Here is a 115343-nt window from a genome sequence, read left to right as displayed (position 1 = left end):
TGGGTCAATTAATCCGTCCGCAGCAGCAGATATTTTAGGTGGTAAAACTCAGGCATTTCAATTATATACAAATGCAAGAGATAAGGTTTCTATTCAGGGGGTAAGTGCCGGGCTTTCTTATTTATTTCCTGAGAGCTACCGATTGAATACCAATATAACCTGGATTGATTTCAATCTGATGGATGCAAATCCAAGTAATATTCCGGCATTTAATACACCAACCTGGAAAACTAATGTAGTGTTGAGCAATTCGAAATTGACTGATAAATTAGGCTTTAGTATAGCATGGCACTGGCAAAGTGCTTTTGATTGGTACGGTACATTTACTTCTAATTTCCCGGGTCGAATCAATGCTTATAGTTTATTAGATGCACAGGTAAGTTATAAAGTGCCAGTTATCAGATCTATTATCAAGGTTGGCGCATCAAATCTGACTAATCAGTACATTGTACAAGCTTACGGCTCTCCTGCTGTTGGTGGTTTGTACTATGTAAGTTTGAACTTTGATGAATTATTACGATAGTTAACGAAAAACAGGCATTAATTATGCTGTGACTAATTTTGCCTGTTATACTCTAATAGCTTGAAAATGAAGACTTAATAAATAGTAATAATTGGCCTTTAAATTTTTTATAAAGTAAAAACATTTAGATTTTTGTATAACTAAACTCAGTAATAAAAAGAGGAGTTGGAGTTTATAAAAACACTATATAAATTAAAGAGTATGAGTACAAGTAATTCACTATTCATTAATCCTTTTTCTTCAAAACTTGCTTTTGAAGAAAAACTTTTCTTCTGGTTGCGCATGGGTGTATTGGGGTGCTTTGTTGGACATGGTTTCTGGGGCATCGTTTTGAAGAAAGGTTGGTTACCATTTTTTAAAGTTTTCTTTATAAACGAACCAATTGCCTACAATTTTATGCCCTTGATTGGTGCAATGGATATCCTGATAGGGCTTACTGTATTTTTTTACCCTAACCGAGTTCTCTTATTATGGGCATCTTTCTGGACAGTCTTTACGGCCTTGTTGCGCCCGTCAGCCAGTATGGGGATGTCAGAGTTTTTTGAGCGTGCTGGTAATTTCGGGGTGCCGATTCTTTTCTTACTGTTATATGGATTTCCGGTTGTAGGCGAAAAATGGTGGTCTAAACTAAAACCACTTGCTACGCTTTCACTCCAACAAGCTTATCTGGTCGAATGGATACCCCGATTAAGCCTGTTTAGTCTATTAGCAGGCCATGGCGGTTTGGCTGTATTTATGAACCATCCGGGTTTAATTAAAAACATGACTGGAATCGGGTTGCCGATGACTGGCTCAAACTTACAGATTTTTGGTATGTTCGAGATTGTATTGGCTTTTCTTGTCTTGCTCAGACCTCGTATTCCGGGCTTATTGATATTTATATGCTTATACAAATTAGGATTTGAGTTGCTTTTCCCGATTGTAGGAACTGCCAGAGATATTTTTGAAACAATTGAGCGCATGGGTGACTATGTCCTACCTATGATTCTTTTTGAATATTATCGCTCTAAGTATCACAGTCAATTCAGGCATCAAGCTATAGTTTCAAAAACCCGATAAACTTTTAATAAACCTAAACAATGACCTTAATCACGGAGAATAACTTAAAACAGGAAGTGCTTTCATCCAATATCAGAATACTGGCATTTATTCTGTGCCTGATTAGTTATGCTTTTGGGGGGACTGTTTCCACTTTAATGTCGGTTTATTTGCCCGTAGCTATACCTGAGCTATTGGATGAGAAAATTTCAGAAGCACGCTTAGGAGAGGAGGGTGCATATATCAGTGCAATCTCATTATATGGTTGGATGATTGGTGGTATTTTGTTTGGGGTGGTAAGCGATAAAATCGGTCGTAAAAAAGTATTGGTATTAGTAACAGGATTATATGGATTAGCCACTTTGCTGACTGTATTTGTCACTAACTGGTATATATTGTTAGCTTGTCGGTTTTTTACGGGTATGGGTGTGGGCGGTGTATTGCTGGTAACAACGGTTTATATTTCTGAAATTTGGATTGAGAAAACACGCCCTGTCTTTGTGGGTATCCTGGCAATTGCCTTTCCATTAGGCATAGTAGCATCTGGTGGATTAAGCAAACTATTCTCAGAATGGCATAATGCTTTCTGGATTGGGTTGATACCAGCAGCCATAGCCATTTTGATAGCAGTATTATTACCGGAATCTCCTAAATGGCAAAACCTTAAAAATGTTGAGCAGACATCATCAGGTAGTTTGTTTGATAATTCCTATAGGCCGAACCTGATCAAAGGCTCTATAATATTTGGTGCTGTATTAATTGGCCTTTGGGGGATATTTTCGTGGCTACCTACTTGGGTGCAAACCTTACTGCCTGCCGGCCAAACCGGACAAAATGAAAGGGGTAATACAATGATGTTATTAGGCTTGGGAGGTATTGCCGGAGGAATTTTATCAGGATTTCTGATTCAGACATTAGGCAACCGAAAAACCCTTATGCTGACATTTATCAGTCTGATAGTAGCAAGCTGTCTGTTATTTTTAACGAATAAAACATTCACCCCGGTTATCTATGTCGAAACCGCTTTACTGACGCTGTGTTTCGGAATTAGTCAAGGATCATTGTCAAGCTATATACCTGAGCTTTTTCCTACAATTATCAGAGCAACAGCAACAGGTTTCTGCTTTAATGTCGGCCGTTTCTTTACTGCTACGGCAGTGTTTTTTGTAGGTGCATTAGTAACTGTTTTTGGTGGCTTTGGAAACGCCTTACTTGCATTTTCGAGTACTTTTATTGTGGCTTTTATCATGGCCTGTTTTAGCAAAGAAAAGGAAGCAAACCTAATTAATTCATAATTCAAAAAAGAATTTCAATGGCTTATATCAAATTGCCTGACAATGCGGCAGGAATGAGAGGATTGATGGCTTTTCGCCCACATCTTGCACCGCATTTAGGCGCATTTACAGAAGGAATTCTATGTATTGAAGATGGACTGACGAAAGCCGAACGCGAGATTATAGGTACTTTAGTATCTAAACTGAATGATTGCCAATTATGTGAAGGAGTACACGGAGCAGTGGCGGCCTGTTATTTAGATGATAACGAAGTACTAATAGAACAAATTAAAGAAGATTATAAAAAGGCACCGATTTCTGATAAACTGAAAGCTTTATTAAATATTGCTACAAGTGTACAAAAAGGCGGCAAATATGTTTCAGAAAGCCAGATACAAAGAGCCAGAGATTTAGGGGCAACAGATATAGAAATACATGATACGGTGATTATAGCAGCAACGTTCTGTTTTTTTAATCGCTATTTAGATGGTTTGGGAATTGACCCCATACAAGATTCAGAAATTTTTCGCCAAAGAGGCAGAATGATTGCAAAGGGCTTGGGTTACGCACCCAAAAAGTAAAACAAATAAAGAGTTTAAAAAAATATGTTATGGCATACATCAAATTACCAGAAGAAGAACTTCTGCCAGGCATCAGAGGATTAATGGCTTTTCGTCCTGAGACGGCTCGCCCATTGAATGCTTTGGCAGACATATTATTGAGAGATGAGAGTACTGGACTTTCGAGAGGTGAGCGAGAAACCATAGCTACTTATGTTTCTTACCTGAATGATTGCTGGTTTTGTCAGAGTGTGCATGGAGCTGCCGCACAATGTTATTTAGACGATGATGGTGCATTGATTGATCAAATCAAGAAAAATTACGAAGAAGCACCAGTTTCAAAAAAGCTTAAGACCTTATTAGCTATTGCTGCAAATGTACAAAAAGGTGGCAAAAATGTAACAACCGAACAAATAGATGCCGCAAGAAACGAGGGGGCGAATGATAAAGAAATCCATGATACTGTATTGATTGCCGCAGCCTTTTGTATGTTCAATCGTTATGTAGATGGTTTAGGTACATGGGCACCTGCTGATCCTAAGGCATATATAGCCAGAGGTATCCGTATTTCAGAAGAAGGTTATGCCAATTTTGATGCTATGAAAAGCATCGGTAAATAAGATATTGAATCTTAGTTTTGATTTAATCATAGGTTGACTATTATACTCTGTGCATCATTTGATGCGCAGAGTTTCTGACAAATAATTACGAGGATTAATCAAAACAAGGATTCTTACAAGAAATTAATATATGTTTTGTTTTTAGTTAAAAAATTCACAGACTCTGCATATCTGATAGATGTGCAGAGTTTATTTGAAAAATAAAGGTTTTTTATTGAATTTGATAAATTTTCAGTATTTACTGTGAAAAAAATAGCGTCAATAGGTCTTTTATTACTTCTGCTCTACAATATGTTTGGGCTGACAATAACTATGCTGTTTTTTGAGACTAATTACCGAACAAATTCTAATGTGATTTTTGATGATAAATGGAAAATTATTAAAATTCCGACAACTTCAAAAGATGTGCATTACAGGAATGGACATAAGGAAGGGCTGATACGTAGCGGAAATGATTTTTATAATATTATGCACGAGTATCAGGAGAATGATACATTATATGTAATTCTGAAGTCGAATCAGAATGCGCAGGAGCGTTTTGCCGAATTGGCATCAATGGTACAAGGTATGACTGCGCCTGATTCTGATATATCTCGCAGCCCATTAGGGAAACTCATAAAACTGTTAGGTGATTTACAGAAAGTTTATGTTTCTGATTCATTGCAATTGGCTTTAACTGAACCCATTGTCGAAATATATGACCCCTCTTTTTATACAGAACCAACCCAATCAGACTATCAGGTAATACACCTGTTACATTCGCCTCCGCCTGAATTAACCTGATTTTATATAACTATTCCTTGGTATAATGTCCTCCTTGGAGAATGTTATACCTATTCTCTTATAGTATAATCAGTAATTAATTTAAGCAATACAGGACAACCTTGTATTACTTTCAAAGAATATTTTTATGAAGTCAATACAATTACTATGCGTACTCATGGTATGCACTACACATATATTTGCCCAGCGAACAGATTCTGTAAAAGTAAAAGAATTAGAAGAAATAAATATTTTAGAGCAGCGATACAAAAATACAATTGAGCGATTGCCTCTCACACAAGGTACTTATCTTTTTGGAGGGAAAAAAAGCGAAGTAATTAATTTATTAGGTGCAGATGCTAATATTGCAGAAAAAACGCCTCGTCAGATATTTGCCAAAGTACCTGGTGTATTTGTTTATGATATGGATGGTACAGGCAATCAAACCAATATTTCAACTCGTGGGCTTGACCCGCACCGTGGCTGGGAGTTTAATATACGTGCTGATGGTATTCTTACTAATTCAGATATGTATGCCTATCCGGCAAGTCATTTTAGCTTACCTATGGAAGCTATTCAGACCATTCAGTTAGTACGCGGTACAGGTTCCTTGCAATATGGAGCTCAATTTGGAGGTATGCTGAACTATATTGCCAAACAACCTGATACAACAAAGGCTTTTAATTTTGAGACCATTAATTCCATAGGTTCTTTTGGTTTAGTTAGTACTTATAATGGAATAAGCGGGAAAATCGGTAAGCTCCAGTATTACGGGTATTACTCAAGGCGCCATTCTGATGGATACCGCACTAATTCAGAAAGTGATTATAGCGGGGAAGCACTTGGGTTAATTTATCAGGTTTCATCAAAGATTAAATTGAAAGCGGATTTCAAACACTCAAAATATCTGTACCAAATACCAGGGCCGTTGACAGATAGTATGTTTTATGCAAATCCCCGAATGTCAACCCGTGCACGTAATTATTTTAACCCTACTATCTATGTACCATCTTTCACAGCAGATTTCCGTTTAAGTGCACGTACTCGTGCTTCCTTTATAGCATCTGCTGTATTAGGCGACAGAAACAGTGTAACATTTGACAAACCCGCCAACATTGTGGATGCAATTGATCCTACTACCCTGCAATATGCAAATCGTCAGGTTGATATAGATCATTTTAACAGTTATACAGTTGAAGCACGTCTGTTACACAATTATGAGTTAGGTAAAGTTTCATCCATCTTAGTAACAGGAGTACAGTTAATGAACAATGATCTGAACCGCCAGCAATTAGGGAAAGGTACTACGGGATCAGATTTTGATATTTCCAAAACCGGCGATTGGGTGAGAGATATGCACCTGAAAACTAAGAATTTTGCAATCTTTGCCGAAAACCGTTTTGCAATTACTTCTAAATTTTCAGTTACACCAGGTATTAGAGTAGAATTAGGCGAGTCTGATTTGAGTGGTAAGATTGCTTATTATGATGCCAACCAGCTGCCAACCACTATTACGCATAAATTTCCTCTTTTAGGATTGAATGCTAATTACCAGTTGAGCCAATCGCAGAATATCTATGCAGGTTTTGCGCAGGCCTATCGACCGGTAGTATTTAAAGATATTATCCCGTCGGCCACATACGAGAAGATAGATAAAAATCTGAAAGATGCGTATGGTTATAATGCCGAAATAGGTTATAAAGGCAATACAGAGCATTGGAAATGGGATATAAGTGCCTTTCAGATTCAGTATAACAACCGTATGGGTATGACCTACGGTACGGAAACCGATGGGGATTTTTATTATTTACGCACTAATATTGGCAATTCACATATCAATGGCTTGGAGATATTTGTTCAGTATGATACCCGATTTTCGCCAAAATCCACATTTTCAGTCTTTACTTCTACTGCTTATATGGATGCCAGATATGAGGATGCTTCCATAAGAGCAGGAGATAAAAATGTGAGCGTAAAGGGTAACAAGGTAGAAAGTACCCCAGACTGGATAAGCCGCAACGGAATAACATTCCGTTATACGAAACTAAGTGTTACGGCTCTTTACAGCTATACTGCCAATAGTTATGCTGATGCACTGAACACTGTAAAACCATCTGCCACAGGCGCAGTGGGTTTAGTACCATCGTATGGATTGTTGGATATCAATGCTACATACCGGTTAACCCAAAGTATGATGGTAAAACTGAATATCAATAATCTGACTAACGAACAATACTTTACCAAAAGACCAGCTTTTTATCCTGGCCCTGCCGTATGGTCATCAGACGGTAGAAGTGTGAATGTTTCATTCGCTTTTAAAATATAAACAAATTAAAAAGGCCCTTGCAGAAGAGGCCTTTTACCTGAAATATCTGAATACAATGACTCCTACATTTAAAAAACGTTTGTTCTGGATAGGTGCTGTTTGCCTTATCTTACCAGCCTTATTAGAGGCCTATCTTTTGATGCCCTTTCCTGGTAGTCAGGATTTAGAAGCAATCAAGCTTACCTATTATCTTGAGAAGCTCATTCCTGCTTCACGAATTATAGGCTTATTGCTATTGGCTATTCCTGCGTGGTCATTTATTACTCAAGGCAGCAACAAACAGAAGGGATTAGTAGGAATCATTGTATTGGTAGCCATAGTACTTTATTACTTTACCGATGTTTCGTACAGAGCAGAGGTAATGTTTAAAGAACCTGAAAAGATTCAGTTCGCAACCCAAAAAGATAGTAAAGTGCCAGATAGTTTAGTAGTGATGACTGTTGTAAATGGTAGTATAGCCAAAGCGTATCCGATTAAGTTCGTAGGTTATCATCATAAAATACAGGATAATGTGGGTGATACACCCGTATTGATTACTTATTGTACCATGTGTCGCACGGGTTTGGTTTTTAGTCCAATTGTAGATGGTAAGAAACAGATTTTCCGTTTGGTAGGGGCAAGGCACTATAATGCCGTAATAGAAGATTCTGATACCAAATCCTGGTGGTATCAGGCTACTGGAGATGCAGCAGTAGGCGCACAGGAAGGAAAGAAATTAGATATTATTCCATCAGAACAAATGACTTTGAAAGCCTTTTTTGCTCAATACCCTGATGGTCTGGTATTTCAGCCTGATAATACTTTTAGTGAAGAATATGATGAATTGAAAACCTATGACCGTCGTCAGAAAATGGATGAAGATTCTCTGACGAATCCTAACAAATTCTGGGACAAAAGCTGGATCTTAGGTGTAACTATTGAAAATAAAAATAAAGCTTATGCATGGAGGTCATTACCACCAGTACTTAATGATAAAATAGGAAATACATCATTCGTAATTGTATTAGAAGATGACAGACATTCCTTCCATGTTTTTAATAGGGAGATTGATGGCAAAATCTTAAACTTTGTTTCAGAAACTTCAGGATTTAAGGATAAAGAAACTTATAGTATATGGAATGATAGGGGCGAATGTATAGAAGGAGCATTAAAAGGGAAGAAATTAGCAAAAATACAAGCATATCAAGAGTATCTTCGAGCATGGAAGCAATTCCACAAACCTACCGAAATCTGGGATTATGATAATTTAAAGTCAAGATAATTAATAAATGCTATGAATTTTTTAAAGATTGCTTCTTGAAAATTCATAGCATTTATGTTTATTCGTGCCATATTCAAAATTCTATAAAATGGGATATTTTATTGCGCCTAATGCCAGTGTGATGGGCGATGTAACACTTGGCGAAGATGTTTCTGTCTGGTATTCGGCAGTGATTCGGGCTGATGTTGAAAAAATTGTGATTGGTAACCGCACCAATATTCAGGATGGGGCTATCCTGCACGCAGATTTTGGTGAGCCCACTCTCATCGGCGAAAGCGTAACTGTGGGCCATGGTGCTATTGTGCATGGTGCAACAGTGGGCGATTATTCGTTGATAGGCATGAGGGCAACTATTCTTAACAGAGCTAAAATCGGCAAATATTGTATTATAGGCGCTAATGCACTGGTAACCGAAGGTACAGAAATTCCTGATTATTCGATGGCAGTGGGTACACCTGCCAGGGTGATTAAAACATTACCACCGGAAATAGCTGAAAAATTAGCCATTAGTGCAGCTCACTATGTAGAAATGTCGCATGAACACCAGTCTGGTAAGTTCCCTTTAAAGGCTAACCAATAAATTTCTGTCAATCTATAGTTTTCTCAAAATATAATCAAATAACAAAACCTTGCCTTTTCTTTTGGCAAGGTTTTTGATTTTAATCTGAATAGATTTTTAGGTCAGGATAAAAGAAAACTTTATGGGGAATCTATACGCAGTATTCTTACTAAAACGCGTAAAGGTAACTTTATACGCCATTACTTGCATATTTACTGTTTACCTCACTTCTTGCAAAGATAAACCTGGCAAAGAAGTAATTGCTCCTGCTGTTGAATCAAAAAAAACAAATACATACGATGCCAGCCTTGCTATCAACTGGACGAATCTGCAATTGCGTTTGATTAAATCAACACCTGGGTATGCAGCCCCTGTTGCAGCGCGTAGTCTGGCTTATACCAGCCTTGCCTTTTATGAAAGTGTAGTATATGGACTGGAGGGTTATCAGTCGTTGGCAGGGAAAATCTCAGGCTTAACAAAATTACCTGTACCAGATTCAACCAAAGAATATAACTGGGGCATAGCAGCCAATGCCGCCATCTCAACCTTGGTAAAAGAATTATATACTACAACCAACGATGATAATAAAGCTTCAATAGACTCTTTACGGCGGGTTTCTGAAACAGCACTGAAAACAGGTGTAACCAATCAGGAATTAATAGAACGCTCAATTAACTTCGGGGCTGATATTGCCAAAGCTATCTGGGATTACTCTAAAACCGATGGTGGTAATGAGGGCTGGAATAATAATTTTCCGACTTCCTATAAAGTGCCAGTGGCAATTGGATCATGGGAACCTGTAAGTAATCAGAAAATACCTTTATTACCTTATTGGGGTAAAAACCGTAATTTTTCATCGCTTAATAATACCGTAGTGCCATCAGATCCTATCGCTTTTTCATTTAAAGAAAATTCAATAATGTATAATGCAGCTAAAGAAGTATATACAGTAGCTAAAACTTTAACTGATGACCAAAAGGAAATAGCTCACTTCTGGACAGATGCAAGTATTACACCGGGAGGGCATAGTTTCAGTATTGCTAACATTGTTCTCAAAAAAGAAAAATCTAAACTCGATAAAGCAGCTGAGGTATATATTAAATTAGGTCTGACAATAAATGATGCCTTTGTTGCTTGTTGGAAATCGAAATATAATTATAACCTGATGGCACCCATTACTTATATCAAACAGGCTATTTCACCAACTTGGTCTCCCTATATTGCTACTCAGCCAGTTCCGTCTTATACGTCTGATAACGCAACAAGTTCGGGTGCAAGTGCGGAGATATTAACATCTGTTTTTGGAGACAATTATGCTTTCACAGATAATACCTATCAGGGAAGCTTACCAAACCGAACGTTCAAATCATTTGAAGAATATGCAAACGAAGCCACTATTGCCCAATTATTTGGTGGAGTTCAGTATAGGATGGCAAATGAGAACGGGCAAAAGAATGGCAAAGAGATTGCAAAGAATATATTAAAGCTTAATTTTAAAAAATAACCTGAGGAGTAAAAAAGATTTTTAGTACACGATAGAATCCCTTTGTTTAAAACCAGGCTCACTTTCTTGACTTGTCAGGGGAGTGAGTTTTTTTGTTTTTTTACTGACTCTGGTGTTGCGCCAAATTATATTCACTGTTATATATGTAATTTAATTGGCTTTAAAGTATTGATTGTCAGTTTGTTAAATAATTCTCTAAAGCCACTTGCAACTTTTTATATATAATTTTGTTATGTTAATATTAAACAAAAAAGCATTTTACGTAAAAAGAAAAATTCTCGCAGATTTAGTTTAAAAGTGTTGCTGACAACCTTTCAGACGACTTTTAAACTTTGAGACTAAATCCCTGAAATTTCATAGATTTTGGTATTTGTATAAAGTACTCAAAAGCATTTAAATCAAAAAAATAATGAGTTCTAAACGAGTTGCGGTGTTCAGAAAAGAACATTTCAATGCTGCTCATCGTCTCAACAATCCGAACTGGTCGGAGGAGAAAAATGAACGCGTGTATGGAAAGTGTAATAATTACAATTTCCATGGTCATAACTATGATCTTGTAGTTCAGGTAATTGGCAAAATTGACCCTGAATCAGGTTATGTTATGGATATGAAGCTATTAAGTGATTTAATAAAAGAAGAAATTCTGGACAAGTTTGACCACAAAAACCTAAACCTTGATACCGAAGAATTCAAAGATATTAATCCATCAGCTGAAAATATTGCTATTGTAATTTATGAGAAATTGAGGGCAAAACTGCCGGATTATTTAGACCTTAGAATCAGATTATATGAAACCGAACGAAACTTTGTTGAATACCCTGTTATTTGAAGAAGATACCAAAGTTGCCCTTACAGCTGAAGAAATAGGTGATGACCACATAAGTACTTCTGTAGACACCCCTATGCGTGCCGATGCCTTTGACATGAACGATGATGAGAAAATAGCGCAGATTGAATACTATTTCCGCCAGATAATGGATACGCTCGGATTAGATTTAAGGGATGATTCTTTGAAAGGTACACCAAACCGTGTAGCCAAAATGTATGTAAAAGAGATTTTCAGCGGGCTTAATCCAGAGAATAAACCAAAAGTCACACTTTTTGATAATAGGTATCAGTACAACGAGATGTTGGTTGAAAAAGACATTTCATTCTACTCCAATTGCGAACACCATTTCGTACCGATTTTCGGCAAAGCGCATGTGGCCTATATTGCCAATGGTAAAGTAATTGGCTTATCGAAACTGAATAGAATAGTACAATATTTTTCCAAAAGACCTCAGGTACAGGAACGCCTGACAATGCAGATTGCGAAAGAATTACAGAGAGTATTAGGTACAGAAGATGTGGCTGTTGTAATGGATGCCAAACACTTATGCGTGGCTTCTCGCGGTGTGCAGGATGACACTTCTACAACCATTACAAGTTTCTATGGTGGCAAATTTCAGCAGGAAGCTACCAAGGCGGAGTTTTTGAAGTATATAGGGTAAAGAACTGGGGTTTAGTTAAGATTTAACACTAATAGTGGAAAATTGCAACGAAACGACTAAGATCGTATTCAGTCCAGCCTGAACCAAATTATAGCGATACAACCATCCGAAGTTTCAACGACCAGCCCCACTTGGAGCAATTGTTAGTGGGTCGTTGTTTTTTGTTTGTCATTAACATATTCTAAAATGTCACCCGGCTGGCAATCTAATACATTACAAATTGTCTCTAATGTGCTAAATCTAATTGCCTTCGCTTTTCCTGTCTTTAAAATAGAAAGGTTCGATAAAGTCAGCCCAATTTTTTCAGAAAGCTCATTCAGTGACATCTTCCTCTTTGCCATCATTACGTCTAAATTTACAATGATTGCCATACTTTATACAGTTAAATCATTTTCGTTTTGAATGTCTACTCCTTTTTTGAAAATTGTAGCAATAATATAAATTACAGCTCCCATTAAAATAAAGGCTTGACTGTCTCCCCAGAATTGGTTTAAGCTGTCGGTAACAAAACCGTGATGCATTAAATTTTTAGTTAACTCTCTGGCAATGTGACTTAACAGGCCAATTGAAAGGGTATAATAACTAACTTGTGAAATTTGTCTCGCAACAAAAGTGTTAAATGGTTTTGATAAATCCATTGTATGCATAAGTCTGATAACTATGTAAAATAGGTGCGCTTTTAAAATTGAAATGGTTAGAACAAAGCCATAGATGCCGAAAAAAGCTAATCTACTGTCTCTATACATTGCAGTTAAATCCAACTTTTGATAAAGATTCGGGATAAATTCAGGCTTATACAGACTGAAAAAGAAATTTACTATTAAGCCCCCTGCCTCAATAGACAGGCCGATAAAAATGATCCAGGCCACAATATATAAGCCCCAGAATACGAAGTTGTTTGTTTTTGACATAATTGTTAAAATTAAATTTGATATGCCAAAGGTAATAAAATTTTATTGATAAACAATAAATATATGTTTATATTCAATAAATATTTTTTAACATTACAAATAGTCAAAATAGGTCGCTGAGTGAGCGATATTTGTATTTGAGCGTATAAGTCCGATTAGGTTGGGTATTTTATTGTGGAGTATGTTTTATTGTATGAATGACTGATTAATTAAGAACACTCATTTATACTCTAAAACATTTATATACATTTGTATCAAGAACTTGTCTCATTATAGAAAAGGATTTTTATTATACCTCTTCCCCCTGCAATTGTTTTTCATACAATTCTTTATAAGCACCGTCTTTTTTCAAGAGCTCTTCATGGGTGCCTTGTTCAATTACTACACCCTCATCCAACATCAGGATTTTATCTGCTAATTTCGCAGAGGAAACGCGGTGAGAGATAATAATCGAGGTTCGGTTCTGCATAATTCTTTCCAGATTATTCAGAATGATATTTTCGGTATTTGTATCAACGGCTGAAAGACAGTCGTCTAAAACTAAGATTTTGGGCTCTCGGGCAATGGCACGGGCAATAGATAAACGTTGTTTTTGTCCACCAGAAAGGGTAATACCTCGCTCGCCTAACTTTGTATCAAACTTATCAGGGAAATCCATTATGTTTTTATACAAATCAGCATCTTTAACCGCTTTTCTTATACGCTCGTCGGTAATGTCCGGCGAGCCGAATTTAGCATTATTCAGGATCGTATCTGAGAATAAGAATACCTCTTGTGGCACATAACCCATCTGGCTTCTTACATATTGAATATTATAATCTTTAATTGAAATGCCATCAATCATGATTTCGCCTTCGGTTGCATCATACATTCTCACAATCAGGTTGGCAATGGTACTTTTACCTGAGCCTGTCGTACCCAATATTGCCACAGATTCGCCAGCTTTAATATCCAGGTTAAAATCTTTTAAGGCCTGAATACCCGAATCAGGGTATGTAAAATTCACATTCCTGAAAGTGATACTCCCTTCAATCTCTTTAGTCAGATTTTTTTCAGAGACAATATCCGTTTTAGTAAGTAAAAACTCATTGATCCGTTGCTGTGAAGCCGCCGCTCTCTGAATCTGGCTGGATGTCCAGCCCAAAGCGGTCAGAGGCCATGTAAGCATAAATACATACATGATAAACTCAGTAATATTACCAGGGGTCAGTCTGCCTGCAATAATCTCCTGTCCACCTATATAAACGCATAAGACTGTACTCAATCCAATTAATAAGGCGATGGTCGGAGTAAAGAGCGCATCAAAACGGGTAAGAGACAATGATTTCGCTTTATATACATTGCTTTCTTTTCTGAAACGTTTTACAGAATCATCTTCACGCGCAAATGCTTTCAGAACTCTGATACCCGAAAAAGCTTCCTGAACAAAAGTAGACAACTTTGAGAGACTTCGTTGAATTTCTTCTGACCGTTTGTTGACAGACGTACTTACAAAAAAGATGCTGGCTGATAGCAAAGGCATAGGTAGTAAAACCCACCATGTAAGGCGCGTATTTACTGAAAACATATAACTCAACACCAAGATTACCAGAACTGCCATGTTCATCAGATACATAATAGAAGGGCCAATATACATTCTGACTTTGCTTACATCTTCCGAAATGCGAGCCATAAGATCACCTGTATTATTCTTTCTGTAAAAACTTAAAGGAAGTGTCTGGTAATGGGCATAGATTTCGTTTTTAAGGTCATACTCAATATGTCGTGACATCACAATCAATGTCTGGCGGACAGCAAAAAGGAAGATGCCTTTCAGAATTGCCATTAATAAAATCAACAACCCATAAATACTGATACTTGTCGTAAAGACATCATACATGCTTTTTTGTATCTCAGTATTGGCAAAAAGGAAATACACATCAATGGTTTCCTTCACCAGATCGAGTGCATGACGAACAACCTGCGCCGGAATAACACCAAAAAGATTAGAAATAATAGTGAAAATCGTACCCAATATCAGATACCATTTGTATTTAAACAGAAACTTGTTGAGATAGGCTAAATGTTTCACAAAAAATTATATTCCGTTGGTTTGAGTCGGTTCAGAAGCCGTTCTGAACTGACTATAAAAACCTAACAGTATTTTACTGAAAATTGTTGCATCAAATTCAGGGTATATGATTTTAATTTCCTGATGGGGTAGGGGCATTATTATTGATAATAATTTTGGGGCGGTTCTCATAGCCATTCGTTGGCAGTGAAGAAGAAAGAATACTGAATGGTGCAATGGCCTGCGGAAAGTTTCGGATTAAATCTGATAAATTGATATAGATTGTTTCGCCCTGGCTGAATTGTTCGGTATGGGTATCAATCCATGTTTTCAGTTCTCCTAAAGCATCAAGCGAATTACTATAATAAGGAGTGTCTTTATCCGCAACAAAAATAATAGCCCGGGTATTGTTCAGATAAGCAGCTTTTGAATATTCAAGCATTTTTTGTTTTACCATGGCTGGGTCTGTAATACCTCCCATATGAACAACATCCATTTCATTAATTTCTGTCTCTATTTCACCACTAAAATTAGACCTTACAATATCACCATCCCACATATGCAACCCTCCAAAACTCATAGTTGCTGTATTGGTTTTTAATACATCTGCATAAGTATTAATATCAGGTACATCAAGGGTTTTACGGGCAGCCCCTAATTGGTCAGCAACCGATCCTGATTCAAAACAAAACTTAATATCATTGCTTTTTGCCTTAACAATACTTTTGCACATTAATAAAAAGTTTTTCATTTGTTTATAATTGAATCGATACCAGTCTTCAAATACAACCGTATTGTACATGGCCGCTATATTTCCTGCATTCATATACTGTATATTATTAACTCCCACTTTAGGAGGTTCAATAAGGTTCATATCACTATAATTAGTATTATAAGCTGAATTTACCTCTGCCAGACCATTATACCGTTCATTTACCAGCCAATATCTGAAAGCATTTACATTATCGGTAGAATAATCATATTCGCAAGGGTGAGGGCTAATAAAGTTTTCGCCATCCCAACCATTTTCAAAGTTAAATCCGGTCTCAAATTGTGCTGAACTAACTACTGAAACCCAGTAAAGTTTTTGTCCTAAAATCGGATAATACCTGTCCATTATCTTTTGTACAAAACCTTTCATTTTGGCTATGGCTGTCAGAGAAGAAAATGAACCATGTCCCGAACCATAACCCACCCGTGCCGGATTATTAAACTGGTCTTGCACAATCTCTCCAAATAAGTTGAACAAGGCATTCTCAAAGTTATCATAGGGCAATTGCGATGGGTCAAACTCATTTCTGTCCTGAAAGTAATACCGGGTGTCATCATAATCTACACTAACCCTGAACACCACAAAGTCATAGATATTATTAGCATGTTTAATGATTTTGTCATACAAAGACCAGTATTCATTTAAAATTTCGGGGTTAGTCTCGTCAAACTGTGAACGGGTCTTAAAAACATCATCAAGCCTGAGAGTTACTTCAAAGAGCCGTGCGCCTCTTTGTGCAAACTCTGTCATTTCAGCAATGGTCTTGTCCGCCGTAGGGCGATTGATATGTAGTTTCTGATATCCTAACTTAAAGTCACGATCCTGATGATTGGCTACTACATTATTACAACCTTTAATTTCAGCAATGAAATTACCTGAATTAGAAACATAAAAGCCCGGATTCAATATAACGCTTCTTCCGGCACTGTAAGTTACTTTGGCACTGTCGCTGATTTTATTATTCGCTACAATTTCACCGTGGGTACCGTCAGTTTCTTTAATAATTATGCCTGTGGTATAGTTATCTTTTGGATTTGTAAGCGATAAAGAATTCTGGCAGAGTAAAATATTTGCTACCCCAGTAACACTCCCGGGTCCGCAATAATTAGACACAGAAGTTAAAGAATAGGTAGTATTCTGAGATGGCGTAACTGTTATTGTTTCATGAGGGTTGTTCAATTTTAATGTTGATGAGATACCAGCAATGTTTACCTCATACTCACCACCACCTTCTAACAAGAGAGAAAGATATATAGGAGAGTCAAAATCACTAACCGTTTGTGTACCTAAAAGTGTAGCACTTGCCGGACGAGACACTCTGAAATCTAAATCAGCACTTTCGCCCGTACAGCCCTGATGCTCAACAAATACCTTATATACACCTGTTTGGCCTTCCATTGGTGCGAAGTCCTGATTTGCACCTTCATATACAGTTTCTCCATTTCTCTTTAAAGTAATATGCGCATCCGTAATATTAGTTTGAATACGATAACTTGGTAATTGTGTATAACAAATACCCTGCACCGGAGCTGTTCCTAATAGCGTACTTGATATTACAGGCAGGAGTGTCGTATTAATTTCAAGAATTTTATCCATTCGCACTGTGCCTACAACAGCATTATCGGCTGTTACCACCCTTGCATAGTAATGCTTACCCACAAGACTATCAGTAATCATAAACGAAAGCGGACTTGTATTACCTGTTGCCACCGTTATGACCTTATTAGTATTTACATCAATCAGTTCAGCTTTGAACGAGGTATTTGCGAAGCTGCCTGTAGTACTAAACCTTATCTGGTTTTCAATCCCTGTGCATAAAAATGTATTGGTATTATCTAATACAATACTTTTTGGGTTCTCAATTTTAGTAATAAAACCCCTATGGCGGTTATCAGCAGCGTTAGAAGCATCACCGAAATTAGTGCTAATGCCCAACTCTCCGAAACTTGCTTTACCAAGATTAACTCCACCTAAAATGATACTCTTGTTATGATCTACTGCCAGTCCATTTACGTAAAGTCCGTCATATACTCTGATATTATTAACTGAGCCCAATAAATCTCCTGTTGGTTTATAAATAGCAACAAACGGATTACCCGAGACACTGCTAAAGGTTGCCAGATCTTTTTGTGGAAGGCGATGTTCATTAATTAAAAAACGATTAGCGGTAGCTGAGTTGTTAAGATAACTTGTAAAATAGATATTGTCTTCATCATCTATACCCATTATATTCCGGCCATTCCTCAGTGTATGATTATTCAGTTTTACCCATTGTCCATCTCCATTTGCATTGAGCTTTAATAAGGCCGATGTATTGTTTGAATCATAATCCTGTGGTGTGTTAGGGAGGGTAATATTGGCAAAATTCCCACCGTAAGAAGTTCGCAGAGAGAACCCTAAATAGATGTTATTCTGCGAATCTGTTTTAACAGAAGGAGCGGCATCGGCATTGTTATCTAATAATATCAGTTGCGATTGCTTTGCCCATACCCAATTGTTTGCGGTTGTATTAAACTTAGCTACAAAATAATCAGTATCACCAAATACAAGTGGATAAGCACCAAATGAAACAGCCTCGGCAGTACCTACGCCGATTGTAGCCGTTGAACCAGTTACAATGATATTGTTCTGTGTATCAATTTCAAGATTTGACATCCCCAATGAACCTGACGGCGAATAAACATTCGCTTTCTGATAATTAAGAATATTCAGGCTGGTCTGGCTAAGCTCCATTACAAGTAATCCAGCCTCCTCATTGGTGGTCTCATTACCGTTTATAAAGCGCATTGTGCCGGGTAATCCCTGATTCCAGGTATAGAGCAACCAGAGCTTATTATTACGGGCTTTAAGTGAATAATATCCTTTTTCTCCCAAACCATAGTTTGGTCTGAAATCGAAATTAGCTGTTGAAATTCCACAGGTTTTTACTTCAGAAAGATTACTTAATACATCTAAATTGCCATTTATGTCAAATTTGGCTACCCATGCAAAACGGCCTTTATAGCGATACTCATATTGTGCCGGGAATGTGTTCGGAACAGAGTATCTGCAATAACCAATGATAGTCCCTAATGCAAAATCTTCTTCATCGGCAATTATTAGAGAGGCTTCATTTCTGGGGTTAGTGGGGCAATTGGCAGCTGCCCTGAATTCAGATACTAAAAAAACCTGTCCGTTATCCAAGGCTAAGTCGCAATATTGATAATCACTTATATCACTTTGTGTATTCCATTTTCTATACCAGGCTAATTGTCCATTGGCACTTATTTTAGCTATAAATCCTGTTCGTTTATCAGCTGTTTCAGAATCATTGCAGAAAACATTATTTCCGTTAATCGTGGTAATAAGTGTATTCCCCAGATTCATGGCTTGAGAAAAGAAGCCAGCAATAAACAAATTGTTTTCGCTGTCTATTTCAGTATCAACTATGGTAGATGGATAATTAAAAGTATTAGTCCAGAAATTATCAGTCAATGCCCATGACCACGCAGGTTTGCAATTAGTAAGCATCAGACTTTTGGATGTGGAGGCCGAACAACCATTTCTTGTAACGGTCACTTCATAAGTGCCATCATGAGAAAGGCTACCGGATGTAATCAGTAAAGTGTCTGTTGAAGCTGTAACAGGACCGGTCCAGGAGTAAGTACTACCTTCTGACTCTCCATTATTGGCAATAAGCCTGATGGTATCTCCAAGACAAGGTTTTGCAGGAATGAGATTAATTGAGGGGAGAGGTTTTGAAGATATACTTAATTCAGCATTGTTGGTATCACTGATAATACTTGGACTCGTAACAATAACTCTAAGCCTATATCTGGTGCCTTCTATAAAACCGCCAGGAACACTAAAACTGGCTGTAGTACTATTAGCCTCTGCCACCACAATATTATAGGGAGAGGTAAAGGAACCGCTACTATCGGATAGTTGCACAGTAAAAAAATGATTGGCACCTAATATATCTCCGGTAACTGTCCAGTTAAGCGTAATTGTTGTATTAGCACAGATTACATTAGATTCCAACTCTTGTAAACTTACTTTTGGAACTAAGACAGGCGTACTACAAGTACTAAGCACAGATAGGGTATCAGTCGGTAAAGCTGTAACAACCGGGCTTGTACTTACCGCCCTGATACGATAATGCGTGCCCGTTGCTAAAGTGGCAGGAATTACAAAGGCAACTTTTTGAAGGGAAGCAGTATAAAACTTTGTTAATTCAACAGGATTGGTAAAGTCTCCTGAAGCATCTGAAAGTTGAATTTTGAAGTAATTATCGGCATTGAAATCTCCTGAAGTACTGAAATTAATTTTTTCAACTTTTCCTCGACAAAGATTTTGCCCATTAAAAGAAACGGACAAGGTTTGAGCATTTACTGACTGACAAAGAGCGAGCAATAAAAGTAAAGGGTAAAATTTTGGCATTCTTGAGTAACTGTATTTCAATATAAAAATATATAAAAAACTATCATTTTAATAGCTTTTTTTATTGAATGGGCAGATTCTTATTAAAGGGTAACAATTGCTTAATAATTGATCCGAATACTAAAAAATAAGATTATTTATACATTTATTTTGAAGAATATCTGACAGATTATCAGATTAGTTCTTGATTTTGCAGGCACATTTTTCGTAATCATACATGATTCCAAGTATTTTTTTTAAATTGTATCCGTATTCTTTTATCTAAATATTCACTCCTACACTATTTATATTTTACAATGAAAAGCACACTCAATCGTCGTGATTTTATCCGACAAAGTAGTTTTGCCGCATTAGGTCTCACAATGCTTCCGGGCATGGTGCGTAAAGTAGCTCCCAGCGACCGCCTTAGGGTGGCACATATTGGTTTGGGAGGCATGGGTAATAACCACCTGAACTGGTTTGCCTCCTTGCCTGAAGTAGAAGTAGTTGCTTTATGTGATCTTGATTCAGAACATCTGAATTCCAGCCTGAAAAATCTCCAGAAGAAGCAGCCAGATACCAAGGCACAGCTCTATTCAGATTTTCGTCACATTCTTGACCGTAAGGATGTAGATGCTATTACCTGTGCCACCCCTGACCATTGGCATGCTCAGGTTGCCATTATGGCCTTTCAGGCAGGGAAAGACGTATATGGTGAAAAACCCTTGTCTTACGATGTAAGAGAAGGGCAGCAGATGCTGAAAGCTATGAAAAAGCATGACCGTATTTTTCAGTTAGGAACACAGATTCATGCCGGCGATAATTATCATAGAGTAGTAGAACTGATTAAAGGAGGGGCTATTGGTAAAGTGCATACCGTGAGGCTTTGGAAAACGGGCTTCCCTCCTGTATTAGGGCCTGCTAACTATCAGACCCCTCCTGCTTCTCTTAACTGGGATATGTGGTTAGGGCCAGCACCTTATCATCAATATAGCCCTGAGCGTTGCCATTTTACATATAGGTATTTTCTGGATTATTCCGGAGGTGTTTTTCAGGATTTCTGGTGTCATATTGCAGATGTGGTATGGTGGGCAATAGAGCCGAAAGGTCTGACTACCATCAAAGCTAAAGGGGAGGCTCCTGAAGGTATTGGAGATGCCCCTAAATGGATTGATATTGATTACCAGTTTGATGGCTTAAAGCTGCACTGGACTTCTCAACCGCCCAATATACCAGGTGCCGATAAAAAAGGTATCGGAGCTTATTTTGAAGGAGATAAAGGGACATTAATGTGCGATTATGGCTCTTGCGAACTAATCATTAATGGTGTTGCCATGAAGGATGTTCCTGAGATTCCTGTTTCCATTGCTCGTTCACCAGGGCATCAGCAAAACTTTGTTACAGCGGTGAAAAACCGTACGCAACCTGAATCAAACCTCGAGTATGCCCGCATGATGACCATGCCAATGCATTTAGGGTTAATCTCTTATAGATTAGGACGCGAATTACACTGGAATGCACGGAAAGAGAAATTCAGACATGATAAAGAGGCCAATGCTTTACTTTCGAGAGAATACCGCAAAGAGTGGGATTTGGCTTAATTGAAAGACAAAATTGGTTAATTGGAAGATAGATACGGCATATTGAAATTGGGGAAGAAAATTCATGAAAGAATTTTTAACAATTTGATATTAGTTAAGGTTGTAGAAATACATTAATTTACTTTAGTATTACTAAATAATTAAAGATATGGCAAAGGATAAGCCTGCAAAAGAAGCGAAAAAGGAGTCAACGAAAACGTTGAAAGAAAAACGCGCTGCCAAGGAAGAAAAACGCAATAGTAAGCGAGACTAACGTTATTTCTGCCTTTTATTTGTAAGCGCATCTTAAATTTTTTAAGATGCGCTTAATTTTTAAATGTTTTACCATCAACAACTAACTGTATGTCGCCATTATTAAGATATGTATTTGCGTGCCTCTTATTGTTTTTTTTTAATTTCTCTGCTTTTAGTCAGTCTAAAGAAGTACCCTATATAGTAATGGTTTCCTTTGATGGATTCCGGCACGATTATGTACAGAAATATAATCCAAAGCACATTAAAAAATTCATTAAAAAAGGGTCTGCGGCTACTAAAATGTTTCCGTCATATCCAAGTAAAACTTTTCCGAATCACTATACCTTAGTTACGGGTTTGTATCCTGCGCATCACGGGTTGGTCGATAATACTTTTTATGATGTAAACAGGGATACCTTCTATTCTATTAGGCAAAGAGATAAGGTCGAAGACCCATATTATTACGGAGGTATACCTATTTGGCAGCTTGTACAACAGAATGGTATGAAAGCAGCTTCTTATTTCTGGGTAGGTTCTGAAGCTCCTGTTGGAGGCACTCACCCAACATATTATCACATATATGATGAGAAGGTGTCCAATAAAAAAAGAGTACAAGGGGTATTCGACTGGCTGAATCTGCCTGAACCTCAGCGCCCACACCTGATTACTGTCTATTTCTCAATGGTAGACACTCAAGGCCATGAATATGGGCCTGATGCTTCTGAAACAAAAGCTGCTGTAATGGAAGCTGATAGCCTCGTAGGGATGTTGATGAAAGGCTTAAAGAAAATCGATTTACCTGTAAATGTTATTCTGACCTCAGACCATGGTATGTATGAGATGAAAAATGAAGCAGATAAATTTATTTATATAGAAGATTTATTAGAGGGCTTGAATAAAAATGACTTTGTTTTCGTAAATAGTGGTACACACGCTAATATTTTTCTCAAAAACAAAACCATAGAAGAAAGTGTGCAGCAAAGCATTGCAACCAGACAAAACCATTTCAAAGTTTATAAAAAAGCAGATATTCCTCAGAATCTTCATTATAATGATCACCCCCGTATCGGAGATTTAACACTCATCGCAGAGGCAGGGTACAGTTTTTATTCAAGAGAAAGCCTGGCAAAACGGCCTATGACTAAAAACGTATGGGGGGCACACGGTTTCGATCCATATACTACCCCTGAAATGGGAGCTATCTTCTACGCCAAAGGCCCGAATGTTAAAAAAAGAAAAACAATTCCTGAATTTCAGAATATACATGTCTATCCTTTTGTAGCTTCACTCTTAGGAATACCTGTGCCACCAAACATTGATGGTGACGTGAAAGTCTTGCAGGGGATAATTAAGAAATGAGTAAGCTAATAATTAATAGTTTAAACTGCTATTCTGAACTCTGATTAGCCTGATTTGAGAGTTGCACGGGTTTTAATAAATTATTCTAAGTAATCAATTAGAATCAGCCAAATCAGGTCAAATTATTTAAAGCAGAGTTTAAGGCAATTATTCAATCACGAAATAGACTCATGCGAATGCCATTTCCCTCAAATGTAATACCTCTGTTGTTCTGGCGCGAGTCCTCTTGGCCAATGCAGCATCTTTTGCCAATGACTGTCCATACGAAGGAATCAGCCTTTTGAGTTCTTTTTGCCATGAATCAGTAGCTTCTAAGCCCGGGAAACATTTTTTTAACAGGTCAAGCATAATAGAAACAGAGGTTGATGCTCCTGGTGATGCACCGAGTAAAGTCGCTAAAGAACCATCTTGTGCATAAACTACCTCAGTGCCAAATTCTAAAATGCCACCTTCTTTTTCGTCTTTCTTTATTACCTGAACACGTTGCCCTGCATCCATGAGATCCCAATCTTCCATTTTTGCAGTGGGCATATATTCTAACAAAGCTTCCAGACGGTCTTCTGACGATTGTGTTACCTGTTCTATCAGATATTTGGTTAAAGGAATATTATGTACTCCGGCGGAAATCAAAGGCCATATATTGCTCCATTTAATAGATTGAGGTAAATCCATATAAGACCCATGTTTCAGAAATTTAGTTGAAAACCCTGCATAAGGCCCAAAAAGCAATGCTTTTTTGCCATCAATCATCCGGGTATCCAAATGCGGAACCGACATAGGAGGGGAGCCAACGCTCGCTTTACCATAAACTTTAGCGCAATGTTGCTCTACCAAATCTGGCTTGTTACATACCAGCCATTTGCCACTTATCGGAAACCCACCATAACCTCTGCCCTCAGGAATATCGGATTTTTCGAGTAATGGGAGAGATCCGCCACCTGCGCCGATAAACACAAATTTTGAGGTATAGATATGAGTCTTTCCAGTATCTGAATTTTTTATTTCCAATTGCCAGTCACCATTGTCCAGTCGTCTGATGTCTTCTACTTCATGGTGTAATTTCAGTTCAACACCATCGGCATTTTCTAAATAAGAGAACATGGAACGAGACAAAGCTCCAAAGTTAACATCCGTGCCTATATCCATACATGTAGCTGCTAATTTCTCACTTCTGTTACGACCTTCCATAATCAAAGGCATCCAATTGGCTATATTATCATAATCATCAGCAAACTCCATATCGCTGAAAAGGTGATGCTTCTTTAATGCATCGTAACGTTTGTGTAAGTATTTGGTGTTTATATCTCCCCATACAAAACTCATATGTGGAATCCGGCGAAGTGTAGTTGTTGGATCTGCGATGATACCTTCCTGCACCAAAGTCGCCCAAAACTCTTTCGAAACTTCAAACGAAGCCGCAATCTTTACAGCTTTATCAATATTAATACTTCCGTCTTCCATTTCAGGGGTATAATTCAATTCACAAAAAGCCGAATGACCCGTTCCGGCATTATTCCATGCTTCCGATGATTCAGCAGTTACCCTATCCATACGCTCAAATATTTTTATTTGCCAGCTTGGTTCAAGTTTTTTCAGAAAAGTACCCAGAGTAGCACTCATAATTCCTGCACCTATCAGTATTACATCGTTTGTATTGTTTTTCTCTTTCATTTTTAATTCTTTTTGTTGAATGAAACAAGTGTGTCAGTAATGAGATACCAATGAGTAAGATATGCCTTTTATTGTTTCATAAATGCCCCAAATAAAGTACTTAATGCCTGTACTGCATTGTTAATTACTTCTTCGTTTTCAATTGGAATCTTCAGATAAACCTTGCCAGAATCATCTTTTTGCATGATACTTTCAATTAATTCCTTTGTCGCTTCAGGATTTTTTAAGGTCTTGCCTAATTGTGCAAAAAAATTAATGCCATTATGTATTAATTCCTGAGGCGGTGCATCTGTACTTGCTCCGCTACCAGAAGGTTGATTCGTTTCCTTTACATCATCATCTCCCATAAATGTGGTAGCAGCCTCAGGCTTATCTACCAAAAGTTCATCAGGCAATTCATATTTAATAGTTTCCTCTTCACTTTCAGATGAATCTATCGTTTCAGTGGTAGCTACTTCTTGCGGTACCAGATTTTCAACCGAATCCATAAACTGTCTGAACTGGTCCTCTCCCACAAAAATAGTGTCTTCACCGCCATCTAAAACACCTTTTGCCATAGCACCTTTAAACCGTAAAACGTCAAGCATTCTTTCTTCGATAGTACCTGAAGATATAAGATTGATAATAGAAACATTTTTCTCTTGCCCCAACCGGTAAATGCGGGCAATACGCTGTTCTAAAACAGCCGGATTCCAGGGAATATCTAAATTAATCAGTAAAGAAGCATTCTGTAAATTCAATCCAACCCCTCCTGCATCAGTTGAAAGAAATACCTTACTCTCCGGGTTATTCTGAAAGTTCTCTAATAAATCTTTTCTCTTAATACTTTCTACTCCCCCATACAGATATTCAAATTTAATTTGCTTTTGTTCTAATTCGTGTGCTACCAGCCGAGTCATGCGTTCCCATTGGCTGAAAATCACCACTTTTTCATCAGAGGTTTCAAATACTTCATCTAAAATATTCATCACCTCATCAATTTTTGTATCATATCTTGTTTTCTGGTCAAGAATATAGGTACTATCGCATACCATTCGCATTTGGCTTAATGCCAATACCAGTCGCTTGCGGTCAGTTTCGTTCAGAAAACCAAATCTTCTCCATTTGTTTACTATTTTTGCTACGTTGTCACCAAATTCATCATGAATTCTCATTTGTTGAGGTGTCATAGGCACAAACAGATTTTTATCCATTCGCTTAGGCAATTCTGACAGAACCTCTTTTTTAGTTCTGCGAATCAGAACATCTCTCAGATTCTCCGCAATTCTGTTCAGATTCTTGTATCCTATTACCTGCCCCGAATCGTCGGTAATCTGATGCTCATTCAGGAATCTGTACATCGGCCCCAACCGATACACATCAATAAACTGCATGATAGAATACAATTCCTCTAATTTATTTTCTAAAGGTGTGCCTGTCAGTACGATAGAGTAAGGTGTAACAATCCGCTTAATTTGTTGGGAAACCTTGGTTTTCCAGTTTTTGATACGCTGGGCTTCATCTAAAATCACCAGATCTGGTTCCATCCGGTTAAGCCAGTCTAAATCATGTGTCATGGTATGATAACTTACAACCACATAAAAAGCATCACTTCGCCAGTATCTGTCTTTCCGTTTTTGTAAACTACCTTCAATTACATAGACACTGCTATCAGTAAACTTCTCAATTTCGGCCTTCCATTGGTATTTGAGCGAAGTAGGGCAAACAATCAATACCCGATGAATACCCAATTCACGCTTATAGAGTTCGGCTGTAGCAATGGCTTGCAGGGTTTTGCCAAGACCCATTTCATCAGCAATCAGGCTTTTTCCGGCTAAGGCTGCAAAAAACACCCCTTTTCGCTGATAAGGGAATAGGGTGGCTTTAATTAAATCATCAAAATACTTATCGTTTTCGCCATCAGGCATAATACGCCATAAATAATCTCTCCGACGAATTTTATCCCGCTCTGCTATCACAAGATCGAGAGCATCAGGATAACATCTGAAAGAGTTACTTAAAGCCGCTGCTTTTTCTAAAAATAATTCAAAAACGCCAAATGAAGCTTCTTTCAAAGTATTCTCGGCATTAAAATATGTTTGGGCCAACCCTTCAAATTCTTCTTTTTTATTAGAGCCTATGCGTATTTTTATTTCCCGACCTTGCCTGTAGTCCACATATACAGAGGTATAATGAGGATGAAAACCACCTTTCATGGCTGTTTTAAAACCTTTTCTTTGGCTTAAGTGGTGCTTTACAGCACTAATGTGTTTGCATACGCCAAGCCGATTGGTTTTAAAATCGAAACACTCACAGAAATTCTGACTATCGTCGGCACTTCTGATAGCTACTTTATACGTATTGTTAGTTTGTGTATTGGTTACCTGAAAATCAGAGAAAAACTCCTGACTCCCAAGATTCAGAATCCTGAACTCATGTTCGTTATCTTCACCGAATTGCTTTCGTAGTACTATCTGCCATTGGTCAAGTGTAAGGTTTTCAGGCTTTCGGTAATAAGATATTTTCTTTGGATTTTCTACCTTAGTTTTTTTTGCAGCTTTGCTTTTGGAGGATTTTGTTATTGCCATTTTTAAAGAAAGTGTCTAAAAAGTCCCCGAAGTTACAATTTTTCATGATTCGAAAATTTGTAACATTATTATAATATTTGTTGCAGAAGATATTTATTATCTATCTCATATGGGAGTCCTTGCTTGCCCGAATCATCCCGACAGTAAAATCTATGACGCTTGTATTATTTCTGAGTAACTCTTCATAATTACGGTTTACTTCATAATCCAAATCCAGAAAAAAACCTTTATTTGCTTGATTTGGTAATCGGTGTACGATTTTATAAAGAGGTGTATGAATAATGTATTTGGTATGAGGTAGTTTGAAATCAATCCATGTTCCGGCAAAACTACCCCAACTGGCACCACCAACCTGCTGGCCTATGAATGCCTGCCCGATACCAAGGTCTTTGGCTACATTTAGAGTAAAAGTAGTGGCCGAATAACAACCCGGATCTGTTAAAAAATAGGTTTTACCCTTATAAGACAAATCTTTAACTGGTTTTTGATTATTACCGTTTTTATTTACCCTATACATAAATTCACCCTTTCGTTTCGGGAAAAACATCCAGAATATAAGTGGCGGGCTGATATAATAAGGCTTGGCAAGAGCAAAATAAGCACTTTTTTTAAAAGCAACAGTATCAATAATTGTAAAGGGCTTAGGAGAAAGGTATTTAAGTAATCTTGATATATTTGGAACATACCCCCCTCCATTGGCTCTGAAATCGATAATCAGATGCTCAACCCCTTTTTCTCTGATGGTTTTAAAACTATTATGGAGTGCTCTTCTAAACTTATGCTGATCAAAATCAAGAGGATTACCTGTCATACTGAAAGTAGTAATATCCAGTACAGCAATATGATTAAGACTATCCACTATTTTTACAGATAAATTGGGCCTCTTAAAAGCCTTATAACGTTTTTCAGAAATTTTGTTAATTTGACCATTAGTCAGGCAAGCTAATTTTTTTCTGAGCACAACGTTGCCATCAGGCAAGCGATAAGTAATGCTTACCGAGTCAATTTCGCCATACTCTCTTAAATAATAATTTGGGAATAAACCAGTGGTATAATATTCTTTTGTTGCTTCATTCCCCTTATCGCTTGATACAAATATTTTCAGTTTGCTGATGAGATCGTCAATAGGTTCGTTATTTACTCTGAAAATCTCTGAACCTCTTACAATGGTTGAATCTTGAGAAGTATTGAGGCTTATATAATAGCTGTCGCCAATCTTTCGCAGATAAAACGGCACATATTTTACATTTTTGTGATTAAAACGATTGGCATCAAATCTTATACCGGTATGCCCATCTTCTACGGCTGTTACTAAATGAGCTAATACTTTATAGGCTTCTAAATAACTAAGAGGTTGGGTAAGACTATTATAGAGCGAATCATAGAGTTTTTCGTAAACCTCTTTACTTTTGTAATAGTACATGCCGGGGTGTAGTTTTTCAAATTTCCGCTTCAGTACTGCCATATCTTCTCTGACTTCTTCTACTGAAAATGTTTGTTTCTGGGCATGGCTGTACAAGCTGATAAACGAGAAGAACAGAATGAGCAGTTTTTTCATTAAACAAAACCTCTATAAAATAAATTAATCAGAAAGATAAACCCCTCTGTGAATATTCAATTAACGAAAAAAAGCAGATTATCTGATTTTAATGTTTTTCTTAATCAGATCCAAAGTGAATTTCAGAACTGTATCCTCGTTGTTAAGGAAGTCGTCAAGATTAGCACTAACTTCAAAATCAGGCTGTAAAATAGGCTTATTATACTTTTTGGCATCAACATTATACAATATTCTGCCTAAAGGCAACGAAATTTCTAAAGAAGTATTAGGCAATTGAATGGTTGAAAACTGCGCAGCTGAACAGCCATCATAGGCTCCTCCACAACTCATACCTACATAAGTACCTACACCCATATTATGAAGTTTGGATACCAGCAAGGCAGCCGCTGAAAAAGTACCGCCGTTCATCAATACATATACATTCTTGTTAAACCTGAACTCATCGTGCGGACGTTGCTTTTGGGCATATTTACTTTCAAGGAAACCATCCTGATTTCTGACTGAAAACTCTGTGTTCAGTCTTGATGCCGCTTCTTTGGCATAGCCGCCATCATATTTTTTATAATCCTGTTTCAAACGCTGTAAGCTTTCATCACGAAACCCCAATCGGTAAGCGTCAAATGGCTGATTGGTAAAATATCTAAGCAAAAAGATAGAATACTCCAATAGACCACCAGAATTACCCCTCAGATCAAGAATCAGGTTTTCGATTTTATTTTCCTGTAACTTTCTGAAAATTTTCTTGGTTTCGCCTTCAAAATTTCCTCTGCTCATGTTATTGAAATCATACATGAAAGAGCGTACATCAACCATAGCTACTTTTTTTGTTGAATCAATAACTCTGTAAGAAACCATCCCTGTAGTATCTTCATCAACGTCAGGGTATCGTGTTTCTAACATCTTCTCCATAAAATACGTATCTTTGGCATCTATTTTAGTGGTTCTGAGTTTTTCTTGCCCTTGTTTACGGTAACTAATAGCGAAGGTCTCCTGCTCGCCTTTCCATAAATAATACAATTTCCTGAATTCCCTGATAGCATAATATTTACGGGCATTTGGATTAATGCCGTCACCATTATAATAAGATTTTTTCTCTAAACTCTCAATAACCTTTTTAACGGGTTGTCCGTCAATCTCAGTTATTTCTGTGCCACGTGTAATCTTTTTATCAGCCGAATAGTTTCTCGATACCAATAACTGGTCATTAATTAAGCGCACACTAAACGGAAAATATTTAGGTCTTTCGGAAGACGAAGCACTTTTTCCTAATAATCGACGGTCAAGCATCATGTGTGTATGTCCACAGCCAATAGCCTGAACCATAGGTAAAAGCGCAAAATAAGCCTCACGGAGCGTTAATCGGCTTTTTATGGTTCCCGCAATAGAATCATGTAAAGCCTCATATTTTTCTTTAGAAATATATTTGAAAGGATCAGGGTGATATTTTTCTATTTCACTCTTCAGAGAGCTCAGATCTTCCTTAATTTGCTCGCCCGAATAAGATTGGGCAAAAGCAAATACGCTAATGAATAAGAGTAAGGTTGTCAGGATATAAGTAAAAGTTCTTTTCATCGCAGGCTAATTTTCGTCATTCAAATTTAATAAAAAATTTGATTTTTTCAAGCACCTGTCCTACAGTCATTCGTCCAGAAAGCTATCATTTATCAATTTTGGTGAATGTTGAATTATAATGAAATTTCAGACAAAATATTATATAATTGGTCTATTATTTCTCCTGGATAAATTCACAGCAAAATTTGTGCTGAATTGGGTCAGAAATCTGACTTTTATGAATGAGATAAAATTAGTAAACTACAAATTCAGATAATGGGTTTTAGGCAGTCTCCTTATTTTTTATTAATTTTGCAGCTTAATAAAATCGTTCTTTGAACGCCCATGCTTAACAGACGCCTCATACGGATTCGTGCGATGCAAGCCTTGTATGCTTATAAACAAGCTGAGGGTGCGAATTTCCAGTTATCATTAGACCTCATTGCAAATGATTTTGCTCCAGATTTGAATTCAATGGAATTTCAGGACCGTGAGAAATTAGAGGGATACAAAAAATTAGGACAACAATTGCTTCAGGAAGCCTTTTCTCGTCAGCAGGATGATGATTTCAGTGCTCCGCAGGAAGTGAAAATGTCAGTAGAAAAAGCCAAAGATTTTTTTCTGCTTAAAAACAAAAAAGATTTTGATCACTATGCCGGTAGAATGATATTAGAGGCCGAAAGGGTTCATGATTTTTACTTACAGATCTTATTACTCTTTATTGAGCTGGCCAACCGTGCCGAAGCCGATGAAAGAGATGCTTCTCAATCGAAACTGTCTGACAATCAGATTATTAAAAAACTTCGTCAGGAAAGACTCTTAGAAACCCAAGCTATTCGTCGTAATGTCAACTGGAGTACCGAGCAGGTACTGGTCGCCAAATTATATCGCGAAGTACTGCGCAATAATACGCATTATACCGAATATTGTGCAAAAAAGAATCATACTTTAGAAGAAGACTTCTCGTTTTTAAAATACCTGCTTAAAAATGTTATCCTGAAAAATGAATTGACTTGGGAGTATTTCGAAAAGCAGGATTTGTACTGGATTGATGATATTGAAACCCTGCGTGCTGCAGTCACTCATACGTTTCAGTCATTCGTCGAAGATGGCAAATTTAAAATTACTCTTTTAGATGAGGAATGGGAGGATAGAAAAGATTTTTTACAAACTTTGTATCGTAAAAGTATTTTAGAAGAAAAGGATTTGGAAGAGATTCTGATTCCGAAACTGAAAAACTGGGAAATTGAGCGGATTTCAGAAACAGATCAGATATTATTGAAAATGGCGTTGATTGAGTTGTTGAACTACCCGAGTATTCCGATTAAAGTTACAATTAACGAAATCATCGAAATAGCAAAAGATTACAGCACTCCCAAAAGCGGGCAGTTTGTGAATGGTATCCTTGACAGCCTTTCAAAAGAATTGAAAGAATCGGGTAAGATTCGCAAAAGCGGAAGGGGAATGTTAGACAATAAATAAATTGAATACTTCTGGGCACTATCTTATTGTTAGTCCTGGACAGAATTAAATTATTATCCATTATTAACTATCCCAACCGGGACACGGGTATTATGAGCAATTCATCAAGAACATTTATTTCATTTTTAGTTGGTGTGGCCACAGGAGCCGCTTTAGGTGTTTTATATGCACCTGATAAAGGAGAAATCACTCGTGATAAACTATCCTACCGTTTGTCGAGGTATCGTGAGCAATTACAGAAATTTATCAATGACTTGATTGAAAGAGGTGACGAAGTAGCGATGGAAGTAGTAGGTGGCGATAGCTCAGCTAAAGCAGAAGGACAAAAAGTAGTGAGCGAGGCTCGTCAGAAAGCCGAGAAATTATTAGAAGATGTTGAGTCTTTGATGAGTCAGATAAAAGCAAAAAACTAATCAGACGTACAAAGTTAACCGTAAAATAATGAAAAAAGTATTATTGGCCTTATTTACAACTGTAATTTTGGGTAGTCTGAATTTTTCATGTAATCTTATTGATTCAAAGGGAAACATGAGTAGTGCAGACTCATTGGCTATTGCTGAAAACGCCCCTAAAATTGAGTTTGACCATGAAAGTTTTGATTTTGGCACATTAACAGAAGGCGATATAAAAGAACACGAATTTGTATTTAAAAATGTAGGTAAGAGCCCCCTACAGATATTGAATGTACAGGTACAATGTGGTTGCACTGTAGCCTCAAAGCCTGAAACCCCGGTTGGAATCGGGCAGAAAGACAAGATTGTTGTGCGTTTTAATAGTTTAGGAAAGGTCGGTGTAAATAAAAAGTTTGTAACCATTTATTCCAATGCTGTTCCACCACAGACCGTCCTGTCATTTACCGCAGAGGTATTAGCAAAACAGACTGCTGATTCTGCGCAAGCCATATTGGATAAGGCAAAAAAAGTATTGAAATAACCCCACTAATAAAGATAAAAACAATTTAAAATGGTACTCTTACAAGCACAAGGCGGAAACGGAATGTTTTCGATAATAATGATGGTCGGCATGATTGCAGTATTCTATTTTTTTATGATACGTCCGCAACAGAAAAAAGCTTCAGACCAGAAAAAAATGGTAGAAGAATTAAAAGAAGGCGATGAAGTAGTAACATTCGGAGGAATGCACGGTAAAATAGTATCAAAAGATGAAACAACCGTTACAATTTCGGCAGGCGGTGGTGCAAGGTTGACTTTTGAGAAAACATCAATTGCAAGAAAGAAATAAGATTCACAAGTTAGATTCTGAGTGAACCAGGTGCTGTATAAGTGCCTTATAATTGTATGAATTTTAAAACATTAATCTTGTGTTTTTTAGCAGCCGGTATATTCTGGTTGCTGAATGCCCTGAATAAGCCGGGCTATACAACCAAGATAAATTATCCTATCGAGGTAATATACGACGATTCACGCTATATGCCGGTTACCCCCTTGCCCAAAACAATCAAGGTAAGTTTGTCAAGTACAGGGTGGAATTTATTAAAAGATAATTTTTCTTTCAATGCGTCTCCATTGTTATACGAGGTTGAAAACCCAGACAGCGAAAAACAATTAAGTACTACAGTTTTAATAGAAAAACTTTCAGCAAAACTGAAAGACTCTAAAATAAACTACATTGTTGCAGATACTTTTGCCTTAAATTTTGAGAGAAAATATATCAGGAAAATAACCCTAAAGGTGGATAGCCTTGGGGTAGATTTAGAGAAGAACTTTGTAATAGCGAGCCTGATTAATGTAACTCCTTCAGAGCTAATTATAGAGGGGCCTGCTTCAGCTTTAAAAGAGTATCAGGATACGTTTTATTTGAAGATACCGGCAAAAAATTTAGCTGTCAATTTTGACGACCAGATTGCAATTCCTTTTCCGAAAAACCCATTGGTAAAAATTAGTGCCGAAAGGGTTTCAGTAAGTTTTGAGGTAGCTGAGTTGTTAAAATAGTACAAACATTCAGCTATTTCGTTTGTTATATTGATAAATTTATATGATTTTAGCTACAAAATGAACCAACAATTCTTCATTTTGTAGCTGTTTTCATCATTTTACAATTATCCAGTCATTGACCGATGCCATCAGAAACCGCTCGTCGTTCCCAGGCTACGCCTTTAAAAGATGCCATCGAAGCATTTCTGAAGACTTTTAACCTTAAATCGAAATTCAATGAGACCTACCTTGAAGCTTTCTGGGAGCGTATGATGGGGAAAATCATTGCTTCACGCACAAAAGAAATCTACGTAAAAAACCGGGTATTATACCTTCGGATAGATTCTTCTCCTCTACGTCAGGAATTATTTATGGCAAAAACCAAATTAATAGACCTTGTCAACAAAGATGTAGGGGAATCCGTAATTGACGATGTTATTTTTTTATAAGCTCTTGCTAAACCTTTTTTAGAGACTATTTTGTTAAATTGCTAAAAACAATTAGCAACCACCCTAAGAAAAAGTCTTTATACTTATGAGCAAAAAAAATGTACTTGTCGAAAATGAAAGTAATCGTCAGGATTTAGGATTTGGCACAAAACTGACCGACCGCCGGAAAAGACTTCTCAAACAAGACGGACAATTTAATATTAAACGTAAAGGTCAATCATTTGAGGCATGGTTGAATATCTATAATAGGTTTATCATGATGCGGTGGGGTACTTTTTTCCTTATTGTATTGATGGTTTACCTTTTGCTCAATTTTCTTTTTGCTATTACCTACTATATAATAGGGGTAGAGCACCTGGTAGGGGTGAATATGACGAGTGTACATTCACAATTCTGGGATGCATTCTTTTTTAGTGCACAATCACTTACTACAGTTGGTTATGGTCGTATTTCTCCTGATGGATTTGCTGCCAGTTGGGTTTCGAGCCTTGAATCGTTAGTGGGATTAATGATGTTTGCAATTGTAACAGGATTACTGTATGGCCGTTTTTCAAAACCAAATCCGCGTATTTTATTCAGTACCAATGCCCTGATTGCACCCTACCTGAATATCAATGCGTTTATGTTCAGAATGGTAAACGAAAGAAGTAATCAACTCATTAATATGGAAGTAAGCCTGGTATTTTCAAAGATTGAAGAGAGAAATGGTGTTCTGAACAGAAGGTATTATGGGTTGAAGTTGGAAAGATCAAAGGTCAACTTCTTCCCGACAGACTGGACAATCGTTCACCCACTTACCGAAGATAGTCCGATGTATAATGAAACGCCTGAATCATTGGCCACCAGTGATGCAGAATTTATGATTGCTATTCAAGGCGTTGATGATACCTTTGCAGATGCGGTTCATGTACGGCATTCCTATAAAACAGAAGAAATTGTTTGGGGTGCAAAATTTACACCTATGATTGAAGAAGATGGTGATGAAACCTATATATTAGATTTAAAGAAAGTAGGTAATTACAGGTCTGCCAACTTGAATTATTAAACAAAACAAACTGATTTGGAATCATTAATTGCCCCACAAGCCTTACAAAAAGGTGATAAAGTAGCCATAGTGGCCTTAGCCAGTAAACTCAACCCTGACGGTATTCAGCCAGCCATTCAGTTAATGAAAGATAATTGGGGCTTAGAAGTAATAATTGGAGAGTCAGTTAGTGCCTCTTATTATGGATTTGCGGGAACAGACAAAATTCGCACGCAAGATTTTCAGAAAATGCTGGATGATTCCTCTGTTAAAGCAATTTTTTCAGCTCGTGGGGGTTACGGTAGTTCAAGGATTATCGACAACATAGATTTTACAGTATTTCGGCAAAGCCCTAAATGGGTTGTTGGTTTTTCTGATATTACCGCAGTCCATAGTCATATTCAGTCTTTGGGTTTTCAAAGTTTGCATGCACCTATGCCTAAGACATTTATGAAAGACAATTACTCGCTTGAAACCCTGCATGCTTTTCTTTTTGGTGAGAATAAGAAGTATGAGGTAAGCGGTGATGAATTGGATAGAATCGGTGTAACACAAGGGCAAATAATAGGAGGGAATCTGTGTCTATTGGCTCATCTGGTGGGTTCACAATCAGATATTAACTGGGATGATAAAATTCTGTTTATTGAAGATATAGGCGAATATTTGTATAACATCGACCGCATGATGGTTCAGTTAAAACGGGTCGGTAAACTCCGAAACCTACAAGGATTAATTGTTGGTTCGTTTACGGATAGCAAAGAAAATGATGAACCTTTCGGGAAAACAGCCTATGAAATTATTGCAGAACACGTTTCAGAGTACAACTATCCGGTCTGTTTTGGATTCCCGACCGGACATGATAACGCTAATTGGGCAATACCATGTGGAAGAGTAGCCAATTTAAAAGTAAACACCTCTAAAACTGTTCTGACGTTTCAGTAAATAATCAGCTAAATTACCTATATTGTACCCGATAACCTATAATACCTGACTAATGGAAATCCTATCTAAAATTCTGATTGGTGCAGTTGCCCTTGAACATCTCTATATTTTATACCTCGAAATGTTTGCCTGGACTACCAGAGGACCAAAGGTATTTAAAAACTTTCCTAAAGAGTTATTCCCTAAGACTATTTCGTTAGCAGCAAATCAAGGTTTATATAATGGATTTCTATCAGCAGGACTAATATGGTCTTTACTAATTTCAGATGTAGTATGGAGCAAAAATGTAGCTTATTTCTTTTTAGGATGTGTAATTGTGGCAGGTATTTATGGAGCTATTTCAGCAAGTAGAAGAATATTTGTAGTTCAGGCAGTACCGGCTATTCTTGCCTTACTCATAACCCTGTTGGCATAGCAAAAAAATATCCTAATACTGACTGAACGCCCTCTTTCAAATTAGTGTGCTTTCTACAAAAGATACAAATAATTTATTCACATAACAAAAAGTACTCCAGCTAAAATTTATATTACAGGCAAAACACCTTATACATAATTTTCTATATTTGCATGACAGTATGCTTGCATACTTTGTTGGAAACATATCCTTATGTTGAAAGAGAAAATAGAAAAATCAATTGCCTTTTTATCTGATGATTTGGCAAAACTACAAGACCCATTCTATATCATTGGTAGTTCGGCCCTTGTTTTGACCAGGATTCCCTTAGAAATAACCGACGACATTGATTTACTGACTTCATCTCGCGATGCCAGCTTTTTAAAAGAGCTTTGGGAAGCCAATAAAGTAAGAGAGTACACACCAGATGGTGCCCATAAGTTTCGTTCTGTTTTCGGAAGATTTCAATGGGAGAATATTCTGGTAGAAGTAATGGGAGATTTAGAAGTATTTCATCACGGAGAGTGGCAAATACTACAGATAACTGAATACTTTGAAATAAATATTAATCAACTATCTGTGAGAATACCTACCCTTAATGAACAGGAAAGGATATTCAGACTCTTTGGACGAAAAAAAGATTTAACAAAAGCAGATTTAATTTTAAAGCATAAAATTCAACCCTGAAAATGGAAATCAATTATAGAATCGAAAACAATGTGGCGATTATCAGCTGGAATATGACTACTTCGCCCATGAATGTATTAAATGATATTTCTATCCCTGAATTTGAATCACATCTTCAAAGTGCCTATACCGACCCAGTTGTAAAAGGTATTATTATTACCTCTGAAAAAAATGAGTTTATAGCTGGAGCTGATGTGAAAATGCTTTTAAAAAACAATGATAAAAACCCTTCTGAAACCTTTAAATTTTCTCTTGATTTTAATAATATTTTCCGTAAGCTCGAAACCTGTGGTAAACCCGTTGTAGCCGCTATCAATGGCACTGCCTTGGGTGGTGGCTATGAAGTATGTCTTTCATGCCATTATAGGGTTGCCTTAGATAATCCTAAAGCACAAATTGGCTTGCCCGAGGTGCAATTGGGTTTATTACCCGGTGGTGGTGGTACTCAACGTCTGCCACGTATTATTGGCATGGAGGCGGCTTTGATGCTAATGGTAGAGGGAAAACGGGTAAATCCCAAAGAAGCACTTGGCTATGGAATGGTAAACGATCTGGCCAATAGCAGAGAAGAACTCATGGAAAAAGCCATTAAGTGGGTATTGGCTAATCCGAATGCGATTCAGCCCTGGGATGAAATTGATAAGAAAACCGGAGCAATTAAAGCTCGTGAAAATTATAAAGTACCTGGTGGCAATGTACAATCTCCGACTGGTATGCGTACCTTTGCAGGTGGCACAGCCATGATAATGGATAAAACCAAAGGAAATTATCCAGCTCCGATTGAGATTTTGTCGTGTGTCTATGAGGGCTTGCAGGTAAATATGGATAGGGCTATTGTAGTAGAAGTAAGGCATTTTGTGAAGGTGGCCACATCAAAGGAGGCTAAAAACCTGATAGGTGTAATGTTTCTTGGTAAAAACGAAGCAGATAAAGGTGCCAGTCGCCCGAAAGATGTTCCTAAAACCGAAGTGAAGAAACTGGGAATTTTAGGCGCAGGCTTTATGGGCTCAGGTATTGCCTATGTTTCAGCAATGGCTGGTATTGAGGTAATTTTAAAAGATGTAAGTGTAGAAGGTGCCGAAAAAGGGAAAGATTATTCAAGAAATTTGATAAAAAAGGGTATAGAGAAAGGCAAAACAACAGTTGAGAAGGGCGAACAATTATTAAACCTGATAAAAACAACTGATAAGGTAGAAGACTTAAAAGGGTGTGATTTGATTATAGAAGCAGTTTTTGAAAATCGTGAATTAAAAGCCATGGTTACCAAAGAAGCAGAACCAATGCTGGCAGAGGGTGGCGTGTTCGGTTCAAATACTTCAACGCTTCCGATTTCAGGATTAGCAAATGCATCGGCAAAACCCGAAAACTTTATTGGCATTCATTTCTTTTCGCCTGTTGATAAAATGATGCTGGTGGAGTTGATTCGTGGAAAAGAAACCTCTGATTATGCTGTGGCATTGGCAGTAGATTATGTTAAAAAAATCAGAAAGACTCCGATTGTAGTAAACGATTCCAGAGGCTTTTATACTTCCCGCTGTTTCGGGACTTATACCTATGAAGGCATAGCTTTATTGAATGATGGGGTTGACCCGGTATTGATAGAAAATGCCGGGAAAAACGCAGGAATGCCTGTTGGAGCTTTGGCGGTTTCAGACGAAGTAGCACTGGATTTAGCCTTGAAAATCTCAAAACAAGCTATTAAGGATGGTGCTTTGGGAGAAAATGACCCTACATTTCAGGTAACCAAAATGATGGTTGAAGATCTGGATAGATTGGGTAAAAAGAATAAGAAAGGATTTTATGAATACCCCGCCGATGGTAAGAAGTACCTTTGGGAAGGTTTGGCAAAATATTTTCCGGTTTCTGATAACCAGCCAGATATGGAAGAAATAAAAAAACGTCTATTGTATCGTCAGGTAGTGGAATCAATTCGTTGCCTGGACGAAGGTGTGCTTATTACCCGGTTAGATGGCAATATCGGTTCTATTCTTGCCTGGGGTTTCCCGGCTTATGCAGGTGGCACACTTAATTTTCCCGATTATGTTGGAATAGAAACATTCCTGAAAGAGGCTGACCGCCTGGCTGATACTTATGGAGATCGATTCAGGCTCACAGCAAAACAGAAAGAATTAGTAAAAACTTTGTAATTACACGCTGTAATTGTACAATAAAGAGAGAGCAATGTTTGAAAAGAGGTGGTCATATAAACCTGTTCCTGACCGTGAGATAGTTATATCATTAGCTAAGGAAATAAGTGTGGAAGAAACCCTCGCCAGTATGCTGGTACAAAGAGGAATCAATGATTTTGAACAGGCAAAAGACTTCTTTCGCCCACAACTGCAACACCTGCACGACCCATTCCTGATGGCTGATATGGCAAAGGCCGTTGAACGGCTGGAAGAAGCCATAGGTCAGCAGCAAAAAATCATGATTTATGGTGATTATGATGTGGACGGTACTACAGCAGTTTCATTAGTATATGGCTTTTTGTCTACTTTCTATACTAATTTAGAGTACTATAACCCGGATCGCTATACAGAAGGATATGGCGTTTCTCTGCAAGGCATTGAATGGGCTGCTGAACAAGGGGTGTCATTAATTATTTGCTTAGACTGTGGTATTAAAGCCCAGGATAAGGTAAAAATTGCCAGAGAAAAATATAAGATAGACTTTATTATCTGCGACCACCATGAGCCTGACGATTATTTACCAGAGGCGATAGCCGTACTTGATCCTAAACGCAAGGATTGTCTGTATCCTTACAAAGAACTCACAGGTAATGGAGTTGGGTTCAAACTCCTGCAAGCCTACTGTTTAAAAAATAATATTGCCTTAGAAAAACTTTATGAATTTATTGATTTGTGTGTAGTAAGTATCGCTTCTGATATTGTGCCTATAACCGGAGAGAACCGGGTTCTGGCTTATTTTGGTCTGAAAAAACTTAATGAAAACCCAAGTATAGGCTTAAGAGCTCTTAAAGATGTAGCAGGTTTTACAAGCAATATGACTATTGAAAACGTGGTATTTATTTTAGGCCCACGCATCAATGCCGCAGGTAGAATCAAACACGCAAAAGCTGCTGTAAAACTTTTATTATCTGACAACTTTGATGAAGCAATAGCGTTTGCACATGAAATTCAGAAGCATAATATAGAACGTCGGGGACATGATACCCGAATGACCGAAGAAGCATTGGCTATGATAGAAAGAGATGACTGGTTAGCCAATACGGCTAAGACTACAGTACTTTATAGAGAAGATTGGCATAAAGGTGTAATTGGCATAGTTGCGAGCCGATGCATTGAAAAATATTACCGTCCAACCATCATTTTTACCAAGACTAAGGAAACCATGGCCGCAGGTTCGGCAAGGTCAGTATCGGGCTTTGATTTATACGCCGCTATTGAAGAATGTTCACATCTTCTCGAGCAATTCGGAGGACATAAGCATGCCGCTGGTATGACGCTCAATATTGATAATATTACCCCTTTTCAACAGGAGTTCGACAGAATAGTATCCAAATATATTACAGAAGAACAGCTAACACCTGTGATAGCCATAGACTTGAAAATAAGATTGGCCGATATCTCTCCCAAGTTTTTACGTATCATTAATCAGATGTCTCCCTTCGGACCAGAAAATATGCAACCTGTTTTTGTGACAGAAAACCTCACCCTAAAATATACCCCAAGAATAATGAAAGAAAAACACCTTCGTTTAGAACTTTTTGAGGAAGAAACAGGGGCAATTTTTACAGCTGTAGGTTTTGGTATGGTTGAAGAGCACTATCGTAGACTCATAGAACAGAAATATTTCAGAATTGCCTATCAGATTGAAGAAAATACATTCAATAATAAAACGACACTTCAATTGATGTTGAAGGATATTAAGTATTAGCCGATGTGTAACACACTGGCTTAAAACTGAAAATCCTTAATTATAGATAGAACACGCTTCGCCTGCTGAATATGTCTCTCATCATGGGCAATTATAAATTGAAACACATCACCAAGTTTCAGTCTTACCCATTTACTAATAGAAATGGGGATGCGTATGTTATCTAAATCAATACCTCGGGCTTGTTTAAGATAATTTAATAAGGTCTCCTGTTGCTCAATAAATTCTGCTAATACTGCATGAGCATGAAGGTTCATGGGTGGAATATGGTCTTTGAATGCCTTATATTTTTTGGTATTGGACGGCCGCATCATTTTAGTAAAATAACTGCCCAGCCAGGAGCCTTTAAAAAAGCTATTTAGCCCCTTGTTGGTATCTTTATTCAACGCATTCTTTATTTGTGGAAGATAGTAACGACCATAACTATTGAGATGTTCAAAGCATTGCGCAATGCTCCAGCCTCCGCTAACGGGAATTTGTAATAAAGCTGTTTCATTCAGGTTCTGAAAAGTGTGTATAGCTATTTGTAAATGCGTTTCCACTTCGTTTTCTAAAGATTCCAGTAATTGGAATTTATCAATTTTTCTCATTGTATTCAAAGATTTAATAAAGATTATGCTACAAAATTGAGAAGGCTTACCGACAAAAATCTTGGTAAATACCAACATTAAATTAACAAGAGCTAAATCTTTATTTTATTGATGAACTTACTGAAATTAGTGGCATCAATTCCTAAATAGTTAGCGAGGTATTTATGAGGTACTAATTGCAAAATATGTGGACTACGTTGAAGTAATTCTAAAAACCGCTCTTCGGATGAATAACATTGTAATTCTACTAGCCTTGTCAATAAACCAGATAAAGCATGAGTAATGCCTTGTCGGATAAGTATTTCAATAGCTGGTTTGCTTTGTATCAATAGTTGTAATTCTGAAAAAGGGACTCTTAAAAAAGTAGAGGGAGTAAGCGTTTCATAAAAATACCTTGATTCGGTTTCTAATAATAATGAGTCGAGTACCCCACCAAATGATGGGGGATAGGTAAAAACCAGGGTTGCTTCCCGGTTTTGTTCATCAAAATAATAGACCCTTTGCACACCTTCTACTACAAAATACAAATATTTTTCTTTTTCACCCATAGCAGTAATAATCTCCTTTCTTTTGGCCGAAAAAGGTTTCCATAGTTTTGCAAAATCTTCCCAGTCAGCATCAGACATCGGGTTTATGCCGGATACTAATTGTTTGAGTTGTAATATAGGGGTGGACATACCATTGATGATTTCAACAAATTTAGGCGTATTTGTTTACCTTCGAACAAATAAATATGCTTAGCTATAAAAATATCAAAAAAATATTCTTGCTAATACAACCATCTCACTTCCTTTATGGCACTTTAGTATAAAGTTGCATTAATCCGTTTTGAATGACTGAAGCTGAACTAATCAAGGCCTGTTTAGAGAACAACAGATTTGCCCAACGAGTGCTTTACGATCGTTATAAGCGAGCAATGTACACATTGGCGTACAGGCTCACTAATGACTTCGATGACGCCAACGATGTGCTACAGGATGCCTTCCTGGATGTCTTCAGGAAATTAGAAAGTTTCAGAGGGGATGCTACTTTAGGCGCATGGATTCGTTCCATCGTGGTCAGGAAAGCCTACCGGAAATTAGAAAGACCAAAAATGTGGCAGCTGGTAGAAGAGATACCTGAAGAAACAGCAATTGATTGGGGTGACGCCATTAATGCAGAATATCTCGAAAAGGCCATTCAGTCGTTACCGGAAGGTTTCCGAACGGTCTTTATCCTGATAGAAGTTGAAGGATACACCCATAAAGAGGCGGCTGAGATTTTAGGAGTATCAGAGGGTACATCAAAATCGCAGCTTTTTTATGCAAAAAAAAGATTAAGAGAGTTGCTTAAAAATTAAAACTATGTTTCAATTACCTGAATATGAGCCATCAGACGAAGTATGGAAAAGAATTGAGGCAGGTCTCAATAATGATTTCATGCAAAAAGCTATCAGTCAGCTACCAGAGTATGAGCCAGATGAAGAGATATGGAGTAATATCAACCGCGAATTAAACCAAAAGAAACCTAAATTAATTGTCTGGAAATGGGCTTCAATAGCAGCTTCAGTATTGCTGATAGCAGGAATACTCATCTATACTAAGCCTTGGAATACAACTGATATTAGCTATTCACAGGAAAAAATAGAAAAGCAATTGCTTCTGAGTTCAACCGACGATAGCCAGAAACAATATGAAATGATAATGGCCTACTGTAAAGAACAGACCTATGTATGTCAGAACCCTGAGTTTAAAGAGTTAAAATCAGAACTGGAAGATTTGAATGATGCAAGTATCCAGTTAAAAGAGGCAGTAGGTAACTATAATACCGAACCCGAACTGATGGCACAGTTGTCGACCATTGAACAACAAAAAGCTGATGTAATCAGAAAAATGGCAATGAAGATATAAATCCGTTTGATATAAATGAAGAAAATCAGAACATATATACACTTGCTAAAACCGCTGTTGATAGGTTTGTTTTTGTTACAACAGGCAAAAGCTCAGACTACCTTGCAGGTTGTTACCAAGAGTATAGAAAAGACATTTTCAATTACTCCGAATCTTGTAGTAGAAGCTGAAAAGGCTGATATTGAGCTGATTACCTGGGAAAAAGATAAAATACAGGCCAGGATTGAACTGATTGCCAAACACCCTGACAGAAACGTTGCCAAAAATGATTTAGAAATGCTGAAATATATAGCAGATAAAATGTCGGATAAGATTCTGCTGCGTAACTACTTGGTTGTTCAGAGCAATGCACAGAAACCAGGTTCTAATTTTAAAACAAAATATACCATTTATTTACCTGAAAATTTAAAGGTTACCATTCAGAACAGTTTCGGGAAAATATTCATACAAGGCAAGTATAGCCAATTAACCATCAAGTCTGAATTCTGTGTGCTTGACTTGCAAAAAGCGGAGGGTATTGCTAAAATGGAAACTTACTATGGGGTGGTACATAGCAAAAATTTTAGTGGAGTAAGCATGATTAAATCAGAACGGTCTGAACTCTTTTTCCAACAATTAAGTGGCATAAATATAATTAATGCACAATATGGTAAAATAGAAATTGAATCGGTAGTTAATCTTAAATCACTAACAATTAATGCTAAAAAGACCGAAATCAATCTGAAAATTCCATTGCAGAATCATGGTTTCAATCTGGAAACCAGATATGGGAAAATGTTTTTACCAGATGGATTCAAATGGGTGCAAAATACAGATAACACCAAAGCCGCTACCTATAATCTCTCAGCTATTTCTAAAATTAGTATTCAGAATTCGTTCGGGAATATCTCTATCAATTGATAAAAAACTTATTATGAGAACATATATTATATATATTCTTTTCCTTTTTCCACTATTGGTAATAGCGCAAAACGACAGTGTAAGCATACGATATTCGGAAGAAAAAGTAGAAAACTTTGAAAAGACAACATTGATTGATGAATACGAAAAAGCATTCGGTAATAACCGGGTTGTGAAGAGTAGTTTGCGAATAAGTCTTGCCGGAATACCTACCACTTATATATCCAGAAATCATCCTTATCCTATTAAAGATTTTATCAGAAGTTTAGACCCTATTATTCAATTTGAACAAAAAATAAGTGCAGATAAATCTCTGATTGTTAATTTTAGTAGCAATAGGGCAAAAGATGATTTATTCTGGAATTCCAATATTGGCTTAGAGGGAAGATGGTATTACGAGATGAAGAAAAGAGTAGCACAAGGTAAACAGCAACCAAATATAACCGGTAAGTATTTAAGCCTCAAAGCTGAAATAAACCCATATAGGGTCAATCCAAGGTTCGGAAATTTTTACGATTTTGGCTTTGGTAGTGGATATATAGTTTTCAGAGAAACTTCAACTTACCGGGTTAATTGGGGTTGGCAATTAGGAAATAATGTGAGTTACTGGGTTTCGGCAGGGGTAAAACTTGGCGATCGGGGTGCTGTAGATAATGAGGGTTTTTGGATTGATACTAATTTCTCTGGTAAGACTGCCACCACATGGTTTATTTCAAGCAATGCACAAGCTGGCCTGGGATTGCTTCTTCCTTTTAATAAAAGAACAGCTAATAATTTCTGTGATTTTCTTCAATGTAATTATGAGGTTAAGCAATTATTTAAGGTAAACTTAAATAATATGCTCTATATTGATAGCTATTTGCAGGCCCTAGGAGTAGATGTAGCTTATGAAAGGAAAATAGGTCGTTCTCCTTTTTCAATCAATTCAAACATAAAATCAGGGTTCTTTAACAGGGTTATTCATGCGCCAACGGGGGCTAAAATAGATAGTATCTTTAATAATGCGGGTATGCTACAGGGTTGGAGGACTCGTCAGACTTTTGCTACTGAAACAGATAATTTTTGGGCTTATAACTTTGAACTTGCGGAGCAGTTACGCTATTATATAGGTATGAAAAACCGGATTGTAAAAGGGAAGTCTGCAAATAATCTGAATGGTTTATATGTAGGGGTTCTTGGTAGTTATAAAGTTCAGAATCAATGGATTCACAGTTTTGATGGTAATAATTCTGTCTCAATTGTCGACTATAATACAAAAGAATTAAGTGGGGGATTAAGTGTTGGCTACCAGTTACAAACCAATCGCAGGTCTTTTTTGGATATAAGTACCGATATCCTGCGGCAAAGGACTATTCATCCGGCAAATAATCAAAACCCAGGAAGAGGTATAAATACAAATACCATTATCAATTTTTCATTAAAACTGGGTTTTGCCAGGTAAGGGTCATATTTAATAAATATTAACATGATTTCTGCAAAAAAGACGTTAGTTTTGCAAAAGAAATGGGTGTAATAGAAAGAAATGATTCTACGAACAGAAAACCTTATTAAAAAATACGGGCAACGCTTAGTCAATAATAATGTAAGTTATCAGGTCGGGCAGGGTGAGATTGTGGGGCTTTTAGGCCCTAACGGAGCAGGGAAGACCACTTCTTTTTATATGGCTACGGGTCTGGTAAAGCCTAATAGTGGTAAGGTATGGCTCGATGATCTGGATATTACTTCTCTGCCCATGTATAAACGTGCCAAATTAGGCGTAGGTTACTTGGCACAGGAACCCTCGGTTTTCAGGCAATTAACAGTTGAGGAAAATATTCTGGGTGTACTTGAATTAGCCAAACCAAAATTGTCAAAAGCCGAGCGAAAAGAAAAAACGGAATATCTCTTAGAAGAATTCAGCTTGACCCACGTACGTAAAAATAAAGGAATTGTGTGTTCAGGTGGTGAGCGTCGCCGGACAGAGATTGCCCGTGCCCTGGCTGTTGACCCTAAGTTTATTCTATTAGATGAACCCTTCGCCGGGGTAGACCCTATTGCCGTAGAGGAAATTCAGGGCATTGTAGCCAAACTCAAGCATCGTAATATCGGTATTCTGATAACCGACCATAACGTAAACGAAACCTTATCTATTACAGACAGAGCCTATCTGCTATTTGAGGGTAAAATTCTACGTCAAGGCACTGCAGAAGATCTGGCAAGTGACGAGCTTGTTAGAAAAGTATATTTAGGCCAGCATTTTGAGTTGAAACGTAAAATTTAGATAGTTTCTACCTCTTCTATAATACAAGCAATTGTATTCTCTTCCAGTTTTCTTATTTGTCTTTCTAATTCATCTACAAAAGATCTTGTAGGTTTTTCTTCTGTTTCTCTATATCTTACTGCTAATTCTTCTATTTTATTCCGTAATATAATTAACTGAGTTGTCTCAGTCTCCTGCTGTTCTTTCAATATATCAACTGTATGTCTTTGCAATTGATTAAACTCATTTACATTAATATTGCCCTTTAGCTTTTTCAGGCATTTAATTAATAGTTCATGCCTGTCTGATTTTGCTTCAATCAGTTCATTAGTATAATATTTTATCTGTTCGTAGTTCTCAGTTTCTAATAACCTGAAATTCACCAGCATAAATTTTGAATACCTGCTTCTGATAATAGGCAGGAATACCTCATTGGGGTGAGATTGCACAAAAGAACGATATTTCCGGTCAGCTTCTATTCGCTCTTCCTCCGGAAAATTCTCTAACGGAAACAAAATGTCCATCTCTTCCAGTAATTCATCATAATGAGCTCTTTGCGCTTTTAAGGCATAAAAAAACTTGGTGGTATTAGCATTATTAGCTAAATTAATGGGTTGAGGCTTAAAGCCGGAGCCATAGAGTTTTGAATGAAATTGCAAAAATTCGGATTGTGTTATCTCATCACTACAACTTCTTATGGATAAACTTAAGAAAAAAAATATGAGTACTTTTTTCATCTCTACTTTCTTTGACACATCAAATATAAATAAAATTCCGTCAAATAAATAGATGCGTCCTGCATTTTTTCGCTAAATAAAATAAAAGAAATATTTTTTGATTTGCTCTACAATTTCACGAATTTCCTACGTTAATTGTAGCGTTAAACACCTATTAAAACATCACTTCCATGAAGTCTTCACTATTCAGTTCCAAGACTAAATCATTAGGCTTGTTAAATATTTTCTTCTTTTCTTTTTTAGTATTTTGTACAACTATATATACCAGCAGTTGCTCAAAACTAAATGAAGTAGGTATCTCTGCCCGAAACTTTGAAGATGAAATTCAACAAGCTCAGAACCTTGTTTTTACTTTTAATAAGGACCTGGTGGAGGATACGGATCTGGATAACTGGGAGGCTGTAGAATACGTAAAAATCGAGCCTAAAGTTGAAGGGGTATTCAAATGGACAGCAAAAAATGAACTGGTTTTTTCACCTAACAATGGCTTCAAGCCTGCCACCGCTTACAAGGCTGTTCTTAGCAAACCATTGCTTCGCAAATCAGCTACTAAAAACTTTACGCTCGACAACGAAATAGTTGAGTTTCATACGCCATATCTGAAACCCAAAAAGATAGAAACCTACTGGATGAAAGGAGATGATGGTAACCCCACTGCCAAAGTAAGGATTGATTTCAACTACCCCGTTCAGAAGACTGAATTGAATAGTCTTGTGAAATTAAAAATAGAAGATACTGACAAAAACTTCATTGTTAGTAATACAGGCACTGACAATAAGATAGTGCTGGCTTTGAACGGAGTTGCTTCATCAAAAGATGAAACCCCTCTTACAGCCAGCATCGAGAAGGGCTTAAAGATGTCGGGCGGGGGAGCAAGTACCCAACAGACTTATACTGTAGAAGGCGTAGTGCCCTCACCCTATCATGTAAAGGTGATTGACGTAGAAACAGGTTTTGAGGGTAATCAGGGTTTTGTAAAGGTGATTACTACCCAGCAGATTATAGATGGAAAGCTGAAAGATTCTTATACCATTGAGCCAGCCGTAGAAACACAAACCGAAGTAACCGAAAATGGGTTTATTATCAAAGGTTTTTTCAGCACCACTGAAGCTTATACACTCACTATCAAAGATAATCTCAGAGGAACTATAGGCGCAAAATTAGATGGAAACTATACCAAAGATTTGTTCTTTGGCGAAATGCCGGCCAGCCTTGAATTTACTAATAAAAAAGGTCTGTACTTATCGTCTAAAGGTAGCCGGAATATTGGGGCCAGAATCACCAATATTCCTAAAGTAAAGGTAAAAGTATTGAAAGTGTATGAAAACAATATTCTGGCATACCTACGCAATAATCGCTACGAAGACTACTATTATGACGGCGAAAGCAGCGCTCCTAACGGCTATACTTATAATGACGATGGACAGGGTTTTTATAGTGATGTGCTGATGGATAGAACCATTGAAACCGGGAATTTGCCAAAAATTCATGGTACTTCGGTTTTAAATATGCCTTTGCCCGACCAAAGTAAATTAAGAGGAGTATATCTGGTTAACCTTAACTCAAACGATGAATATTATTTTAATGCCAGTAAACTGGTATCAGTTTCAGATATCGGAATCATAGCCAAGAAGTCAGATAATGGAAATGAAGTAATGGTTTTTGTTAACTCTATTATTGATGCGCAGGCAATGGCCGATGTAGAAGTAAATCTGATTAGCTCGAATAATCAGATAATAGAAACTCTGAGAACTGATACTAAAGGCGTAGTAATCTTTGAAAAACTATTGGAAAAAGCACCGAATTTCAATGTTGCTATGGTTACAGCCCGTACAGACGATGACTTTAACTATATGCTTCTTGAAGATACAAGGGTAGAAACCTCTCGTTTTGAAGTAGAGGGAAAGCGAGCTAATGCCAGCGGATACTATGCTTTTGTATATGGCGATCGGGATATTTATCGTCCGGGTGAAACAGTTCATTTCAATACTGTAGTAAGAGACAGTAAATGGGCTTCTGCAGGGGATATTCCGTTGAAGATTAAAATCCTGTTGCCCAATGGTCGGGAGTTTAAATCATTTCTTAAAAGTACCAATGCTCAGGGAGCAGTTGATACTTCAGTTCCTCTTGACCGTGCGGCTGTAACGGGTAATTATTCGATTGAAGTCTATAATGGAAATGATGTATTACTTTCCTCAAAGTCTATCAGTGTTGAGGAGTTTATGCCAGATCGAATCAAGGTAGATTTATCAGCAAAAGATATGTATCTGTCAGGTGAAACGATTTCGATGCAGGCTATAGCTACCAATTTGTTTGGCCCTCCTGCTTCGAACCGTAACTATGAAATGGATTTCAGTCTGAAAAGAAAAGTTTTCACGGCTAAGGGTTTTGAGAACTATAGTTTTGATATTCAGAACGATACAAAATTCAATAATGATGTGCGTCAGGGAGTAACCAACGAGAATGGTGTAGGTGCTCAGAATTTTGAGATTCCGGCTACTTACAAAGACATGGGTGCATTGGAAGGAAAAGTTTTTGTAACAGTTTTTGACGAAACCGGTCGCCCTCTCAACCGCTTGAAACGCTTTGATGTATTTACACAGCAAACGTTCTTTGGCATTAGCTTACCTGATTATTATGTAGGTACACACGTGCCTATGTCTATTCCTTTAATAGCACTCAATACCAATGGTAAAATACAGAGCAATGCCAGCGCAATCATCGATATTTACCGGATAGACTATCAGACAGTAGTTGAAAAAACAAATGGGGTTATTAGGTATAATTCGAGACGTCAGGAAAAACTGGCACAAACCAAAGAGGTTAATTTTTCTGGGGGTAAGGCCAGAGTAAAGTTTATTCCACAGGTGTCAGGCGAATATGAAATCCGTATATACCCGGCAGGAGCTGAAAGCTATGCTTTACAAAGATTTTATGCATATGGCTATGGGAGTACAGCTAACAGTTCTTTTGAAGTAAGCAATGAGGGAGAGGTATTGATGGAAATGGATAAAGAAAAGTATCAGGTAGGCGATAACGCTAAAATCCTTATGAAAACACCTTTTGCCGGAAAAATGCTTGTAACTGTAGAAAGAAATAAGGTTTTAGAACATTTTTATGTAGATACAGATAAAAAATCAGCAGAGGTATCGGTAAAAATTACAGAAGATATGCTGCCAAATGTCTATGTATCTGCTACCCTGATACGTCCTATGAAAGGTATAGATATACCGCTGACTGTAGCGCACGGTTTTGCACCAGTGAAAGTCGAAAAAGCAAGCAATCTTTTACCTGTGCAGATTATCACTGCCAAAGAATCACGCTCAAAACGCAAACAAAAGATCACAATCAGGAGCAAAGCAAATACAGAGTTGACAGTAGCAGTAGTTGATGAGGGCATCCTCCAGATTAAGAACTTCAAAACTCCTGATATTTATAACTACTTCTATCAGAAACAGGCCTTAGAAGTAAGCAGTCACGATTTATATCCATTCCTTTTCCCTGAATTGTCATTGTCGAGTAAAAGCAGCATTGGAGGAGATGGCTATAATTTAGAAAAAAGAGTTAATCCATTAAGTAACGGGCGTACTAAATTAGTGGCTATCTGGAGTGGTATCCTGAAAACCAATTCAGGTGGTGAAGCACAATTTGAATTTAATATTCCACAGTTTTCGGGCGATTTACGTATCATGGCAGTAGCCTATAATAAAGAGGCATTTGGCTCGGCCAATGCCAATATGAAAGTAAAAGATCCGATTGTGATAAGCACAGGTGCACCAAGATTCTTAAGCCCGAATGATGAGGTGATTATTCCTGTTACAATTACTAATACTACCAAGAGCAATACAACTGTAAGTACAGCGGTGAATCTGACCGGTGGACTGGTTTTACAGAGCCAGAATAACCAGTCAATTGCGATCCCGGCAGGAAAAGAAGTACGAACCTTATTTACAGTAAAGGCCCCAGCGGCAATTGGTACCGGTAGCATTGCCATAACCGTGAACGGCTTTAAAGAGAAATTTTCTGAGAGCACTGACCTGACTATCAGACCTATTACTTCGCTTTTGAAAACTTCGTTTTCTGGAGACGTACTGGCAGGAAAAACGGCCTCATTAAGTTTAGCTAACAATTATATGCTTGGTACCGCAGAGGCAAGCCTGTTAGTGAGTCGTTCGCCTATGGTACAATTTGCGAAAGAATTAGATTATCTTTTGGGTTACCCACATGGTTGTATCGAGCAAACGGTATCTAAGGCATTCCCTCAATTATACTTTGCCGATTTTACTAAAACCATTGCTAAAAAATCTAAATCAATTGGTTTGAAAGGAGATAATGATTGGAATCCACAATTTAATGTACAGGCCGCTATTCGTAAAATAGAAAGCATGCAGTTAGCCAATGGCGGGCTAAGCTATTGGCCTGGTAGTGAATACGAGAGCTGGTGGGGTACAATCTTTGCTGCTCACTTCTTATTAGAAGCTAAAAAAGCAGATTACGAGATAAACGAGAACAGCCTAAACCGGATGCTCGATTACCTGACTTCTAAAACATCTATGCAGGCATTGACTACAGAGCCGGAATATACCTATGTTGAAAATGGTACTTACAACACTCGTACGATTGCCAAACGTGATATGATTTACTCGCTTTATACGCTGGCGTTGGCAGGCAAGGCTAATCAGCCTATCATGAACTATTATAAATCTAATGAAAACCTGTTGACCACCGATACACGCTATATGCTCGGTGCAAGTTTTGCGCAGATTGGCGATGAAACAAGTGCCAAACAATTGATTCCGAAGGATTATATGATGGAAAATACGGCTAAAGAAACAGGTGGTAGTTTCTCTTCGCCTATTCGTAATCTGGCAATTTCGTTGAATAGTTTGGTAGAATCTGATCCTCAGAACTTGCAGATTCCGAAAATGGCGAGGGTATTATCACAGGCAATTAAGAATAATCGTTACTTGTCAACACAGGAGTCTGTATTCAGCTTTCTCGCTTTGGGTAAAATTGCCAAACGTAACGGACAGTCAAACGTAACAGCAACTTTATTGGCTGACAGTAAGCAATTAGCTAATTTCACAGGTGCTGAATTGTCATTAGATAAAGGGATAGCGGGAAAAACAATAACCATTGACGCTAAAGGCAAAGGGTCTCTTTATTATTTTGCACAACAAGAGGGCTTAAGCGCCACCGGAAATTATGTAGAAGAAGATAACTTCCTGAGAGTAAGACGTCAGTTCTTCAGTCGTACTGGTCAGCCACTTTCGGCTAATCAGTTTAAGCAAAACCAGTTAGTGGTCGTGAAAGTAAGTGTCAGTGGCACTACGCCAATAGAAAATGTGGTGGTGACAGATATGCTACCCGCAGCTTTTGAAATAGAAAATCCTCGCCTGAACGAAGACCGTGATATGACCTGGATAAGAAATGCCTCAACTCCTCAACACTTCGATATAAGAGATGATAGAATTAATTTTTATACTGCTGCTGATGGAACAGAGCGCAGTTTCTACTATTTAGTCAGGGTAGTTTCACGAGGTAAGTTCGTTATAGGTCCAGTATCTGCCGATGCCATGTATAATGGCGAATACCATAGCTATAATGGTGGCGGAACTGTAACGGTGGAATGATAATTATTTCAGAAGAGCAGAATAAACGAATATATATTCTGCTCTTCTGAGCTTGTTTGGAAATTCAGAAAAAGTGGTTTTATTTGTACTGATTTAAAAAGTATTTCAAACTGTTTTTACAATCTAAACAATTTTAACTATGGCTAATCCGGCATTTTCGGAAAAAACATTTACTAAAATCAACTTCGCACAAGAATACGGCGATGTGATGACAGTACAAAGCACCCTAACCAAAGTTGGTATTTTATTATTTATCCTTTTAGCTTCTTCTGCTGTATCATGGATTGGCTTACTGGAAGGCTGGAGTATCGCACCTATGCTTATTCCGGCTGGTTGTATCGGAGGTTTGCTATGCGCAATCGTACTGGCATTTAAAAAAGAATGGGCTCCACAATTAGCCCCAACTTATGCACTATTAGAAGGTCTGGCTATTGGTGCTATTTCGGCTATTTTTCAGGACTTGGCTTTTATGGCAGCAGGCTTAACTTTTGGTGTGGTGTTGATTATGTGGTTTTTATACAAGACAAAAATACTACAAGCTACACAACGCTTTATTTTTGGCGTAACAGCTGCCACGGGCGCTATTTTTCTGGTATATCTGGTAACCTGGATTTTAGGAATGTTTGGTATCAGCATACCTTATATTCATGAGGGAGGGAAGATTGGTATTATTTTCTCTTTGGTAGTAGTAACCATTGCTGCCATGAACCTTATTATAGATTTTCATCTGATAGAACAAGGTGCAGCCATGCGTGCGCCTAAATTCATGGAGTGGTATTCAGCCTTTGGCCTAATGGTAACCATTATCTGGCTTTACCTTGAAATTCTGAAATTATTAGCGAAAATCTCTCGTAAGTAGATTTAATCGCACTCAAATTATAGGAGCCTGCCCTCAAAGCAGGCTTTCTTTTTGTACATACATAAACAAAGAAAACACATATAAAGCCTATATGGATTTTGCTCACTAAACCCTAAACAAACTATTGATAGTCACTAAGCAATAACTTTCTTTATACCGTATAATGAGTGGCAGCCAGCCCAATTTTATAGTGTATTGATGTGTGGATTTAATAGTGAAAAATACTATCATTAACTAAGGCTGCATGGTGGCAGTAGGCTCTTCTAACTTTTTATTGTTAAAATATTCAACAGCCTTACTATTTGATAAATCCCATGAAACCCAAGTGTAACTTCTTTGCTCTGCCAGATACCTTCCTATTCTTTTATTTAATATATTAATTTGACCCATCCTATCATTTTCATCACTGTAAACTTGTTTAATTCTCTCAACTATTTTTTCCTTATTTTCATAAAGGATAGGAAGTGTTCTTGGTGATAATTCATATAAATATCGATAATCAAGATTCGTTGCATTTTGGGTACTTAAGTTATATCGGGCAATCATACTATCCCAATCAAAAATTGCCAGACTTGCTAATACAAAATATCCTGCCCAGCCGGCTTGTCTGAACAGATTGAAGAATGAGTACAGATTCTTGATTTTTAACCAAATCATTACCAGGCCTATTGAAGTCAATAGCAAAAATACAGCAACACCTATACGTTTGTGAGTAAGACCGTAATTGGTAATGTATTCATAGTTACGAAGCAATACTGATATAACCAGAATACCGTTTTGAATAATCCAGACATAGGCACTGATGACGAGCCAACGTTTGCCATCAAAAAAGTTAAGGTCTTTTCTGAAATAGTATAATAAAATGGCAATAGATAGCAAGATGCTTAAAATCAGCAGATAAGTACCTTCATGCACTAATTTTGATAACTCATGCGCCGATTTTAGGTCATTATTGATATTGAACCATAGGTAGCGCACATCAATAGCATTGATAATAAGTAGCAGTACATTTACCGAGCATATTAATATCAGAGCCGTTTTATATTCAGTTTCAAGTTTAATCACATCTATTTTTTCAGGCGTACGAATGGTATCAGCTTTGGAAGAAAGGCGATGTAATACATTGGTTCTGTCCCAGTTATACAAAACACTGATAATAAAAAATGTACCAATAGCCAGAAAGAATAAATGAGGGAAAGAAAAATTCTGAAAAAATGCTTCTATAGCCCAAAAGAAACTGGCAAACGAAGAATCTAAAATCTCTCCGAAAATCGGGTTGGCAAATTTAAAAATTACAACAAATATCGAGAATACAACAATCGGAATAATCAGTATAGTAGCAATTCTGTGAGTTTGCTTTAAATATTTGTTTTTATCGGTAAAGTAGCTGATACTTTCACCAAGCAAGATAAACTGCTCGAATGTAGTCATTAAGGCGTTTAGGCCATATTGCCACAAAGCCCCGCTGACAGTGCTTAACTGGGTACGGTGAAGCAATCCTACCAGGATAATAAAAGAGACAAAGTGTGCAAAAAAACTGATAAATGAATTGTAGACAATCAGCATAATGCCAGTGACGATTGTCAGGCTTAAAGAAATTTTTAGCGCCAGAGTATCGAATCTCTTATTGGAGAAGTAAACCAATGAAAGAATCAATAAACTATTGAATAGCAGAAGGTTAATACCGGGTTTTTCCTCCCAGAAAAAATAATTAAATACCGCAACCAACAAGAAAATGACTAAAAAACGAAATTTCGGGCTGTTCATAATATTGATATTTTAAAAGTACTTTGTTTTTCAAAGTTAAAGGACAAAAAAATATAATCAAGCACCTCGGATAAATTTTTCTAATTCATTCAGATGCTCGTTGAAAGCCTTTTTCCCTTCGTCCGTTACTGAATATACTGTGCTTGGTTTCCGACCTATAAATTCTTTTTTGAAAGAAATATAATTGGCTTCTTCAAGGGCGCGCAGATGTGTAGCCAGATTGCCGTCGGTTAATGCCAGAAGCTCTTTCATATTATTGAAAGAAAGTTCATCATTGACCATCAGCACCGACATTATTCCTAAACGGGCTTTGCTTTCAAATGCTTTATTAAAATTTTGTAATAAATTCATAATGTATCGGCAAGCAAATACTATTTGCCTGACAAAAACTATTTTGTTTCATACCTGAAATACACCACAGCCCCATAAATGATATGAAGCACACCAAAGCCTAATGCCCAGAATCTAAGATTCCATTGCGCCAAAAATAGTGCAATTAGACCAATAATGATTTCACTGATGCCTAAATAAAATGTGTCATGTACTGTATATCTGCTGGCATTAACTAAGGCAATGCCATAAAAAATCAATGTTGTCGGGAAGCATAACCAGAAAAAACCATGATAAAGCATAGCTATGCAAAAGGCACCTCCGGCTAAAAGTGGTATCAGCATACTCACCAACAAACGTTTTGAGGTTGAGTTCCATAACTTCAAACCTTGTCTTTTACCTCTGCGAATGGTAAAAAAAGCACCTGTTACCAATGCAGAAATAAGTACAATTATCGCATCTATCACCAATAAAGGAACTATTTCTTCTCGCACAACAGGATCAAATAAATGATAGAGACCATCCACATGGATTTTCTGATGTGCATACCATGCACCTGCTAAAGCACAAATACCTGCCGAAATGCCTGATAGTCCGCTAAGAGAAAGGAACTTAGAGGAACGTTCCATCATTGAGCGTATCTCTTTAAGCTGTTCAAGGTGTTCGTTCATAGTTTAGCTAATATTTTAGGCAAAAATATAATAATTCCGATAATTACTGCAATGCAGGAAATAATTAAAACTGCCGCAGCTGATAAATCTTTCACTTTTCCGATAATTGGATGCTGTGCTGTCGTCACAAAATCACATAATTTCTCAATAGCCGTGTTGAATGCTTCTGCCGCCCACACTAATCCGATCATGATACTTATAATTGACCACTCTGTATTGCTTAAACCTACCAGAAAACCTGTCAGAATTACTACAATTGTTGCAAAGAAGTGAAATCTGGCGTTATTTTCATGCATCAGTACCCAGATTCCCTGAAAGGCAAACTTAAAACTACGCAACATTTTTGGTACGTTCATACGACGGCGGAATCAACAGATTTAAAGAAATATATAATACCATAACTACTAAAGAAAACACCAGGGTTGTCTGAATAGCTAATGGGTTTTGCAATTCATGTAAAGATTTTCGAAACAGAAAAATCGGATCTGTAAATAAATCCCAGCTATTAAATCGGACAAACCGACCTAAATATAAACCAAAACCTGATAATACCACACTCACAGATAGCATACCCCAGGCCCAGAATCTGCTTGTATTTCTTTGAATAATCTGATGGGCTACATATAGTGAATACAAACCTGTAGTTAATCCGGCTAAGGCCACAATAAAGAAACTCACAGAATCAAACCATAAGATATGTCTATGAGATTCCGTCAGATGAATTAAATCTGTAATGATATAAGGTGAGTTCGGAAAAAACAGAAGCCACAACCCTAAACATAGATAAATAACACTTTTACGAAACTTTACAGGAATGTATTTTGAAGTTTGAGATCTTCTTGCGACTAAAGCAAAAAATAACGGAACCCAGGCTAAGAACAGATTCCATAACAGGTACATACCTCTTAATTGCTGTGTTTTAATAACACCTGCAATCAGAAGCACAAAACTCAGGAGTGTCAATAAAGCCAGACTCAAAGTTGGGCGGCTAATAGTAAAAGAGATAGTAATCTTTTTTAAATTCATGCATAAAAAGAACTTTGTAATACAAAGTAACTATAAATTTCAAGACTATCCAAATTTTCTTTCAGGATTTTTTCAAAATAAAAGCCAACCCATATGAGTTGGCTTTTCAATAATATTTTTTTAGCGAATGCTGTAAAGCAATAAGATAGAAAAAACTGAATTATAAGGGTTTGGACCATAAACAAACCAATCGTTAATCACAACAATCATTTGTTTTGCTCTTTAGACGTAATTTTTATAGAAAGTCACAAAAATTTTAAATTTTTTTGAAATTTATAAAAACATAATAAATGATAAAAAAAAGTCAAATACCCGAAATTCAGTCAATATTACTATTTATTAAGGCTTTATACTTAAATTGGTTCTTTGTTTAACAATATACCCATAAGTATTCGCTAGATTTTGAACACATTAACAAAGAGTACTGTTAATATTTAATTAGGGAGATAATATTGTAGGTGTCTATGTCTGAGATAAGTTTTGATTATAAAACCGAATTGGTGAGAGTGCCCGAAGAGCCGGGAGTATATCGTTATTTTGGCGACGATGGAGAAGTGATTTACGTAGGGAAAGCCAAGAATTTAAAAAACAGAGTAACCAGTTATTTTGCCAATTTTAATCGCCATGATAAAAAGACACGTCGTTTGGTAGTAAGTATCCGCAAACTGGAGTTTACGATTGTACCTACCGAATTTGACGCACTTCTGCTTGAAAACACATTAATCAAGAAGTATCAACCCCGCTATAATATTCTGCTGCGGGATGATAAAATGTATCCTTATGTATGCGTCACTAATGAGCGTTTTCCGAGGGTAATTACTACCAGACGTATAGAGGATAAGTCAAGAGGAAAATTGTATGGGCCTTTTGTAAACTCAAAAGCCATGTATGCTTTGCTCGAAATGTTCAGCCAGTTATATACCATCCGTACATGTAATCTGAATCTTTCGCAAGAAAATATCGATGCTAAAAAATTCAAGGTATGTCTCGAATACCATATTGGTAATTGTAAGGGCCCTTGTGAAAACTTACAAACCGAGGCAGATTATTTGAAAGAAATTGAACAGGTGCATAATATCTTAAAGGGTAATCTTGCTCCGGCAAAGCAATATTTTGAACAGCGAATGCAGGATTCAGCCCAAAAGCTGGCATTTGAAGAAGCACACCAGTTTAAACTGAAGCTGGATTTTCTCCAAAACTATCAGAGCAAGGCCACGGTAGTAAATCCTTCTATCAAAGATTTAGATGTATTCAGTATTACTTCTGACGAAACAACAGCCTATATCAATTACCTTAAGGTAATCAATGGGACAATTACACTAACGCAGACATTGGATGTCAAGAAAAAACTGGAGGAGACGGACGAAGAAATACTGGTGATGTTTATTGTTGAGTTACGCCAGCAATATGAAAGTACCACGAAAGAGATAGTAACGAATATCCCGGTTTCGATAGACATGAAAGCCGATATTTCTGTACCACAAATAGGGGATAAGCGTAAATTGCTGGATATGTCGTTGAAAAATGTGGTGTATTTCAGAAAAGAGAAAGCTGAAAGAGACGCCATTGCTGCCAGTGGCGCCACAAATAAACGTGATAGGGTATTGGTGAAACTCAAACAGGATTTGCAGTTAAAAAATCTGCCGCGTCATATTGAGTGTTTCGATAACTCAAATATACAAGGCACCAATCCGGTATCGGCGATGGTTTGTTTTATTAATGGGCAACCATCTCCCAAAGAATATAGACATTATATTCCGAGAACAGTGCAAGGTCCGAATGACTTTGCTACTATGAAAGAAGTCGTGACCCGCCGATATACGAGATTATTGGAAGAAAAAGCAGATTTGCCCGATTTGATAATCATTGATGGAGGTAAGGGGCAGCTTTCTGCCGCTTGTGAGGCACTTAAAGAAATAAGTTTATATGGCGAAATCCCGATTATAGGAATTGCCAAACGCCTGGAAGAAATCTATTTTCCGGAAGATACACTTCCATTATATATTGATAAAAAATCAGAATCTCTGAAACTGATTCAGCGTTGTCGCGATGAAGCCCACCGTTTTGGTATTACCCATCACCGCGACCGCCGTAGCCAGGGCTTCCTGATAAGTAGTCTGGAAAGCGCGCCTGGTATCGGAAAGCTAACAGCCACTAAAGTTTTGAAACATTTCAAGACCATTTCCAATATTAAGAATGCGCCAGAAGCAGACCTTATTCAATTAGTAGGCAAAGATAAAACGCATCGTATTAAAGAATTCTTGGAGAAAGAAAGCTAATCTTATCAGTATTGAAGACTATCATAAATCATTCGAGATATATCTGCGAAGGCATCAATACCTTTTTTCTCATCTTTCAGTTTTCTTGAAAGCAGAACTAAAACATATTTTCTTCCATCGGGCAGATACACAATCCCCGAGTCATTTTGAACACCAGTAATGGAACCTGTTTTATGAGCTACTTTTACTTCTTTGGGCAACTTTGCAGGAATTTTTTCTCTGAATTTCTGATCGAGTAAAATCTCAATCATATCCTCTGAATCTTGCTCACTCACTACTTTTTTCTGGGCAAGTTTTTCAAAAATCGTCATCAGATCGTAAGCCGTAACGGTATTGTTCATGCCTAATTTGAATGCCTTGCTATCCTCAACGCCACGCAATACCTGAATATCATCAGCACCTAATGTCCGCATGGTAGCATTAGCTTTTTTAGCATCTACCAAGTCAATCAGAATATTGGTAGCTAAATTGCTGCTTACGATAATCATCTGATAAGTAAGGTCGTAGATAGTCATTTTCTTGCCTATTTTCTTATACATTTCATCGGCGCTATCGTCAGTAATATCCAGGCTAAATGGGCTGCTATCAACTATACTTTTAAACTCATTTTTTACTACAATCGAATCTGATAATTTAAATTTCCCGGCTCTTGCCTGCTTAAAAATCTCTATCATCACCGGCGTTTTCATGGTGCTTGCCGCATGAAAATTGTCTTTTTCATTGATAAATAGCGTTTGCCCTGTCTGTAAGTCTTTAAAGGCTAAGGCAAATTCTCCCTCAACTGTACTGAGTTTTGCCTCAATGGTCTTCTTTAGCTGTTCTGATGTGCCTGTTTGAGCCATAGACTGCATGATGGTTCCAAGAAATAGAGTGATGAAATAAAAATTTTTCATTGGGTAATTTTAAATAAGTAAACACCTTGTACGCAAGATAATTGAAAATTATTGATTTTAGGAGTAAAATAAGTCATTTCGACGCCATGCAACGTTTTGTTGAAACTAATTATTCTGAAAGTTTCATAAGACTTTTTTACAGTTCAGATTTGGGAAAAAGCACGGAAGTGAAAGAAGGGTTCTTTAATAAAAGAAAAAATTTAATATAGTCCGCAAGTTTTCTCTAAATTCCGCATCTAAATTATTGTAAGCAATAAAACCGCGCTTGTTGGAAGAAAAAGCACTGATTATAGACCTTAAAAATGGCTCTGAGTTTGCCTTTCGTCATCTTGTAGAAACATTTCAGAACAAGGTGTTTAATACGGTGTTGTCTATCTTGCAGAATACAGACGACGCAGAGGATATTTCGCAGGAGGTTTTTATAGAAGTATATGAATCAATTCAACTATTCAGAGGTGAGGCTAAATTATCAACATGGATATACAGAATTGCGACAACAAAAGCTTTGGAAGCCTATAGGAAGCAAAAGACAGCCAAAAGATTTGCTTTTTTTACAAGCTTATTTGGCCAGGATAATGAAGCAATCCATCATCCGGCAACATTTGAGCATCCAGGTATTGAATTGGAAAACAAAGAGCGGGGCAAGGTCTTATTTAAAGCTATAGATAAACTACCTGATAACCAGAAGGTAGCTTTTACTCTTTGTAATATTGAGGGCTTAAGTTATCAGGAAATTGCGGAAGTGATGCAAGTATCACTTTCATCGGTTGAATCTCTTTTATTCAGAGCCAGAACAATTCTGAGGAAGCTATTAAAAGAGTATTACATGAATGAAGAAATATAAATGCCGGGAATAATGAAGAATACAGAAAGAGCTGAGCGGAAAGCAGACCAGACCTTAAAGGTTTTAGATGAACTCCAGAGAGCAGAGCCTAACCCCTTTTTCTATACCCGCTTGCAGGCGAGAATGCAGCAGCAAACAGAGAGACTACCTCGATGGGTCTTGAAACCTGCTTTAATATGGTCAGGTTTAGCGATTATTATCTTATTAAATATTGGCATGGCTATTAACTATTCAAAAAGAAATGATTACGGCCGGGACGAACAGAATGCGGGGTCATTTGCCGAAGAATATGGGCTGACCATTGATGAAGTTGATTCAAAATAATGAGCTTATGAAAGATACGAACAGATTCAGGATTTTGTGGGTGGCTGTTGCGGTGTTGGTTGTACTTAATATGGGCATGATAGCCTGGTTTACTTTTTTTGCCCATAGACAACCCCCCCCACAAAGACTCTTCTTGGAAAAAGAATTAAACTTTGATGAAAAACAGAAAGAAGACTATCGGGTAATGCGTGAAGAACATTTCTTGAAGGCAAGGGCACTCAGAGAACACATAAAAATACTGAAAGAAGCTTTTTTTAAATCAATTGCAGATAGTAGCCTGTCAGACGATGAGCTCCGGAAAAGAGCTTTGGACATCGGCACTGAAGCAAGTCAGTTAGACTTACTAACCTTTAAGCACTTTCGGGATGTTCGTCAAATATGTACTTCTCAGCAAAAGGAAAAGTTTGATGAAATCATTGAAGAGGTTTTAAGAGGAATGGATCGGCAAGGGCCTCCGCCACGTAGAGAACACCCTGACGCCCCACCGCCTCCCGATAGATAGTATAGTTAAAACATTGATTATTAAATGATTGTAATTTTTTTAGAAAATTTCATTTTCAGCGCAAGTTTTTTTTCATTATTACATCTAAACCCTTATAAAACAAAAAATCAGACTCTATGAATTGACCTTTACAAGTAAAGCCGGCTTGCTACTTTTAAACGTTTCACTTCTAAATTTCAATTCAAATGAAAAAATTAATGTTATTCGGAACTGCTCTATTGAGCATTTACCTGACCGCCTGTAATAAGGATACTCTATCACCACTTGATTCTCAATCAATATCAGCCGCAGAAAATGCTATTACTGATGGATTAAGAGGACAAGCTCCAGGTGATTCTACGCAAAAAAGGCCACAATTAACTAATGTGGATTTAGGTAATTTATCGGCCACTATTACAGATTACATAAATAAAACCTATGCTGGAGCAATTCTTAAAAAAGCAGGAAAAGATAAAGAGGGTAACTTTCATGTTGTGATCGAAAAAGACGAAAAATCAATCGGTTTACTGTTTAATTCAGATGGAACATTTAATAAAGAATTACCTCCCCCTCCACAACAGGGAATGCAGCAGGATGGTGAGGGAATGGCCGCACCACCACAGCTAACAGAAGTAGATATAGCAACTTTACCAGCTACTATTACAGATTATATAAACAAAACCTATGCTGGCGCTACCCTTAAAAAAGCAGGAAAAGACAAAGAGGGTAACTATTATGTATTAATAGAGAAAGATAGCAAACCATTAGGATTGTTATTTGATGCCACAGGAATCTTTCAAAAAGAACTACCACCTCCACCAAAAAAAGGTAAAAAATAAGCTTTTTTATAATTGACGATTTGAATCCCGTTTTTCTTAGGAAGGGGTCACAACCCTTCCTAAGGCTCTAATATTTCGTATATGTAATAACGTTCAAAAATAACCCCTATCTTATCAGACAATGAAAAGGATACTTTCACTATTAATAATTGCAGGTTATTATCTGTTAGCTTGTCAGGGAAATACACCCCTACCTGATAATAGATCAACGCAGCAGCAGACAGTTTCTAATCCGAATCAGACTGCGGGTGGACAAAACGTTTTGTCTAACACAAATGGCTCAATTCCAGAGGTCTTCAAGCAATTTAATGCAAGTTTACAGATATATACAGAAGGTAATTTTGTAGTCATTAAAAGTAATGGACTACCCGACCATAAAACGCCTTATTATAAAGACACACAATGGGCAAGCACTATGTATGAAGCCTACAACGGAACAAATGCAAGATTTAATCTGAATCCCAACCGGATTGCCTCACAGAACCTGACTTTCAAGATTCCGGTTAATCCTGTTAAAGCAAGTAACACTACAGCCACACCTTTAGGGCCAATAGGGGTTTCGTTGAATGGTGTTCCTTTCTTTAACCAGTATGCAGCTCAAAGAGCTCCATTAACCAATGAGATCAACAGTTTCGATCAGTATAACGGGCATCCTCAGCAGCAAGGGCAATATCACTATCATGTAGAACCTACATACCTGACAGCCAAAAAGGGGAAAGATGTTTTACTTGGCTTCCTCTTAGATGGCTTCCCGGTTTATGGTCCTACTGAAAATGGCAAAACAGTCTCTAATAGCGATTTAGATGCTTTTCATGGGCATTCGCATGCTACAAAAGATTATCCTAACGGAATCTATCATTATCATATCACTTCAACCGATCCTTATATCAATGGCAACGGATTTTATGGCTCGCCGGGTACTGTTTCTCAGTAGCTTATACCTGTTACTCGGGTCTTGTAACCCAACAACGAGCCAATTCCAGACAGCACAGATTGCAATACCCGATAGTTATGTTTTGGAAAATGATGCAGCCTTTGCTCACAACCAGGGAGTGCTTTATTATTGGCAAAAACCTTTTTCAGGCTGGCAATATTCATTATACGCTAATGGTGATACCGCCAGAGTTATTCCTTTTTATGAGGGTAGGGAAGAGGGCTACTCCAAAACCTGGTATCCTGACCGGATATTAGCAGAACAAAGATTCTATGTGAAAGGCAGAAAGGAAGGACTACACCAGGCATGGTGGGAAAACGGCCAACTTAAGTTTATCTACCAATTCAATAATGATGAACACGAGGGTGTACAACAAGCATGGGCAATTAATGGAAAATTGATTCAGCAATTCAATTATCTGAAAGGCCATGAAGAAGGACATCAGCAGGCATGGTTTGATGATGGTACCCTGAAATCAAACTATGTAATTAAAAATGGTAGACGATTCGGACTACCCGGTGTGAAAAACTGTATGTCTGAACTCGAAAATAATACCTTTATAAAACCTAAAAGAAAAGTAAAGTATGAAAGCGTATCGAGTATTTTTATGCAGAGTTTGCACTTACCTGTTTTTGTATTTGGGGCTGATGGCTTGCCAAAAACCGGAAACTGAAACTTTACCCTATTATAATTCACCAGATTTAACGCCTCATTGGTACACGAAGTCACAACTAAAGACCATTCAGAGACATACTATCGGTCATTTCCAGTTTACAGACCAATCAGGAAAATGTATTTCGGATAAATACATAAAGGATAAGATTTATATAGCTAATTTCTTTTTTACAATCTGTCCGAGTATTTGTCCCACCATGACCCAGAACCTGTTAACTGTGCAGGAAGCTTTTAAAAATGATAGAGAAATAGTATTGCTGTCTCATTCTGTTATGCCTGCAACGGATAGCGTAGCCCAACTGAAAAAATATGCCGAACGTTGGAAAATTGACTCCCGGCAATGGCATTTGCTGACAGGAGATAAAACGCAAATTTATAGATTGGCCAGACAAGCTTATTTTGCAGAAAAAGAAATAGGTTTACAGAAGGATAATAAAGGGTTTCTGCATACAGAAAACGCTTTTCTGATCGACAAAAAAGGTTATATCAGAGGTGTGTATAATGCTACCTTACCCTTAGATATAGAAAATATGATTCAGGATATTAAGCTCTTGAAAGCGGAAGGGGTTTAAAATCAAAGATTTTAAAATATTTTGGGGAATTGTTTCCCCAAAATATTGATTTTTAGGCTATTATCAGGCTTGGCAAATATTTTGATACCTATTATATTATAAAAATATTGAAAACCATGATAGTAGTATTATTTATAGTTTCGCAATTTGTTGCATTAGGGTGTGTTTCTGCTTACGGGTTACACTTAGAGCGTGAAGAGCAAAGAAACCACAGAAATAATTTAATATCTCAAAGACAAGGCAGGAAATCACGATAATTCGCCACAGCAACTAATAATGCTTTTGATGTGTTACTGCTGTTTGATGATTCCAGAAAACCTTGATAAAAATAATCGAGATTAATGTAAAAATAAATCCGATAAAACCGAAAATAGCAGTTAATGCCGAAAAACCACCCAAGGTGGCATCTTCAGGATTTACAGGGTTAAAATACAAGTCTATCGTTTCTCCTAAGTCATAAGCAGAAGGTTGAGTATAAACATTATGATAATAAAAATGGGCTTGCCCGTTTGCATCGCTGAACTCAATGACTGGTGCTTTGCTACCTTTTCTGTTAGAATGCAGATTTATTACTCGACCGGTAGTTTTAACGGCAGATTCCATAAAATTCCGATGGGATATAAAGGTATAGATAGCTCCGCCAAGAAATCCAATTCCTATAAGCAAGAAAAGGAGTATAACATATCTGAGAGGATCTGTTCTTTTCATGATTTCATTAATAATTTTAGTTATAATAAGAAGCTTATTTTTCTATTCAGCATTATTTTTTGCAAACCTAAGGCAGCTAATCAGATTATCTGTTCATTACTATTCCAATACCTGTAAACACCAATCCGAAAATGCACAGGATTATTATTGGAATGAAACTGTAACCCAAACTTGCATCTTCAGGATTCAACGGGTTGTAGTAAATTTTAACTTTTTCACCTTTATGATATTTGGGAGGGTTTGTTCCCTCTGAATGATAGTAAACATGTTTTTGCTGGTCAGATGTATAATATTCAATCACTGGTCTCTTTAATGTCTTACCTTTGGGCAAACTAAAGCCAGTTACTATACCAACGGTTTTATGTGCCTTTTTTATGAAAATATATTGACTACCATATATAAACACTGCACTAATTAACAATAGCATACCCGCACCTAAAATAATATGGGCACTGTTCCGGCTATAAAAGGACTGCGGTTTTTGGATAAGCCTCATCTCCAGGGAGCTTTTTTGTAATAAGTAACATAAGTATCCCCATCAATTACAATCATCGGCTCACCATTCTTTGGGTGATTTCGCTTTTCAAATGAGTAAACTTTATAACCCTCTGCCTGTGATTGTACGTGTATTCTGTTCCCATCTAATTTCCAGGTACCTCTGTCAGAATTCTGGCTGTTTGATCCACCATAACCACCACCTCCATAGCCGCTTATTGAACCTTCTGCATAGTATTCATAGGTGCCATTTCCATTAATGACAATACACTTAGTACTATTATAGCTGCTACTGTAAGTAGAAGAAGTATTAGCCCAGCACCATTTGCCAACAATGCTTTGGTCAATACCTCCACTCACTGTGTTTCCGCTTTGTGTTTGCCCATATCCGCCCGATGATGTACTATTTGCTTTGCCTTTTTGTAGAATAGCAGTAGTACCATTACCACTTAGAGTGAGATAATTGCCATTGACAGTATATTGTAAAGTAGTGGTACCTGTGGCACCAGTAATAGAGATATTATTACCTGATATACTATACTGAAACCCTACACCATTATACGAGCCTTGTCCACCTGCCTGAAAAATCATGGTTTCTCCATTACCCGACCATGTACCTGTGATAGATACACCATTAGATTTAGGCTGTTGATTGGCTGAAGAAGGCTTTTGCGCTGCCATATTTGAGGGAGCATCTTCTTTATTAAAAGTGATTGGAGCATCTAAATCCCCACCTGAAAGGGTTAACTGGCCGTTTTGCAATATATACCTGTAATTCGTTGTTTCGCCGTCTTGCTTCATTGAAATCGTAGTTGCGTTAGTACTATAAGTAATCTTCTCTTCGTCAAATGTTCCGGTGGCATCAGCGTTGAGTTGAAGTATCATAGCGAAACCGAACTGGTTATTTGTCCATTTACCAGTCAGAGATGTTTTGTTAGCCTGTACTTTTGTGCCAATCTGTGCAAAAAGGCAGGTAGGGAGTAATAGAAATAATAGGATAGTTTTCATGCTATTTTCCGGTTTGATTGAGAATATTATTCATTTTTGCTTCAAGAGCAGAAAGTCTTTGTTCGTAAGAGGTTTTCATGTTTTCTATCTCTTTGTTCAGCTCCTGAATGGCACTTATACCTAATGTGAAAATTCTGTCGTAATCAACTGTGCGGAAATCATTGACTTTTTTACCAAAGATAAATGCTTTATTTGTTTTCTCTAACCAATTGTCTACTACAATTGTTTGATTATCAATCACCTGAATCACTGTTTTAAAATGTTCTTTATCGGTAATAATTTTTAGTACATCGCCTGTGTTATAATTGTGTGCCCTTGGTAAGGTAATGCGTAACTCATGCTTGCTTTCATCGAACATGATTTTTTTTGCTAAGCAAAACATATCAGGTATGTATTCTGTGCCAATCTTTGTTACGGCTTCAGGTAATACTTCCTCAATTTCTTGAGCTATGAAACCATATTTGGGTAAGTTACCTTTACTGATAGTATCTATATACTGATAATGCCTGATTTTTAACTGAGTCAATAGCTTTAAATCATTTGTATTATTAGCTAAATGGAGTACTTTCTTATGTCGGGCATCAGAATAGGCATTAAACTCAGTAGCTAATATCCGATGAGAGGCCTTCATTGAGTAGTCATTGAAACCGGAAGCAACGCCAGTGTGTGCAGTGCCATTTAAATATCCGTAGCTATAGTTCCGATTAGAAGCACCGTTGATTTCCAGAGGAAAATCCGGAGTTGTGGTACGGATACCTATATTGTTTTCAGCATAATAATTCCACGATTGAATATTATCCCAGACATGAAGCATTTCTGAAGGGTGATCGATTCCAATGCCAACATTCCCTCCATTCTTAATATAAAATCTACGTCCTATACCTAATTCATCAATATAGAAATAGTCATCAGCAGATTCATAACCTAACGACCATCGCTTATTATCTGTAGTATTATGTAATGTAATAGTGCCGTTATTCACCTGTAACCGACTTGTTGGAGAAGTTGTACCAATACCTACATTGCCGCCATTCGTAATGACAAACCGGGGTGTTGAAGTATTGTTTTCAAATATGCCAAAGTAATCGATACTTGCATTATAACTTAGTAACCAGTTCTTGGCGTCAAAGGAATTGTAGATAGCCAGATCTCCATTTTGTATTTGTAACTTGAAATCCGAAGATAAACTTCCTATACCAACATTTCCATCCGGTCTGATATTCATGGCCGTATAATTGTTCGTTCCCAGGAATAGATTTTTATTCTCTCTTTGTAAAATAAAGGCATCTGCTGAATTGTTTATGCCAATTAACAGACCATCTGTAAAAGTTGAACCTGAAGTACTATTAGTAAATGAAGCGAAGCTATTTGCTGCGGATGTTTCATGAATATGCAGATTATTGGCAGGTGTTTTGATATTAATACCGAGCTTCCCACTTATGCCTAAGTATTTCAGGTTAAAATCTCCCCATAACAGCGGATTTGTGGTTTCAGAATTACTGATATAAAGTTTATTACTTCCTAAATTAATACCTGAGCCTGCTTTGTAACCTATCAGTACATTAGCACTATCAACAGTTGTAGAAGAACCAGTAAATAATCCTGCTTCATAACCTATTATAGTGTTTCTGTTTCCGTATTTTCTCCCACTCATGGCATTCACACCAATGGCAATAGTATAATCTGCTTCAATGTCTCTTCCTGCTGATGCACCAACTGCTACATTTCGTTTAGCCGAAGTACCAAAGGTCAGCGCATCTTTGCCAATAGCAGTATTCTCATAACCTGTCTGGTTTTGCAATAAGGCATTATTACCAATAGCTGTATTATAAAATCCATAAGAATCAACCAACGAATCAATGGCGTTGTCTCTCAATGCCCTGAAACCAATGGCTGTATTGCCTATGCCTGCGCCACTATATGCTTTATTATTTTTGAGTGCATCGTGCCCTAATGAAACATTATCATTCAATAAAAAACTCCCTTTGTTTTTTTGGGTCTGGATGCCCTGCGGAGTCAGGAGAATGCTGTTAGTATTATTCTGAATACTGTAATTTTGACCTAATAATGCTACAGGAAGTAATAGGAATAAAAGTATGTTTTTTTTCATGGCTTTGTTTGTTTAAATCCGATAACCCAAAGTTTTTCCAATTATTATTAACAGAAACAACTGCCATCTGGCAGGGGAGCTTAATTGAACTAAATCTTTGAATTGTTCATGAATCATGGCTAAATAAATCTGACTGCTCAGCCGTTTTTTAAAGCCTATTTTATTTAACAGAGCCAATATTTCAATGTTTTCAAAATAAGCTTGTAAATGATGCTCTGTATTAGAAGGATACTGTACAATAAAATTCTGATTTCGTAATAAGACCTTTAAGTCATCTAAGAGCAGTCTGTGAGTTTTCATGGCTATCCTCGTTGAGAAATCTTTTGCAAATGACCTTTAGAATACTGCATAATTCAATACCTCATTTGTGGTATTTTGCTTAAATTGCCACAAAACAGAAATAAATGCGTTTGCTATTCCTTATTTTATTGCCTTTTACTACCTTCTGCCAGAAAACTATCTGGTTGAATAGCAATTGGCAAAAACAAGAAATTCGAGAGCGATTATTCGTTTTAAAAGATTCTTCTAATACCTTGACTATTGACAGCCTTTTACGGCATAATCAAGCATATTTTCATTTATCAAAAGTTGGGATTCCCAATTTTGGTTGGGGAAAACGAACAGGATGGGTCAGGCTCGAGATAGCAAGCAAGACTGATAATCAATATCTGTTTCATATCAATAGTGCAATTTTTGACGAACTCAGTTTTTATCTCGTGAATGAAGGGAAAGTTATTCAGTCGTCTGAAAACCTAAGCTACCTTACACCGATTGTCAATCGGGCTTATGTACATAGAGATTTTGTGTTTCCTTTACAACTGAAAGCAGGAAAAAAGTATATGGTTTATCTGAAAGGGAAAAATTTACTGAACTCAATTAAATTTCCCCTCATTGTCTGGAACCCCAGGGTATTTGAAAAAAGCGACCGCCAACTTAATTTCTTCTGGGGGATTATCATTGGGATTCTTATCTTGATCGTGATTGGAAACTTCCTTGTTGGCTATCTGCTTAATATGAGAATTTTCTATTTCTACGGTATGTATGTGCTAAGTCTTATTTTACTTTTTCTACATCTTGACGGATTTTTGTATGAATACCTGCCAGCCGGTTTAATAAGAAACCGTGTAATAGATTTAACACAGTATTTCAGTTATAGTATATTTTTCTGGAGTATTCTGTTTATTATTTCGTTTACAAAACTATCATTATCTGACCGGCCTTTTTTTGAACGGACATTGCGTGTTTTAAGCATTGTTTTCTGGATATTATTATTACCTTCATTATTCTCACCGATTTGGATTGCAGGAGCATCAGATATTTATCTCCAGTTTTCCGCCTGGATTGCCCGTATTTTCTTTGTCTGTTTGTTAGCTTTTCTTTACTTCACAGTATTAGCATCAGTTCGTAAAAATACTATGTCACGAATTTATATTGTTTCAGTTATTCCACCTACACTATCATACATTCTGCCACAATATTTTAATCATATTTTAGATATCTGGATTGTTCAGCCTTATGCTTATTTATTCGGTTTTTTGTTAGAAATTATGATATTGTCTGTAGCAATGCTTGTAAGAGTAAAAGAATATTTATTTGTCAATATCAAAAAGGGCGTTACGACCGAGGCACAACCGCAAGTAGTAGAAATAACTGAAAAGAAGAATTTGGTCGAACAGATAATGCTTTCTAAGCGTGAAATTGAAATATTAACGGCTTTTGCCAAAGGTTTTACTTATCAGGATATAAGCGATGCTATGTTTATCAGCCCTCATACAGTACGTACGCATCTAAAAAATATTTATCAGAAATTAGATATTAGCAGTAAAGCAGAAGCAGTTAAAATAGCAATGGAAAGAGGCTGGCTTTAGTATTTGCTACCAACTACCACCTTGCCCTTAAACTCCTGTTTTTCTCCATTAGGATTGAATAATTCTACCAATATCACATAATACCCTACTGTTACTATTTCATTACTGGCATTTTTACCATCCCAGCTTATCTGATCACTTGAGCCTAATAGCTGGTTCTGTGCTAATTGTTTCAGCATCCGTCCATTTATATCAAAAACATAAGCATTGGCTATATAGCCATATATATCTAATCGAAATTTCAATAGAGTTACATCGTCAAAGCCATCTCCGTCAGGTGTAAAAATTTCAGGTTCTATTGAAAAAGCATTTTTTTGATTAGACAATATACCTTGCGAATTGGCATAACCTGGAGTAGCGTACCCTTCTGAAGCTGCTGCCGAATGCCAGTTGGAAGGTACAGAAGAGGAGAGGTTATAATCGGCCTTTTCAAGAGATACACCTGACTTATCATCAATCAAGGTATGGTGGAGGTTGTCATCATAGTCAAACCGATCAAAGACTTTCTGAGTATTATTCATTAGAATAACTGTACCACTCTCGTCAGGGAATGTCGGTAAGGAAACCATTTCTAAAATATTATCAGTAATAGCCTTAAAATACTGGTTTTTAATGATTTCCACACTTTTGGTTAAGACTAAAAACTGCTTTGGTTTCAAAATGAATGGAGTACTACTTATAGGTTTACTATTAGCAATAGTGCCTTTCGCATCAATATTGCCCAATGCCCAGTCTTTCAGACTGATAAATTTATTGCTACGATTATAGATTTCTACAAAGTCTTCTCCACCACTTCTGGGATTAAATAAAATTTCATTAATCACCACATCGCCCGAATCAGCAGGTTGAATGTCAGCAATGGTTAGTTCTGCTTCTTTCAAGACATTCCCCGAACAGTCCGCTATATTTCTGGCTGTCAGAGTATATAAGGTATTTTCTTGCAATTGAAAATTAAGGGATAGATAAATATAACGGTTCGTTGGGCTCTCAATCCTGATTTTATCTATTGTTAGTGATTTATCTATAGTATAAGCGTTAGAGCTGACTGCTGAAAGACTATCCAGTTTTTCTGAAAAGACCAGTTTTATAGTAGAAGCATTTTCTAATTCATAGCGTACCAGACCCGGAGGCGTTAAATCAGGTTGAGAGGCCTTAATTGAGTTTTCTTTACCTGGTGTACCTTGTAAAATGGCTTCGCTCGAAGCCCAATTGCCTTCTTCTACACAAGAGAAGTCAGTGTCAATCATCTCTAAGACAAAGCCTTGCGTTTTACTTTTAGTGTACCATTTTTCATTATAGCTCACAGAAAATAGCGCACTATTTTTAATATCTTTAATAATTAATGTTGTACCGGTATTATTGAGGGCGAAATTATTAAGCCCAATTACTTTGCCATAAGCTTGAAAATCGGGTATGTTATTTCGGTGAGTTACTATCAGATACTCTTTAGGTTGAATAGAAACATCGGGGAATCTGACTGAGGTAGTATTATAAAAAAGAATGAATTGATTGAGATTGATACTTTTCTCAGAACGATTATATAATTCAATATACTCTTTTTCTGGCAACCCTTTGGTAGGAGTAGGGTCTGCCATGATTTCGGTAATAATCAACTCATTAGCCTTTTGGGCTATAGTAGTCGAAACCAGGAGAAGTATAAAGGAAAAGGTGTAAATCAGTAGGGATTTACACCTTTTTATGATAGTAATCATGAAAGTCTGAATAGATAAGTTCTGCTATTAGGCTGTTGGCTCTTTTGGTTTTGGAGCTACTGCTTTGGGTTTTTCGGGCGCGGGTTTAGCCGGAGTTGGCTTCGGAGCAACCGCTTTTGGTACTTCAGGAGCAGGTGCTGGCTTTGGTGCATCAACTTTTAGAGAAGGAGCTTTCTTATCTTCCTTTTGATCTTTTTTCTTATCTTTCTTTGCTTTCTCAGTTGCTTTTTTCAAAGCTTTCTTTTCTTCTTTCAGTTTATCTTTTTCTGCTTCTTTTTTTACTTTAGCTACTTTTTTGGCTAATTTTTTTGCAGTTTTATCGATAGCTTTTTTAATCTTTTTATTGGTTGTTTCTCCTATTACCACATCGGCAAGGGCAGCGGCAATTTCAGAGGCCTTTTGTTTGAGATCAGTTTTCATAAAGGATTTTATTTGGAGATGTTTTAAAATAATTTGCAAATACAACCAAAGTATTCAGAAAATACAAAAAATTTGTGTTAAGTTTTACCTAAAATAATAAAATAATACTTTAAGCTATCGTTGGTTGCCATACGTAGCTTATTCCATAACAAATAAGAAGCTAAATTGTTAACCAATTAATGGCTTCCATCATACCATGTTTATAGAATTTATTACAGAAGATATAATTAAACTCCTGATTTCGGCAGGTACTGGGGCAATTATTGGTTTTGAGCGGGAGTACCATAGTAAATCTGCTGGACTCCGAACCATGATATTGATTTGTGTTGGCTCTACACTTTTTACCCTTATCTCTATCAAATTGGGTACCGACCCCTCGCGCATTGCAGCTAATATCGTAACAGGCATCGGCTTTGTGGGAGGTGGTATTATTTTCAGAGATAATTCAAGTGGGCGCATTACTGGTATTACTACCGCTGCTGCCGCATGGGTTACCGCTGCCTTGGGGATGTGCGTAGGTTTTGGCAAAGGCCTATACGAAACTGGCTTTGTAGCGATGTTATTGGTTATATTTGCCCTATATGGGCTTGTACCACTTCAAACCATAATCAAGAAAAGAAACCTGATTCGCACCTATCGGATTGTCTGTAAATTCAATAATGATACACTGAAGCATTATGAACACAAGTTTGAAAAATTTGGCTTAGTGGCTGAACGCAATATGCAAACCAAATCGAATGATCTGATAAGTGGAACGTGGTCTGTCAGAGGGCCGGAAAAAAATCATGAAAAGGCAATTAAAAGTTTTCTGAACGACCCTGAAATTATAGAGTTTGATTTTTAGATTCCAACCATTTTATGAAAGTATGAATCTATCATTAAAAACCGTATTGAACTATGAAAACTATGCTGATTTTTATCTCTACTCTCTTGCTTTTAACGGCTTGCGAAAATATAACACCTGACCCATTATTGAACGAATTAAACGGAGAATGGAAATTAGTGAAAATTGGTATTGGTTTCCCGTCGCCACAAGGGCCAAGCGAGCTTCAGCCTGATTATGAAGAAGTTTTAACATTTAATGCCGCAAAAGGTACCTATACCCGCACGAAAGACGGAAAGGTGATAGAGAGTTCTGATGTGAGTATAAGCTCAGATGAAAAAGCTACTTATCAGAAAGATAAGCTGATTTTTGAAGATAGTAAGACCTATTCTTTTATTTCCTTTACAGAAACTCCAAAATATTTGGTATTATATCAACCTGCACCAATTGGTTCTGTTTTAGCAGATGGTAATTCGTTTTTTTATGAGAAACTCAAGTAATATTTTCAATTTTGGGAGTTATATCATAACTTGCAAGCAGAATCTAACGTATCAGGATAAATCATGGCAAAACATTCAGGCTCAAAATCACTTCCTAACTGGCTTACATTAGTAATCTTTTTATTATGTATGACAATCCTTTGGGTATTTGGCGATTTATTTGTCTTTATACTCGGGCTTATCTTTTTAGGCTTTACTTTCGCTAACAATTACGATCGTAAACAGGCTGACGAAGGACATCATTGACAAAAGGGCGGTTTATCCGCCTTTTTTTATGTACTTTCAGCTGGGCAAAAATTATCTTCTCATCATTTGCATAAGTATATCGCTTGCTTTTTATTTGGACTTTAAAAAGCAGATAAAACGCTTTAATTCTATTCAATCTTTATTCATAAACTGTAATATGTCTAAAAAACTTATTTTTAGCCTCATTTGCCTATTATCAATTAATCCTGTTATCTGTCAGGCTCAGACTACATTCAGAAATCCACTTTTACCTACCGGTCCTGACCCTTGGGTGATTCGCAAAGATGGATTTTATTATTACTGTCACACGACAGGTAAAAATATTACTCTCTGGAAAACAAAGAATCTGGCTGAATTATCAAAAACACAAGGGAGGGTAGTATGGACACCCCCTCCGACAGGAAACTACGCCAAAGAGTTGTGGGCACCAGAATTACATTTTCTGAATGGTAAATGGTATGTATATGTTGCAGCTGATGACGGAAAAAACGATAACCATAGGATGTGGGTTATAGAGAACCCGGATGCAGACCCTACTACTACTAACTGGACTTTGAAAGGGCAAGTTACAGACCCGACTAACAGATGGGCAATTGATATGAGTATTTTTGAAGTTAATAAGCAGTTATATGCAATTTGGTCAGGTTGGGAGGGGGCTGAAAATGTAAGCCAGAATATTTATATTGCTAAACTTAAAAACCCTTGGACAATAGAAGGTGAGCGTACAAAAATATCAACTCCCGAGCATAGCTGGGAAAAAATGGGTTCAGGCCCTTTGCCCGTCGTAAATGAAGGTCCTCAGTTTTTAAGGCAGTCCGATAACAGTAAAAAAATATTTATCGTGTTTTCGGCAAGTGGTTGCTGGACTGATAACTATACACTTGGATTGTTAGAAGCCAATGCCGAGGCTGATTTAATGCAGGCATCTTCCTGGAAAAAAGCGGATGAACCTATCTTTAAAGCCAATCAGGAGGGGAAAGCTTTTGCTCCCGGGCATAATTCTTTCTTTAAATCGCCAGACGGAAAAGAGCATTGGATAATCTATCATGCAAATCCTGAAGCTGGGCAAGGTTGTAGCAACAAACGCTCTCCGCGTATGCAACCTTTTACCTGGAATACCGACGGCACGCCTGCTTTAGGTAGTCCTGTTGCTTTAGATAAAGAAATTGCTCAGCCCTCAGAACAATAACAGAGATAAATTGTATAAAAAATGCTATTACAAATGTAATAGCATTTTATCAGACACAATATCACTCTATAGGCAATTATACAATTTCTTCTTCAAATACTTCCTGCAATTTTTTTTTAATTAATTTCCCCCAGCGTTCTAATGCACCAACTAAAAATTCCAGATTAATAGGTTTACTAATGTAATCGTCCATACCTGCTCTAAGGCATTCGTCTCTGCTTTCCTGAAGTGCGTTAGCCGTCATGGCGATGATAACGGGCTGATTAATCATCTGCTCTCTGATGAGTGTTGTAGCCCTTAATCCGTCCATTTCCGGCATCTGAACATCCATCAGAATCACATCATATTCTTTATGTTTAATAGCCTCTAATACTTCCAGACCATTTTCGGCTAAATCGGCCTCGTAACCTAATTTACTCAATATTCTCAATGCCAATTTCTGATTCATGATATAGTCTTCTGCCACTAAGATATTCATCGGGTATTGAGCTGCAAATTCAACTGATAATTTCTGTGCTGCCATTCCCTGAATTTTTTCAACCACGACAGGACGCTCTTTTGACATAATCTGGTTATGGATATTCCGGCAGAGAATATGGTGCTTGGCAGGTTTGGTAAGTACAGAACAGAATAAGTCAGGATGCTCTTTATAGAAAGTATCAGAAATAGAGCTCAAAAGCATGATAGGTATTTTTGGGGCAATTTTCTTGATTGCCAAGGCTAATTCTATACCATCCATTTCAGGCATTTGCATATCAGTAATGATAATGTCGAAACTATCATTGTTTTTAACATAACCTAATGCTTCCTGTGGAGAAGAAATGAGTGTAGGTATCATCTTCCACTGCTCTAACTGACCCTTAAAAATACTCAGATTAGTCAGGTTGTCATCAACAACCAAAACTGTTTTGTTTTCTAAAACTTCTAAATTAAAAGGTAAAGTGGATATTTTTACAGAGCTTATTTCTGTCTTGATAGTAAACGTGAAAGTCGTACCTTTGTCAACTTCGCTTCTCACGCTTATATCTCCACCCATTAGTCTGACCAGTTTTTCGCTGATAACAAGCCCTAAACCTGTTCCTCCATATTTGCGTGTAGTTGAAGAATCAACTTGAGAGAAGGCTTTGAATAGCTTATCGAGTTTATCAGATGGAATCCCGATGCCTGTATCTTTAACCTGAAATCCTAACTCAACTTGTCCGTTCTGCTCAGCATTTATTAAAAATACACGGATATAAATCTCACCTTTATGGGTAAACTTAATAGCATTTCCGATAAGATTCAATAATACCTGACGCAGGCGTAGGTTATCACCTACAATTTGCATCGGCACGTCCCAATCAATCTGATAAAGTAAATCAATGTTTGATTTCGCTACTTTTTCGGCAAAAATATCTAATACTTCTTCTATGCAATGTCTTAAATCAAAGTCTTTGATATCTAATTCCATATTCCCGGACTCAATTTTCGAAAAATCCAAAATATCGTTGATAACTGTCAAGAGACCTTCTCCGCAAGTATGAATAGTATCAGTATAGTTTCTTTGTTCTTCGTTTAATTCGGTTTCCTCCAATAATGATGTCATACCGATAATACCATTCAGAGGGGTGCGTATCTCATGGCTCATTGTAGCTAAGAAGATACTTTTGGCAAGATTTGCTTTTTCAGCGTCCTGTCTTGCTTTCAATTCATCTTCAGTAGATTTCCGGAGTTGCGCAGTTCGTGTCTCTACCTGTCTCTCTAATTTTTCATTATGGGCCCTGATTGAACCCATCCGGTATCGATAGTAGGCAATTGCAGCTCCAATGATACTGACGATCAACAGTGTTCTGAACCACCAGGTTTCCCAGAACGGAGGGAGCACTTTTATAGTGATAGATGTTCCATCTTCATTCCATATACCATCATTATTTGATGCCTTTACTCTGAAAGTATAAGTGCCTGGATCTAAGTTGGTATAGGTGGCTGTTCGTCGGTTTCCTATATAATTCCAGTCTTTATCAAAACCTTCTAATTTATATGCATACTGGTTTTTTCTTGATAAAGTATAATTTAACGCCGCAAACTCAAACGAAAAAACAGATTGTTCGTGTGTCAGTACAATTTCTTTGGTTTCACTGATGGCACTTGTAAGCGGTGAATCTTTTTCATTTATGCCAACTGTTTTATTAAAAATCAGAAAATCAGTAATATGTACGGGCGGTACAAAAGTATTGTCTTTCATACTATCCGGATGAAAGATATTTAATCCATCAGGGCCACCAAAAAACATTTCACCATCGACCGTCTGATACGCTGAAGCTGGTTTAAACTCATTTCCTTGCAGGCCATCCGAAATGCCATAATTACGGAATTTTTTAGTTACTGGATTATAACGGGTAATACCTTTATTAGTACTTATCCAGAAATCCCCTTTTTTATCTTTCAAAATCCCGTTAATTACATTGTTAGGTAGCCCATCTTTTTCACTGATGCTTTCAAATGTTTTTGTTTTTAAATCAAGCAACGCCAGTCCGTCTGTAGTACCTACCCATAAGTATCCTTTTTTTGCTTCTGTAATTACCTGCACATTATTATTGATAATGCTTTTTCTGTCATTGTTTTTGTGAATATAGTGTGCAAATTTTCCAGTGCTTTTATCAAAAGCATCTAAACTATTATCTGTACCAATCCATAGAGTACCATTCTCATCTTCATATAAGGCACGCACAAAATCACTTGAAATACTATTCTGGTCTTTAGGATTATGGGTATAATTTGTAAAACTATTTGTTCTTACATCATAATAACTCAAACCTCCGCTCAAGGTGCCTAACCATACATTGCCGTTTTTTGCTTTAAGTATAGCATATACGCTTTCAGATGAAATGCTGTGAGTATTATTTTTATCAGGTAGGTGATGTGTAAACTTCCCGGTCTTTTTATTAAGTATGTCAAACCCACCTAAATATAGCCCAACACCCAAAAGGTCTTTGCCAATTTCAGCCACCGAAACAACATAGTCAGAGTTGATACTGCTTGGGTTAGAAGTTTGCTTTTTATAAGTAGTAAATGTGTTCTTCTTTTTGTCGAAGAAACTTAACCCTCCACCATCGGTACCTATCCATACATTCCCGTTAGAATCCCCGGCAATAGAAAGAATACTGCTATTTTTTAAGCCACTGACAGGAGTTCCCTCTTTATACAATGAAAACTTATTGCCGAATTTAGGCAGAAAATTAACACCACCTGAATAAGTACCTACCCATATATTGTCAATATCATCTATATACATACAATACACTGAGTTATTACTAAGGCTACTATTGTCATTAGCATCATTCAGAAATGTCTGAAAAAGATTATTTTCGGGATTATACACACTAATACCACCATTTTCGGTCCCTATCCATATATTACCTTCAGGGTCTTCTATAAATGATAGAATGTCGTTATACCCAATACTTTTAGGATTTTTCGGGTCATGTTTAAAATTGGTAAAACTGCCATCTGAAACATTATATCTCGAAACACCCCCTCTTTGTGTACCAACCCAGATATTATTCTGGCTATCTCTGAATAGGGCTTTTATCCAGTTAGAACCAATGCTTTTAGGATTTTTAGGGTCATTAAAATAATGGACAAAGTTTTGAGTTTCAGGGTCAAACTTATTCAATCCGTTCTTAGTGCCTATCCATAATTTGCCATCTTTGCCTTCTTCTATTCTATCAATAGCATCATCGCTTAAACTATTATTATTGGTTTCATGATGCCTGAAAACAGTAAAAGTGCCATTAGTACTATTAATCAGATAGAGACCCTCTGTAGTGCCTAACCATAACCTGTTTTTACTATCCTGAAATATATCATGTATATTTAATAATTTATGCGAAGAAAAAAAATGCGAAAAATTGTCTTTCCCACGATTGAGCCTATCCAATCCGGTTGCTGTTCCTACCCAGATAGTTCCGTTATTATCTTCTAATATATCATTAACAATATTATTGTTTAAACTTAGACTATCTTCTGAAGAGTGCTTGTAAATAACAAAACGATAACCGTCAAACTTATTGAGCCCTTCGTAGGTAGCGTACCACATAAAACCTTGCTGATCTTTAAGAATAGCAGTAACGTGCCCTTGCGACAGACCTTCGTTCGTAGAAAAATGCCTGAATGAGGGTTTTAGAACTTGTCCGACAACCGAATTAAATAATAGGAAATAAGAAAATAGTAAAATTTTGTAATTCATGGTGTAATTATATTAGGACTGATCTAAACGTACGGTGTACTCTGATATTTATAAAGCAAAGTTGTAGACTGCATTTCTGATAAGTAAAACCAGCAGCAAATAAAAAATGAAATATAGGTTTGCACTTTTTTAAGAAAAAATTAGCAAAAATAATGCCAAGTAATCGGTACAAAATTCAGCGAGGATGATGTTTAGAAATGTTAAAATTGTTGGATAATTCTGAGAATCTTGGTGAAGAAAACTTATTTTTAACCATTATTTGTTTTTCTGAAAGAGTTAATTTTAAAGAATTTAACCTATTATTAGCATGGAATTGGTACCTATTAGAGAATACCTGGATGAGAATGATGAATGGATGAAATATCCTGAATGTCAGGAATTAGTGGAAATGACTGTAGAGTTTTATGAGAGGGTAGGGTTTACCCCGCCCTGGATTTGTTATTTTGTGAAAGACAATGAAAATATTATAGGTAGTGCCGGAATAAAAGGGAAACCTCTTAACAACACTATAGAAATTGCTTATGGAACTATGGAAGAATACCGGCATCAGGGTGTAGGGACAAGCATCTGTAAGTCGCTGGTTGAACTTTCATTAAAATCTGACCCATCTATAAAAATTACTGCCCGGACTCTTCCACAAAACAAGTTTTCATGCAGAGTATTAGAGAAAAATAATTTTACTTGTGTAGGCATAGTAGACGATCCTGAAGATGGAGAGGTATTGGAATGGGTATATAATTATACGGGATGATAATTGTTAAATGATAAGCATAATAAGAAAATGATTGAAAAGTCCGGTTTTTTGCCTCATCAATCCTAACAGACAATAGCCGATAAAGCCTAATTTTGTGCCAGAAATCTGGCTTTTATGTACGAGATATTTGTATTCTTTCATTCTATATTCCGTTGGCTTGTCTTAATTAGCCTGCTTTATATTATTGGTAGCAGTATTCATGGATTAATAAGTAAACGCAACTATACCAGAGCAGATAGCCTTACCCGAGCGTTAACGACCATTATTAGTCATACACAATTATTGATAGGGTTTACTTTATACTTTGTCCTAAGTCCTATTACTGGATTTTTTATAAAAAACGGCTCAGAAGGCAATCATGAAATCTGGTTCTTTGGAATTTATCATATTGCTCTGATGTTCAGCTCTATAGTAGTCATGACTATCGGCGGTTCTATTACCAAACGAGCCACTACAAACTATGTCAGGTTTAAAACAATCAGTATTTATTTTTCTATTGCTTTGTTATTAATCTTGGCAGCTATTCCTTGGTTCAGACCATTTTTAAGAAATTTTTAAAAGAATCATTCATGTTAAATTTATTGAAAACACAATTGGGCAGGCTTCGTGTATTGGCTTTTATAGAAGGTATATCTTTTTTAGTGTTATTGTTTATCACCATGCCTTTGAAATACGCTTTTGATAACCCAGTTCCTAACAAAACTTTTGGTTTGGTTCATGGTCTTCTGTTTATCCTATACGTTTTAGCGGTTATTCAGGTAAAAATTGAGCAAAGCTGGAATTGGCGCAAAACTTTTTTGGCTTTGTTGGCATCAATCATACCTTTTGGTACTTTCTGGGCTGATAGAAAGCTGTTTCAGGATTAAACCAACTATTAGTGGCAAAGAGTTGAGCCCACACTATACATAGTTTTCTTTGATAATTTAAAAGATGAATTTATTCACCGTTGGATAAACCTGTTCTTTTACTTCATCAAATGTGACCATTTTTTATTTGGCATTTGATACCATTTTAAAAGACGAAGCAATTATTGCAAATCCATAATAAAGGTATAGAAAATTAGTGTACTTATTCTGTTGGTTTCGGTTAAAAAAGATAAAATGTAGGGTTTAAAAAAGCCAGAAACCATTATGGGTCAACTGAAGGCGAATCGTTTATCGCATTACTATTATGAACAAACCTCAGTTGAAGCAGCAGATACCGAACCTATAAAACATTTTGATAAGGAATAGCGTATTTAAAGAAAATCGTATCATTACAGATGCCTAAAGGTCAACAAATAAAAACTTATGATGCCGAATCTTACCGATACAACTTCATTAAAAATGGAGAGCAATCTGATACAATCCTGAAATCGGATTATGACAATTTCTTTATAGTAAGAGTAGAGAATCTGATACGCTTAATGAAACTCCCTGTGCCTCCGGCCCGTACAACTACGCATACTTTTATTTACCTGAGTGAGGGTGAAGCTATTATGCGCATTGGTAGTGAAACTTACAGGATAGTAAAAGATGAATGTCTGATAGTAGCGGCAGGGCAGGTTTTTTCTTTTGATAATGTGGATATTAATAAAGGGTATTTATTCAATTTTCATGAGGATGTGATGATCGGAAAACTTGCAAAGAATGATTTGCTAAAAGATTTTGAGTTTCTAAGAGTGTGGGGGAATCCAAAAATCAGTTTAGATAGACAGACCTCAGGTTTTATCAGGCAATTATTAGAAAGAGTATTAATCGATTATGAAGCTAATGGCTTTCAAAACAAAGAAATTGTTCAGTCTTATCTCATAGCCATATTGTGTGAAATAAATATGAGCTATAAAGCTGCTTCAATTATTCCACATTTAAAAGCTATTGATATTTCTAATAAATTCAGAGAGATATTATTTTCGAATATCAAGACCTTGCATCTGGTAAGTGATTATGCTTCTTTATTAAATATAACTGCTAATCATCTGAATAAATCTGTAAAAGCAGTAACCGGGAAATCTCCTACCAGATGGATAGACGAGACCATTGTTTTAGAAGCGAAGGTGCTCTTATACCAAAGTAATTTATCAATCAGCGAAATAGCCACCGAGGTGGGCTTGCTTGATCAATCTTATTTCAGCCGGCTTTTTAAGAAATATGAAGGAGTTACACCCTTGCACTTCCGCAAGCGGATAAAAAGGCTTTAAAACTATATAAAATCTTTTATTTAGTAGGCAACACTATCGTCGTAGCCAATAGAGGTAAAAAACTCAATCACCTTATCAGAATACTCTCCTAAATCTTTTCTCCCCTTTATAAAATGCTGGAGTAATAAAGAAGGTAATTCTAATTTTTCTTCAATTCCACTAAGCGAAAAAGTAGGTTCGTCTTTTTGTTGTTTAGCCAAAAAAACTCTGAAATTATTGATATTAGGCATGGTTATAGGCTTAAAGTATATTCAGGTTATAGTATATTATCAAATGTAAGAATAAATAGCTGAACCAAAAACGGGAACGTCATACTTTCTTACCGGCAATCATCATATGCGGACTTAAAGCCAATAGGGCCTGATCATTTTCTGTAATAGTTAATAAATCAATTAATGCTTGTTTCTTTTTTGCATCTGCTCTGCTTTCAAAATACTTTTTATCTAACCATACTACTCCTTCTACTGCATAGATATTTATAAATGTAAGCTCTGCTTCTTTAAATTCTTCAATCAGTTGAGCGGGTCTATGATAATAAGCCTCTGCTAATGACCCGACCATGTTTTTAGGGGGGGTATGTACACCTGTTAGCAATTCCTGTTTGCACATTTCAATAAAGCCGGGTTCATGTATAAGGCCATTTAATAATCCTGCAATGGTTGAAGCAGCATAATTAATAGCGAAACCTAAAATTACACCATTTTTCTTTACAACTCTTTTGGCTTCTTGTAAGGCTTTTATTCTGGCTTGTTTATCTTGTAGATGATACAATGGGCCGTGTAATATCACTACATCTACCGATTCATCAGCAAAGTTCAATTGCCTTGCTTCGCCTAAAATAACTTTAAATGGTTTCTTCAACCCACTGGCTCTTTTAGTAGCCTGTTTAATATGTTTAGGTACAGGATCAATCAGATAAACAGTGTAGCCCATACCCGAAAGCCATTCAGAATAGATGCCTGGCCCGCCACCTACATCTAATATTACTCCTTTAGATACAGGTAAGTGGCGTTGTATTAAATCTTTGTTGCGCTCAAATTCTAAAGGCCCAAGGCCCAACTGAAGTCGGGCTTCTTCTGATGTTTGTGTATAGAAACTTTCAATTTCTACACTAATTAATCTATCTGCATTCATTTTGCACAAAATCTAAAACTATTATATGCGTATATTGATTATATATAAAACAAGAAATGCAAAATTAAAAAAATATCGGTGACTAAACTTTATAGATATTTAATATTGAAATATCGTAGTGGCACATATTTTTTGGCTAATTTTAATATTGTATAAACAATGTATAAATTCATGAAGAAAATAATAGTAGCTACAGACTTTTCAGAAAACTCTGATAGCGCCTTCTCATACGCTACATTTTTAGCCAGTAAGTTTAATGCCGAATTACTGGTTGTTCATATTTTTTTTCCGATGGTGCCCTTAGACCCAAATCTGGCGTATGATACCATAGCTCCATCAACACTACAGGAAGAAATGGTGAAGTCGTATGAAATACAATTAAAAACAATAGTAGATGCTTTAACAGAAAAGAAAATCAAGGCAGAAAGTGAGCTGATTGTAGGAAGTTTGTCTGTAAGTATTGCAGATTTTGCCAAAAACAAAAAAGCAGACCTGATTATTATTGGTAAAACTCCTGACACTTCTTTTTTTGACAGGCTCATAGGCAGTACTGCTTCAAGTGTTGTCAATAACACAAGTGTACCGGTATTAATAGTTCCGGCACATAGTCATACACCATCCTTCACACATATCGTCTACGGTACAGAATTAGAATCGGAAGAGAAAAATGTATTAGCCAGATTATTTGATTTTGCAAGAGAATTTCATTCAAAAATAACTTTAATTAAAATTAATGCTGATTTTGAGTTGAATGTACAGGACGATAAACAGATGTTGAAAGATATACAAGAAGGTTTTTCTAAGGAGCAATTCGCATTTGAAGCCATTAAAGCCGATGACGTAAGTGAGGGATTGTTAAGCTCGGTGCATAATCATAAAGCTGACTTATTAGTGGTGGCAGGACATCATCATGATTTTCTTTCAGATCTTATCAATCCGAGTAAATCTAAGAAGATTATCAATAAAACTGATATACCATTGTTAGTGTATGATATTGAGGCGTAACCATTAGATATATTTAAGTAAAAGCTGCACCATAAAGTGTAGCTTTTTTATTAGTTAATTGTATGAATTTAGCATATACGTAGTAAGAAATATTATTTTTGTTAGAATAATTTCAGTGAAAGTATATTGAAAATGGATATAAGAAAAGCAAAAGAAACTGATTACGATGGCGTATGGGAGGTATTTTCAGAGATAGTAAAAGCAGGAGATACTTACGCTTTCAGCCCGGATACCCCTAAAGCTTCATTACAAACCTATTGGTTTGCCGACTCTATGGATACCTTTGTTGCAGTAGATAATGATGAAATAGTTGGTACTTATTTTATGAAACCCAATCAGCCTGGTTTAGGAAGTCATATTGCTAATTGTGGCTATATGGTCAGCCCGGATCATCGGGGCAAGGGAATCGGGCAGTTACTTTGTGAACATTCGATTCAATTTGCCAAAGATAAAGGATATTTTGGCATTCAGTTCAATATTGTTGTAAGTACCAACAAAGTAGCAGTTAAGCTATGGCAAAAATCTGGCTTTCGCATTATAGGTACGACTCCCAAAGGGTTCAGACATAAAGAATTGGGATTAGTGGATAGCTATATTATGTTTCGGGAAGTATGAAAAGGGGTATTTAAAATCGATAGACAAAAAATTATTATAAAAATTTTATGACGATTTTTAAGCTGGGTCTACATTATATGCTTTAAGAAAAAATTAGATTCTATTATAAGCCACATTGCCTTAAAAGAATATATAATTGATCTGTTCTTTACTTTTGTATTGAAGCACTCGTTATCCTCGCGGTTATTTTATTCAACAATATATCATAATAATAACTATATATTAATGTAATTATCAGTAAAGCAGATAATGTAAGAGGAGTAAAGAATGATGAATTGAACTTCGCTTCTATGTAATCCCAGAGAATCATGTGTGTAAGGTAGAGGGAAAAAGAGAACTTTGATATCCATAAGAAAAACTTATTGATGAGCGGCATAATTCTGAACAGAATGATTGTCAATGAAGTATAAGCAAAAAACGCAAAGATGTCATTTAAATTTTTACCAATGTCACCACCTTTTATTGCTAAAATGGCTGTAGCAGCCATACTAATGATTGCTATAATAAAGAAATAAATAATAGGTGCTGAAATAAGCTTATCCAACTTGCCAGTTCTGGCAACAACCATACCCAGAGCAAACTCCCAAAGATATTGAAAAAAGAACCTTTTGTAGGCATCGCCACCTTCTGGTATTACAAAAGACAAAAACAAACTATAGCCTACAGAAATTACAACGGTTAAAAGGATAAATAGTTTATATTTTTCAGATTTTAATATCCAAAGTAACAAGGGGAATATCAAATAAAACTGCACGATAGTAGATATAAACCAGAATTGAGCACCATACGAGGTTGTATAATCTGAATTAAACATTTTGAAAAGCAGGATATGACCAAGAAAAGCCAGAAAGTCTATTCCATAAACTTTAGTAACCAGGTTTATCAGAAAAATCAATGTTATAGTAATATAATAAGGTACTAAAACTTTAATTAACCTTCGTTTAATAAAGGTTTGATAATCTGTATATTTTGATAAAGTTAGTCCAAAACCCGAAACAAAGAAAAATAAATGAATACCTGCTGCACCAAAACTTTTGGCATAATTAAGGTAAGTAGGTAAGGGATAAGTAAACAGAAAGTCATAAATAACTATAGTAAAAATAGAAAATCCACGTGCATAATCAATGTATTCGTATTTTTTCATACGCTTTAAGGAATTGTTACGGTTGATAAATAACCTTAATGAGTTGCTAAGTCCCTTCCAATCAGTTTAGGTAGTTATTGTACTTGTCGAACTTTAAGTTATGTTACCTCAAAACCTATGCCGTTTTTGTAGAGATTTATGGGATAGTCTGCAACAGAAATAAAAAAAGCTATACCTTTAAAAGTATAGCTTTTAAGCTTTGGTGGGCCCACCTGGGATCGAACCAGGCACCTACTGATTATGAGTCAGTTGCTCTAACCGAATGAGCTATAGGCCCTAAAACCAGGTTCGGTTTTGTGGTGCAAAAGTAAGAATAATGAAATTAACATCAAAGAAAAAATGTAAAACTAAGCAATTAAATTCCGATAATAGAGTAACTGGTAGATAGCCATTGATGCAATTATCCGTATCAACAAAAAGCCATTCTTTTAAGAGAATGGCTTTTTGTTGATGACGTTTGTCGTTTTATTAGTTCATTTGCAATATCTTGATCTCGGTACGGCGATTAAGCGCATGTTGATCTTCGGTACAATTTACCCCATCGGCACAACCATTCACAAGCATGGTTTCACCATAGCCTTTAAATTCCACACGACTACGGCTGATACCCCTTTTGAATAAATAATTAGCAGAAGATTTAGCACGATTTTCAGACAAAGTCTGGTTGAAGTCTGCATCAGAGCGGCTATCGGTGTGCGCACGCAATTCTACTTTCATATTAGGATACTGTCGCATCAATGATACCAGTTTATCTAATCCGGCTCTTGCATCAGGGCGAAGATTATAGCGGCCATATTCAAAATAGATATTATCAACCTGCACAATATCGCCAGTGCTGAACATCTGAATGTCGGCGGTTACATCACCATTCTTACAACTCAAACGACGAACACGTTTACCCTTTGACCCAAGATTATCTTTTGTTCCTTCAACTGTATAATCACAACCCTCGACCACCTGAAACTTATAAGTACCTGTGGCATCAGTTGTAGCTGTTTGTGTGCTATTATTACATTCATTGCGCAGGGTTACCAATACCCTGGCTATAGGCTGATTAGTACCCTGCATTGTAACTTTTCCTTTTAGGAAGCACCTGTTGCCAGGCAATGCACTGTTCGGATCATTACCCGTGTAGCCACTTTGCACAGAAGGATTATTCTGAGCCAATGCTGTAGAGTCAACAACAGGTTTTGGCCTGTTCATCGGAATCTCCAGACGAGAAGGTTCATTATCGCAATCTTTTGTTGAGAAACTCACCGTATTGGCATTGTATCCTTCACGAGTTGCTCTGAAGGTAAACTCTGTATCTTGTTCTAAGTTTTCTAATTTTACACTTCCATCAGCATCGCTCAATTTCTCTTTAATAGTACCGTCTTTGTCTTCATAAACAATTTTGGCATTATCTAACGGCATTTTGGTTTCTGCATCATAAACAGCAATAATCAAATCGCAACCTTCTTTGAGCTCACACTCACGATCAAATTTATAAATGTCGTCATCATCTCCACCACGTTTACGATTTGAACTGAAATAACCCGATTTACGAAAACCGTCAGTTAAAATACCGAAGTCGTCTTTGCTTGAGTTAATAGGAGACCCTAAATTAATTACACGCCCTTTCGGAGTAGTCCCATCTAATTGAGAGAAGAAAATATCCAGTTCACCTAAGCCAGCGTGTCCGTCTGAAGAAAAATACAAGTTACCTTTATCGTCTACAAACGGAAACATTTCATTACCTTTTGTATTGACATTTTTACCTAAATTGACAGGGGCTGTCCAGCTACTTCCATCATAACGTGATACATACAAGTCAGTTCCACCGAAGCCACCAGGCATATCAGATGCAAAGAATAAAAACTTCTCATCAGGTGATAAAGCAGGGTGCCCGGTCGAATAATCGTCACTATTAAACGGTAATTCTTTAATGTTTTTCCAACCATCTTTGTTGGCCTCTCCAATATATAATTTCAGTTTCGTAATACCGTCCGAACTTCTTTTCGTTTTACCATTAAGGAAGTTATTACGGGTAAAAATTACTTTTGAACCATCTTTAAAGAAAGCCGAAGGCCCTTCATGATATTTTGAATTGATTGAACCACTCATTCTATCAGATTCAGTCTGGGGCTTATCTCCATAGCCTAAACCTAATCCAACATTAGTTCCACCATAGGTACCAATAGTACGTGAGTCATTGGCTGTTGGTGCTGTATATTCGTCAGAACCGAGTACACCACCACCACTACCTCTTCTGCGAGGAGTTCTGCTTTCTTCTGAACCTGTGCCTAATCCGGCTGCCTGTCCACCAATAGCAGAAACGTTATCCAAGAAATATAAATCAAGAAAAGGGGTATCATTCCAACCAAATACACGACGAACACCCACTGTACTTCGACGGTTAGAAACGAAAACCAAACCATTTTTGAAATATGAAGGGCTGAAATCTGATGAATTGGTATTGATAGATAGGTAATCTACTTTGTAGCAATTAGCATTTTTTGATAATACACTCACATCATTGTAGAGTTTTGAAAAACCTTTTCCACGTGGGTCATCTTCTACCTTGCGGGTATATTTATCGTACATCTCCTGTGCTTCTTTGTATTTGCCATTGCTGGCAAGTACCTGAGCGTATTTCAATGCTACCGCAACTCTATCATCAGATAATTCTCCGGTGCTTCCTTCAAATATCTCACGATAAACACGCTCAGCGTTTTGAGTATCCTTAATTTTGGTATAGCTATCAGCCAGTTTAATTCTGGCGTCTAACTTTTGTGCTTCAGTAATTCCCTTTTTGGTCAAAGCCGACTCGTAAGCATCTATAGCTTTGATATAGCTGAGGCTTTCATAGTGATGGTGGGCAGCTTTAAGCAATGCTTCCTGCGCTTGTACTCTACCTATGAATAGAGCTGCCATAAAAATGGCCCCGATGATATTTATCCTGACAGTCATTGTTGCTGAATTTAAATTCGCTCAGATTTGTAAAAATGATTGCATATAAGACCACTGTGCGAGAAAAAGGCGAGTGTTTCACTTTTTCTGACACTTAATAGATATATAAAACTTAATTGAGTATTAGAAATACCTTGGGGTTAAGATTTTATTCTTAGCATAGCCAAATTCATACCTAAGCATAGCCTCATGCGTTGGAATCCCAATCACACGATCAATACCTTTTTTACCTGGGTCATTCAATCGGTTAGCTGTAAAATCATACGCATACCCAAGTCTGAATTGCGGAGTTAGTTGCAGTTCTAACATACCCACAGCTGCATCAAAACCATCAGTCTGGCTAAAAGTCTGGAACTGACTGATTCTTCCGGAGATACCAAATGAGATTTTATCTTTTATCCAGAAATTGATGTTGCCGTCAAAACCAAGGGGAGTACCTTCGGTATAACGAATCATCGTTGAGGGTTTAATTTTGAAGTTACCTTTTCCAATTACAAAACCCATCATCAGGAAGAAGTGTCTTTGTGTACGGCTTCTCTTTACAGAATCTGAACTTGAATAATTGTAGTTAGATAGAGAATTTTGTAGAATTTGAGGACATGAAAAACCCAGATAACTCCTGTCGTTGCTTAAATAGATACCACCACCCACATTAGGCAAGATTTTGTTAATGTCATAACTACCACTGAATACATTGTCGCCACCGGCAATGTTTTTTGCATCTGATAATGCCCAGCGGATATTTACAGCGCCACCCTGTACACCAAAAGCCAAGGTTGAACGTGGCCCTACCTTTACACGATAAGAGTAGGTAAGATAAATACCTGTGTTTTTGGCAAGACCAATACCATCATACGAAGCCTGTAAGCCAAGACCCATTTTCTCGCTGCTGATAGGCATATCCATCGAGAAAGTGTAGGTAGTCGGTGCTCCGGGAACACCTATCCACTGGTATCTTCCGAGGGCAGTAAGACTTAATACGTCGCGACTACCCGCATAGGCCGGATTAATAGCCATCGTATTAAACATGTACTGTGAAAACATCGCTTCCTGTTGCGCGTAGGAGTGAAAAGATACAACGAATAGCCCTACGAAAAATAGCGTAGCTAACCTGCTTTTCAGGTTTGTAAAGTTTTTCATATTTTACTCAATTAATAGTAAAGACTTAGCATGAAACTTTGTCTAAGCCCAATTATACTCAATAGCAAAACAAAGTTACATTAAGAATTTTAATTATCAAATTTTTTTCATTTATCATTGAAACAGTTGAATTTTAGGACTTTTTTTGTAAAAATCATTTTTTCAACAGATTTCAGATAAAAGTTTTTGTCAATTATCTTTCCTGTACAAATACCTAAAATCCTGCCAGAATTAACTTTAATTCTAATGAAATTATTCACTTTCCCGGCTGAAAGTTCCTTGTTGTATGAAATTATGAGTGAACTGTTCAATGTTGCTTACTCATAATTCATTTTATCAATTATCTGACAATTGTAATGAATCCGATTACTGGTTGTCCTCCCCATTTTTCAGGAGACTGAATCACATAATAATAAGTACCATCAGGAACGTCCTTGCCATCACTTAATAACACCAGCCCATTATTAGCTTTTCCATTCCAGCCCACTGACTTACCGTAATCTTCATCTTTAAATACTAAAACACCCCAACGGTTATATATATATATTGAAGCTTTAACATTGGTTTTATTAATGTGTTCAATAAAGAATGTATCACCTATACCATCATTATTTGGTGAGAACCCACCCGGAATAATGGCTGTTGCAGTATCATCTGGTAGGGTAGGTATCGTACCTCCGATAATTATCAGTGTTGGAGCACTGTTGTTACCAGGATTACCGTCATTGTCAGGGTCAGGGTCAATACCTGTCTCAGAAATATCGGTTATTGTAGTGGTACTATCTTTAGCACTTCCATAGGCGGTGTTCGCAAAAATGGCAGGTTTCTCTTTGTCTGTCAGCACTCTTAGTTTTAATTCTAAGGTATCTGCGGTACCCGGTGCCAATGAACTACTATCGGCAATCAATATGTTTACTTCAGTACGGCCATTGAAATCAGGATTCAATTTCAGATGACTACCTTCACTCAACATCAGCGGTGCTGCAATAATAAAGTTACTGCTATCTTCAGCTGCAAACACGTTGTCAAGGCTATCTCTTAGCTGTACATTCGTTATTGTACGGGTTCCATAGTTTTTAATGACAAATCTATAGGTTAAGTTATAAGTATCATCAGCATTCGGGATAGAATCCAGATCGGCAGATTTCGCAATGCCCAATACAGTTGCATTACCGGGACTGATGCCTTCAATAATAATTGGAGTAGCTACGCTATTATCTTTAGGATTACCATTACCATCAGGATCAGGATCAGTGCCATTAGTTGATAAGTCATCAACCGATTTATTAGATGGATATTTGCCTATAGCTAAAGCCTGATTAGCAAATGATGTTGTTCCTTCAGTAAGTGTTACACGTGTAAAGACGGTAATATTACGTGTCGTATTTTTAGGAAGCGTACTTAACGAATCAATCAGAAGGTTAATTAAATTACCACGTCCTGTGTAGTTACTATCAACCGTAAATCCTGCATCAGCTGTGACACCTACTGAGTCAATTCTTACGCTGTCTCCAAAAGTTACAGCAAGATTATCTTGAACCTGAACACCTGTAAAGTCTGTTTTTCCATAGTTTTTCACTTTGAATTTAAACGTTACATCATAAGTGTTATCAACTACCTTAGTTGGTTCAGTTGCCTCTTTGGATATACCGATCAAAGCCTCAGGCAAGCTACTAAAGTTAATAACAGTAGGGGCACTTCCCTCTGGATTCGGATTAATACCATCATTAGAAATATCACTTATTGTTATGCCTCCGGGAGTTTTGCCGGAAACAATCACAGAATTTCTGAATGGTCCGAGGTTTCCATTTAATTTTACGTTTACCGTCCATTTAACCGTATCGATTCTATTAGGTTCAATAATGCTCCCTGCCATTAGCAGACAAGTATTGGTCGTGCCATTATAGTCAGGATTACGTATCAGTTTGCTTCCTTCACTAAGCGTTGGCACAAATTTAATGCTTGCGACAACAGGCGATGGGAACGTATTACTCAATGTATCACATAACTGTACATTTGATAAAGTCAAATTGCCACAGTTTTTAATAATCGAATGGAATATTACGTTATAACTGCCGTCTGCCTGCTTAACGGTATCTTTTACATAAAGTGCAATACCTATACAGGGGATTTCAATTGAACTCATACCACCAGGGTCTAAGTTCAGGTTCGTCGGATTACTGCCCGGTGCATCTGGATTAGTACCTGCATTTGATAAATCTTCAACATTTTCATTGGTTCCGTTAGCCAATGTACCTGAAGCGCTTGCAACAGCAGTATTGGCAAATAGTTTTAGTGTATCAGGTTGTAGATTGACACTAAACAGGAGTGTATCTGTCTGACCTATAGCTAAAGTACTACCTGGTAATGTCAGACGAGTATCCGTTGTTCCATTGAAAGCACTATTGATGATCAATTGGCTACCAGTATTTTTTACTGGTGTACCTAAAACGGTAAATGTAGCAGGCAGATTAAATACTTTTGATAAAGTATCAGTTAATACTACATTATTTAATGGTAACGAACCATTGTTTTTAACTAATAACTGATAGGTAACATCATAAGAGCCATTGGCTTTTTTGGTGCTATCTGATACAATTTTAGCTAAACCAATACTTGGACTCTTGTATAATCTTACAACTGTTGGTTCAGCACTTGGTTTGTTGATATACGGGCCATTGTTTGATACATCAGATACATCGTCTGGTATGCCGAAGATGGTCATTCCTGTTGCCTCTACAAGCGCATTGGTACTGAATGGCCCTTCATTACCATTTGGTACTATGTTGATAACAAATCTGATTGTATCAGTTACCCCTGCTTCAATTTCACTACCAGTCGGAATCGTAAGGTTCAGGTCTGATGAACCATTAAAATTATCGTTTGGTATCAGTTTGCTTCCTGAGCCTACAGTTGGTTTCTGAACAATAGTATAAGTAACCGGAGCAGGGAACATAGTTGAAAGGTTCTCGGTAACTTTCACATTTTCTAACTTCACGTTTCCACAGGCTTCAATAAACGCACGGAATGTAACATTATAGCTGCCATTTGCCTGACGTGTAGTATCTGCGGCTAAAGACATAGCCGTACAAATTTCCTGACAAGTGAGACAGTGTATGTCCCAATGACTGATATTATTATCAAGAATCGGATCAACCTGATCAATTTTGGTAATCTTGGCAATATTTCTGATTGTACCCGCCTTGGTAGTTTTAGCTGTATAAGTATAAGTTTTAATAGCCCCACCCGGAAAAGTTCCTATTACACTCACTAATGAATCTGTACCGAAAGCTGTGAAACCAGGGGTAGCAGATGTAATTGTAATGCCTTTAGGCAAAACATTAGTGATATGTACATTGGTAGCTGTGTGTACTGTATTGTTGGTAACCGTAATTGTATAAGTCAATTCGTCACCAACGCCTAATTCTACCCGTGAACCTACAATTGTAATACCCAACTCAACATTTGAAGTATCAGTTGGAGGTGTATTACAAGTATTAATTTCTACTACAATTGGAGTGCCAGTGCTATAACAACCTATTGTACTCTTCTCAAAAACATAGTAAGTGCCTGCACCAACTGCCGTTGCATTAGTCAGTAAAGGTGAACCAACCGTAGTACCTGTATGGAATTCAAAAATACCTCCAGAGGTTTTAGGTGTACTTGTTATAGCATTGGTAAGATTTACAGTAGTCGCCGGACAAACATTTTTAGCTGAAGCCATTACTGACGGAGCATCTATAGTACTGTTGGCTACGACAACAATTTTATTTGAACTTACGGAAGCACAACCTTGTGCACTTAATAACTGAACCGAATAAGTGCCAGATGTTTTTACTACAATGGTTTGTGTAGTATCTCCGTTACTCCATAAATAACGACCAGCCTCTACTACACTCAGAATAACCGAATCTCCGGCACAAATATTAGGTGATTTGTTACTTTCGATAGTTGGTACAGTAGTAACACCATTAATTGTAATTCTGATGCTATCACTTGCTGCCTGACATGAACCGTTACCATCAGGGTCATTGGTAGTAAGTATAAAGTTTACATACCCTCTTGCAATATCCTGGCTTGTATAATTATATTTTGTATTCAGGCTCAGAGAATTATCAATTGTGCCATTTCCATCACTTGTCCACGTAGAACTTTGCGCCGAACCGCCTATTTGTCCGTGCAGTTCAAAAAAAGTAGAGCTTAAACATATGGTAGCATCTGAACCAGCATTGGCTGTAGCAGGATTAGTAGCACAAGAAGTAGTATCGTTACATGAGATTATCTGTACGTTGATACGGCTTCCTTCACTGAAACAGCCATTAGCTGTTTTCTCAAATACATAGTATGAGCCTGTTCCGACCGATGATGGATTAACAACTAAAGATGAGTCAGGACTGTTAGCAATACGGAATGTAAATGAGCCTCCAATTGATGAAAGTGCACTCGTAACACCCGTGGTTAAATCTACATGAGTGAACGGACAGACATTTATAAGGTCTTTGGTAGTTGGTTTTTTAAGACCAGAGCCACTGACCTGTACAGTAATCACATTAGATTTTTCACTCTGACACTTGCCAGCATCGCAAACTGCCCAGTAACTGGTTACAGTGGCAGGCGATACATTAACCACAGCACCTACTTGTCCGTCCGACCATTTTACTGTGCCAACGCACCCCGCAGCTTCTAATGTAGTTGAACTACCACCACAAACCTGCGGCTTTTTGCAACTAACCAACGGAGGAGCAGGGCTTCCTACATTGACAGTAGCAGCTGCTGATGGTTCGCTCTCGCAAGAGCCTACTTTACATTTAACTGTATAAATCGTGGTTTCTTCAGGGTTTACTACAATTGAAGAAGTAGTCTGCCCGTTTGACCACACAAATGTTCCAACGCATCCAATAGCTTTTAGTGTAAGTGTATCTCCTTTGCATATTCTTGGCCTTGCACAAGTGCAGGCAATTATTGGTGGCTCTGGTTGAGAGGTAACCGTAATAGTTAATTTATCTGATTCGTCGCTTGTGCAGGAGCCCTGAGCAGCTTTACAAACGGCAGTATATTCTGTAGTAGTAACCGGATTAACAGTGATCGAGCTTCCGGTAAGACCATTTGACCAGATTACATTGCCATCACAACTTGTTGACGAAAGCGTGGCTGCATCACCCACACAAATAGTTGTTTGATTAGCACTTATAACTGGTTTATTCAATTTACCCACTGTAACCGTAATATTGTTTGATTTCTCGCTTTCACAATCTCCAATCCTACAAGCGGCAGCAAATACAATGGTATTGGTAATATTTACAGTAATGCTTGAGCCGGTTTGCGTATTTGACCAGACAACTGTGCCCGTGCAACCGGTAGCTGTCAGTGTTACACTACCACTTGTACACAGGTTGGTGTTTGAGGCTGAAATAACCGGAGCTACACTTGTTTCTGTATTAACTGTTATCGTTTTTGACGCCACCGCTTCGCAACTTCCGGCAGAGCAGGTAACTGTGTAAGTAATTGTAGCTACAGGATCAACCGTAATGCTACTGCTTGTCTGACCATTACTCCACAATAAAGTACCTGAGCAACCCGAAGCAGTAAGCGTACTTGAACTACCAATGCAAATAGCATCTTTAGTAGCTGTAATAGAAGGGGTTGAGTTAGAAACTGTAATTGTAGCAGGTTGTGAAGACACACTATTGCAACCATCAACATTACAAATCGCTGTGTAAGAAGTAGTCTGTGCAGGGCTAACAGTAATAGTGGCTGTGGTAGCACCTGTGTTCCATGTTACAATACCATCGCAATTATGGGCTGTTAATACAACTGATTCCCCACCACAGATCTGGTTTTTAGCACTGGCAATGACTGGTGCCCCTGGCTGTGGTTTAACAGTGATAGTTTTAGAAGCTTTAGAACTACAGCCTCCGCTTATGCAGGTAACCTCATAAATGGTAGTATTAATCGGAGAAACAGCAATAGAAGAGCTGCTTACTCCATTAGACCAAACTAATGTACCACTACAACCTGATGCAGATAGATTTACATTCCCTCCGGCACATACCACTTCTTTATCTGCACTAATGCCAGGTGTTTCGGCAGCTGGAGAAACAGTAATTGTAAGAACTGAAGAAGTCTGGCTTCCGCAGCCACTCGCAGTGCAGGTTGCACTATAAGTGCCTGTTGAAGTCGGCATGATACTTATCAATGTCCCACTCATTCCATTAGACCAGGTAATGTTGCCATTACAGGCGCTTGCAGTAAGTACAACTGTTTCGCCATTGCAGATTGCATTTTTACTGGCAGTAATTGTCGGTGCACTACCTGCATTACCGACTGTAATCGTAAACGGACTCGATGTATTGCTTGTACAGGTATTAGTTTTACATATAGCTGTATAAACTGCAGTATTTGCCGGACTAACCGTAATGCTTGAAGCCGTTGTTCCATTAGACCATATAACACTACCAGTACAAGAGCTTGCACTTAAGATAGCACTTCCGCCTGAACAGATCGTGTTATTCGGTACATTTGAAGTAATAAGCGGAGGTACTATCTGGTTTACTGTTATTGAGATCGGATTTGAATCACCACTTGAACAATTATCATTGATTTTACATTTGGCCGTATAAGTTGTTGAGCTTGTCGGACTAAGTGTAATAGAATTACCTGTATCACCAGTTGACCAAACCACAGTACCTATACAACCTACTGAAGTAAGCAATATGCTTTCTCCTGTACAGATATACAGATTAGAAGTAGCAATTAAAGGTACTGGTGGATTACAAACACCCGGAATAATAGTTATATCTACATCATCTGTATCGTCTTCACCATTCCCGGTTCCATTATCCGGTGTAGAATCACCATCTTTCTGATCTGATTTGGTGACCTGTGCCGAGTTCTTGATTGTTCCATTAGAAGCGGTTACTCTTACCACAATCTGGAATGTAGGAGCAAATCCTACTTTTATTTCATTGAATTTAGCTTTTACAGTATTTCCCGAAGTAGTTATGTTATCAGCTCCGGTGGCACTAATAATAGTTAATCCATCAGGAACAATGTCAGTTACCTCAACATTGGTGGCTGGGCTTGAACCATTATTTATAACTGTTATATAATAAGTAAGTTGCTCTCCAATGGTTGCAGTAGTCTTATTAACAGTCTTATCCAAGCTCAAATCAGCAACAGGTTCATCTTGTATCGGCGAAATAATAACTTTACTATTGTCATCTTCAGAGGTAGTAGAAGCATTTCCTGGTGTCGAATCAACATCTTTCTGGTCTGCTTTACTTATCTGCGCAAAATTGATCTTATCACCAGCCGAAGCTACTTTTACTAAGTAATCTAAAGTGATGGTCTGTCCTGCAGCAATATGTGAAATAGAGGCAGTGAGCATATCACCGTTTTTGGTGAAGAATGCACTTGAAATAAACTCCAGACCCGCTGGCATCTGGTCTTCAATCTCTACATTAGTGGCAGCATGAGGCCCTTCGTTCGTAACCTTTATAGTATATATGATATTATCCCATACTTTAGGGGTCATAGTACTTACTATTTTAGTCAGGCTCAAGTCTATAAGGGTATCACAATTTTTCAGATTGACTTTCAACATTCTTGGAGGGCTAAAACAACCTGCTCCTGATTTTTCAAATAAATAGTAAGTGCCTGCGCCAACAGTTGAAGGGGTTAATACCAAAGGCGATTTCTCGCCTGCAGTTGTATGCCATTCAAAGGTACCACCCGGAGTGGTTGCACCATTAATTACATAATCATTCAGGTTAATAGTTTTACCAATACACTCATCTACAACTCCAGCACATGATGGAAGCGATGGACGTGCATTTACCACAATTACAACCGGCTGGCGTGAATTAGGACAACCTGGGTTTAATCCGTCAATTTCAGCATAATAAGTAGTGGTAGTAGTAGGGAATACTAAAGTTGAATCATTACTATTGGTAGTGAACACTGGAGTTCCGTTGATAGCTGCCAGATACCATTTAATAGAAGCATTGTTGCTTGAAATACCTTTAATATAAGTAGAGTCACCTACACAAATATCTCCATCAATAGTTGAAACAGTTAATGTAGGGCAAACAATCGCCTGATGTATGGCAGCATCAATTGATAAAATATCTTTTTTATCGTTAGTAGTAGGGTCGACGCTGATTTTTGGTGAGTAGCCTGTGGTTGCACTAAAGTCGCTGTCAGCATTATCATTGCCCCCTTTATCTATCATATCAGAGATAGTGCCACCCACAGGAAGCGAGTTGGTAATAATTTGCACTACATAATCACCCAAAGCTAAACCACTGAACAAATAAAAGCCATTACTATCTGTGGTATCTGCTTTTAAAACACTCCCGGTTGGGGTACCGTCATTGGCTGCTGCATAGAGGTGTAAGATAACTCCACTTATTCCTGTCTCATCCATATCCTGTACGCCATCATTGTCAGCATCTCTCCAGACATAATCACCAATTGAGCCAAGTGGATTATAAATCGCAGCATCAATTGTTAAGTTATCTTTATTTAATGGATCACTGGTATTCTCAGGGTCTAACGTAATTTTTGCACTTAATCCTGTAGCAGAATTAAAGTCACTATCAGCCTTATCATCACTACCGCTATTAGCCAGTGTTCCGATAACAGAGCCTGCCGGTAGAGATGTGCTCAATAATTTTACCACATAAGTCCCTTTAATCAGATTGCTGAATTTATATAAACCACTTACATTGGTAGTATCTTTAGCCAGCACTGTCCCTACGGGATTACCCGAACCGTCAGACACGTATAACTCTAAAATTACGTTGTTCACACCTGCTTCGCCACCATCCTGAATACCATTGTTGTTTGCATCATTCCAGACAAAATCTCCGATACTTCCTGTTGGCGTGTACAAGGCAGCATCTACGGTTAGATTATCTTTTTTGTTTCCGGTAGAGTCTACATGAATTGTTATTTTCGGCGAAAATCCGGTCGCAGCAGTAAAGTCATTATCTTTGGTATCGTCAGAGCCCACGTCTTTTTTCTTCGAGATTCTTAGTGTGTCTGATAAGTTTGAGTCAGCAATTTTAACTAAGTAATCACCTGACAATAGATTTGAGAAAAGATAATGGCCATTATTATCAGTTGTATCTTTACCGATTGGGCTACCTGATAAAACGCCCGAGCCATTAACAGTATATAACTCTAAGATAATATTTGAGATACCAGGCTCATTAGTATCTTTCAAACCGTTATCGTTTTTGTCTTTCCATACCAGATCTCCAATGCTGCCATAAGGCCCTGCAATTACTTGTATGGCACAGCAGCCTTGTCCTACACAACCTCCGACACTCGATATAAAAGTATAATTGCCTGTTGCTTTGATAGTCAGAGAAGTATCAGCATTCACAACAGCTTCTGGTGTACTTCCGATTATTTCAGTGCCATTTCTGAACCATTGAATAACAGTACCCGTCGCTTTATAAGCACCCGGTACAAAAACAGTATATTGTTCACCAGGATAAATCAAAAGTGGAACAGAAAAACAAACGGTTGTTATATCATCTTCAGCCAGACTATTGTTGCCAGGGGTAGAGTCACTATCGGTATCTCCGCCACCTATAGAATTAATTTCAGCGATATTAAAATAGACACCTCTTTCTATAACAGTACCTACTAATGATAGACTCACCGAATCGCCTGCGGCCAAGGTAGCAATATTCCATAAGCCCTCACCTGTGCCGATGTTATGAGTAAAGTCTGAACCCCCAGAATTACTGGTAAGAGTAACACCACTAATCGGGAAACTATTTTTTACAACAATGCTATTCGCCGTAGTTGCACCTTCGTTCTTAAGCCAGATAGTATAGGTAATTGAATTGCCTAATGCAGGTGCTGAATGATTTATTTCACTGCGTAATGATAAGTCGACAGTAGCAAATTTGTTGGCAAAAGTTCCTAAAACGGAAAAAAGCACCAACAGAAATGTTGTTGCGGTTCCTTTGAAAAAAGAAGGATTTGATGGAGGGTCTTCTTCCCGATAAGCATTTTTGAAGGTATAATCAGGCTCGGAAAGGCATGGTCGCCATTCTTTGGTTTCTTTATCAAAAATACTTCCTATATGATATGTCTTGGTTGAAGTAGTGGTTTGAATCAATGTTGATCCTATGTCTGATGATAGTTTTGCCTTAACATGAAACAACTCATTGAAATCTTTTGCTCGAGAAGCATTGTTATACTTTTCATGTAAATGAATTTCATGGTCAATAGTTGTATCTGTAAGTGGATTTTCAGAACAGATTATTGCAGGAGTTGTATAAGAAGATTTTAGCCCCAACTTTCTCAGATAAATACCAACGATTCCGCTCATTTTTCTTATAAGCACAAGTACGTTAATAGGTGTAGAGATATTCCTCGAAAAAATTTCTCGTTTGTTTGTGGTAAATATGTGTCTCATCTGCAAATATTTTTAATATTCACTTACTAATTGGGTTAATCCTACTCAATAGCACATTGTATTCTATTAAATAGTATCTAAAACTGTGCCAAAGTTTTTTGTACGGTATTATTGATAAATTCGTTTTTTACGAATGTTATCAATATCCTACTCATTTGTGGCATAATTTTCTATGTGAAAATTAATGATTCGCTAAAATTGTGCCAAAGTTTTAGGCCATAAGAGAGGAGAATTGCTGAGGAAAAAATAATTATTTAAGCAGACTTGGAAAAATTATATTTTGAGTTTAATCAGATCAGCCTTGGTGGTTATTTCAACTGAAAGTAAAACAAAGCCTGAACCATAGGTGATTCAGGCTGTGTCGGGTTATTCTAAAACCTGGCATTGATAGCCATTCATGTGGATAATAGTCATAATTCTGTCATTTGAAATACGATCGCCTTCAATGCGTAGAATTTTGTCACAATCATCTAAATCAAAATTTATTTTAAACAAAGGAAATTGCCTGCGTAGAACTTCAAAGAGCAAGGACGCATGCTTTCTTTCCTGTATATTGGTTTTAAAAACTTCTACCATATGCGTATTAGTTTTATTATAATTATTTATGATTCAGACAACTCTCTTATTTTTATCAGAGCTTTGTCCCAAGAGGCAGACATTGTATCGAAAAAGCCATCAGACATATCAGATTCAATGTCAAGCACTACTTTTTCATCTTTTGATGTTAAACGATATGTTTCGTGTGCGCCTTTAAATATCTGTGCTTCGGTACTGTCAAAATCTTCTTTATTGTCATTTAATACCCCATAATACTCTATTGATAAAAGTTCGTAAGGATCATGGATAATAATACGCCCGATAATGCCGCTACCGGAGTTATCCGCAAATACAACCTTACTGCCCAGTTGCCAGTCGGTTAAAGCATATGTACCCGGACTAAAGATTGAATACCATTTCTGGTTATATGGGTCTTGTGTCAGCACATCCCAGATTTTTTCTTTTGAAGCATTAATTTCAATTGATTTTTTAATAGTTCTCATATAGAATTATAGTCTGTTATTTTTATTTTAAATGATGTTGTGAGGGATATATATATTGTTAATTTGGCCCGATGTATTCTAAATATTATCTATGAATTGTAAAACAAAATTAAATAAAAACTACTGTTTACAAGGGTGCTAAAAAAGTCAATTATAGGGGGTATTTGAGACAATTTTTTTGTATTTTTACAGAAAAAAATGCGATGATAAGCGTAGGTATTTTACTTCCACATGATTATAGACTATTAAGTATTGCGGCTATTTTAGATGTGCTTGAAGCTGCTAACAAAATCTTCAAAACAAACGGAGAAGCACTGCCGTTTAATATCAGTTTATACAAACTTGCCGATTCCGATTGTGAATCTCTCAATTCATTTCATGGGTATCCGGTTATGGGTATAGAAGAAGAAAGTCAAGTTGATTTAATTCTTATACCTTCTTTTAGTACTGATGATATAAGACAAACGATCAGTAAAAATCAGGACTATATTCCCTGGTTGCATGAGCAGTTTCGTAATGGTACTGAAATCGGTACTTTTTGTACTGGAGCTTTTTTGTTGGCCGCCAGCGGCCTGTTAAACGGAAAAGTCGCAACTACGCATGTTGATGCCTGCCCTGCTTTTGCAAATGCTTTCCCTCAGGTAATATTAAGGGGTGATAAAACAGTTACTGAAGATAACGGCCTTTTTACGAGTGGAGGCTCAACTTCTTCTTTCCACTTACTACTTCATCTGGTTCAGAAATATTGTAATAAAGATGTAGCAGTAAAAATTGCCAAGATTTTTGCCATTGATATGGATAGGCAGAATCAGTCATATTTCAGCACTTTCCAGCCACTACGTGATCACAATGACAATATAGTAGCTATGGTACAGCAAAAAATAGAAGCCAATTATCAGGAGGCTGAAACTATTGAGGAACTGATAAAAGATATACCTTCAAGCCGAAGAAATGTATTGAGGCGGTTCAAACAGATTACGGGTATTCCTCCTATTGAATACCTGCAGAAGATAAGGATAGAAGCCGCAAAAAAACTATTGGAACAAACCAATCAGCATATGGGAGAGGTGATTTTTAGCTCAGGCTATAATGACCCGAAGGCTTTCCGCAGAATTTTCAGAAAAATAGTGGGTATGACGCCCACAGCTTATAGAGAAAAGTTCCAGAGCAATTAATTGTAATGTAAGCGTTGTTTAAACAACCGATATCGTTTCCTTTTATAAGCAGGTATGAGTCTAATGATTGACCAAGCTATTATTGAAATACTTTGGCGGAGTAATAGCAAAGCAATTTCACATTGCCGACCACACCACCAAACTAATGTAAGCTATCTGTTCTGATTATTTTGCAGGTACATAATGCAGAACAACGATACCACAGCTAAAAGATGAACTATTTACCAATTGAAAACCAAATTTTTCGGTTAAATCTCCAAAAATTGACCTGCCTTTTCCAATAGCGTTAGGATTCACAAAAAGATGATATTCGTCAATCAGGTTATGCTCAATAAAGGAAGAAACCAAGCTAACACCCCCGTACAGCATAATATCTCCGCCCTCTCGGTTTTTTAGCGTAGTAATGGTGTCAATTAAATCACCACTTTCTATAATGGCATTGTTCCAGTCTGCAGTTGTGAGAGTTTTTGTGAAAACATGTTTAGGCATACTGTTAAAGGCTTTGGCCGCAGCTCTGTCCTCATCACTGGTTTCCGGATTTGTTTCAGCAGCAGGCCAATACATTGACATTCCCTCATAAAGTACTCTGCCAATAATGAAAGAGTCTGCCGGAGCCATTAAGCCTTTGACATAGTTTTTCAGTTCATCGTCCCAGTTCCATACTGTAAAATCCATTTCACCATTAGGGCCACAAACAAAACCATCTATCGAAACCTGCATCTGTAATTTAATCTTTCTCATGTGTGTTAGTGTTTAAATTTAAATGTGAATTTATTGCTTATTTTTGTTGTGTAAAATTTTCTAATAATGTTTCAACCAGAATCCCATTGATAGTCATGCCTTTCAGATTACAATCTTTAACGGCTACATTTGTCAGGTTACAATCGATTATAGTACTTGCTTCAAAATCACAATTTTCGAACCTTACCGGTGGGTGTTTAGCATCTGGGTCGTAGGCTGGGTGTCCTTCAGGAGGTACACCTATGTTGTGAATATAAGCACCGCCTAATCCCGCTCCTTCAATTTCAATATTACTCATATTGGCATTGGTAATTCTGGTGCCACTCAGATTCACATCATTGAAAAATAGATTTTGTACGCTTACGTTCTCAAAAATAGAGTTATCAATGCAGACATCCTTTACTGTAATAATGTTTTTTGAGTAATCAATATCAATAAGGCTCATGACAGAAAATGTTAATAATTTATATGTACAAAATTAGGCAGATTTATTAACTTTGAAGTGGTGTGAAAACGACAATAAAAGGGTCAAATTCGCCATTCTGTTTTTCCATCGTTCCTATGAAAAATATTACAATTCTCATCCCCGAAAATGCAGTATTAGCCAGTATTAACGACCCACGTAATATCTTTACGTCGGTTAATCAATTTCTCCAGTCAGCCGGTAAGCCTGCGATATTTTGCGTGCAAATGGTTGGACTGACAAAAGAGGTAAAACTCCATGATAATATTTTTACTGTTCATGCCGATGCTACTATTCATGAAGTAGAAGAAACTGATATGGTATTTGTGCCTGCCTTAAGTGGTGATATGCAAACTGCATTGGAGTTGAATAAGGATTTTCTACCCTGGATTAGAAAACAATATGAGAATGGAGCTGAAGTGATAAGTCTATGTGTAGGAGCTTTTTTATTAGCTTCAACTGGACTTCTGAATGGGAAAAGATGTTCTACTCATTGGTTGTTTGCCAATGAGTTCAGAGCAATGTTTCCTGAAGTAGAGTTGGTTGATGATAAAATTATTACCGAAGATCATGGGCTATATTCAAGTGGAGGAGCAAGTTCATATTGGAATCTGCTTCTGCATCTGGTTGAAAAAAATGTGAATCGTGAAATGGCTATCAGGGCAGCTAAGTATTTTGCTATTGATATAGAAAGAGATAGCCAGGCTTCATTTATGATATTTAATGGGCAAAAAGGCCATGAAGATGACGCAGTAAAAAAGGCACAGGATTTTATAGAGAAAAACTTTGAAGATAAAATTACCCTCGACCAACTGTCGGATATGTTTGCCATCGGCCGTAGAAGTCTCGAACGTCGATTTAAAAAAGCTACCAATAATACCGTAATGGAGTATATCAAGCGGGTAAAAATTGAAGCTGCCAAGAAACGCTTTGAAACCAGCAGGAAGAATATTACCGAAGTAATGTACGACGTGGGCTATACAGATAATAAGGCATTTAGGAGTACCTTTAAAAAGGTAACAGGCTTATCTCCGATTGCCTATAAAAATAAGTATAATCGTAGTGCTCTATTTTAGTAATTTCAGGAAGTAGATAAACTAAAGAGTATTAATATATTGCTTCCAGTTTTTAATGAGGTCTTGTTCGCTGATGGCTAATTTAGACAATATTTCGGCTTTTTTGCTCATTGGTAAGAGCTCTTTCAACGTGTCTCTTCCATATTTGTAATCTATATACAATACTACCGAGCCGGAGAGTCCATATTTGAGTTTACCTGTCCAGAAATTATCTAATGAGGCCGGGATTTTATTTTCTTCAATAGCTCTTTTGATTTCTTTGATTCTGTCAGCATCACATTGACCCGAAGCATAAGTGGCAAAACCTTCCACAAACCAATCAATTTTATCAATATTACTAAAGTCAGGACTGGCATTTAGTTGCCCGTGATATACATGGAAGAGTTCGTGCGTAATCAGATTCTGAGTTTTAGCAGTTTCATTATAATCATGCTCACAGGATTCAGCACTCCATCTCTTAGGCGATAGCATAACTAATTTAGTTGCTATACCACTGGCTACCATCCAGCATTCTGATTTGAAATCGGGTACCCCCCAGTCCTTTTGCCATTCTGCATCTAAAGATTGTCGGTTAGGATGAATATAGACCCCAAAGGTATTTTTGAATGGCGATTTTATAAAAGATTCAACTGATTGAATGCCCTTGGCAAGAATGACATTGTAATCATCTTTATTCTGCAAGTCTGCACTTGTATAATGAAGGGTATAATTCTTATGGTTTTCAGTGATCCATTCAATGGGGATTGTCCAACTAATAGAGATGGTGCATAGACCAGCCATAAGAAGAAATCTGTAAACCGGCTTCATAATCATACAGTTCTGATGGTTATTTTGTCAGGTGTCGGGTACTCAAGCAATTTAGAGAAGTCAACTTTCCAGAAGTCTAAATCAAGCAGACGATTCTGATGGTCTTTGGTTAAAGTTATCACCACAGGCGTACCATCTTTGTCAGTATATTCTACTTGTATCAGGTCTCCGGCATAACCTTCCACATCCCCACCTAAGCTAATGCTACCCATTTTGCCACCCTCATATTCTTCTACATACTCATCATACGGATAATCATCAGGATTCAGATTTAATCGTAAGAGTAATGAGTTAATCAAAAGTTTTTCATTATCTCTTATTAATCTTTTATCGTTCATATTACCAGTTTTTAAAAGGATTGGCTGATAAGTTTGAATTATAGTATTTATTGTCTCCGGTTACTTCAATGCTTATCCATTCAGGTAATTCAAAATATTCTTCTTCACTATCTAATTCTATTTCAGCCACAATCAATCCCTTATTATTTCCCAGAAAAACATCGACTTCCCACAATTTATTGATATGAGGTATCTTATATCTTATTTTAGAAAGTTCTGATACCGCAAAATTGTCTAATAATTCAATCCCTTCTTCTTTTGGAATTTCGTATTCAAACTCTGTTCTTGTAGCTCCAATAGAAGCGCCTTTAATAGTTAGGTAGGCGGTAGTATCAGTTACTCTCACTCGAATAGTTTTTTCCGGGTCTTTCAGAATATATCCTTGTCTGAATAACTGTCCTTCCGGCTTTGGGAAATTATCCCATTTATTCTGATTGATAAGGTATTTTCTTTCTATTTCTATTGCCATATTCTAAAATTTGATACATATTACTTCAACTCATTCATGCGTTTGCCTTTCAGATTTGCAAATCTACTATGTTTTGGCTCTCCAATCACTTGTTTTTGATAAATGGTTGTATGCCCGGATAATAAGTAGGCCACAATACAGGCTATCGCAATATAAATACCACACTCCTGGCCAAACAACTCTATGCCCATCAGCATACAAGCCAATGGTGTATTGGTAGCACCAGCAAATACTGCCACAAAGCCCATACCCGCCAGTAAACCAATGGGCAACGGAATAAAATACGACAAAGCATTTCCTAAGGTAGCTCCAATAAAAAATAGTGGAGTTACCTCGCCACCTTTAAAGCCTGCAGCTAATGTAAGAATGGTAAAAGCCATTTTTATGACAAAATCATAGGAAGGTAGCGGCTCATTAAATGCCTTTATAATAGTCGGAATCCCCAAACCAATGTATTTTGTGGTGCCAATAAGCCAAATGGCAAGCGCTACAATAATACCGCCGATTAGAGATCTAAGTGGAGGATAGGTGAGATATTTTTTGAATTGACTGCTTACAAAATGAATAACACGACTGAAAGTAGCTGCACATAAACCTGCAGCAATACCTGCCAGTATAGCATATAGTAATGTGAGCACAGAGACTTCAGGAACTACACCTATACTATAGACAGTATGATGAGCCTGACAAAGCTTGGTTACTAAATCAGCAATAGTAGCAGATAGAAAAGCCGGAAGAATGGCATCATACCTGATACGGCCTATCATAAAAAACTCTAAACCGAAAATTGCTCCAGCCAAAGGAGTGCCAAAAACAGAACCGAAACCCGCCGCAATAGCAGCTATAATAAGTATCCGTCTTTCGGGCTCATTTAGTTTAAATGGTTTGGTAAACTGGTCGGCAATAGCTCCAGCCATTTGGAGTGCAGTACCTTCTCTTCCGGCCGAGCCTCCAAGCAAGTGTGTAACCAAAGTTCCCAAATAGATGAAAGGTGCCATTCGGAAAGGAATAATTTCCTGTGGCTGATGAATAGTATCTATCAGTAAGTTGTTTCCGGCTTCAATATCTTTACCTAAATGCTTATAAAGTAAACCAATAGCAAAACCTCCTAAAGGCAGTAGTGCAATAAGCCATATATGCACTTCCCGAAAATTGGTTACCCATTCGAGTGTAAGTAAAAAAATGGCAGAGGCAATACCAATACAAGTGCCAATAACAGAACTGATAAAAAGCCACTTGGCTAAATAAGGGATAGCAGGAAAGCGTCTGAAAAACAGACGGATTTGAAGAATGATTTTGCGAGATTGATTTTTGTTTGACATACAAATCCTGATTAAATGTACAGACATTTACAATCAGGCGCCATCAGCTTGTTTAAGGCGGTTCAATTAGGAAGACACCATTTCCTTTTTCTTACGATACAAAAGTAATAATTGTGCTCATATTTCAAAAACAAAAGCCATAAGAATGCTTGTTTCTTATAGCTTTTATTTCTCAGAATTATTATTCAAGTGGTAGCTCCGTGGTAATCGCTATTCTATTCCAGGCATTAATAGTTACGATAGCCATAATAATATGTGATAAATAATTAGCCCCAAAAAGCCGTTCGGCCGTTTTATAAGTTTCCTCCGAAACATGATTCTGAATCAACGTTACCTCTTCGGTCAGGGCCAATAGGGCTCTTTCTTCTTCAGTATAAAGTGTGGTTTCTCTCCAGGCACTTAACAGATAGATGCGTTGGTCGGTTTCGCCATGTTTTCTGGCTTCCTGGGTATGCATATTAATACAATAGGCACAGCCATTAATCAGTGAAGCTTTTATTTTGATTAAATCTTTATGAGTTTTGCTTAATTGCGAAGTCTGTAGATAACCTTCTAAGGCAAACATTGCTTTATAAGCGGCTGGTTCTACTTGCTGGATATTGATTCTTGTGCTCATTTTTGTTTGTGTTTTAATGAGTACAAAGGTCGGCAGTAGCAACCTCAAAAAACTTAAACAGGTTTAAGAAACACAGTCTATATCTTTTTTTTACGGATTTCACTTAAATACTCAGGCGTAAAGCCCAGATAAGAAGCTAACATATATTGTGGCACGCGATTGACAAACTCGGGATGCAGACCCAGAAAATTGCGATACATATCTTCTCTTGAAAGATTGTAGGTATGCTTGAAACGCATTTGTGAGGCTCCATAAGCTCTCTGAAGAATGAGCCTGAAATATCGCTCAATTTTAGGAATCTCTTTTAATAATTCTTCTTGTCGCTCTGCTGTAAGCATAAGGATATCAGAATGCTCAATAGCCTGAATATAAAAAAGTGAGGGTTTCTGAGTCAATAGAGTAGAGTAATCACTTATCCACCAGTTTTCGAGTGCAAAATTTACCGTGTTTTCATCTCCCTTATCGCTGATAAAAAACATTCGCAGGCAGCCTTTTTCTACAAAATAACTTGCTTTGCAGAGCTGGCCTTCTTTCAGTAAATATCCTTTCTTTTTTACTTGTAATTGCTCTATATAAGCGATTATGACCTTTTCTTCCTGTTCGTCTAAATCAATATATTTTCGTATGTGACCGAGTAGGGTGGTAGACATTTGAGCAATTTTTAGTGCTTAATGAATAAAAAAGAGCAGATTTTGGTTTCTGCTCTTAAATATACTAAGCTAAGAAAGATTTGTAATATCAAAAGGTAATTTACGAATACGTTTGCCTGTAGCCGCAAAAATAGCATTGCCTAATGCGGGAGCAATAGGAGGTAAACCAGGCTCACCCACACCGCCCGGATTAGCTCCGCTATCAATGATATGGATTTCCATTTTTGGTGCTTCGTTGATACGCATCAGGTTAAACTGATGAAAATTGGTCTGATCGCAAACGCCATTAGTAAAGGTTATACCATCTTTAATAGCGGCTGTCAGACCCATCACAATATTACCCTCGGTCTGGGCTTTTACATTATCAGGATTTACATAATAGCCGCAATCAATTACTGATACTACCTTGTCAATTTTTACACCATTAGCCTGTCTGCTTACTGTAACACAAGCTGCAGAAATGCTATCAAACGAACGGAATACCGCCAAACCTTTGCCTTGTCCTTCGGGTAGTTTTTCCTTCCAGTTAGCTTTTTCTGCCAAGGTTTCCAAAACCTTTCTGAAACGCTCGTCTGACAAAATCGCTAATCGTGCCTCTAATGGGTCTTTCCCTGTCAGATGTGCCAATTCATCTATAAAGCATTCTTGTCCCCATCCAAAATTTGAAGCATATACCGAGCGCCACCATACAACAGGTATATCAGTTTTTACATTCGTCCAACTTACTTTTGAGGCAGTAGCAAAATTGTATTTGCTGTTTTCAGGGCTTATCTCCCCAGTTAACCAAGGGTCAGCTTCATCGTCTTTTAAACCGTTAAATACCTGACCTGCAATAGACTCGCCAATAGCATGATGGTGAAACCCCGTTATTTTACCATTTTCTACAAAGCCTTGCATATGGCTCAGCATACCAGGGCGATAAGGCCCTTGTGTAATATCATCTTCCCTCGTCCAGGTAACCTTTACAGGTTTTTTCAGTTCTTTTGATAAATGGCAAGCCTCTAATAAAAAGTCGTGGTAGGCTTTACGACCAAATGCACCACCTAAAAGTGTTACATTAATTTTTACCTGCTCTGGTTTTACTTTCAAATACCCGCATACATCTCTCAATGCCCAGTCTGGCCCTTGTACAGGAGCCCATATTTCTACTGTGCCATCGTCTTTTACATGCACAACGGCATTTTCTGGTTCAATGGGAGCATGAGATAAGAAGGGAGTTTCGTAGTTAGCTTCTGTTTTTTGTTTAGCAGAAGCATACTTCGCAGAAAAATCACCCTTTTCTTCATAATTAATACCTTCTTTCCTGGCCGCCTCGTAGGTAGCATCAAAATATTTCTGTGTACTCAGTGTTTTTTCATAATCGCCATTATCCCACTGCACTTTCAAGGCTTTTTTGCCTTTCAAGGCCGCCCACCAGTTAGTAGCAATTACCGCCACTGCTTCTGACTTGCGGTGGGGCATGGGGCGTTCGGTTCTTACAACCTGTAAAACACCTGCAATTTTCTTGGTTTCTGTATCATCAATAGAGGCGATTTTACCATGCAGCATGGGCGAGTGTAGAACGCTTGCGTAAACCATGCCTGGTACGTCTACATCCAGACCATAAACTGCTTTGCCTGTTACACGCTCAGGTACATCAAGGCGCTTGTTGTATTTACCTATGATTTTAAAATCCTTCGCTTCTTTAAGTTTAGGATTTTTCGGAATCTCTAATTTTGAAGCATCGTCGGCTAACTCACCATAAGTCAGACTTTTACCACTTCCTCTATGCACAATTTTACCATCTTGTGCAAAACATTCAGTAGTAGAGACATTCCATCTCTTCGCGGCAGTCTGCGTAAGCATTTCACGGGCGGCGGCTCCGGCTTTGCGAATCGGTTGCCATAAAGCTCTTACAGAACTACTTCCGCCTGAGGTCTGGTCGCCATACTTTCCTTTACCATCACTCTGTACAATCTTTACTTTTTCGAGGCTAACTTCTAATTCTTCTGCTAAGAGTGAAGGTACTGCCTGTGTAGAGCCTTGTCCCATATCCGGTCGAGGATTTACCAAAGTGATGTTTCCGGCAGTATCAATAATAATGAAAGGGTTTATTTCGAGACTTACGATGGCTGGTGTTATCTTTTTAAGTGTAGCATCTTTGGCAAAAGAAGATACCCCCAACGCAAAACCAAAAGTGGTCAGACTTGTAGTTTTTAAGAAATTGCGTCTTGAAGTCATAATGTTTTTTGTTTTGTCTTAGTGAATAGGTTAGATTACTTTCCTCCACCCACACCGGCACTACTTTTGATAGAGTCAGATGCTTTGTGAATGGCTTTACGGATACGGTCATAAGTACCGCAACGGCAAAGATTACCGCTCATAGCCGCGTCAATATCCTCATCTGTAGGATTGGGTGTAGTTTTTAGTAAAGCTACTGCTGACATAATTTGCCCTGACTGACAATAGCCACATTGAGGAACCTGCTCATCAATCCATGCCTGCTGAACAGCATGTAACTGACTATCACCAATGCCTTCAATTGTGGTTATTTTTGCATTTTTGGCAACAACCGAAATTGGTGTCTGGCATGAGCGGATAGGTTGACTGTTCAGGTGAACAGTACAAGCACCACACATTGCCATTCCGCAACCAAACTTGGTTCCCTTTAAACCAACAAAATCACGGATTACCCAAAGAAGCGGCATATCGGGCTCGACATCCACTTTTACCTTCTTATTATTTACTGTTAAGTTATAAACTGCCATAGTTGTAGTAGTAATAGATTAGTCTAAACTAATGTAAAATTTTACAAAAATTAAGACTTTTGCAATTATTCACGCAGATATTCGACGAACGTCAGAAAATTGATAAATTCTATGGATTTATAGCCACAAACAAACAAGCGTGTACTTATATAGTTTTATTGTGTTTGTCTATTTTTATGAGGCTTCAATCAAATATGATCTATATAATAGTATAAAAATAGTACCTTGCGGCATCTTTGCATTTCACAAACAAATTTTCCATTTACGATTGTTATGTTTATAGATTTAAGGAGCGATACTGTTACAAAACCTACTCCAGGAATGAAGGAAGCCATGTTTTCGGCTGAATTAGGAGACGATGTATTTGGTGATGATCCGACCATAATAGCTTTAGAAGAAAAAGCCGCAGCCATGTTCGGTATGGAAGCAGCTTTATTTTGTGCTTCAGGAACGATGACTAACCAATTAGCCATCAGAGTTCATACATTGCCAGGTAGTGAAGTGATTTGCGATAAGATGTCTCATATATATTTGTACGAGGGTGGGGGAGTACCACTCAATTCTTTTTCTTCTTTAAAGTTATTGGAAGGGGATAAGGGTAGAATCAATTCACAGCAGGTACGTGATGCCATTAATAATCCAGATGATATTCATCAGCCCATTACCCGGTTGGTATCTCTTGAAAACACAATGAATAAAGGGGGTGGATGTTATTATGAATTATCAGAAATTGAAGCCATAAAGCAAGTATGTAATAAGCATCAACTCCCTTTGCATTTAGATGGAGCAAGACTCTTTAATGCTTTGGTTGAAACTGGTGAAACAACCCTGACACATGGACAATTATTTGACTCTATTAGTATATGCTTATCAAAAGGATTAGGTTGTCCGGTGGGTTCTTTATTGATAGGTAAAAGAGATTTTGTAAAAAAAGCCCGTCGTTTCCGTAAACTAATGGGTGGTGGCTGGCGTCAGGCGGGTTTTTTAGCTGCGGCTGGTATTTATGCTTTGGATAACCATATCGAACGCTTGAAAGAAGACCACGCAAGAGCCAGAGAAATTGGGCAAATATTAGAAAAACTGCCTTTTGTAGAAGAAATTTACCCGATAGACACCAATATTGTTATTTTTCGATTGCCCGAATCAATACTGGCCACTGAATTTGTAATGAAAGCAAAAGCATTCAATTTAGGTTGTGTTACTTTTGGCAAACACCTCATAAGATTTGTTACACATCTTGATTTCTCAGACGAGCATTTGGTAGAATTTGAGAAGAAGATTAAGCAGATTTCGTTTTAATAATTAGGTAATAAGTTGCATAAATGTAAATAAAAATCCCTCGTAGATTTACGAGGGA

Annotated in this window: 98 protein-coding genes, 1 tRNA gene and 1 riboswitch (1 of these 100 only partly in view); of the genes, 55 read left to right on the top strand and 44 right to left on the bottom strand. The window is 37.3% G+C overall.

Translation table 11 applies throughout. The features are described 5' to 3' along the window. From H1R81_RS22320 to folE, 12 genes are all read left to right on the top strand, one after another. Positions 1-523: the 3' portion of a TonB-dependent receptor gene (locus H1R81_RS22320; protein WP_181842970.1), read on the top strand. Its footprint begins 2246 nt before the window's first position; 523 of the gene's 2769 nt are visible here — the last part of the coding sequence; the start codon falls outside the window, past its left edge; the stop codon is at positions 521-523. A 201-nt stretch (positions 524-724) separates the two neighbouring features. After that, positions 725-1582, top strand: coding sequence for a hypothetical protein (locus H1R81_RS22315; protein ID WP_181842969.1), 858 nt, complete (start codon positions 725-727; stop codon positions 1580-1582). A gap of 20 nt (positions 1583-1602) precedes the next feature. Further along, positions 1603-2856, top strand: coding sequence for an MFS transporter (locus H1R81_RS22310; protein ID WP_181842968.1), 1254 nt, complete (start codon positions 1603-1605; stop codon positions 2854-2856). 17 nt (positions 2857-2873) lie between these two features. Beyond that, the gene (locus tag H1R81_RS22305; protein ID WP_181842967.1) at positions 2874-3416 is read left to right on the top strand and encodes a carboxymuconolactone decarboxylase family protein; all 543 of its coding nucleotides are present in this window, start codon (positions 2874-2876) and stop codon (positions 3414-3416) included. Between the two features lie 29 nt (positions 3417-3445). Next, positions 3446-4015 (top strand): carboxymuconolactone decarboxylase family protein, encoded by a 570-nt coding sequence (locus H1R81_RS22300; RefSeq protein ID WP_181842966.1) that lies wholly within the window; start codon positions 3446-3448, stop codon positions 4013-4015. Positions 4016-4258: 243 nt separating this feature from the next. Beyond that, positions 4259-4798: a hypothetical protein gene (locus H1R81_RS22295; RefSeq protein WP_181842965.1), complete on the top strand. Its 540-nt coding sequence runs from the start codon at positions 4259-4261 to the stop codon at positions 4796-4798. Positions 4799-4925: 127 nt separating this feature from the next. Beyond that, positions 4926-7103, top strand: coding sequence for a TonB-dependent receptor domain-containing protein (locus tag H1R81_RS22290; RefSeq protein WP_181842964.1), 2178 nt, complete (start codon positions 4926-4928; stop codon positions 7101-7103). A gap of 55 nt (positions 7104-7158) precedes the next feature. Further along, positions 7159-8364 carry a DUF3179 domain-containing (seleno)protein gene (locus tag H1R81_RS22285; protein ID WP_181842963.1) on the top strand — a complete coding sequence of 402 codons (1206 nt, stop codon included), beginning with the start codon at positions 7159-7161 and terminating at the stop codon, positions 8362-8364. Between the two features lie 88 nt (positions 8365-8452). Continuing rightward, positions 8453-8944 (top strand): gamma carbonic anhydrase family protein, encoded by a 492-nt coding sequence (locus tag H1R81_RS22280; RefSeq protein WP_181842962.1) that lies wholly within the window; start codon positions 8453-8455, stop codon positions 8942-8944. Between the two features lie 121 nt (positions 8945-9065). Continuing rightward, the gene (locus tag H1R81_RS22275) at positions 9066-10427 is read left to right on the top strand and encodes a vanadium-dependent haloperoxidase (protein ID WP_181842961.1); all 1362 of its coding nucleotides are present in this window, start codon (positions 9066-9068) and stop codon (positions 10425-10427) included. Positions 10428-10836: 409 nt separating this feature from the next. Continuing rightward, positions 10837-11256 (top strand): 6-carboxytetrahydropterin synthase, encoded by a 420-nt coding sequence (locus tag H1R81_RS22270; protein ID WP_181842960.1) that lies wholly within the window; start codon positions 10837-10839, stop codon positions 11254-11256. Continuing rightward, positions 11216-11917 carry a GTP cyclohydrolase I FolE gene (folE, locus tag H1R81_RS22265; RefSeq protein ID WP_181842959.1) on the top strand — a complete coding sequence of 234 codons (702 nt, stop codon included), beginning with the start codon at positions 11216-11218 and terminating at the stop codon, positions 11915-11917. Before H1R81_RS22270 ends, folE begins: the two co-directional genes overlap by 41 nt. Positions 11918-12060: 143 nt before the next feature. Here the strand turns inward: folE and H1R81_RS22260 are convergent, their stop codons facing one another. The 4 genes from H1R81_RS22260 to H1R81_RS22245 form a co-directional block, all read right to left on the bottom strand. Beyond that, complete coding sequence (locus H1R81_RS22260) at positions 12061-12288, bottom strand: helix-turn-helix transcriptional regulator (protein WP_181842958.1); 228 nt, start codon at positions 12286-12288, stop codon at positions 12061-12063. A 3-nt stretch (positions 12289-12291) separates the two neighbouring features. Further along, a complete protein-coding gene (locus tag H1R81_RS22255; protein ID WP_181842957.1) occupies positions 12292-12828 on the bottom strand; it encodes a DUF2975 domain-containing protein in 537 nt (178 codons plus the stop codon). Between the two features lie 289 nt (positions 12829-13117). Then, positions 13118-14899, bottom strand: a complete 1782-nt coding sequence (locus H1R81_RS22250; protein ID WP_181842956.1) for an ABC transporter ATP-binding protein — start codon at positions 14897-14899, stop codon at positions 13118-13120. Positions 14900-15011: 112 nt separating this feature from the next. Continuing rightward, positions 15012-20069 carry a 3-coathanger stack domain-containing protein gene (locus H1R81_RS22245; RefSeq protein ID WP_181842955.1) on the bottom strand — a complete coding sequence of 1686 codons (5058 nt, stop codon included), beginning with the start codon at positions 20067-20069 and terminating at the stop codon, positions 15012-15014. Between the two features lie 296 nt (positions 20070-20365). Here H1R81_RS22245 and H1R81_RS22240 point away from each other — a divergent pair, with 296 nt between their 5' ends. Together H1R81_RS22240 and H1R81_RS22235 are read left to right on the top strand one after the other, a co-directional pair. Next, positions 20366-21649, top strand: coding sequence for a Gfo/Idh/MocA family protein (locus H1R81_RS22240; protein WP_181842954.1), 1284 nt, complete (start codon positions 20366-20368; stop codon positions 21647-21649). Between the two features lie 342 nt (positions 21650-21991). Next, the gene (locus H1R81_RS22235; protein ID WP_181842953.1) at positions 21992-23242 is read left to right on the top strand and encodes an ectonucleotide pyrophosphatase/phosphodiesterase; all 1251 of its coding nucleotides are present in this window, start codon (positions 21992-21994) and stop codon (positions 23240-23242) included. Positions 23243-23410: 168 nt separating this feature from the next. On the opposite strand, the gene H1R81_RS22230 is transcribed toward H1R81_RS22235, so the two are convergent. The 4 genes from H1R81_RS22230 to H1R81_RS22215 form a co-directional block, all read right to left on the bottom strand. Continuing rightward, complete coding sequence (locus H1R81_RS22230; RefSeq protein WP_409013569.1) at positions 23411-24934, bottom strand: malate:quinone oxidoreductase; 1524 nt, start codon at positions 24932-24934, stop codon at positions 23411-23413. Positions 24935-24981: 47 nt separating this feature from the next. After that, the gene (locus tag H1R81_RS22225; RefSeq protein ID WP_181842951.1) at positions 24982-27480 is read right to left on the bottom strand and encodes a DEAD/DEAH box helicase; all 2499 of its coding nucleotides are present in this window, start codon (positions 27478-27480) and stop codon (positions 24982-24984) included. Between the two features lie 100 nt (positions 27481-27580). Beyond that, the gene (locus H1R81_RS22220) at positions 27581-29038 is read right to left on the bottom strand and encodes a S41 family peptidase (RefSeq protein WP_181842950.1); all 1458 of its coding nucleotides are present in this window, start codon (positions 29036-29038) and stop codon (positions 27581-27583) included. A gap of 78 nt (positions 29039-29116) precedes the next feature. After that, positions 29117-30610, bottom strand: coding sequence for a S41 family peptidase (locus tag H1R81_RS22215; RefSeq protein ID WP_181842949.1), 1494 nt, complete (start codon positions 30608-30610; stop codon positions 29117-29119). Between the two features lie 324 nt (positions 30611-30934). Between H1R81_RS22215 and nusB the strand changes: the two genes are divergently transcribed. From nusB to recJ, 12 genes are all read left to right on the top strand, one after another. After that, the gene (nusB, locus tag H1R81_RS22210; protein ID WP_181842948.1) at positions 30935-32071 is read left to right on the top strand and encodes a transcription antitermination factor NusB; all 1137 of its coding nucleotides are present in this window, start codon (positions 30935-30937) and stop codon (positions 32069-32071) included. A 92-nt stretch (positions 32072-32163) separates the two neighbouring features. Continuing rightward, entirely contained in the window at positions 32164-32484 is a 321-nt protein-coding gene (locus H1R81_RS22205; RefSeq protein ID WP_181842947.1) for a YtxH domain-containing protein, read from the top strand. Between the two features lie 28 nt (positions 32485-32512). Beyond that, positions 32513-33004: a DUF1573 domain-containing protein gene (locus H1R81_RS22200; protein ID WP_181842946.1), complete on the top strand. Its 492-nt coding sequence runs from the start codon at positions 32513-32515 to the stop codon at positions 33002-33004. A 30-nt stretch (positions 33005-33034) separates the two neighbouring features. Next, positions 33035-33313, top strand: coding sequence for a preprotein translocase subunit YajC (gene yajC, locus H1R81_RS22195; RefSeq protein WP_181842945.1), 279 nt, complete (start codon positions 33035-33037; stop codon positions 33311-33313). 56 nt (positions 33314-33369) lie between these two features. Next, on the top strand, positions 33370-34023 hold the full coding sequence (locus H1R81_RS22190) for a hypothetical protein (protein ID WP_181842944.1): 654 nt from the start codon (positions 33370-33372) through the stop codon (positions 34021-34023). Between the two features lie 125 nt (positions 34024-34148). Continuing rightward, positions 34149-34454, top strand: a complete 306-nt coding sequence (locus tag H1R81_RS22185) for a DUF721 domain-containing protein (RefSeq protein WP_181842943.1) — start codon at positions 34149-34151, stop codon at positions 34452-34454. A gap of 85 nt (positions 34455-34539) precedes the next feature. After that, positions 34540-35499 carry an ion channel gene (locus H1R81_RS22180; protein ID WP_181842942.1) on the top strand — a complete coding sequence of 320 codons (960 nt, stop codon included), beginning with the start codon at positions 34540-34542 and terminating at the stop codon, positions 35497-35499. 15 nt (positions 35500-35514) lie between these two features. Continuing rightward, complete coding sequence (locus H1R81_RS22175; RefSeq protein WP_181842941.1) at positions 35515-36420, top strand: LD-carboxypeptidase; 906 nt, start codon at positions 35515-35517, stop codon at positions 36418-36420. 52 nt (positions 36421-36472) lie between these two features. After that, positions 36473-36835, top strand: a complete 363-nt coding sequence (locus H1R81_RS22170; RefSeq protein WP_181842940.1) for a DUF1304 domain-containing protein — start codon at positions 36473-36475, stop codon at positions 36833-36835. A 192-nt stretch (positions 36836-37027) separates the two neighbouring features. Next, positions 37028-37501, top strand: a complete 474-nt coding sequence (locus H1R81_RS22165; RefSeq protein WP_181842939.1) for a hypothetical protein — start codon at positions 37028-37030, stop codon at positions 37499-37501. Positions 37502-37503: 2 nt separating this feature from the next. Further along, positions 37504-39648: a 3-hydroxyacyl-CoA dehydrogenase NAD-binding domain-containing protein gene (locus H1R81_RS22160; protein WP_181842938.1), complete on the top strand. Its 2145-nt coding sequence runs from the start codon at positions 37504-37506 to the stop codon at positions 39646-39648. Positions 39649-39682: 34 nt separating this feature from the next. After that, a complete protein-coding gene (gene recJ / locus H1R81_RS22155; RefSeq protein WP_181842937.1) occupies positions 39683-41398 on the top strand; it encodes a single-stranded-DNA-specific exonuclease RecJ in 1716 nt (571 codons plus the stop codon). A 20-nt stretch (positions 41399-41418) separates the two neighbouring features. Here recJ and H1R81_RS22150 read toward each other — a convergent pair whose 3' ends face one another. Both H1R81_RS22150 and H1R81_RS22145 read right to left on the bottom strand, forming a co-directional pair. Then, positions 41419-41988: a DinB family protein gene (locus H1R81_RS22150; protein WP_181842936.1), complete on the bottom strand. Its 570-nt coding sequence runs from the start codon at positions 41986-41988 to the stop codon at positions 41419-41421. A 92-nt stretch (positions 41989-42080) separates the two neighbouring features. Next, positions 42081-42665, bottom strand: coding sequence for a Crp/Fnr family transcriptional regulator (locus H1R81_RS22145; protein WP_181842935.1), 585 nt, complete (start codon positions 42663-42665; stop codon positions 42081-42083). A gap of 155 nt (positions 42666-42820) precedes the next feature. On the opposite strand from H1R81_RS22145, the gene H1R81_RS22140 reads away from it, so the two are divergent. The 5 genes from H1R81_RS22140 (at position 42821) to lptB (ending at position 47037) form a co-directional block, all read left to right on the top strand. Further along, positions 42821-43327 carry an RNA polymerase sigma factor gene (locus H1R81_RS22140; RefSeq protein WP_181842934.1) on the top strand — a complete coding sequence of 169 codons (507 nt, stop codon included), beginning with the start codon at positions 42821-42823 and terminating at the stop codon, positions 43325-43327. Between the two features lie 4 nt (positions 43328-43331). Further along, positions 43332-43877 carry a hypothetical protein gene (locus H1R81_RS22135; RefSeq protein WP_181842933.1) on the top strand — a complete coding sequence of 182 codons (546 nt, stop codon included), beginning with the start codon at positions 43332-43334 and terminating at the stop codon, positions 43875-43877. A 15-nt stretch (positions 43878-43892) separates the two neighbouring features. Beyond that, complete coding sequence (locus H1R81_RS22130; RefSeq protein ID WP_181842932.1) at positions 43893-44777, top strand: DUF4097 family beta strand repeat-containing protein; 885 nt, start codon at positions 43893-43895, stop codon at positions 44775-44777. 13 nt (positions 44778-44790) lie between these two features. Continuing rightward, positions 44791-46218 (top strand): hypothetical protein, encoded by a 1428-nt coding sequence (locus H1R81_RS22125; RefSeq protein WP_181842931.1) that lies wholly within the window; start codon positions 44791-44793, stop codon positions 46216-46218. A gap of 81 nt (positions 46219-46299) precedes the next feature. After that, the gene (lptB, locus tag H1R81_RS22120; RefSeq protein ID WP_181842930.1) at positions 46300-47037 is read left to right on the top strand and encodes an LPS export ABC transporter ATP-binding protein; all 738 of its coding nucleotides are present in this window, start codon (positions 46300-46302) and stop codon (positions 47035-47037) included. On the opposite strand, the gene H1R81_RS22115 is transcribed toward lptB, so the two are convergent. Continuing rightward, positions 47034-47753 carry a hypothetical protein gene (locus tag H1R81_RS22115; RefSeq protein WP_181842929.1) on the bottom strand — a complete coding sequence of 240 codons (720 nt, stop codon included), beginning with the start codon at positions 47751-47753 and terminating at the stop codon, positions 47034-47036. The two genes, lptB and H1R81_RS22115, sit on opposite strands and share 4 nt — an antisense overlap. Before the next feature lie 170 nt (positions 47754-47923). Here H1R81_RS22115 and H1R81_RS22110 point away from each other — a divergent pair, with 170 nt between their 5' ends. Then, on the top strand, positions 47924-53386 hold the full coding sequence (locus H1R81_RS22110) for an alpha-2-macroglobulin (RefSeq protein WP_181842928.1): 5463 nt from the start codon (positions 47924-47926) through the stop codon (positions 53384-53386). A 139-nt stretch (positions 53387-53525) separates the two neighbouring features. Then, positions 53526-54245, top strand: a complete 720-nt coding sequence (locus tag H1R81_RS22105; RefSeq protein WP_181842927.1) for a Bax inhibitor-1/YccA family protein — start codon at positions 53526-53528, stop codon at positions 54243-54245. Positions 54246-54479: 234 nt separating this feature from the next. Here H1R81_RS22105 and H1R81_RS22100 read toward each other — a convergent pair whose 3' ends face one another. From H1R81_RS22100 to H1R81_RS22080, 5 genes are read right to left on the bottom strand one after another with little or no spacing between them, the layout of a single operon-like run. Next, positions 54480-56012 (bottom strand): DUF4173 domain-containing protein, encoded by a 1533-nt coding sequence (locus H1R81_RS22100; protein WP_181842926.1) that lies wholly within the window; start codon positions 56010-56012, stop codon positions 54480-54482. Between the two features lie 57 nt (positions 56013-56069). After that, the gene (locus tag H1R81_RS22095; RefSeq protein WP_181842925.1) at positions 56070-56363 is read right to left on the bottom strand and encodes a transcriptional regulator; all 294 of its coding nucleotides are present in this window, start codon (positions 56361-56363) and stop codon (positions 56070-56072) included. A gap of 38 nt (positions 56364-56401) precedes the next feature. Then, positions 56402-57013, bottom strand: a complete 612-nt coding sequence (locus tag H1R81_RS22090) for a hypothetical protein (RefSeq protein ID WP_181842924.1) — start codon at positions 57011-57013, stop codon at positions 56402-56404. Next, complete coding sequence (locus tag H1R81_RS22085; RefSeq protein ID WP_181842923.1) at positions 57010-57369, bottom strand: diacylglycerol kinase family protein; 360 nt, start codon at positions 57367-57369, stop codon at positions 57010-57012. The genes H1R81_RS22090 and H1R81_RS22085 overlap by 4 nt, the downstream gene beginning before the upstream one ends. Further along, positions 57344-58039, bottom strand: a complete 696-nt coding sequence (locus tag H1R81_RS22080) for a DUF1361 domain-containing protein (RefSeq protein WP_181842922.1) — start codon at positions 58037-58039, stop codon at positions 57344-57346. Before H1R81_RS22080 ends, H1R81_RS22085 begins: the two co-directional genes overlap by 26 nt. A gap of 464 nt (positions 58040-58503) precedes the next feature. Here H1R81_RS22080 and uvrC point away from each other — a divergent pair, with 464 nt between their 5' ends. After that, positions 58504-60318, top strand: coding sequence for an excinuclease ABC subunit UvrC (gene uvrC / locus H1R81_RS22075; protein WP_181842921.1), 1815 nt, complete (start codon positions 58504-58506; stop codon positions 60316-60318). A 5-nt stretch (positions 60319-60323) separates the two neighbouring features. Here the strand turns inward: uvrC and H1R81_RS22070 are convergent, their stop codons facing one another. Continuing rightward, positions 60324-61211 (bottom strand): serine hydrolase, encoded by an 888-nt coding sequence (locus H1R81_RS22070; RefSeq protein WP_181842920.1) that lies wholly within the window; start codon positions 61209-61211, stop codon positions 60324-60326. 268 nt (positions 61212-61479) lie between these two features. Between H1R81_RS22070 and H1R81_RS22065 the strand changes: the two genes are divergently transcribed. From H1R81_RS22065 to H1R81_RS22035, 7 genes are all read left to right on the top strand, one after another. Beyond that, a complete protein-coding gene (locus H1R81_RS22065) occupies positions 61480-62055 on the top strand; it encodes an RNA polymerase sigma factor (protein WP_181842919.1) in 576 nt (191 codons plus the stop codon). Positions 62056-62067: 12 nt separating this feature from the next. Next, a complete protein-coding gene (locus tag H1R81_RS22060; protein WP_181842918.1) occupies positions 62068-62379 on the top strand; it encodes a hypothetical protein in 312 nt (103 codons plus the stop codon). A gap of 7 nt (positions 62380-62386) precedes the next feature. Further along, entirely contained in the window at positions 62387-62881 is a 495-nt protein-coding gene (locus H1R81_RS22055; protein ID WP_181842917.1) for a Spy/CpxP family protein refolding chaperone, read from the top strand. 185 nt (positions 62882-63066) lie between these two features. Beyond that, positions 63067-63699, top strand: a complete 633-nt coding sequence (locus H1R81_RS22050; RefSeq protein WP_181842916.1) for a hypothetical protein — start codon at positions 63067-63069, stop codon at positions 63697-63699. A gap of 121 nt (positions 63700-63820) precedes the next feature. After that, positions 63821-64633, top strand: coding sequence for a YHYH protein (locus H1R81_RS22045; RefSeq protein WP_181842915.1), 813 nt, complete (start codon positions 63821-63823; stop codon positions 64631-64633). Then, positions 64590-65306: a toxin-antitoxin system YwqK family antitoxin gene (locus H1R81_RS22040; protein ID WP_181843056.1), complete on the top strand. Its 717-nt coding sequence runs from the start codon at positions 64590-64592 to the stop codon at positions 65304-65306. Before H1R81_RS22045 ends, H1R81_RS22040 begins: the two co-directional genes overlap by 44 nt. Then, positions 65281-65880, top strand: coding sequence for an SCO family protein (locus tag H1R81_RS22035; RefSeq protein WP_229251195.1), 600 nt, complete (start codon positions 65281-65283; stop codon positions 65878-65880). Before H1R81_RS22040 ends, H1R81_RS22035 begins: the two co-directional genes overlap by 26 nt. 270 nt (positions 65881-66150) lie before the next feature. Here the strand turns inward: H1R81_RS22035 and H1R81_RS22030 are convergent, their stop codons facing one another. The 5 genes from H1R81_RS22030 to H1R81_RS22010 all read right to left on the bottom strand — a co-directional run bounded on the left by H1R81_RS22030 (position 66151) and on the right by H1R81_RS22010 (position 70501). Beyond that, positions 66151-66588, bottom strand: a complete 438-nt coding sequence (locus H1R81_RS22030) for a DUF3592 domain-containing protein (protein WP_181842913.1) — start codon at positions 66586-66588, stop codon at positions 66151-66153. A gap of 85 nt (positions 66589-66673) precedes the next feature. Beyond that, on the bottom strand, positions 66674-67084 hold the full coding sequence (locus H1R81_RS22025; protein ID WP_181842912.1) for a DUF3592 domain-containing protein: 411 nt from the start codon (positions 67082-67084) through the stop codon (positions 66674-66676). After that, on the bottom strand, positions 67081-68091 hold the full coding sequence (locus tag H1R81_RS22020; protein WP_181842911.1) for a hypothetical protein: 1011 nt from the start codon (positions 68089-68091) through the stop codon (positions 67081-67083). Before H1R81_RS22020 ends, H1R81_RS22025 begins: the two co-directional genes overlap by 4 nt. Position 68092: 1 nt before the next feature. Next, complete coding sequence (locus H1R81_RS22015; protein ID WP_181842910.1) at positions 68093-70201, bottom strand: tail fiber domain-containing protein; 2109 nt, start codon at positions 70199-70201, stop codon at positions 68093-68095. Between the two features lie 12 nt (positions 70202-70213). Next, positions 70214-70501, bottom strand: coding sequence for a hypothetical protein (locus H1R81_RS22010; RefSeq protein ID WP_181842909.1), 288 nt, complete (start codon positions 70499-70501; stop codon positions 70214-70216). A gap of 104 nt (positions 70502-70605) precedes the next feature. Here H1R81_RS22010 and H1R81_RS22005 point away from each other — a divergent pair, with 104 nt between their 5' ends. After that, entirely contained in the window at positions 70606-72069 is a 1464-nt protein-coding gene (locus tag H1R81_RS22005) for a 7TM-DISM domain-containing protein (RefSeq protein WP_181842908.1), read from the top strand. Here H1R81_RS22005 and H1R81_RS22000 read toward each other — a convergent pair. Beyond that, a complete protein-coding gene (locus H1R81_RS22000; RefSeq protein ID WP_181842907.1) occupies positions 72066-73781 on the bottom strand; it encodes a lamin tail domain-containing protein in 1716 nt (571 codons plus the stop codon). The two genes, H1R81_RS22005 and H1R81_RS22000, sit on opposite strands and share 4 nt — an antisense overlap. A 27-nt stretch (positions 73782-73808) precedes the next feature. Further along, on the bottom strand, positions 73809-74201 hold the full coding sequence (locus H1R81_RS21995) for a hypothetical protein (protein WP_181842906.1): 393 nt from the start codon (positions 74199-74201) through the stop codon (positions 73809-73811). Positions 74202-74397: 196 nt separating this feature from the next. Here H1R81_RS21995 and H1R81_RS21990 point away from each other — a divergent pair, with 196 nt between their 5' ends. The 4 genes from H1R81_RS21990 (at position 74398) to H1R81_RS21975 (ending at position 76959) form a co-directional block, all read left to right on the top strand. After that, positions 74398-75045 carry an MgtC/SapB family protein gene (locus H1R81_RS21990; protein WP_220275288.1) on the top strand — a complete coding sequence of 216 codons (648 nt, stop codon included), beginning with the start codon at positions 74398-74400 and terminating at the stop codon, positions 75043-75045. A 53-nt stretch (positions 75046-75098) separates the two neighbouring features. Beyond that, positions 75099-75524, top strand: a complete 426-nt coding sequence (locus H1R81_RS21985) for a hypothetical protein (protein ID WP_181842905.1) — start codon at positions 75099-75101, stop codon at positions 75522-75524. Positions 75525-75587: 63 nt separating this feature from the next. Then, positions 75588-75770: a hypothetical protein gene (locus H1R81_RS21980; RefSeq protein WP_181842904.1), complete on the top strand. Its 183-nt coding sequence runs from the start codon at positions 75588-75590 to the stop codon at positions 75768-75770. A 157-nt stretch (positions 75771-75927) separates the two neighbouring features. Further along, positions 75928-76959: a family 43 glycosylhydrolase gene (locus H1R81_RS21975; RefSeq protein WP_181842903.1), complete on the top strand. Its 1032-nt coding sequence runs from the start codon at positions 75928-75930 to the stop codon at positions 76957-76959. 76 nt (positions 76960-77035) lie between these two features. On the opposite strand, the gene H1R81_RS21970 is transcribed toward H1R81_RS21975, so the two are convergent. Further along, positions 77036-81187, bottom strand: a complete 4152-nt coding sequence (locus H1R81_RS21970; RefSeq protein WP_181842902.1) for a hybrid sensor histidine kinase/response regulator — start codon at positions 81185-81187, stop codon at positions 77036-77038. Between the two features lie 307 nt (positions 81188-81494). Between H1R81_RS21970 and H1R81_RS21965 the strand changes: the two genes are divergently transcribed. The 4 genes from H1R81_RS21965 (at position 81495) to H1R81_RS21950 (ending at position 84120) form a co-directional block, all read left to right on the top strand. Next, positions 81495-81938 carry a GNAT family N-acetyltransferase gene (locus H1R81_RS21965; RefSeq protein ID WP_181842901.1) on the top strand — a complete coding sequence of 148 codons (444 nt, stop codon included), beginning with the start codon at positions 81495-81497 and terminating at the stop codon, positions 81936-81938. A 117-nt stretch (positions 81939-82055) separates the two neighbouring features. Further along, complete coding sequence (locus H1R81_RS21960) at positions 82056-82499, top strand: hypothetical protein (RefSeq protein ID WP_181842900.1); 444 nt, start codon at positions 82056-82058, stop codon at positions 82497-82499. Positions 82500-82510: 11 nt separating this feature from the next. Next, positions 82511-82807 carry a DUF3817 domain-containing protein gene (locus H1R81_RS21955; RefSeq protein WP_181842899.1) on the top strand — a complete coding sequence of 99 codons (297 nt, stop codon included), beginning with the start codon at positions 82511-82513 and terminating at the stop codon, positions 82805-82807. Between the two features lie 395 nt (positions 82808-83202). Beyond that, a complete protein-coding gene (locus tag H1R81_RS21950; RefSeq protein WP_181842898.1) occupies positions 83203-84120 on the top strand; it encodes an AraC family transcriptional regulator in 918 nt (305 codons plus the stop codon). A 20-nt stretch (positions 84121-84140) separates the two neighbouring features. Here the strand turns inward: H1R81_RS21950 and H1R81_RS21945 are convergent, their stop codons facing one another. Together H1R81_RS21945 and H1R81_RS21940 are read right to left on the bottom strand one after the other, a co-directional pair. Continuing rightward, positions 84141-84350 (bottom strand): hypothetical protein, encoded by a 210-nt coding sequence (locus H1R81_RS21945; RefSeq protein WP_181842897.1) that lies wholly within the window; start codon positions 84348-84350, stop codon positions 84141-84143. A gap of 79 nt (positions 84351-84429) precedes the next feature. Next, complete coding sequence (locus tag H1R81_RS21940) at positions 84430-85254, bottom strand: class I SAM-dependent methyltransferase (RefSeq protein ID WP_181842896.1); 825 nt, start codon at positions 85252-85254, stop codon at positions 84430-84432. Between the two features lie 171 nt (positions 85255-85425). Between H1R81_RS21940 and H1R81_RS21935 the strand changes: the two genes are divergently transcribed. Both H1R81_RS21935 and H1R81_RS21930 read left to right on the top strand, forming a co-directional pair. Next, on the top strand, positions 85426-86259 hold the full coding sequence (locus H1R81_RS21935) for a universal stress protein (protein ID WP_181842895.1): 834 nt from the start codon (positions 85426-85428) through the stop codon (positions 86257-86259). A 132-nt stretch (positions 86260-86391) separates the two neighbouring features. Next, on the top strand, positions 86392-86874 hold the full coding sequence (locus tag H1R81_RS21930; protein WP_181842894.1) for a GNAT family N-acetyltransferase: 483 nt from the start codon (positions 86392-86394) through the stop codon (positions 86872-86874). A gap of 148 nt (positions 86875-87022) precedes the next feature. On the opposite strand, the gene H1R81_RS21925 is transcribed toward H1R81_RS21930, so the two are convergent. From H1R81_RS21925 to H1R81_RS21895, 7 genes are all read right to left on the bottom strand, one after another. After that, positions 87023-88018: an acyltransferase gene (locus H1R81_RS21925; protein ID WP_181842893.1), complete on the bottom strand. Its 996-nt coding sequence runs from the start codon at positions 88016-88018 to the stop codon at positions 87023-87025. A gap of 200 nt (positions 88019-88218) precedes the next feature. Beyond that, positions 88219-88295: transfer RNA gene (locus tag H1R81_RS21920), tRNA-Ile, on the bottom strand. Between the two features lie 191 nt (positions 88296-88486). Continuing rightward, positions 88487-90967 (bottom strand): OmpA family protein, encoded by a 2481-nt coding sequence (locus H1R81_RS21915; protein ID WP_181842892.1) that lies wholly within the window; start codon positions 90965-90967, stop codon positions 88487-88489. Between the two features lie 123 nt (positions 90968-91090). After that, positions 91091-92107: a type IX secretion system membrane protein PorP/SprF gene (locus tag H1R81_RS21910; protein ID WP_181842891.1), complete on the bottom strand. Its 1017-nt coding sequence runs from the start codon at positions 92105-92107 to the stop codon at positions 91091-91093. A gap of 340 nt (positions 92108-92447) precedes the next feature. After that, positions 92448-102542, bottom strand: coding sequence for an SdrD B-like domain-containing protein (locus H1R81_RS21905; protein WP_181842890.1), 10095 nt, complete (start codon positions 102540-102542; stop codon positions 92448-92450). Positions 102543-102908: 366 nt separating this feature from the next. After that, positions 102909-103118 (bottom strand): hypothetical protein, encoded by a 210-nt coding sequence (locus H1R81_RS21900; RefSeq protein ID WP_181842889.1) that lies wholly within the window; start codon positions 103116-103118, stop codon positions 102909-102911. 26 nt (positions 103119-103144) lie between these two features. Further along, complete coding sequence (locus H1R81_RS21895) at positions 103145-103582, bottom strand: SRPBCC domain-containing protein (RefSeq protein WP_181842888.1); 438 nt, start codon at positions 103580-103582, stop codon at positions 103145-103147. Between the two features lie 203 nt (positions 103583-103785). On the opposite strand from H1R81_RS21895, the gene H1R81_RS21890 reads away from it, so the two are divergent. Further along, complete coding sequence (locus H1R81_RS21890; RefSeq protein WP_181843053.1) at positions 103786-104757, top strand: GlxA family transcriptional regulator; 972 nt, start codon at positions 103786-103788, stop codon at positions 104755-104757. A 165-nt stretch (positions 104758-104922) separates the two neighbouring features. On the opposite strand, the gene H1R81_RS21885 is transcribed toward H1R81_RS21890, so the two are convergent. Further along, on the bottom strand, positions 104923-105498 hold the full coding sequence (locus H1R81_RS21885) for a dihydrofolate reductase family protein (protein WP_181842887.1): 576 nt from the start codon (positions 105496-105498) through the stop codon (positions 104923-104925). A gap of 37 nt (positions 105499-105535) precedes the next feature. Beyond that, a complete protein-coding gene (locus H1R81_RS21880; RefSeq protein WP_181842886.1) occupies positions 105536-105943 on the bottom strand; it encodes a pentapeptide repeat-containing protein in 408 nt (135 codons plus the stop codon). A gap of 116 nt (positions 105944-106059) precedes the next feature. Between H1R81_RS21880 and H1R81_RS21875 the strand changes: the two genes are divergently transcribed. After that, the gene (locus tag H1R81_RS21875; protein WP_181842885.1) at positions 106060-107037 is read left to right on the top strand and encodes a GlxA family transcriptional regulator; all 978 of its coding nucleotides are present in this window, start codon (positions 106060-106062) and stop codon (positions 107035-107037) included. A gap of 21 nt (positions 107038-107058) precedes the next feature. On the opposite strand, the gene H1R81_RS21870 is transcribed toward H1R81_RS21875, so the two are convergent. From H1R81_RS21870 to H1R81_RS21835, 8 genes are all read right to left on the bottom strand, one after another. After that, positions 107059-107844 carry a hypothetical protein gene (locus H1R81_RS21870; protein WP_181842884.1) on the bottom strand — a complete coding sequence of 262 codons (786 nt, stop codon included), beginning with the start codon at positions 107842-107844 and terminating at the stop codon, positions 107059-107061. 2 nt (positions 107845-107846) lie between these two features. Further along, complete coding sequence (locus H1R81_RS21865) at positions 107847-108182, bottom strand: DUF6984 family protein (RefSeq protein ID WP_181842883.1); 336 nt, start codon at positions 108180-108182, stop codon at positions 107847-107849. 1 nt (position 108183) lies between these two features. Next, on the bottom strand, positions 108184-108651 hold the full coding sequence (locus H1R81_RS21860; protein ID WP_181842882.1) for a CYTH domain-containing protein: 468 nt from the start codon (positions 108649-108651) through the stop codon (positions 108184-108186). Positions 108652-108671: 20 nt separating this feature from the next. Next, positions 108672-109973: a voltage-gated chloride channel family protein gene (locus H1R81_RS21855; RefSeq protein WP_181842881.1), complete on the bottom strand. Its 1302-nt coding sequence runs from the start codon at positions 109971-109973 to the stop codon at positions 108672-108674. 27 nt (positions 109974-110000) lie between these two features. Next, positions 110001-110067: riboswitch (Fluoride riboswitch) on the bottom strand. 87 nt (positions 110068-110154) lie between these two features. Further along, a complete protein-coding gene (locus H1R81_RS21850; RefSeq protein ID WP_181842880.1) occupies positions 110155-110589 on the bottom strand; it encodes a carboxymuconolactone decarboxylase family protein in 435 nt (144 codons plus the stop codon). Positions 110590-110666: 77 nt separating this feature from the next. Continuing rightward, positions 110667-111239 carry a Crp/Fnr family transcriptional regulator gene (locus H1R81_RS21845; protein ID WP_181842879.1) on the bottom strand — a complete coding sequence of 191 codons (573 nt, stop codon included), beginning with the start codon at positions 111237-111239 and terminating at the stop codon, positions 110667-110669. A 69-nt stretch (positions 111240-111308) separates the two neighbouring features. Continuing rightward, positions 111309-113459: a molybdopterin cofactor-binding domain-containing protein gene (locus tag H1R81_RS21840; RefSeq protein ID WP_181842878.1), complete on the bottom strand. Its 2151-nt coding sequence runs from the start codon at positions 113457-113459 to the stop codon at positions 111309-111311. 35 nt (positions 113460-113494) lie between these two features. Further along, the gene (locus H1R81_RS21835) at positions 113495-113986 is read right to left on the bottom strand and encodes a (2Fe-2S)-binding protein (protein WP_181842877.1); all 492 of its coding nucleotides are present in this window, start codon (positions 113984-113986) and stop codon (positions 113495-113497) included. 273 nt (positions 113987-114259) lie between these two features. Between H1R81_RS21835 and H1R81_RS21830 the strand changes: the two genes are divergently transcribed. Continuing rightward, entirely contained in the window at positions 114260-115285 is a 1026-nt protein-coding gene (locus H1R81_RS21830) for a low specificity L-threonine aldolase (RefSeq protein ID WP_181842876.1), read from the top strand. Positions 115286-115343: the final 58 nt, after the last annotated feature.

The organism is Emticicia sp. BO119, from assembly GCF_013912375.1.
Lineage (GTDB): Bacteria > Bacteroidota > Bacteroidia > Cytophagales > Spirosomataceae > Emticicia.
This window is presented reverse-complemented; position numbering and strand designations above follow the sequence as displayed.

Coding starts and splice junctions, on each gene's coding strand:
- H1R81_RS22315 (WP_181842969.1), top strand. CDS start 725: ATGAGTACAAGTAATTCACTATTCATTAATCCTTTTTCTTCAAAACTT.
- H1R81_RS22310 (WP_181842968.1), top strand. CDS start 1,603: ATGACCTTAATCACGGAGAATAACTTAAAACAGGAAGTGCTTTCATCC.
- H1R81_RS22305 (WP_181842967.1), top strand. CDS start 2,874: ATGGCTTATATCAAATTGCCTGACAATGCGGCAGGAATGAGAGGATTG.
- H1R81_RS22300 (WP_181842966.1), top strand. CDS start 3,446: ATGGCATACATCAAATTACCAGAAGAAGAACTTCTGCCAGGCATCAGA.
- H1R81_RS22290 (WP_181842964.1), top strand. CDS start 4,926: ATGAAGTCAATACAATTACTATGCGTACTCATGGTATGCACTACACAT.
- H1R81_RS22285 (WP_181842963.1), top strand. CDS start 7,159: ATGACTCCTACATTTAAAAAACGTTTGTTCTGGATAGGTGCTGTTTGC.
- H1R81_RS22280 (WP_181842962.1), top strand. CDS start 8,453: ATGGGATATTTTATTGCGCCTAATGCCAGTGTGATGGGCGATGTAACA.
- H1R81_RS22275 (WP_181842961.1), top strand. CDS start 9,066: ATGGGGAATCTATACGCAGTATTCTTACTAAAACGCGTAAAGGTAACT.
- H1R81_RS22270 (WP_181842960.1), top strand. CDS start 10,837: ATGAGTTCTAAACGAGTTGCGGTGTTCAGAAAAGAACATTTCAATGCT.
- folE (WP_181842959.1), top strand. CDS start 11,216: ATGAAACCGAACGAAACTTTGTTGAATACCCTGTTATTTGAAGAAGAT.
- H1R81_RS22260 (WP_181842958.1), bottom strand. CDS start 12,288: ATGGCAATCATTGTAAATTTAGACGTAATGATGGCAAAGAGGAAGATG.
- H1R81_RS22255 (WP_181842957.1), bottom strand. CDS start 12,828: ATGTCAAAAACAAACAACTTCGTATTCTGGGGCTTATATATTGTGGCC.
- H1R81_RS22245 (WP_181842955.1), bottom strand. CDS start 20,069: ATGCCAAAATTTTACCCTTTACTTTTATTGCTCGCTCTTTGTCAGTCA.
- H1R81_RS22240 (WP_181842954.1), top strand. CDS start 20,366: ATGAAAAGCACACTCAATCGTCGTGATTTTATCCGACAAAGTAGTTTT.
- H1R81_RS22235 (WP_181842953.1), top strand. CDS start 21,992: ATGTCGCCATTATTAAGATATGTATTTGCGTGCCTCTTATTGTTTTTT.
- H1R81_RS22225 (WP_181842951.1), bottom strand. CDS start 27,480: ATGGCAATAACAAAATCCTCCAAAAGCAAAGCTGCAAAAAAAACTAAG.
- H1R81_RS22220 (WP_181842950.1), bottom strand. CDS start 29,038: ATGAAAAAACTGCTCATTCTGTTCTTCTCGTTTATCAGCTTGTACAGC.
- H1R81_RS22215 (WP_181842949.1), bottom strand. CDS start 30,610: ATGAAAAGAACTTTTACTTATATCCTGACAACCTTACTCTTATTCATT.
- nusB (WP_181842948.1), top strand. CDS start 30,935: ATGCTTAACAGACGCCTCATACGGATTCGTGCGATGCAAGCCTTGTAT.
- H1R81_RS22205 (WP_181842947.1), top strand. CDS start 32,164: ATGAGCAATTCATCAAGAACATTTATTTCATTTTTAGTTGGTGTGGCC.
- H1R81_RS22200 (WP_181842946.1), top strand. CDS start 32,513: ATGAAAAAAGTATTATTGGCCTTATTTACAACTGTAATTTTGGGTAGT.
- yajC (WP_181842945.1), top strand. CDS start 33,035: ATGGTACTCTTACAAGCACAAGGCGGAAACGGAATGTTTTCGATAATA.
- H1R81_RS22190 (WP_181842944.1), top strand. CDS start 33,370: ATGAATTTTAAAACATTAATCTTGTGTTTTTTAGCAGCCGGTATATTC.
- H1R81_RS22185 (WP_181842943.1), top strand. CDS start 34,149: ATGCCATCAGAAACCGCTCGTCGTTCCCAGGCTACGCCTTTAAAAGAT.
- H1R81_RS22180 (WP_181842942.1), top strand. CDS start 34,540: ATGAGCAAAAAAAATGTACTTGTCGAAAATGAAAGTAATCGTCAGGAT.
- H1R81_RS22170 (WP_181842940.1), top strand. CDS start 36,473: ATGGAAATCCTATCTAAAATTCTGATTGGTGCAGTTGCCCTTGAACAT.
- H1R81_RS22165 (WP_181842939.1), top strand. CDS start 37,028: ATGTTGAAAGAGAAAATAGAAAAATCAATTGCCTTTTTATCTGATGAT.
- H1R81_RS22160 (WP_181842938.1), top strand. CDS start 37,504: ATGGAAATCAATTATAGAATCGAAAACAATGTGGCGATTATCAGCTGG.
- recJ (WP_181842937.1), top strand. CDS start 39,683: ATGTTTGAAAAGAGGTGGTCATATAAACCTGTTCCTGACCGTGAGATA.
- H1R81_RS22150 (WP_181842936.1), bottom strand. CDS start 41,988: ATGAGAAAAATTGATAAATTCCAATTACTGGAATCTTTAGAAAACGAA.
- H1R81_RS22145 (WP_181842935.1), bottom strand. CDS start 42,665: ATGTCCACCCCTATATTACAACTCAAACAATTAGTATCCGGCATAAAC.
- H1R81_RS22140 (WP_181842934.1), top strand. CDS start 42,821: ATGACTGAAGCTGAACTAATCAAGGCCTGTTTAGAGAACAACAGATTT.
- H1R81_RS22135 (WP_181842933.1), top strand. CDS start 43,332: ATGTTTCAATTACCTGAATATGAGCCATCAGACGAAGTATGGAAAAGA.
- H1R81_RS22130 (WP_181842932.1), top strand. CDS start 43,893: ATGAAGAAAATCAGAACATATATACACTTGCTAAAACCGCTGTTGATA.
- H1R81_RS22125 (WP_181842931.1), top strand. CDS start 44,791: ATGAGAACATATATTATATATATTCTTTTCCTTTTTCCACTATTGGTA.
- lptB (WP_181842930.1), top strand. CDS start 46,300: ATGATTCTACGAACAGAAAACCTTATTAAAAAATACGGGCAACGCTTA.
- H1R81_RS22115 (WP_181842929.1), bottom strand. CDS start 47,753: ATGAAAAAAGTACTCATATTTTTTTTCTTAAGTTTATCCATAAGAAGT.
- H1R81_RS22110 (WP_181842928.1), top strand. CDS start 47,924: ATGAAGTCTTCACTATTCAGTTCCAAGACTAAATCATTAGGCTTGTTA.
- H1R81_RS22105 (WP_181842927.1), top strand. CDS start 53,526: ATGGCTAATCCGGCATTTTCGGAAAAAACATTTACTAAAATCAACTTC.
- H1R81_RS22100 (WP_181842926.1), bottom strand. CDS start 56,012: ATGAACAGCCCGAAATTTCGTTTTTTAGTCATTTTCTTGTTGGTTGCG.
- H1R81_RS22095 (WP_181842925.1), bottom strand. CDS start 56,363: ATGAATTTATTACAAAATTTTAATAAAGCATTTGAAAGCAAAGCCCGT.
- H1R81_RS22090 (WP_181842924.1), bottom strand. CDS start 57,013: ATGAACGAACACCTTGAACAGCTTAAAGAGATACGCTCAATGATGGAA.
- H1R81_RS22085 (WP_181842923.1), bottom strand. CDS start 57,369: ATGAACGTACCAAAAATGTTGCGTAGTTTTAAGTTTGCCTTTCAGGGA.
- H1R81_RS22080 (WP_181842922.1), bottom strand. CDS start 58,039: ATGAATTTAAAAAAGATTACTATCTCTTTTACTATTAGCCGCCCAACT.
- uvrC (WP_181842921.1), top strand. CDS start 58,504: ATGTCTGAGATAAGTTTTGATTATAAAACCGAATTGGTGAGAGTGCCC.
- H1R81_RS22070 (WP_181842920.1), bottom strand. CDS start 61,211: ATGAAAAATTTTTATTTCATCACTCTATTTCTTGGAACCATCATGCAG.
- H1R81_RS22060 (WP_181842918.1), top strand. CDS start 62,068: ATGAAGAATACAGAAAGAGCTGAGCGGAAAGCAGACCAGACCTTAAAG.
- H1R81_RS22055 (WP_181842917.1), top strand. CDS start 62,387: ATGAAAGATACGAACAGATTCAGGATTTTGTGGGTGGCTGTTGCGGTG.
- H1R81_RS22050 (WP_181842916.1), top strand. CDS start 63,067: ATGAAAAAATTAATGTTATTCGGAACTGCTCTATTGAGCATTTACCTG.
- H1R81_RS22045 (WP_181842915.1), top strand. CDS start 63,821: ATGAAAAGGATACTTTCACTATTAATAATTGCAGGTTATTATCTGTTA.
- H1R81_RS22040 (WP_181843056.1), top strand. CDS start 64,590: ATGGCAACGGATTTTATGGCTCGCCGGGTACTGTTTCTCAGTAGCTTA.
- H1R81_RS22035 (WP_229251195.1), top strand. CDS start 65,281: ATGGCTTGCCAAAAACCGGAAACTGAAACTTTACCCTATTATAATTCA.
- H1R81_RS22030 (WP_181842913.1), bottom strand. CDS start 66,588: ATGAAAAGAACAGATCCTCTCAGATATGTTATACTCCTTTTCTTGCTT.
- H1R81_RS22025 (WP_181842912.1), bottom strand. CDS start 67,084: ATGAGGCTTATCCAAAAACCGCAGTCCTTTTATAGCCGGAACAGTGCC.
- H1R81_RS22020 (WP_181842911.1), bottom strand. CDS start 68,091: ATGAAAACTATCCTATTATTTCTATTACTCCCTACCTGCCTTTTTGCA.
- H1R81_RS22015 (WP_181842910.1), bottom strand. CDS start 70,201: ATGAAAAAAAACATACTTTTATTCCTATTACTTCCTGTAGCATTATTA.
- H1R81_RS22010 (WP_181842909.1), bottom strand. CDS start 70,501: ATGAAAACTCACAGACTGCTCTTAGATGACTTAAAGGTCTTATTACGA.
- H1R81_RS22005 (WP_181842908.1), top strand. CDS start 70,606: ATGCGTTTGCTATTCCTTATTTTATTGCCTTTTACTACCTTCTGCCAG.
- H1R81_RS22000 (WP_181842907.1), bottom strand. CDS start 73,781: ATGATTACTATCATAAAAAGGTGTAAATCCCTACTGATTTACACCTTT.
- H1R81_RS21995 (WP_181842906.1), bottom strand. CDS start 74,201: ATGAAAACTGATCTCAAACAAAAGGCCTCTGAAATTGCCGCTGCCCTT.
- H1R81_RS21990 (WP_220275288.1), top strand. CDS start 74,398: ATGTTTATAGAATTTATTACAGAAGATATAATTAAACTCCTGATTTCG.
- H1R81_RS21985 (WP_181842905.1), top strand. CDS start 75,099: ATGAAAACTATGCTGATTTTTATCTCTACTCTCTTGCTTTTAACGGCT.
- H1R81_RS21980 (WP_181842904.1), top strand. CDS start 75,588: ATGGCAAAACATTCAGGCTCAAAATCACTTCCTAACTGGCTTACATTA.
- H1R81_RS21975 (WP_181842903.1), top strand. CDS start 75,928: ATGTCTAAAAAACTTATTTTTAGCCTCATTTGCCTATTATCAATTAAT.
- H1R81_RS21970 (WP_181842902.1), bottom strand. CDS start 81,187: ATGAATTACAAAATTTTACTATTTTCTTATTTCCTATTATTTAATTCG.
- H1R81_RS21965 (WP_181842901.1), top strand. CDS start 81,495: ATGGAATTGGTACCTATTAGAGAATACCTGGATGAGAATGATGAATGG.
- H1R81_RS21960 (WP_181842900.1), top strand. CDS start 82,056: ATGTACGAGATATTTGTATTCTTTCATTCTATATTCCGTTGGCTTGTC.
- H1R81_RS21955 (WP_181842899.1), top strand. CDS start 82,511: ATGTTAAATTTATTGAAAACACAATTGGGCAGGCTTCGTGTATTGGCT.
- H1R81_RS21950 (WP_181842898.1), top strand. CDS start 83,203: ATGCCTAAAGGTCAACAAATAAAAACTTATGATGCCGAATCTTACCGA.
- H1R81_RS21945 (WP_181842897.1), bottom strand. CDS start 84,350: ATGCCTAATATCAATAATTTCAGAGTTTTTTTGGCTAAACAACAAAAA.
- H1R81_RS21940 (WP_181842896.1), bottom strand. CDS start 85,254: ATGAATGCAGATAGATTAATTAGTGTAGAAATTGAAAGTTTCTATACA.
- H1R81_RS21935 (WP_181842895.1), top strand. CDS start 85,426: ATGAAGAAAATAATAGTAGCTACAGACTTTTCAGAAAACTCTGATAGC.
- H1R81_RS21930 (WP_181842894.1), top strand. CDS start 86,392: ATGGATATAAGAAAAGCAAAAGAAACTGATTACGATGGCGTATGGGAG.
- H1R81_RS21925 (WP_181842893.1), bottom strand. CDS start 88,018: ATGAAAAAATACGAATACATTGATTATGCACGTGGATTTTCTATTTTT.
- H1R81_RS21915 (WP_181842892.1), bottom strand. CDS start 90,967: ATGACTGTCAGGATAAATATCATCGGGGCCATTTTTATGGCAGCTCTA.
- H1R81_RS21910 (WP_181842891.1), bottom strand. CDS start 92,107: ATGAAAAACTTTACAAACCTGAAAAGCAGGTTAGCTACGCTATTTTTC.
- H1R81_RS21905 (WP_181842890.1), bottom strand. CDS start 102,542: ATGAGACACATATTTACCACAAACAAACGAGAAATTTTTTCGAGGAAT.
- H1R81_RS21900 (WP_181842889.1), bottom strand. CDS start 103,118: ATGGTAGAAGTTTTTAAAACCAATATACAGGAAAGAAAGCATGCGTCC.
- H1R81_RS21895 (WP_181842888.1), bottom strand. CDS start 103,582: ATGAGAACTATTAAAAAATCAATTGAAATTAATGCTTCAAAAGAAAAA.
- H1R81_RS21890 (WP_181843053.1), top strand. CDS start 103,786: ATGATAAGCGTAGGTATTTTACTTCCACATGATTATAGACTATTAAGT.
- H1R81_RS21885 (WP_181842887.1), bottom strand. CDS start 105,498: ATGAGAAAGATTAAATTACAGATGCAGGTTTCGATAGATGGTTTTGTT.
- H1R81_RS21880 (WP_181842886.1), bottom strand. CDS start 105,943: ATGAGCCTTATTGATATTGATTACTCAAAAAACATTATTACAGTAAAG.
- H1R81_RS21875 (WP_181842885.1), top strand. CDS start 106,060: ATGAAAAATATTACAATTCTCATCCCCGAAAATGCAGTATTAGCCAGT.
- H1R81_RS21870 (WP_181842884.1), bottom strand. CDS start 107,844: ATGAAGCCGGTTTACAGATTTCTTCTTATGGCTGGTCTATGCACCATC.
- H1R81_RS21865 (WP_181842883.1), bottom strand. CDS start 108,182: ATGAACGATAAAAGATTAATAAGAGATAATGAAAAACTTTTGATTAAC.
- H1R81_RS21860 (WP_181842882.1), bottom strand. CDS start 108,651: ATGGCAATAGAAATAGAAAGAAAATACCTTATCAATCAGAATAAATGG.
- H1R81_RS21855 (WP_181842881.1), bottom strand. CDS start 109,973: ATGTCAAACAAAAATCAATCTCGCAAAATCATTCTTCAAATCCGTCTG.
- H1R81_RS21850 (WP_181842880.1), bottom strand. CDS start 110,589: ATGAGCACAAGAATCAATATCCAGCAAGTAGAACCAGCCGCTTATAAA.
- H1R81_RS21845 (WP_181842879.1), bottom strand. CDS start 111,239: ATGTCTACCACCCTACTCGGTCACATACGAAAATATATTGATTTAGAC.
- H1R81_RS21840 (WP_181842878.1), bottom strand. CDS start 113,459: ATGACTTCAAGACGCAATTTCTTAAAAACTACAAGTCTGACCACTTTT.
- H1R81_RS21835 (WP_181842877.1), bottom strand. CDS start 113,986: ATGGCAGTTTATAACTTAACAGTAAATAATAAGAAGGTAAAAGTGGAT.
- H1R81_RS21830 (WP_181842876.1), top strand. CDS start 114,260: ATGTTTATAGATTTAAGGAGCGATACTGTTACAAAACCTACTCCAGGA.